Raw genomic sequence first — 93,985 nt, forward strand, 5'->3', positions numbered from 1 at the left:
GGGTTCTGCAAACTCTAGATTAATGGCTTCTGAGTGGGCGCGGAGTACGGGAACCCGTACACAAGTTGCAGTAATTCTCATTTCTTGTGTACCGAAAATTTTCCGGGTTTCGTTGACCATTTTCATTTCTTCCTCACAATACCCGGAATCGGTCATCGGGGAATTGTGGGGGAATAAATTAAAAGCCAACGGATAAGGTAAGACTTCGGTTACTGGTGAGTCTCCCTGTAAAATCGCGCTACTTTGGGTTTTGACTTCCTCCATAGCTTTCGCACCTGCACCGCTAGCAGATTGATAGGTGGCGGCTACAATTCTTTGTACTGGTTTGACTTGATGTAAAGGCCAAACTGCCAATGTCATTAAAATTGTGGTGCAGTTGGGATTGGCGATAATGCCTTTGTGGTTGGCGGCGGCTTGGGGATTTACCTCTGGTACTACTAGGGGAACTTCTGGGTTCATGCGAAACGCGCTGGAGTTGTCGATGACTACAGCACCTTTTTCTACGGCGACGGCAGCCCAAGCTTTGGATGTGGAACCGCCAGCACTAGCCAACACGATATCCACTTCCAACGCGCGATCGCTCACTGCTTCTACTGGTAGATTGTCTCCTTTAAAGGGCAGCGATCGCCCCACACTTTTGGCTGATGCCAATAATTTTAAATCTCCCACCGGAAAATTCCGGCTTTCTAGTAATTCCAGCAACTCCGTACCTACAGCACCAGTTGCTCCTAAAATCGCTACTTTATACAACTTCGACAAACTAACTTCCTCCTTTAAGAGGTTACGGGTCATTAATTTTTGGGAAAAATTTACAATATATCCATTAAATAGCAATAGCTAAATTTTCAATAAATTTTGTGGTTCTTTCTCAGCCTGCTTTTTGTAATTCGGCTGCTTTTCCACATAAAATGAATCAATGCTGAATTTTACAACAATTTTTAACTAAATATATCACAAAAATATAAAAATTAAATATATTATACAACAGTCTGTGAGTAAATTTGTCCTGGCTGAAGACGCTACCATTGATAGTTGGTGAACACTCCAGCCTCCAGCCTTCAGAGTTCTGCAACTTGATGGCAAAAAGTCTGCCTAGTAGCTGGGTTTCCCAACACAATGGATGTACTATGATCCGAGTGTAATCATACTAATCCAGCCCAGAACCAAGCCATAAATTCAGGCAACAGTTCCATCAAGGCTGATAGTACAAACCAACCAAGCAGCACAAAAAAATAGTCAGTCCTACTGCCGATAGACAACTAAGATATCACGGTCTTAGCCCTGAAAGCACAAAAGTTAACAATGCTAATTTAGCAGTGGTTTATGGGCGAAAACTAACTACTTAGGTGGTTTTTTCTCACCCAAACTTAGAAATACTGCAAATCTACGGGCAAATTGGAGGATGAATCAGTAAAGTTGTAGCAGTAATAGTGTCAAGTCATTTGCCATTAGCAGTAAACTGGATCTCTACCATAGGCAAGATATAGCCTTGTAGAGACATCCCATATTCCACCAAGCAACATCAACCCCAGAGAAGCGATAAATCGCGTCTTGTATGTACTTGGAGTCACAAACACCAGAAAATTAGAGACGAAGCATGAAAGTTACCCAGGAAAAACTTCCCGCCAGCCAAATTGGGCTGGAAATAGAAATTACACCAGAAGCTACTCAGAAAACTTACGAACAGGTTATTAAAAATTTAACAGGTACTGTCAATATTCCTGGGTTTCGTAAAGGCAAAGTACCTAGGCAGGTATTGTTACAGCGTTTAGGTACTACTCGCATCAAAGCCGCAGCACTAGAAGAACTGATTCAAAATGGCATTGAGCAAGCCATCAAGCAAGAATCCATCGAGGCAATTGGTCAACCACGCTTGCGCTCTGAGTTTGATGATTTAATTAATAATTACGAACCAGGAAAACCCCTAACTTTTGCAGTAGCGGTTGACATACCACCAGAAGTGAACTTAGTCAAGTACACAGAGTTACAAGTCAAAGCCGAAGAAATTAAATACGATCCCAGTCGGGTTGATCAAGTGCTGGAACAAGAACGTCAGCAAATGGCAACATTGATTCCAGTAGAAGGCAGAGCCGCCCAAATTGGTGATGTTGCCGTAGTTGATTTTACAGGTGTGATAGCCAAAGCCGAAGGGGATGATCCAACAACTGAACCAGAACCAATTCCCGGTGGCGAGGCTAGCGATTTTCAAGTGGAATTGCAGGAAGATAAATTTATTCCGGGATTTGTCTCTGGTATGGTGGGGATGAACCCAGGCGAAACCAGAGAAGTTTCCGCCCAGTTTCCAGATCCCTACGCTAATCAAGAGTTAGCAGGGAAACCGGCACTGTTCACGGTGACACTCAAAGAAATCAAAGAAAAAGAACTACCGGAATTAGATGATGATTTCGCCCAAGAAGTCAGCGACTTTGAAACCTTAGAAGCTCTACGTGCATCTTTAGAAGAACGCTATCAAAAAGAAGCTGAGGATAAAACCAAAGCTAACAAACAAGAGGCTTTGGTAGCAGAAATGCTCAAACACGTAGAAGTCGAGTTACCAGCCACCCTGATTGATCAAGAAATCGACGCGATGCTGACACAAACAGCAATTAAGCTGTCACAACAAGGGCTGGATGTGAAAAAGTTATTTACTCCAGAAATTATTCCCCAATTACGGGAGCGATCGCGCGATGAAGCCCTGGAACGCCTGAAGCGGACTTTGGCTTTACAAGAAGTGGCTAAACGCGAATCAATAGAAGTTACCCCCGCAGAAATTCAAGCCAGAGTCACAGAACTGTTAGCACAGTATCCAGACGAAGATATTGACGAAGACAGACTACAAGCAGTCGTCGAACAAGAACTATTGACCGAAAAAATCATCGATTGGCTCATAGAGCATTCTAGCGTCGAACTGGTTCCTGAAGGTTCATTACAGCCCCCAGCAGAAGCAGACACAACTGCACCTGAGACTGAGGCACAAACACCAGCAGTTGCCACAGAATCAACAGCAGGGGAATAAAATTCTCCAAAATCTGATCAGGTAGTCATCAGTGCTGAGTGATGAGGCTCAAAAATTTTGACTCAACACTCAGCCATCATGAATACTCATATATTTTGCGAGTCTTGGGTGCGTCAGCTAGCTGCCAGAGCTACATACCAAAAGATATGGTAAATATCCTGAGAAAGTTGCCAAAAATTTGCCACATTCATCATCTGCCTTGCCTGATTTGGTGTGACATGACAAGAATAGATATGAGGCATAATGGTTAACACATAGGTAAATTCAAAATTCCATCTATGAATTTAGTGCAGCCACAGCTGCCAAAATATCTGTACCAACTATCTTCTAACTGTTCCTATGCTTGTATCGCAGTCGGCAAACTACACCATTAGCAATTCCAGTTCCATCGGCATCTACTCCCATCTCAACGGCATTAGCAATATTGTGCCGATGGTGGTAGAACAATCCGGTATGGGTGAAAGGGCTTTTGACATCTACTCCCGCCTACTGCGAGAGCGGATTATATTTTTGGGGACTCCCATAGACGATGCTGTAGCCAATACGATTGTCGCCCAGTTGTTATTCCTGGATGCCGAAGACGCGGAAAAAGACATTCAATTGTATATTAACTCCCCCGGCGGCTCGGTCTACGCAGGTATGGCAATCTATGATACAATACAACAAATCCGTCCCGATGTTGTTACTATATGTTTTGGATTAGCTGCCAGCATGGGGGCGTTTTTATTAGCAGCCGGAGCAGCAGGTAAGCGTATGTCTCTACCCGATTCCCGGATTATGATTCACCAACCCCTAGGCGGCGCACAAGGTCAAGCAATTGACATAGAAATCCAAGCCAGGGAAATTCTGTACATTAAAGGTCAGTTGAATCAGTTATTGGCTAAACACACTGGTCAACCTCTAGAAAGGATTGAAACAGATACAGACCGCGACTTCTTTATGTCGGCAGAAGAAGCAAAAAGTTACGGGTTGATCGATCAAGTCATCTCTAGACAAAATCTTCCCACTGCTGGGGAAAATGTCACCGTTGTGAAATAAGAGGCTGGTATGTCTAAGTACGACTCCCATTTAAAATGTTCGTTTTGTGGCAAGTCTCAAGAGCAGGTGCGTAAGTTAATCGCAGGGCCGGGAGTCTACATCTGCGATGAATGCGTAGACTTGTGTAATGAAATACTAGATGAGGAGTTACTAGATACCAACGGTGCGGCGGCACAACCAGCACCCAAGTCAGAACCCCCACAAAAACGCCGCGCCCGTTCTTCCAGTCTCTCCCTCAGTCAGATACCCAAACCTAGAGAAATTAAAAAATACCTAGACGAACACGTTATCGGTCAAGATGAAGCCAAAAAAGTGCTGTCAGTGGCGGTTTATAACCACTACAAGCGGCTAGCACTTTTGCAGTCTAAAGGCAGTGGGAAAAATGGTGCTGATGATGCCGTAGAACTGCAAAAATCAAATATCTTGTTAATTGGCCCGACTGGTTGCGGTAAAACTCTCCTCGCCCAAACCCTAGCCAAAATTCTCGATGTTCCCTTTGCGGTTGCTGATGCCACAACATTAACAGAAGCCGGGTATGTAGGGGAAGATGTGGAAAACATCTTATTGCGATTGCTGCAAGTGGCTGATTTGGATGTAGAAGAAGCACAAAGAGGCATTATCTACATCGACGAAATTGACAAAATCGCCCGCAAGAGCGAAAACCCCTCAATTACCAGAGATGTTTCCGGGGAAGGTGTACAGCAAGCCTTGCTGAAAATGCTAGAAGGCACCGTTGCCAACGTTCCCCCCCAAGGCGGACGCAAGCACCCTTACCAAGATTGTATCCAAATTGATACGAGCAACATTCTGTTTATTTGTGGTGGAGCCTTCGTTGGTTTAGAGAAGGTGGTAGAGCAGAGAGGAGGTAAAAAGTCAATAGGTTTTGTGCAACCTGGGGACGGACAATCAAAAGAAAAACGGGCAGCAGATGTACTACGTCATCTAGAACCAGATGATTTAGTTAAATTTGGCATGATTCCCGAATTTATTGGGCGTGTGCCAATGGTAGCAGTGGTAGATCCTCTGGATGAAGAAGCTTTAATGGCGATTCTCACCCAGCCACGCAGCGCGTTAGTCAAGCAGTACCAAAAACTGCTGAAGATGGATAACGTCCAATTAGACTTTAAACCAGAAGCGTTGCGAGCGATCGCGCAAGAAGCCTACCGCCGCAAAACTGGCGCGAGAGCATTACGGGGAATTGTCGAAGAACTCATGTTAGATGTCATGTACGAGTTGCCATCCCGTAAAGATGTCACACTCTGCACCGTTACTAAGGAAATGGTTGAAAAGCGTTCCACCGCCGAACTGCTAGTACACCCATCTTCACTACGCAAACCCGAATCAGCTTAGTCAATCATCTGTAGAGACGCGATTGATCGCGTCTTTACCGAAAATTTGGGTTTGAGGTTCCCCGTCCTTCTAGGACGGCTTTTTGGTATAATTGAATTGTCTCAGGTAGAATATCCGCCGATACAGGACGACTCAATTGTTGAGTGAAACACGACAGGTCGGGAAATAATAAAGACAACTCGGTGGCGAAAACGAGTCTAATCAAAGCTAGCGAAATCAACAAAGTAGCACCAACCAGAAAACAAAATATTTTTGTCCGTAAACGTATCGTGGGGCGCACGATAACCCTAGGTTTAGTATCCTAGTAAGTCTGGAGGAGATACAGCCCTCTGGGGTCAACTAAGTTAGACTCGTTAATTAGTTCTGTTGAACGGTTAATTGGTTTAAGCATTGCCAGCAATGGATAGTTGATTTTAAGGTTTGTCGGTGAAAGAGAAAACCTAAAAAGTGATTTTTAGAATCACCGCACTTTTAGGGCGGTGAGAACGTCAAAAGATAACTAATTTTGAATTTTGAACTTTGAATTTTGTAGGCGTAAGCCTTCCCTACGGGACGCTACGCGATGCCGTAGGCTATTTTAAATTTTGAATTAGGAGCGCAGCAACGTTTGACTAATGCCTTATATTACTGTTCGTGGTGTTGAGCATTATTATGAGTGGGTGAAACAGCCATCTAGTGAAATTGTCAAGCCTGTGATGGTGTTCATTCACGGTTGGGCTGGTTCAGCTAGGTACTGGAAAAGTACAGCTAATGCTTTAGTAGATGAATTTGATTGTCTACTCTACGATTTGCGAGGGTTTGGGCGTTCTCAAGGTAAACCGACTATCGCCCAAGCTAGCGAGTCGGTAGTTGAGTCACACTCAACTCAAACAATTCAAAAGTTAACTTATGAATTAGAAGAATACGCTGAAGATTTAGCAGTTTTGCTCGATGAATTGCATCTTCAGCGTGTTTATATTAATGCCCACTCAATGGGTGCTTCTGTTGCGGCTTTGTTTTTTAACCGCTATCCCCAACGAGTTGAAAAGGGTATTTTGACTTGTAGCGGGATTTTTGAATACGATGAAAAAGCTTTTACATCCTTTTATAAATTTGGTAGTTATGTAGTGAAATTCCGTCCCAAGTGGTTAGGGAAAATACCATTGGTTGACAGAATGTTTATGGCGAGGTTTTTACATCGTCCTATCCCCAAATCTGAGCGTCAAGCTTTTTTACAAGATTTTTTGGAAGCTGATTATGATGCGGCGTTGGGTACTATTTTTACTTCGGTGAGTAAGGCTCAGGCGGAATTGATGCCCCAGGAGTTTGCTAAACTGCAAGTACCGACTTTGATAGTGGCTGGGGAATATGACCAGATTATTCCGGCGGATATGGGGCGACAAGCCGCAGCTTTAAATGATACGGTGGAGTTTGTGGTAATTCCTGATACGGCTCATTTTCCGATGTTGGAGGATGGGGCGACTTATTTGCAACGGGTACGGGAGTTTTTGCAGGTTCCTGTGCGCTGTTGAATGGTGGGTTTTTTTAAACGCGGAGGGGAGGCAGCGCGTTCGGTCGCCAGACTTGTAGCGACTGCCGTCGCGCGGAGTTAGCGCGGAGGGGCGCGGAGTTTTTTTGAGGGGGTTAAGTATTTGGTTGGAGGGGTTGGTTATAGGTTTCTTGGAAGCATACTTGGTTGATGGGAAAGCGTCCGCCATATTGTTTCAAGGGTTCGGCAGCGTAGCCAAGGGCTAATAGGCAGCAAATATCAACTTCTTCGGGAATTTGAAATGCTTGTTTGATTTGTTGGGTGTTAAATCCTTCCATTGGGCAGCTATCAACACCAAAGCTTTTAGCCACAATCATCATATAAGCTACAGCTATCATGGTGTGGCGATTTGTCCAAGTTTCCATTGTCTCAAAGCTGGGATGGTTGGTGAAGAATTCGGGGATGTTGGCACGCATATAGTTGGCGTAGCTGGGTGTCATAATTCCCTGTGCTTCCCCTAGTTGGATGACAGAGGTGATATTTTCTCTCTGTTTTACACGTCTGTCACCACAGCAAATTAGCATAACTGGTGCTTCCCCTACTTGGCGTTGATTAAAGGCGCAAGCTTGCAGTTTGTCTTTATTTTTTTGTTCTTTGACTACTATAAATCGCCACGGTTGCAGGTTAAAACCAGATGGTGCTTGTACTGCTAGCTCTAGGATTTCTTGTAAAATCGCTTCAGGAATGGTATTGCTTTTAAAGGCTCTCGCAGCACGACGTTGTTTAATTGCTTCTATTAAACCGATATAGGGGTGCATTTCGACAAACATAGGTTTTTCGTCGTGTATTTCTTTGATATTCTCCCCTTATTTTCTGTCTTGTACCCTCTATCTATGGGTTAAATAGTAGTAATCTTAATGCCGTAAATAAAGTTTGTCAGATATCCGTAAACTTTTGTTTTTCTAATTATTTCTTGAATTCTGTAGAAATTCATTAGCCAGACAATATAATGCCAATAAAAGTTCAATTTATATTGATTAACACCTGGTGGCAAATCTAATAGGTTTTTCAACATAATAAAGTCTAAATCTTTCATCATTTTCAGCACAATTTTATTCGCACTGATTGTCAATACGTTCTTTTTCCGGCTGACAGCATCTTGATATGATTCATAAAACAAAAGTTTACCAATACCTCTGCCTCGAAACTCCTCGAAGACAAATAATGCAGCTATTTTATGCCAATGTTGATCAAAGTCGTAATTTAAACAGGCTCCTAACATTTTACCATCTTCATCTTCAGCGACTATGATATGTTCTGCTGCCATCCATTCTCTGAAGGAATAACCCATAATGTTAGGTGTTAACTTGATTTCTTTGACGAGTAACTCTGCTTCTGATTTGGTAACTTTCCTTTTAATAATTTTGACCATAAGTTAAGAATATATAAATGCGATCGCCTACACCTCACCCTCAGCGATCGCTCCCACTAAATCATTCTCTACCTTAACCTAATCCCAATTCTCGCTTCAGCAAATTAATCGAATTTGTACCGATGTAATTCTCAACTTTAATCAGCTTGGGTGGACGAATGATATCCTCAGCAGCAGCTTGTAAGGCTGCTTGCACCATCGGGAAACTAGCTTGATCACTAATTATCACCTCAGAACGCTTGACTATCGCTTGCAATTTATATGTATTTGTGGGTTGAGTCGTCATCACCAGTAACTCATCACCTCGTAAACCGTGCAAGATGATTTCTGCTTGATGGTTAATTCCAGAACTGAGGCTAACTATACCAACACAGTTATCTTGTGGCAGGTTTTTCAGGAGGTTGATTTCTTTGGTGTAGTCGTAGATATCTAAAGGAATCACCCGCACAGATTTAGGTGCGGCGATCGCCTCCACATCATTGATAAAATAGCGACTGGTGACTACTGTTGCTGAGGTAGTTTTTTCTAGTACGGCGGCTAATTCTTCAATCGCTACCAATTGTACAGGGATTTGTAAGGTGTCTTCTAATTCATAAACCATTAAATCACCCACACCCATATCTTGAGAGGGTGCTGCCACCAATACCCGCGCACTACACCGCAACCGCCAGTCAATTTCTGCTAAAAATATCTCTCGCGCTTGATGCAGTGTACATCCTTGGCTGAGGAGTTGATCAAGGGCTTGCTGTAAAACCTCGGACGCTTCAGGATATTGTTTAGATATTGGTGATTGTAATCTACTACCACCTTCATGCCCTTGGGCGCGGACATAAATTCCTGAACCAGCCAAACTTTCAACAAAACCATCTTCTTCGAGTTGACGATAAACTTTACTGATAGTATTGCGGTGTAATCCGGTTTGCATGGCTAAAGCCCTAGTGCTGGGTAACTTGTATCCGGGTGGATATTGCCGAGATGCGATCGCAAACCGAAGTTGATTAAATAGCTGGGTTGATGCGGGAATCTCACTGTCTGGCTGAATACGGAATTGAATCATTCCCCAATCTCCTGAAAAATTTAAAATTGGGCATTGGGCATCGATGCACTGGGCATTCTTCCCTGCTTCCTTGTCTCCCTTGTCTTCCCATTCCCCACTCCCCATTCCCTGGATTTACTATGATTGGTAGTTGATATTTGCTTGGTAATGGACTAGAGATACTGGCATAGTTATATCAAATCACAGAGCTTGATCACATACCAAGGCTAAAGATGATGAATCAGCCAGTCTTAGAAACTAAAACCGTTAAAATCCCCAGCAATAACCTGCAAATAGCAGCTTATTTGGCACAGCCACAAGCACCAGGAACTTACCCTGGTGTGGTAGTATTGCAAGAAATTTTTGGCGTGAATGAGCATATCCGCGACGTAACAGAACGAATTGCTAAATTAGGATATGTGGCGCTCGCACCCGCACTGTTTCAACGTGTCGCCCCTGACTTTGAAACCGGCTATACTCCTGAAGATATTGAAATTGGCAGAAAATACGCTTGGGGACAAACTCAAGCATCTGAATTATTAAGTGATATTCAAGCAGCCATTGACTATCTCAAAACCCTACCCCAAGTTAAACAAGATGGTTTTGGCTGCATCGGCTTTTGTTTTGGTGGTCATGTAGCATATCTTGCCGCCACTCTCTCAGACATTACAGCTACAGCTTCCTTCTACGGGGCTGGAATTCCCACCCGCACCCCAGGAGGCGACACACCTACCATTAGCCATACCTCAGAAATTACCGGTACAATCTATGTATTTTTTGGTACTAATGATGCCAGCATTCCCCCAGACCATGTAGCCCAGATGACAACAGAGTTAGAAAAATACAACATTTCTCATCGTGTGTTCCGCTACGATGGAGCTGACCACGGATTTTTCTGTGACCGTCGTGCCAGCTATAATCCTCAAGCGGCGGCTGATGCTTGGCAGCAAGTTCAGCAACTATTTAGCAGTATGCTAACTGCATAGGGACTTTCTGGCAATACAACAGTTCCAGTGGTATCGAATCAAATAATCATAATTTCCTGTCAATTGTCATGAATTCCGAATCGAAAGTTTCTCAAAAAGCCAATTCGTCTTTTACAATGGACGATTTTGCTAAAGCATTAGAAAAACACGACTACCAGTTTCAAAAGGGACAAGTTGTTTCTGGCAAAGTGTTTCAACTTGACCCGGATGGGGCTTATGTTGATATTGGTGGCAAGTCGTCGGCTTTTATTCCCCGTGATGAGGCTTCTTTGAGAACTGTTACCGATTTGTCGGAGGTGTTACCCTTAAATGAGGTGTTAGAGTTTTTAATTGTCCGCGAACAGGATGCAGAGGGTCAAGTCACGCTTTCCCGTCGGCAATTAGAACTTCAGCAGATTTGGGATAAACTGGCGCAGATGCAAGAAAATTCCCAAACGGTGCAAGTGAGGGTAACAGGTGTAAATAAAGGTGGTGTGACTGTCGATTTGCAATCATTGCGGGGATTTATTCCGCGATCGCACTTGGCAGAACGTGATCACCTAGAAGCACTTAAAGGTCAAAGTCTCACGGTGGCTTTTTTAGAAGTAAACCGTCAAAATAAAAAACTGATTCTTTCCCAACGTTTAGCTGCTCGTTCTAGTAACTTTAACCTATTAGAAATTGGTCAGTTAGTAGCAGGTAAAGTTACAGCAATTAAACCTTTTGGTGTGTTTGTTGATATAGATGGTATCAGTGCTTTGCTGCACATCAAGCAAATCAGTCAAAAATTTATTGACTCTCTGGAAAAAGTTGTTCAAGTAGGTCAAGAAATTAAAGCTGTAATTATTGATTTGGATGAAGGTAAAGGTCGTGTTGCTATCTCTACCAGAGTGTTAGAAAATTTTCCTGGGGAAATCCTCGAAAATTTCGAGGAAGTCATGACTTCAGCAGAAGCACGCGCGCATCGAGCCGCCAATAAGATGAGCGAATAACATTGTAAAATTAACGGCGATCGCTAGCTCGCGATCGCCGCTAACATTCCGACTGCCATAACAAAGCCTGAGATTTGGAGAGTTTTGTATATTGTTGACAGCGATCGCGTCCGGTAATTTTGGCTTGATATAATGCCCGATCCGCCTGATCAATAATTGCTTGAAAATCAGAATTTAGCTGTGGGATTTCGGTAGCTACTCCCGCACTCAAGGTAACATAATTACTAATCTGAGAACTGCTATGAGGAATTAACAACGCCCTCACAGATTCACAAATTGTCATAGCAATATGAACAGCACCTTGGGCATCGGTTCTAGGGAGAATCACGGCGAACTCTTCACCACCATAACGCGCCACTAAATCCACAGAACGCTTGACACTATTTTTAATGGCTTGAGCAACTAATTGTAAACAGCGATCGCCTGCACGATGACCATAGGTATCATTGTATGCTTTGAAAAAATCCACATCACAAAGGACAAGAGACAAAGGTAGTTGCTCTCGCAGCATACACTGCCATTCTTGTAAACAATACTCTTCAAACCTGCGGCGGTTAGCTACTTGCGTTAACTCATCAATTGTCACCAATCGTTGCAATTCCCGGTTAGCTGCTTCTAACTTGTGTTGTAGATGAGATTGTTGAATCAAGCGTTTTACCCTTTGACGCAACACCGGCCAATGAATCGGTTTAGTGACATAATCAATAGCACCAACTTCAAATGCACGGTCAACAGATTCTTGATCCTCCAATCCTGTAATCATTAACACTGGTGTATGTTTGCTACTCTCTAGATTTTGCAAACTTGTACAGCACTCAAAACCATCCATATCTGGCATGATGGCATCTAGAAGAATTAAATCTGGAGTCACTTTCTTTAAAACAGTTAAAGCTTGATTGCCATCTTGAGCTTCAACTGTTCTATAGCCCTCACATTGTAGAGACAGCCGCAGTTGTGCGCGAATGAAAGGTTCATCATCAACAATGAGAATTAAAGATTGATCTTCTTGAAAATCATTGTTCATATCACTCCTGGCTCATTTCTCTTTGCAAAACCGCCTTAACTTGCTCATACTCTTGAGATAATTGTGAGTAGATTTCTGCCATTCCTGTCAAATTTTTGCTCCGTCCCTGATTTTCTAGCTGCTTGCAAAGTTGTGCCAATAATACAGCACCCACTGAGCCACTACTAGATTTGAATTTATGAGCCGTTTTCCAGAGGGTTTCGGCATCATTCGTATTTATCGCTACTTTAATATCTTGGATTAACCTGGGGGCTTCCGTCAGGTAACAATTAATTAATTCAGCAAATACTTTTGATTCACCTCCCAGCATTTTACGTAATTCTTTGAGTATACCAGTGTCTATTGTTTCCTGATTTACAAGATTTGTCTGGGAGAGCATCTGGTTTTGCTCACTGGTCTGTGCAGGGAGTTGCTGTTGAGAGAACAACTCATCGGTAGCAGAAGCGGTTGGCGCAGAGAGATTCTGAGGTGCTAAATTATAGTCACCGGGCTGATATTTGCGGAGAACTTTGGTTAATTCCTCGATTTGTAGGGGTTTTGTAATGTAGTCATTCATACCAGCAGCTAGACAAGCTTCGCGATCGCCGTGCATCGCATTGGCAGTCATGGCAATAATGTATGGACGATACCCCATTTCGCGGATGCGGCGACTGGTTTCTAGTCCATCCATTTCCGGCATATTCACATCCATCAACACCACATCGTAAGGTTGATGTTGCAAAGCTGCTAGCACTTCTAAGCCATTAGCTACCACATCTGCCCGATAACCCATTTTTTTCAGCATCAGTAAAGCCACTTTTTGATTAAGAACGATGTCCTCTGCTAACAAAATTCGCAATGATATTTGCTGATTAATTTGGGGAGGATGAGCAACAGGAACACTAGCCCGCATCGGCTGATTTTCTAAAGCACGGGTCAGGACATGATACAGTTGAGACTGTTTAATGGGTTTATGCAGATAGGCAACAACACCCAGTTGACTGCACTCGCTTTCAGGATTTAGCTCACCCCAAGATGTGAGCATGACTAAAGGTAAATATTCATCACCAGAACGCTGGCGGATTTCCCGCGCCAAAGCGAGTCCGTCCATTTCTGGCATTTGCAGATCCAAAATAGCAATATCAAACTGTATCCCCTGCTCAAGTAAAGCTAAAGCAGCTGCACCGGATTCGGCTGTATAGGTTTGCATTTGCCAAAGCTGAGTTTGTAATTGCAGAATTTTGCGGTTAGTCGCATGATTATCAACGACTAACAACCGCTTACCCCGCAGATGATTGGGGGCAGTTGCTGTCAATTCATTGGCATCTGCATCAGCCACCACTGGGGCAGTCATCGCAAAGTAAAAAATAGAACCAGGTTCAGCAAGGGTAGATAACACTGGCTGTTTAACTTGCCATTGGGGAGGGGGATTACCGCCAACACAGCCTTGACTTTCTACCCAAAGATAACCACCCATCATCTCGCCTAAACGTTTGCTAATTACTAGCCCTAGTCCTGTACCTCCATATTTGCGCGTCATGGAAGCATCCGCTTGTACAAAAGCTTGAAATAACCTCCCCATTTTATCTTTTGGGATGCCAATCCCTGTATCTTTAATAGTGAAGAGAATTTGACAGTAGTTTTTGGCTTTGTGAGTTGTCAGTGGCGCAGCACGTACAGACAGTACAACCTCGCCTTGTTCAGTAAACTTAATCGCATTGTTGAGTAAGTTCATGATGATTTGGCGCAGACGAGTTAAATCACCGACTATCTGGGTGGGAACTTGCGGATAAATTAGATAAGCCAGTTCAATATCTTTTTGGGCAGCTTTGGGAGCTAATAAATCAATTACTTGCTCTACACACTTTCTGAAGTCAAAAGCTTGGGCTTCTAGTTCTAACTTACCCGACTCAATTTTAGACAAATCTAAAATATCATTGATGATGGTGAGCAAAGCTTCGCTGCTAGTGAGGATAGTTTCGACAAAATCTTGTTGCTGGCTTGTCAATTCAGTATTTAGCAGTAGTTCCGTCATCCCAATTACCGCATTCATGGGGGTGCGAATTTCATGGCTCATCATTGCTAAAAATTCGCTTTTGGTGCGGTTAGCGGTTTCTGCTGCCCGTTTAGCCTGTTCTAAGGCAAAGTTTTTGACTGTGAGTTCTTCTCGTTGTCGGGTTTCTTGCTCTAGTAAATGAGCGTGGGCTAAGGCTATGCCCAACTGTGCGGCGACTGCTTCTAACAGTTCAATTTCTTCTGGAGTCCACTGTCGGAAATGCCTACACTGGTGTAAACCAATCGCACCATTGGGTTTTCCTTGATAAGAGGTGCGGATGGCTAACATGGACTTTAGCCCCAATTGACTACAAATTTGGTAGACTGACTCAAGTAAGGGATCTTGGTAGACATTGGGAGAAGCGATCGCCCGATCATGGGACATTATTTCGATAATATGAGGGTTTCCCACCATCGGCACTTCCAATTTTTTCATTAAGCCAGGATGAGGTACAATGCTATACTCTGCGACTAGGGGAATCTGGGGAACTGGCTCACTAATGTAAGCATGAATCAGACAGCGATCAACTGCAAAAGCTTGCCCAATTTGAGTGGCAGCAGTCTCAAATATTTCTTGAGTGTCAAGACTTTGGCGAATTTTCTGGGTGATTTTTTCCAGCAACAATGTCCGGTTTAACTGTCTTTGCAGTGCTTCTTCGGCTCGTTTACGTGCGGTAATATCAATCGCAATTCCCCCCACTAGACACTGTTCCCCTGGTGGATTGGCAATGGGAAATTTATACACTAAAAAATCTCGCACCTTACCGTTACAGGCTGGTACAGACTCCACAGCTTCAATCACTTTCTGGGTGCGCGCTACCCTGCGGATGGTATCAAGACAGGGTTGAGCAAATTGTGGTTGATAAAAGTCCACAATATTTTTACCGATGAGTTCTGATAGGGGTAATTTAAAAGCGCGCCGATACGTTTCGCTTAAATAAAGAATTGTGCCATTAGTATCTGTAATCCAAACAGGTGTAGGGCTATGATTCATGAATGCTTGGAAGCGTTCTTCACTCTGACGTAGTAATGTTTCTGCTTGTTTACGTTCAGTAATGTCACGATTTACACTAATAGTTGCAATAATCTGCCTCTGTTCATCTTGCAAGGCTACTATAGTAGTTTCACAAACTCCAGTGCTACCATCTTTGCGAATAAAGTTAATCTCACTTCTCCAGCGTCCATGTTGATTAATATCTTCCAGGATGGCAGCATTCAAAACTGTGTCTTTTTCAGATTGATGTAAAATGCTGATAGATTGTTCACAAATCTCGGCTTTGGTATAGCCAAAAATTCTCTCAGCCGCAGGATTCCAGTCTATAATTTTACCATCCAAATCAGTGATGATAACGGCATCATAGATATTGGCAAAGGTGAGGGCTTGCCGACGTAGTGCCATTTCTGCTGTTTGGCGATCGCTAATATCTGTTTGAATACCCAAAAAGTGGGTTAACTTACCTTGTTCGTCATAGATAGGAGAAATACTTAATTCGTTCCAAAATAAACTGCCATCTTTGCGGTAGTTTCGCAAAATCACTTTGCAATCCTTACCTAATTTTAGAGCTTGACGTAGTTCTGGTAGTGCTGATTGCCCTGTATCTGTACCTTGCAAAAAGCGACAATTCCGCCCAATCACATCCTGAGCGCAGTAGCCAGTGATTTTTTCAAAGGCAGAGTTAACATAAATGATGGGATTATTCGCGAGTCTGGCATCGACAATCACAATGCCGTTAATCGTAGCCGCCAATGCCCTCTCCCGTAGTCTCAAGGTTTCTTCTACAAGTTTCAAGTCAGTAATATCAAACATGAAACCCCTAAGTTTTACCGGGGTGTTGTCTGTTTGCACTATACTCACAATGTCTCGCAACCAGACAACTCTGCCGTCAGCTGCTAACATCCGATATTCCATTTCGTGGTTTTCGCCTCTGAGAACTGCTTGTTGGCAAATACTCAAAGCCTTTTCTCTGTCATGGGGATGTAAATGATTAATCCAAAAATTTTCCTCATACCATTTTGCCACGGGATATTCTAATACAGTTTCGGCTTGTGGCCCCACATAGGTAAAACGCCAAGTTTGCAAGTCTAATTCCCAAGGGATAACTTTGACTGTTTCTATCAACTGTCGCCACCCCGTTTCACTGGCACGTAAAGCAATTTCTATTTGTTTTTGTGTTTCTATTGTTTGAGTTAGTTCTTGATTGAGGGCTGCTAGTTTAGTATTGTTGATTTTGCTAGCTTGGGTAAAATAAGTTAACAATGTGATTGCTCCCGCCGCTAATATTCCTGTCAACAATACAAATGTCGGTAGAGGTGTTTGCAAATCTCTGAGTAACTCAACAGTAGGATAAACTTCTAATTTCCAGTTGACTCCATACCAGTTAATGTCTAGATTCTGCTGCCATAATGAATGCACTTTTGCTGGTAAATCTGAGCCGTAAATCAACTGTTGTTCGGCAAAGATTCTGATTTGATAACTTTGTGGTATCTGTAAAACCGAATTTAATCGCCTGGGCGGCAACACTCCTAAAATAAACCCATTGAATTGATCTCCTTGCCACACAGGTACACAAGCTACAAATCCCTGCCCACCTTGTACAAGGTTAATTGCAGTAGTTAAAGTAGTTTGCCGGCTGTTGCGTGCAGTTTCTACAGCAGTGTGCCGTCGCCATTCTTGCTTGAAGTCAAAATTTTGGCGAGCTTGGTTGTTGTTTGATGGTATAATCCAACGCACCTGACCAGAGGAATCAACCCTGGCGATCGCCTCATAGCCGGCGTAATCTTTCACATACGCTGCCGTCTCTAATTCCCATTCTGCTTGGGGAATATCACTATACTGCCTATGTTTCCCTATCCCCTCTAAAGCCAAAATGCGAGTTTGTAGTTGAGTAATTAATTCTGTTTTGGTAGCTAGTGCCTGTTGTTGAATCAGCGTTTGAATGTTCAGTTGCTCTGCAACTAATAGCCTCTGCCATATTATTACCACTATCACCAAGATACTCACACCCACCAGAAGCGGCAACAACCTCCGTATTCTCAGAGATTTTACATATTTATATATGTTATATTTGTGCTGCCTGTACACTGATTCATCCTCCAGCACCTTCAGCTTTTTTTACATCATTTTTTTAAAGTAATAAAAAAAATGATAGCAAGGGGACAATTACGTAAATTTTCTTTCTCCATCACCTTGGATATAACTTGTTTTAGTTAATCTAATAATTTTATATTTATTTTCTATTTTTTGGTTTTTTTCTTGATAACTATAATTCTTATCTTTCTGCATGAATTACCCTTTTTTAGTATGCTGACTGTACTAATTATAAGGGTATTAGCTTGATATTTTGCTTATTTGAATTAATACACTGTGGCAGTATATTTGTATGTTTATTATTTAGTTAGAGAATAAAAATTATTTATATATATTTAATTTTGTTTTTCCACAACTACCAAAAGTAGTATATTTAGAACGAAATAAACCGGACTGTGCAAATGTAGGGGTTTAGCAATGCTAAAACCCTGACATTGACTAACTTCTAGACTGAATTTTCTGGATTAACTCATAAAAAGGTTGCCAATTATCTGACTCAACAATTGGCTCCCAAACCGATTCAATCACAGGTCTTAATAACACAGTCTGAGGATTGTAGTCAGACAGCGTTTGGGCAATACTCTCCATCTGCTCAGGAGCAAAATCATTTAAGATTTTATGGTAGAGTATGCACCAATTATCAAAAACTGGTAATGCCCCAGATGCAGGTACACAGTCTGAAGTGTTGAGAATACAGCCTGGTTCATCTCTCCACTTCATAGAAAAGGTGCGAGCCATTTCCGAGAAAAACTGATGATAACCGACTTGACTCTGCTGTAAAACTTGAATTGTTAAACTTAAAAGCTCATGCGCTTCGGGATGGGTTAACTGTTCAAACCCCAACTTTTTCAACATTAAAGTTTGGTATTCAGCATGATAATAATCGCTAAACTGTGCAAGTCCTGCTTCTAAGTCAGCTTCAGGGATAATAGCCTTTAAGGGTTGTTGCAGCATTTCCAGATTTAATTGACAAATACCTGGTTGATGAGCGTAACAGTAACGTTTGTAATAGTCGAAATATGCAGCCGTAAAATATGGGTCGTAAGTAGGAATAAATGCGTAAGGGCCATAGTCAAAGCTTTCTCCTGTAATTGACATATTGTCAGTATTTAGGACTGCATGACAAAAACCCGCAGCCATCCACTGTGCAACCAGTTTGGCGACTCGTTGCACTAATTCAGCATAAAATAACGCATATTTATCTGCTTCATTCATTAAGTTTCGATAATAATGCTCAATTACATGATCTAATAGCTTTTGAATTAAATCTGGACGATGTAAATAATGTAAACGCTCAAAAGTGCCAAACCGAATATGAGAATTACTCATCCTCACCATCACAGATGAACGGGTAGGAGAAGGTTCATCACCACGCCACAGAGATAAACCAGTTTCAATCATGCTAAAACAGCGAGAGGTACGTACCCCCAACTGATGTAATGCTTCTGCTGCTAACACTTCTCGCACCCCACCCTTAAGTGTTAGCATCCCATCGCCACCACGAGAATAAGGAGTTCTACCAGAACCTTTAGTACCAAAGTCGTAAAGTTCGCCGTCAGTTCCACGTACTTGTCCGTACAAAAAGCCTCTACCATCACCTAATTGTGGATTATATTCACCGAATTGATAACCGTGATAACGTAATGCTAGACATGGTTGACTGCCCTGAAATTTGCCGAAGGTGTTGATAAAATCTTCGTCGGTAACGGCTTGAGGGTTGAGTCGCAATTGAGGTAATAGTGCATCATTACGCCAGCGCAGAATGTGCTGTGGAAACTCTGCGGCTTTTACTTCGTCATAATAATCATCACCCAAGGATGCTAATGCTGGTTCATAGTTCAGGGTGAGAAAAGGATTGAGGGAATTTTCGGTATTGGGAGTTTCAGCCAAAGTCATTATCAGCAAAGGGTAATTGAGCCTTCCCTTAATGGTACATCTGGCAGCAACTCCGGCGTGAGTGGAAAAATCACATTTTTGAGGCTGAGGATAACTGTTAGGACTTACGCAAGTGTCAGATTACAAGTGTCTTGTAGGCTGCGTCAGACTGTTTAAATACTGTCAATAAACGTATTTTTAATATCTGACGCACCCTACTAATATGCTAGAGAACAGTGGCTAGAGAAACAAACATCAGAAAAAAACAATAATTAAACCTATAGAGTTGAGTTGATAGTTAACATTAGTTTTCTCGTTTATATAATTGGCGACTAATATCTGCAATATATAAAGTTTATTGAAACAATAATTTGTCATGTGATTTCAATGGTCATCATTGATAATTCTTGATACATGGACAGCTACTAAGAGCTGAAAGAGTCAAAGATAAATTTTTTCTTATATCTCTAATCTAATATTTATTTAATAATTGCCTGTTCCGAGTCAACCAAATTGATATTTTTACCTGTAAACTGATTTCACTGACGAAATAAAGACGTTAGCAACCACCAAATAAAGCCATCAATTTACCAATAGTTAGTCATAAATAGCATTGCTGTAAAAAAGTCTTTGCTAGCAACTAACCGCATATATTGACCAGTTTTATAACTGTTGCAAGAAACATCAAAGTTTACTTGCATAAATTTTTGTGCCTAAAAAAATTAAAACAATTGTTGAGGAGATGTTATGTCAGACTTTTTTAACCAAATTTCTCGCCGGAAATTTATCATCACAGCAGGTGCATCGGCTGGTGCTGTGTTTCTCAAAGGTTGTTTAGGAAATCCGCCAGAAGCTAACACTGGCGGGAATAGCCAATCTGCACCAACAGCCCAACCAGCCGCTAATATTAGTCCCGAACAAGCCCCAGAAACTAACGCAGTTAAGTTAGGATATATCCCAATTGTAGAAGCTGCGCCATTAATTATTGCCAAAGAAAAAGGCTTTTTTGCTAAGTATGGGATGACTAATGTTGAACTTTCTAAACAAGCTTCTTGGGGTGCGGCTAGAGATAACGTAGAAATTGGTTCGGCTGGTGGTGGAATTGATGGTGGTCAATGGCAAATGCCTATGCCCCATTTAATTACTGAAGGTTTAATTACCAAAGGTAATCAAAAGATTCCCATGTATGTATTGTGTCAGTTAATTACACATGGAAATGGGATTGCGATCGCCAACAAACACCAAGGTAGCGGCATCGGCTTAAAACTAGCAGGTGCTAAGTCTGTATTCTCCAAACTCAAATCCTCACCCACCCCCTTCACCGCCGCCCAAACATTCCCCGCCGTTAACCAAGATTTCTGGATTCGCTATTGGTTAGCAGCCGGTGGTATTGACCCTGATGCAGACGTGAAATTGCTCACAGTCCCATCAGCGCAAACCGTCGCCAACATGAAAACAGGGACAATGGACGCTTTCAGCACCGGCGATCCCTGGCCTTTCCGCATCGTTAAAGACAAAGTAGGCTACATGGCGGCATTAACCGCAGAAATTTGGAAAAATCACCCCGAAGAATATCTAGCCATGAGGGCTGATTGGGTTGACCAAAATCCCAAAGCTACCAAAGCCTTATTAAAAGGCATCATGGAAGCTCAACAATGGTGCGATAACTTTGATAATCGCCAAGAAATGGCTAACATTTTGGCACAAAGAGCTTATTTTAACGTGCCAGTTGATGTTTTAATCGAGCCATTTATGGGTAAATACGACATGGGTGAAGGTCGCAAAATTGATGATAGATCAATGGCAGCTTTGTACTGGAAAGATGAAAAAGGTAGCGTTTCTTATCCTTACAAGAGTCATGATTTATGGTTCATCACCGAAAGTGTGCGTTGGGGATTCTTACCCAAAGATTACATAGCAAATAATGCAGCCAAAGCTAAACAACTAATTGATAAAGTCAACCGCGAAGATATTTGGAAAGAAGCAGCAAAAGAAGCGGGTATTGCGGCGGCTGATATTCCCACTAGCACATCTCGTGGTGTAGAAGAATTTTTTGATGGTGCTAAGTTCGACCCCGAAAACCCAGAAGCATACCTCAAGAGTTTGCAAATCAAGAAAGTGAGTGTTTAGTTATTAGTCATTAGTCATTAGTCATTGGTCATTAGTCATTAGTCATTAGTCATTGGTCATTAGTCATTAGTCATTAGTCATTGGTCATTAGTTATTAGGAATTGGGCATTGGATATTCAATAAATCAAAACTCAAAAATAAATCATGCAGAATCAAAGTGATGTAATTTTGAATTTTGATTTTATTTATCTACTCCCAATTCCTTTTTCAAAGTAGTCATCTGAGGAACAAATCATGACCCTAGCACAAAAAAGACCCGGTAGCCAAAAGCTTGATAATAGCTTTGTATCTCAACTACAAAAGCAATTACCTAACGTTGTACCACCCACCATTGCTATTGTTACATTTTTAGTTTTGTGGCAATTATTCTCTTGGACTCCCGGCGCAACATTACCAGGGCCAATTCAGGTTGTACAAGAAACTTGGGAGTTGATTATTTATCCCTTTTATGATAAAGGAGGGATTGATAAAGGATTATTCTGGCAGATTTTTGCTAGTCTCCAACGGGTAGCTATTGGTTACTCTTTTGCTGCCGTGATTGGTATTGCTTTAGGCATTGTCATCGGTGTTAATAAAACAATGTCTACAGCGTTAGATCCTCTGTTTCAGTTATTGCGAACTGTACCGCCTTTGGCTTGGGTGCCTATTTCCTTGGCAGCCTTACGCCAAAACGAACCCGCCGCCCTATTCGTGATTTTTATCACCGCAATTTGGCCGATTTTAATTAACACTGCGGTCGGTGTGAAAGAAATCCCCCAAGACTATAACAACGTTGCCAAAGTTCTACAACTTTCTAAAAAAGACTATTTCTTGAACATCCTCATTCCTGCTGCCTTGCCCTACATTTTTACAGGTTTGAGAATTGCAATTGGTTTAGCTTGGTTGGCAATTATCGCCGCAGAAATCGTTATGTCAGGTATCGTAGGTATCGGCTTTTTCATCTGGGATGCCTATCAAAACAACTACATCAGTGAAATTATCTTGGCACTCGTTTACATCGGTGCAGTTGGTTTGTTACTAGACAAACTCATGGCTTGGATTCAAACCCTGATTTTACCAACTGAAAAGAAATAATTTTTGGGGACTGGGTATTAAGAAAAAGTTCTCCCTCATCCCCCCTACACCCTACACCCTACACCCTACTTCCTGAAAACTATGTCTGTATTTGTTGCGGTTGACCAAATTGACAAAGTATTTAATCTGACTGGCGGCGGTCAATATATTGCCTTAAAAGGAATTGACCTGCAAATTAAAAAAGGTGAATTTGTTTCTTTAATTGGTCACTCTGGTTGTGGTAAATCCACATTATTAAATATGATTGCGGGTTTGGATTTACCAACAGAAGGTGTGGTGACACTGGAAGGACAAAGAATTACCAGACCAGGCCCAGACCGGATGGTAGTATTCCAAAATTATTCTTTGTTACCTTGGCGGACAGTTAGAGAAAATATTGCTCTGGCGGTTGATTCCGTGATGAAGGGAATGCCAGCAGGTGAACGTAAGGCGGTTGTAGAAAAACATATCGATATGGTGGGGTTGCGTCCCCATGCTGACAAACAACCGGGAATGTTATCTGGTGGACAAAAACAACGGGTAGCGATCGCCCGCGCCTTAGCAATTCGCCCTAAACTACTACTATTAGATGAACCCTTCGGCGCACTAGATGCCCTCACCAGAGGTAACTTACAAGAACAGTTAATGCAAATCTGCGAAGAAAATGAAGTTACCGCCGTCATGGTAACTCATGACGTAGATGAAGCCGTGCTGTTATCTGATAGAATCGTCATGCTCACCAATGGCCCAGAATCTAAAATTGGTGACATCTTAGAAGTTGATATCCCCCGACCCCGTAAACGCATGGAAGTAGTCGAACACCCCAGCTATTACAGCCTACGGAGTGAAATGATTTACTTCCTCAACCAACAAAAACGGGTGAAGAAAATTCGCGCCAGAAAAACGGCGGCTGTGTCTCGGCATGGCTTAGAAAAAGTTAACCTAGACATTGGCTTCCTACCCCTCACCGCTTGCGCCCCCCTCGCCGTCGCTAAAGAAAAAGGCTTCTTCACCAAACACGGTTTAGATGAAGTTAACCTAGTCCGGGAAACAAGCTGGCGCGGTATCGTTGATGGTATCTCTGGCGGTTATATCGATGCGGCACAAATGCCTTCCGGGATGCCTATGTGGTTAACATTGGGAGGACATAACAATCAACCCCTCCCCGTTGTCACCTCCCTCACCATGACCCGCAACGGTAACGCCATCACCTTGGCGAAACGCTTCTATGACCAAGGTGTGCGTACTTTATCTGACTTCAAAGATTATCTGTTGCGTACCCGTGACCAACGCCACATCATGGGGGTAGTGCATCCCGCATCAATGCACAACTTATTGCTGCGTTATTGGCTAGCAGCAGGGGGAATTGACCCCGATATAGATGTGGACATGAAAACTATCCCTCCCGCCCAGATGGTAGCTGACTTGCAAGCAGCCAGCATTGACGGTTACTGTGTCGGTGAACCTTGGAACTACCGCGCGACTGAGGAAGGTATAGGCTTTACTATCGCCACAGACTTAGAAGTTTGGTTAGGACATCCCGGTAAAGTTCTGGGTGTACGCGAAGATTGGGCGGAAGCTTATCCTAATACTTATATTGCTTTAACTAAAGCTTTGCTGGAAGCTTGCCAATATTGTGCAGACCCAAACAATGCTGAAGAAATTAGACGTATTGTTGCAGGTCGAGATTACGTCAGCACTGATTTAGAGTATATTCAACTGGAAGACCCTGATTCGGTTGCCTGTAGTTTAGACCATCCACTGCGGCAGTATGCTCACCATCAATTCTATTCTGAGTCGGCAATTAATCGCCCCAGCCGTACTGAACAAATTTGGATTATGAGTCAATTGGCGCGTTGGGGTGATACTCCCTTCCCTAGAAACTGGGTAGAAGTTGTAGAGAGAGTTTGCAGTGTGCGTGTTTTCAGCACTGCTGCTAGAGAGTTAGGTTTGGATGTTAGCTATACTCGTCAACCTATTCAGTTATTTGATGGTACTCCGTTTAATGCTGATGATCCTCTTGCTTATCTCAACAGTTTGAGGATTAAGCGTGATGTTTCAGTGGCGGAAGTGATTCTTGATTCTCCAACTAGACGAGTGGCGTAGTTGAGGGTGAGAGAGTGTCGCGAGGTTTGAGTTGATTTTTAAACGCAGAGGTACGCGGAGGTAAACGCGGAGGTACGCGGAGGTTGAGGATCGGCAATTTCGGTTGCTCTCTGTTCAATGTTTTTTTCGGAATTAAGTCAAGTTTTCAATCTATTACTCGGTTAATACTATGGCAAGCCGTAATTCAAATGTTACTGATTTTACTAGAGATAGACAGGGAAGACCTTTAGGTGTTGGTAATCAGGGTCATAGAAGTTTCTTAGAAATTCAAGATGTTACTAAGGTATATCCGACTAAGAAAGGCCCTTTTACTGTTCTTGATGGTGTTAACTTGAATGTAGAGCAGGGTGAGTTTATTTGTGTTATCGGTCACTCTGGTTGTGGTAAGTCTACTCTGCTAAATATGGTGTCGGGGTTCGCTACTCCTACTACTGGGCAAGTTTTATTGGAGGGTCAACCAATTACTCAGCCCGGCCCCGATAGAATGGTGGTGTTTCAAAATTATGCTTTGTTACCTTGGCGTACTGCTTTTGAAAATATCTATTTAGCTGTTAATGCTGTTTACCCCAACAAGATGGAAGCCGAAAAACGGGCTATTGTTCGGGAACATTTGGCAATGGTGGGTTTATCTGATGCGATGGAGAAGAAGCCTACCCAAATGTCCGGCGGTATGCGACAACGGGTTTCTATTGCTCGCGCTTTGGCTATTCGTCCCAAGGTGTTGATTTTAGATGAGCCTTTTGGCGCGTTAGACGCGATTACTAAGGAGGAGTTACAGGAAGAACTGCTGAAAATTTGGAATGAAAATCGCTGTACGGTGTTGATGATTACTCACGATATCGATGAGGCGTTGTTTTTGGCAGATAAGTTAGTGATGATGACTAATGGCCCACACGCTAAGATTGGTGAGGTGATGGAAATTCCTTTTTCTCGTCCACGCGATCGCGCCCGCATTATGGAAGATCCACAATATTACAAGCTGCGTAACTATGCGCTTGATTTCCTCTTTAACCGGTTTGCCCACGATGATGTCGGTTAACAGTGTTCCCAGATGACCACAATTGGGATCAGGGTAAAAGATAAAATGTAAAATTTGGTCATTTTGCTGTTTATCTTTTGCCCTTTTCTTTTTATAATCAATCAACTATAGATAAACGCCGATAAATCATCGGTGTTTAGTTGTTTTTTCAACAATTCTTAATTATGAGGTTTTATCTATGTAAATTATAATTTCATCACTATAAATAAATGTAAATATTTCTCAAGGTGGATTGACATATAAAAAGTATTCTGAATCTAAATTTTAGATAATCACAACAAGATTAATTAATTAAAACTATCTTTCCTTCTATGTTTTCTTTTTGATACCCAGGCATAGACACATATAAAGATAATCAAGTTAAGCTAGATTACGCCAGATGACTGTCATAAGTTTTTTTGTTACTTAAGCAACAAAAAATTTTTAGTATGTAAGTAAAAAGTGAGCAGTGTAGATGGTTGTGGATAATTCTTCATATTGCCTTCAAAGAGTACGCCCCATGAATAACCGCGCACTGCTGTTAATAAATCATCATGCTCGCCACGGTCAAAAACGTCTCTTAGAAGCAATTAATTGCTTAAAAAAACTCGGCTTTCAGTTAATTGAAGAATCAACAGAACACCCCTCACATTTAGCTCAAATTATACATCAATATAAAAATCAAGTTGACTTAGTAATAGTTGGCGGTGGTGATGGTACTCTCAATGCGGTAGTAGATGCTTTGGTAGAAACTCAATTACCCTTGGGAGTTTTACCTTTAGGAACTGCTAATGATTTAGCTAGAACTTTAGGAATTACTAACTCTCTACAGGAAGCCTGTGAAATAATTGCTCATGGTGAATTGCGGCGCATTGATTTAGGTTGGGTAAATGGTAAACATTTTTTTAATGTTGCTAGTTTGGGTTTGAGTGTCAAAATTACGCAAAAATTGACGAAAAAAATTAAACGACGCTGGGGTGTCTTTGCCTATGCTGCGACTGCATTACAAGTAATTTGGGAGTCTCGCCCCTTTAGTGCCGAAATTCGCATGAATGGTCAATCATATCGCGTCAAAACAGTACAAATCGCTGTCGGCAATGGTCGCTACTATGGTGGTGGTATGGCTGTAGTCCATGATGCCAAAATTGATGACCAAAGACTCGACCTTTATAGTTTAGAAATTAAAAAGTGGTGGCAAATTATACCCTTGCTACCTGCTATCCGCAAAGGTAGACATATTCATCGCCAAAATGTCCGCGCTTTACATGGACAAGAAATTGAAGTTTACACCCGTAAACCCCGCCCCATCAACACCGATGGCGAAATTACCACTTACACCCCTGCTCATTTCCGTGTCATCCCGAAAGCTGTGGCTGTTTTTGTTCCACCAGTGTAACAGAAGTGTAGGGGTGTAGGGGTGCGAGGAGAGAATGACCAATGACCAATGACTAATGACCAATGACCAATGACTAATGACTAATAACTAATGACTATCTCTGCAATGATACTCAAAAATTTGATATATTCAGGAATAGTGCCGGGTGCATTTGTATTTAACTTGAAGTGTCTTTTAGGTAAGTCAAGCGGGGTACTGTGAAAACTCAGATGGACTCACACCAAATACACCTGAGATTTTCTCAAGATATTAAGTTATTGCTACAACGTCTAGCCCAAGAACCTCTGTCTCTTGGTGAAATTCTGGCGGAAACATCTGAAAGGGGTTTTAGTTTAGTCATTACGTTATTAGTTCTGCCCTTTTTGTTGCCTATGCCACCAGGGTTAACAGGGCCTTTTGGTGCGGCTTGTTTATGCTTGTCTGTACAGATGATACTCGGTCGGCGATCGCCTTGGCTACCTAAACGCATCGCCCGCTATAAATTCCCTCGCCCCTTTGCTCACGTACTTCTACAAAACCTACGCCGTGTTACCAAAGTCTTAGAAAAAATTACCCGTCCCCGCTTGACAAAAATCGCTAATTATGATTTAACTTGGCGGATCAATGGCTTGTGTATCTCTTGGTTAACATTATTACTGATGTTACCAGTCCCCTTCACTAATCCCATCCCCACAGTCGGAATTTTACTTTTAGCAGTCGCCACCATTGAGTCAGATGGCTTATTAATTTGGATCAGCTATGGCATCACTATTTTAATTACCATGCTATTTGGATTTATCGGTTATGCCTTGTGGTTAGCACCTAGCTTATTACCATCTATTTTTAGATAAAAGCCCCTAGCTCAAAACTCAGGGGCTTGTTTTTCTTAAGGTGCATCTACTTAACTTATATATTCATTCAGATTTATGTAACATCAGGAAGAATTACTAGCCAGTGGTTGCTCATGAGATTAATGTCTTGACACTCTCCGCCCTATAAGGGCGGAGATTCTTCAATCATAGACCCAACTTGCTCATGCAAGATTTCTCCAACCTGAGTAGAGGTCGAATCTCCCAAAGCGTTCGGATCTAAGATCCAAGTTCCCGTATGCCCTACGGTACTCAAGGCTAATTTCAGAATGTTGATTGCAGCATTCCAATCTCTATCCATCTCAAAACCACATTCACAGACATGAGTTCTTGTAGATAAAGATTTTTTAACTACCGCACCACAATTAGAACATTCTTGGGAAGTATAGGCAGGATTAACAGCAACAGTTATTCTGCCAAACTTCACCCCAAAATACTCTAACCACTTTCTGAATTGATACCAACCAGCATCATTAATAGATTTGGCAAGACAATGATTTTTGACTAAATTTTTAATCCTCAAATTTAGCCTTCGGCAAGGCTTCGCCTACATAGGCTACCAAATCGTTAGATTGGATTACGCAACGCGCTACTCTCTTAGCGTGTTCTAGCCTTCGGCGGGCTACGCCTACACGTTGCCTACTTATTTTGAGGTGTACTCGACCTAATCTATTAACAGCTTTTTTACGGTTGATAGAAGCCCTTTTTTTGCGAGAAACACGACGTTGATAAAACTTTAATCGTTTTTCTCCTATGCGATAAAATCTAGGATTAGGTTCACTATGCCCATTACTATCTGTGTAGAACTCTTTTAGACCCACATCTAAACCAATGGTTTTACCAGTCGGCTGTGTTTCTATTTTGTTATCTACACTTATCAAGAATTGGGCATAATATCCATCGGCACGACGTACCAATCTAACCCGTTTTATCTGGTCTATTGGATAGAAGTTTAAGTCCCACGTTCCTTTTAGTTTAAGGTTGCCAATTCCCTTTTTATCTGTAAAAGTAATCTGCTTTCTCGTTTGTGATAACTTCCAGCCAGAGGTTTTGTATTCCACTGAACGGTTATTTTTCTTAAATTTTGGATAACTTTTCCTTCCGGCAATATTCTTTTTGCAGTTATCATAAAACCGAGCTATTGAGCTATACGCTCTTTCTACTCCTACCTGACAAGCATGAGAGTTTAAAGCTTTCACAAAGGGATATTCAGCCCTTAATGCAGTGTTGTAGCGATATAACTCTTTCTGCCCTACACCATGATTATCCATCCAGAAACGGATACACTTATTGCGGACAAATTGAGCCGTTCTTATCGCCTCATCTATAGCTGCGTATTGAGTTGTTTTCCCTTTGACTTTAAACTCTACAACTCTCATTGACGTGGAAAACATCTACGGCATTTATCCTAACACAAACAAAGCCGCCCTACAAGGGCGGGGCTTGTATCCCATTGTTTTTGGTCATGCTATACTAAACGTAGTCGTTATGAGTTTGTATAAGTTTATGACTAACCCAACTGTAGAAAACTTAGTAATTATCGGTTCTGGGCCTGCTGGTTACACGGCGGCAATTTATGCTGGACGAGCTAACTTAAAGCCTGTGGTATTTGAAGGTTTTCAAGCTGGGGGTTTGCCAGGTGGGCAACTGATGACGACGACGGAGGTAGAAAACTTTCCGGGGTTTCCCCAAGGAATTACCGGGCCGGAATTAATGGATAGAATGAAGGCGCAAGCGGAGCGTTGGGGGGCTGAGTTATATACTGAAGATGTGATTGCAGTAGATTTAAGTCAGCGTCCTTTTACGGTGCGATCGCCAGAAAGGGAAGTCAAGGCAAATACTATCATTATTGCCACTGGTGCGACAGCAAAACGTTTAGGTTTACCGAGTGAACATCAATTCTGGAGTCGGGGAATTTCTGCTTGTGCAATTTGTGATGGTGCTACGCCAATTTTCCACGGTGCAGAATTAGCGGTGGTTGGTGCTGGCGACTCGGCGGCGGAAGAATCGATTTATTTAACTAAGTATGGCTCAAAAGTTAACTTGTTAGTGCGTTCTGATCAGATGCGGGCTTCTAAAGCCATGCAAGACAGGGTTTTGAGTAACCCTAAAATCCAAGTCCATTGGAACACGGAAGCCGTAGATATATTTGGTAACGGTTTCATGGAAGGGGTAATAGTTCGCAATAACAAAACTGGCGAACAAAGCAAACTATCAGCTAAGGGCTTATTCTACGCTATTGGTCACAAGCCTAATACTTCTTTGTTTCAGGGACAGTTAGAACTAGATGAGGTGGGTTACATTGTGACTCGACATGGTTCTCCAGAAACCAGTGTAGAAGGTGTATTTGCTGCTGGTGATGTGCAAGACCATGAATATCGCCAAGCAATTACGGCGGCTGGTAGTGGCTGTGCGGCGGCGTTGTTGGCGGAACGTTGGCTGTCTGCTCATGGGTTAATTCAAGAATTCCACCAAAAACCAATTAACAATGAATTAGAACCTCAGCCAACCGCTAAGAAAACGGAAGCAGAACAAGCGGCGGAATTTGATTTGACGGCAACACGCCATGAAGGGAGTTATGCTTTAAGGAAATTATTCCACGAAAGCGATCGCCTGTTAGTTGTGAAATACGTCGCCCCCGGTTGTGGCCCTTGTCATACTCTCAAGCCTATATTAAATAAAGTCGTGGATGAGTTTGACGGTAAAATCCACTTTGTCGAAATTGATATTGACAAAGACCGCGAAATTGCCGAAAATGCTGGCGTGACTGGAACACCGACTATTCAATTCTTCAAGAATAAAGAATTATTGAAAGAAGTCAAAGGTGTGAAACAAAAGAGTGAGTATCGGCAGTTAATTGAGAGTAATTTGTAGAGATTCGGGATTAAAGATTGGGGTAGAGTTTTTTGACTGATACTTTCTCCCCAAACTTCATAATAATAGGTGGGCATTGCCAACAATATAAAACTCAGGCTCTTAGCAACTTGCAAGCAATGCCCACCCTACAACTTTCCCAGTCCCCAATCCCCAATCTAATATGTAAAATGGTCAGGGTATCTTGCTCAATGCAGACTCACATAATGACCGTCACTAAACGTCAACTACCGTTATTGTTACGTTTTGCTAAAAAAAGCAGCCTTTCCCAAAAATTAATGGTAATAGGGTTAGCTATTACCCTGTTTTTTATTTTCCTGGCTTTTTTTGCGCCTGTATTTCAGGCTTGGGGATGGCTACAAGATCCGAAAGAATTTCTCTCAAACCCGCTTCAAGAAGCACCTTCTGCTAAACATTGGTTTGGCACTAGCCGCTTAGGACATGATGTGTTTTCTCGCACGATATTCGGCGCACAGGCGGCGTTGCAAGTGGTGATTTTGGCAACAGCACTGAGTATGATTTTTGGCGTACCTTTGGGGATGCTGAGTGGCTACCTGGGCGGTAGGTTAGATAAGGTGTTGCTGTTTCTCATGGATAGTATCTATACCTTACCGGGGTTGTTGCTGTCTGTGACACTGGCGTTTGTGGTGGGGAGGGGAATATTAAATGCTGCGATCGCAATTAGTATTGCATACATTCCCCAATATTATCGAGTGGTTCGCAACCACACCGTCAGCGTTAAAACAGAGGTATTTATTGAAGCGGCGCAAGCAATGGGGGCTTCTACCTGGATTGTACTGTCTCGTTATCTATTTTTCAACGTCATTCAAAGCGTACCTGTACTGTTTACCCTCAACGCTGCCGATGCCATTTTAGTATTAGGTGGTTTAGGCTTTTTAGGGCTAGGCTTACCGGAAGAAGTGCCAGAATGGGGTCATGATTTAAAACTAGCACTAGAAGCTTTACCTACAGGTGTGTGGTGGACTACCCTATTCCCTGGTTTGGCGATGACTTTCATGGTGGTAGGGTTATCACTACTAGGTGAGGGGTTAAATGAATTTGTCAATCCTCGATTACGGGGAGAAAATGGAAACCGGAAATAAACAATTCAAAATTCAAAATTCAAAATTCAAAATTAAGAGTGCTGTTTTTGAATGCTGAATTGAAGCTAAACATTCATTGTATTCATAACTGAGAGATTAGAGTGAAAGATAACATTTCTTTAATTGCGGCGGCGGCTGGTGGGTTTATGCTTTCTGTGGCTTTGGCTGGGATTTTAAAAGGTGCGCCGATAACCGCTTGGGATAAACAATCAAGTTTTCGTCCTACTGTGAGTGATTTAAGAGTCACTCCGCGAAAGAGCGATAGTTTAGAATTTTTTGATGCGAAAACATCGAAAAGCTAATACAGCGATTTTCTGGTAAATGAACCACAAAAGAAAGTTTGAAAACCTTGTAGAGACTAAGCATGGTAAGTCTCTACACTTTAGTCTAATTAGCCTCTACACGGTGGTCTAATTAGCCGAAAACTGCTGTATGCTTTTCTGAATCACCCTAAGAGGATGTTTGAAAAGTATTATCATTAACACCAAAGTCTCTCAAACCTAACCCCCCCAGCCCCCCTTCCCTACAAGGGAATGGGGGTTTTAAAGCCTCTCTCCTTGTAGGGGAGAGGTTTGGAGAGGGGTTTTTAGTATCGTTGATGACTTGACAAACATCCTCTAAGATGGGTTATTTTCATCAGCTTAGTCACAGCTAGCTGATAGTTTGTGGTGTGAGGAATTAAAAGTGGGGAATTCTCAAGTTATTGGGATCGACGTGGGGGGAACGGCGATAAAATTGGGGCGGTTTACTCCAGATGGTCATTGTTTGCAATCTTTGACTGTTGCCACTCCGCAACCGGCGACACCGGAAGCGGTTTTGGCGGTCATGGTGGATGCGATCGCCCAAATTGATGTAGATAATCAAACTATGGCTATTGGTGTCGGTACTCCAGGCCCGGCTGATGCTACAGGACGTATTGCCCAAATTGCGATTAATTTACCAGGATGGCAGAATGTGCCTTTAGCTGATTGGTTGGAAGCCAAAACTGGCAAACCCACCGTTATTGATAATGACGCTAATTGTGCAGGTGTAGGAGAGGCTTGGTTAGGAGCAGGTCAGCAATTTCAGAATTTTATTCTCTTAACCTTGGGGACTGGGGTTGGTGGTGCAATTATTCTGGATGGTAAATTGTTCGTGGGACATCGAGGAGCAGCCGGAGAACTGGGATTAATTACCCTGCAACCGGATGGCCCTGTATGTAAGAGTGGTAATCAAGGCTCTTTAGAACAATACACATCAATTAAAGCCATTCGTCGCCGGACTGGGAAAGAACCTGCGGAGTTGGGAAGGCTGGCGAAAGCTGGAGATGTGAACGCTTTAGCATTTTGGGAAGAATATGGGCGTGATTTAGGCACGGGTTTAGCCAGTATGATTTACATTTTAACACCAGAAGCGATCGTGATTGGTGGTGGTGTGAGTGCAAGTTTTGAATTTTTCTTTCCAGCAGTTCAGGCAGAAATTGAGAAGCGGGTGATGCCAACCTCGCGGATGGGTTTACAGATTATCCCTGCACAATTGGGTAATTCTGCCGGGATGGTAGGCGCGGCTAAATTAGCTTGGCAAAAGTTTCGTATTTAACAGGTGGTACAGAAGGCGGTTTGCATATCTACTGATGTTACTAATGCCAGTCGTACTTTGCTAATGACCTTGAACACTCTGGACTGGGAAGGGTAAATTTTGGAAATTATGGGTATTCCTCGGCAAATGCTGCCATAAATTCACCCTTCATCAGCCATCTATAGCACAGCTACAGGTAGCTTCGTAGGAGTTGCCATTGCTGCTGACTTAGGCGACCAACAAGCTGCATTAATGGGACAAACTTGTTTTCATGTGGGTGAAGCCAAAAATACCTATGGTACTGGTTGCTTTATGCTGCTGAATACAGGTCAGCAAAAAGTGATTATCCAATCTACCCTACAGATATTTTAGGCGTTTAGATTGCAATTACCTTTTACCTCAATAACAACAGGTTCTTGATTACCGTAAACCTGCTTTCTTTGCCCATGAAACTGAACAGATAGTATATTATTTTTGAGTAGGGTAAGCTTTAATTCTAATATATGTTCAACTATGCGACTCATTTTTAAATGATAAACTGCTGTTAGACGAGCATGAGTTAGGAAAAGCTGCGGTTCATTTTTTAGGTTTGTCCATAAATTCAGAAAAACACACTGTTCTACTTTAATGGAATTGTCATAACTATTCTTAATATAATTAATTATGTAATCATCATTGCTATTCTGTCTGTTTGGTGGTATTTCATTTAGTAATAGAAAACGAGCGCGTAACTCAGCAATTTTATCTGCGCTATAGCCATTAAAGTTAACCTCTATCATGTTGTTTCCTTGTGCCTGTGGATATGGCTTTAAGGTAAGGACAAAGGTAGTTTTACCCTTTATGGATTCTGGTAAAACACTTTCTACCTGCATTATTGCTGCTTCATTTTGGTAAGCATAGTGAATTTGCTTTTTAGAATAATGTTGTTCTGGGTGCAAACTACGTAAGGCAGCTTCTTGTGCTGAATCAACTGATGAAATCATAACTCTCACGCTTTGATCTAACAAAGTCTTAACAGATTCAGTTAAGTATAATTTGCCATCTAACAAAATCCATGCACCTGACTTACTAACACTTTTTTGAGAGCGAGTTGTCGAAATTTTTCTAGCAGGTAATTGTTTTTTTACTGTGGGTGATGACTTTAGCTTAGTCTTTTTCTGTGTGGACAATGAATTTGATTTTCTTCGATTAGATACTGTAGTAGTCGAAGATTTTGAAGTCTCATTTACTGGAGATGACAATTTAGTATTTTTGGACGAAGTAACACTGGATTGTAGAATCTTGCTGTTACGTTTGCTTAACCATGACAATAGATTACTACGGAATTGATCGCGGAAGTTTGCAGGAGCAGAATATTCTCGTATCAATGCTTTTGTTTGAATTTTTTTCTTGAATGCTAATACCTTTCCTCGCTGTTCTAGAGCTTCTTCTGTATTAAGTTTTGCTGCTGATTGTCGAAAGTAAAACCATATTTCAGGCTGACTATTTTTCTGCCAGCATTTAACAGCCCTCTCAAATTCTTCAACTGTACCAGACTCAGCACGCGGTGTTGGAGTTCCTATACGATTCCACATAATACCAACAAACAACGCATACTCTTTCATGTTTCCAATTTGCTGGTTGAGAACAGCTTGACCATCTTGGCCATAACCTGGAAAGGCATTTTCTGAGCGGACTACATCTAGTTTTACTCCTTTACTATCAGCAATTGTACGATTAATTTCATCAATTACTTCATCTAAGTAGTTACGCTCTTTAGGTACATCGCTTGGCGAAGCTAGGAATATCTTTATTTTCTCTACTTGTGGCATTGCTGTCTGATCGAAATGATTTTGAATATTCTTGGAATTGATGATTCTAATATTAATAATGCTTCTGATATTTTATATTTCAAAAGCAAATTGAAGTAATAAAATCCTGAAGTTCATAAAAATCTATAGAATCTAAATCTTTTGTATAAATCATTAATGTCAGTTTTCTAGTAATAAATTCTCTTTTTGATGCCAAAATAAAAGAAGTTATAATCAACTTAGATAGCTGCATTCGAGACAGACCACTACGAGCCAGATCAGAACCTATAATTGGTATTACTACATCTGTACCGTGACATTTGAGACGAACTTCTTGCCAGAGTTTATCTAGCGAAGTAGAAATATAATCGGAATTTGACTTGACTGTTAAATCATTTCTCATGTATCCATAGGCAGTTAGGAAATATCGTTGTTCATAAGAACCAAGCGTGATTGTAGTGCCAATGGGATAACGCCAAGCTTTCCCACGTTTTTTATCAGGGTCTAACTTGCGATTACCAGTGTGTTCTTGAAGAGCAGTTTCAATATCTACATTTAGCTTATCCTCTTTACCTTTGTAAATTCGTTTGAGAAATTGCCCTTGAACGCTAGAGTCTCTGATTACTTCTCCCAGTTCTGTATCGAAAACATCATTAAACCCAATAACTAAATGTCCGTTTTCTTGAAATATATCGCCAACCTTAATTTCAATATTTGTATCTGGTGAAGATAAGTTACAGGATACAGATATCTTAGGAAAATTTTGGATAATTGCAAAAACAAGAGATATCACAACCAGGCCTAAATAACCACCTAAGCCAAATTTAAGTTTTTCTGGAAGAAAAAAGCTGGCAGGTTCAAGAAATAACCAAACTGCACCAAAATTACTAAAAAAAGAAATTAAAACCCGTTTTAATCCAACTTTTTTTAACAGAGTAAAGTAAATAGTTAAATTCGTAAATTTAAGTTGCATAAAGTTTCTCAATTACTAATGTTAATAGTTAATATAGCTATATTATGCTATCTGTTGGTCTGAAGATATTTTGCTAATTCATTATAGCTGGAGATTCTTATACCTTGTTTTGCTAGTAGAATCAGTGGACTTATATGGTTTGGAAGACTGACTCGTCCAAAATCTTGCTGAGATTTAGTGGCAATTGCGTCATACCTTGCAGCAGTTTCTTGTAATTGTGCATCACCTCCAAATAAGTCTGATATTCCAGAGCCATACCTTCCCTGTCGTGTAGCAGCATCCTGAATCACTTTAAACATAAATTTTTTGGTTTCCCAACGCCATGTAAATGAGCCAAAGTAAGGATACTCTTTGGATTGTTCAACTGATTTGAAAGAAAGCAGAAACTCAAAAAAATCGAACCAATCTATATATCTTGCTTCTTCCTCTTTAGCGTAAAGTTTGCTTTTCAGCAAGGGATCTAAATGGTCACTAACAGGGCTAAATCGGCGTTCAAAGCCAGGTTCTATCATTTGTGAAATACTACTATAAAAAACATATCTTGGATCTATTGCATCTACCAAAAAGCGATCACTACGATATTCACTTGAATAAACTTGACGAGATGTCACCTCTTTTAAGAAGTTGATTTTGCCCGCGCGCAAAGCTGAAATTCCCAGCGTGTATAGTAGAAGCAGTCCAGGATAAGTTTTAATGTAACTTGCCCATTCATAGCCTTCAATTTTTCTAGTGCTGAGTCGCTCAATCCAGTCTCCAACAATATCTAGCCATTCAGGTGAAGTTTCATCTGCATACCTTCCAATAGCAGCTAGGGCATACATAGATGGTGTTGTAGCTGTTTCCAAAATATGCGCGATCGCAGGAATTGTTTCTACTGTTGGCTGTCTAGAAAGTAGTTGAGCAAAATCAGGTGAGCTTAGTACAGACTGAATACTTGAAATTTCTTGCTCTTTGGCATCCTCCATATCTTGAACACCGAAGCGTGAATCTAGCAATGTTTTGATTGAAGTTTGTGCCTCGGAGAGTTTTTGAAATGATATCTCTGTGTTGAAAGTCATTGGTATTGTCTGAACAGGTAGACCAATTGCTTGCTCAGTGAGTTTTGCTTCCTGCTCTGCGGCGCGTCGTTCTTTGTCTTCTCTGGTAATATCTTGAACGGCAGATGTAATATGTCGAAAAACTCTCTCTCTAAACTGTTCAATAGTGTTGTAGCGGTTTGCTAGTCCTGTTGGTTGCAATTTCTCCCAATATTCTTGAACTTGCTCATACTGTTCTCTATCAATTTGAGAAGGTGAAACTACTTTGTCAGAGAAGTAGACTATGCAACGTTTACCTTCATTTTTAGCTCGTGCAATTTCAATTTCTGTGCCGGTTCCACCTAGTGCAGTAGGTGTACCCAAGCGAGTCCAAAAAACGCCAATTAAAAGGTCACAGGTATCAACTAACTGACGATTAATAATTACCTGTCCAGGTTCTCGCAAATCTGGTGTAGCATCCGTTTCCCAACCAATGGGCATCAGGATAATTTTCATATTCACGGCGTTCATTGCATTCCATCGGGCAACTTCTTCTCGGATGATCTCTCTTTCTTCAATAACATCTCCGGGACTAGCAATGAGAATTCGATAAACTTTAGCTTCGATTGGCATAGTATAGATAGGACAAGATTATTCCATATATAGCGCAAAAATATAGTTTTTTAGGGGTTATTACACTATTACCTCCCGTTAACGAAGTAATGATTTGGGTTATCACTTTTAACAGTCCTTCTGTGCGATCGCTAACCCTTTCCTTTCTCTGCTTTGCGCCGCTCATCGTTTGCTTTCCCAGTCAGGCTATTATGGTGAAATATCCCCAGGAGCAAGCAGCATGAAACGAATTCAACAATTTACTGCCATTATTGAGCGTGAAGGTGATGGTTATGTATCCTTATGTCCAGAATTAGACATTGCCAGTCAGGGGGATTCTGTAGAGGAGGCAAAAAATAATTTGCTGGAAGCGTTGCAACTATTCTTGGAAGTGGCAGATCCTTCAGAAATAGAGAATCGCTTACATACAGAAGTTTTTGTCACCCGATTGGAGGTAGCGATTGGGTAAGTTGCGAGTTTTATCAGGTCAAGAAGTCTGCAAAATTCTAGCAGATAATGGCTTTTTGGAAGTGCGGCAACGTGGTAGCCATATTATTATGCAGTTGAAAACTGAAGAAACAACCGTAACTGTGCCTGTACCTAACTATGCAGAGTTAAAGATTGGAACATTGCAATCTATTATTCGCCAATCAGGATTGCCCCGTTATCTTTTTGAGGTTGTCTAATGGCTTGAATTGATCACGCTGATTTGTGGGGTTTACGAAAATATAAATAGTGATTGCCCCTAACACTCCCTCGATGCGATCGCCACATCCCTTACACCTGTTTTTCAATCACATCAAAAGCCACACCAACCCCATTTTCTGCCTGAATAATACCTCCAACTCTGAAGTTATAAATCTTGTAGTTATTAAATGCTATAATTAATCAAATATAATTTATTATTTCTTATAAAAATATGGAAAGAATCGCAATTCAATTTGATGCTGAAGTAGCCAAAGCTTATCAAGAAGCAGAACCACAAAAACAGCAAAAAATTCAGACTATTATTAACGATTTACTTAAATTAATTATTCAAGACACATCCCTAGATGATATTATTCAAGATTGATAATGAAATGCACTCAACGGTGGCAGTTCTAAAAGTGGCTCACCCTTTCCTTTCTCTGCTTTGCGCCCCTCATCGTTTGCTTTCCCAGTCAGGCTATTATGCTGAAATATCCCCAGGAGCAAGCAGCATGAAACGAATTCAACAAGTGGTAATTGCAATACTTATCCGTAATTGCAATCAAAAAATGGGAAATACAAGATAGTAGTTCCCTAAAAATAGGTTTGAAAGCATGATTTTTAGCTGCAAAAATCTCGGTTATGTATGTGGATTATTTCTATTAGTCGGTGCTAGTAGTTGCAATTATTCAGCTGTAGCTAATCCAAACAACTCAACACAACCATTAGCACAAGAGCAGATTAAAACAACCAAACCCCAGCCTCACGCAGTTTTTAAATCAATCATCCCCAAATTAAACCAAAAAAGCCAAATTAAGATTTTATTACCAACATATATTCCTGAATCTGATGGCGCAAACCCTATTTACGCCATTTTGGAAACTGCTACACCCAAAAAGTACGATATTCTCCTGGGTTTTACTCCTGACTGCACTGGGGGGACGGCTTGTCGTTTGGGTGTGGTTTCGGCTGAAGCTGTTACCAAAAAAACACCACGTCCGACTGGTAAACCTGTTGCTTTAGCTAAGGGTATTACTGGCTATTTTGTGGATTTTCGTTGTGGTGCTAATTGCTCAGATGCTACCTTGAGTTGGCGACAACAGGGTGTACAATATTCTATCGGTTTGAAAGCAGGTAAGCGGGCTGAATTGGTAAAAATGGCTAATTCTGCTATTTGACCTAATACCAATTCTCTATGAAGTCACATCAAATCAATGATGTAGAGACGTTGCATGCAACGTCTCTACAGTGCAGAATCAAGTGCATCTATTAATTGAACGTAGAGACTGGGTAAATTACCAACCCCAAAAAATTACCCCTCCTCGTGGCTGAGGAGGGGTGAAACTTTAATATCCGCCTTCTTCTTCGTATTCTGGCTGTCTTTCTTTGATTTTCTTGGGAATATTCACTGGTTGCGGTGGTGTGTCTTCCCAAGCATCACCCTCTACATCATCATAATCGTCGTAATCGTTGCTGTAGGGCTTGTAGGGCTGGGCTGGTGGTTCTTGATATCTGTCTCTCCCTGTGGCTTCGCTCCAGTTATCTTCTTCGTCTTCTTCGTATTGAATGGACTCGTACTGTCTCGCCCTCATGACTTGACGCTGTGGCCTTTCTTCTTCAATATAGTCTTCCGTCCATTCTTCTTCTACTACTACGGGTTCAGGGGTGCGGACTCTGGGCTGGGGTGGTTGTAATGGTACACCACTGGGTAATTGATTGGAAGGTGCAACGGTGCGGGGTGCAGAGTAGCCAAATTCTTCTTCGGCTTCCCGTTCCCAGGGTGCTTTACCAATACCCAAGCGTTCGAGAACACCGACGGTTAACTGGTTGACTCGTTCTTCGGCTCCTTCAAATACAATTAGTCTGCTGGGGCCTGTACTAACTACTTCTTCTATAGAAATCTCGTAGGTACTCAAAAACTGGTCGGGAATTTGGGGTACGCCTAAAGATGCGATGACTATGGACTGTAGTTTACCTGATTCTCCCTCGAATTTGAAGCCCCGCACTCTCCCTAAAACTTCTCCTGTTTCGGTGATGACTTCCCAGTTCATCAGGTTGCTGAGGGCTTCGACTTCTATATCTTCAATCACATCTTCGTTATCAACCAGGATGACATCCCCAAATTGGTTGATACTGCTAAGATACATATATCGTGGTAGACCAGAGATAGAGATCAGGCTGTCTCGCAAACCAAGAGCCACAACCTCTCTTTGATCAATATCTACCCATACTTGACTGACGATACCTAATCGTTTGCCATTGTCACGGGTAATCACCTGGGTATTTAATATGTCGGAACGCCTAATTATTTGTTCAGAGGTCATTCTATACGGAGTCCTGATCTCGAATCCGGTTTATCTATACACTATTATTAACAAAAACTCAAGCAGATGTATTTGAGGATTGTAACTTAATTCCCAAAACTTGGGTATAAGCTCCTCTGGCCTGAGTAACGCCGATGGTACGTTCGGCTGATTCTATCATCGGGCGGCGCAAACTCACAACTATGAACTGCGCTTGTTGGGCTTGTTGCTTGATCATTTTAGATAATCTTTCGACGTTTGCACCATCTAGAAACATATCTACTTCGTCAAAGGCGTAAAATGGTGAGGGGCGGTAGCGTTGTAGGGCAAAGATAAAGCTGAGGGCGGTGAGGGATTTTTCTCCCCCAGACATTGACGCAAGTCTTTGGACTGGTTTACCTTTGGGGTGGGCAACTAAATTTAAGCCACTGTTAAAGGGATCTTCAGGATTATCTAGTTGCAGGTAGCCGTCACCGTCGGAAAGGGTGGCGAATATGGATTGAAAGTTTTCATTTACAGCATCGAAGGCTTCTTTAAATGCGATTTGTCGCAAGGTGGTAAAGTTTTCGATTCTTAAGAGTAGTTCGGTACGTTCTGCTTCTAATGTCTGCAATTTTTGGCTGAGTTCTTCGAGGCGGTTTTGGGTACGCTCATACTCTTCTAAGGCTAACATATTCACAGGTTCCATTGCCTGTAAACGTTTGGCGATCGCTCGCAATTCTTTCTGTAGTTCTTCTAAGTCTACCTTATCCGGCACTTCTGGCAAGGGATTCGGCAGTTCGGGAACTAATTCCTGTAATTGATTTTGTAACACTGCTAAATCTTCCCGTCGCTTTTGTTGGGTTTCTTGCAGTTTTTGAATTTCCCATTCTAACTGTTGCTGACGGTGAAGATGCGATCGCATTTCCTGTTCTAGTGCGTCCCGTTTTTGTTTCTCTTCTCCTAAGTTGTTTTCAAGTTCGCTTAAATTCAGACGAGTTTGGCTAATTTGCTCATTTAAATTGGTTATTTGTTCTAAAACACGATTTATCGCGTCTCTACAAGATGCTTGTTGAGTTTGATATTCACTGGTGCGTTGTTCTGCTTCTTGGATGCGTTGTTGTAAGAGTTGCTGTTGATTTTCTAGGTTTTTTAATCTTTGTTCAGCTTCTCTTAAGGTGGTTTCCCGTTGTTGTAATTGCTGTTCTTGAGTTTTAATTGTCGCCTGAATTTGTTGCCATTCGCTGGGGGTTTGGGAAGCTTCTAACTCGGCGAGGGTGTGGCGTAATTGCTGTAACTGAGTTTCTTGTGCTGGTAATTCTCTGTCTAAAATTTCCAGACGGGTTTGAGCGGTGGTAAACTTGTCGGTGTTGTGGGTGAGTTGCGATCGCGTTCCTGTTAACTGGGCGGTTAAACTCTTAATATCCTTCTGCAACTGCTCTAATTTTAACTGCTGTTCCCGTCTGGCTTGACGGGTTTCTGTGAGTTCTTGGGTGAGTTGTTTGGTTTTAGTAGATAAAGTGGCGATCGCCTCCCCACAACGGTCTAAAATTCTCTCTATATCCTGCAAACGCTGTTTTAAAGCTATAGCTTCTTCAGACTCCGCCGCTTCACCTGTACCAAAGCGTAACGCTGAACGCTGGTTAGTGCTACCCCCAGTCATTGCGCCACTGGTTTCTAACAATTCCCCGTCTAAGGTGACGATACGATATAAACCTAAATTCTTCCGTGCTTGTTCCAAATTGCTGAAGACGACAGTGTTACCGAAAACATAATTAAACACATCTCGATAACGGCGATCGCATTCTACTAAATTCACAGCATAGTTAACAAACCCATGCGCTAACCGCAGCGTAGCATCTTGGGTAAATTTAGGAGCGTGAATTTTATTTAACGGTAAAAAAGTCGCTCTCCCGGCGCGTTTTTGTTTGAGTAACTCAATTCCGGCGGCAGCAATACCATCATCTTCAACTACAATATGTCCCAAACGCGCCCCAGCCGCAATTTCCAACGCCAACTGAAACCGGGGTTCTACTCGTCCCAAATGTACCACCAAACCACAAACCCCAGGCATTCCCGACTGAATAATCACCTTACTGGCTTGAGTTCCTTGAACTTCTTGCTGTGCTTGCGCTTGCGCCTCAATTTTATCTAACTGGCGTTGTTTTTCCCGTTGTTCTTGTAATAGCCGCTTTTGTGTCTCCTGCTGAATTTGTAACTCTTGTTCTGTCGCGGCGAGATTTTGCGCTAAATCTTGGATAGGTTGACTAGAACTATTAAACTCAGTTTCTAAGTTGTTGCACTCCGCTTGTTTTACAGCTAACTCCGGTTCTAAACTCTCGATTAACTGGGTTTCTTCTGCAATTAACTGCTGTAATTGATTATTGCGTTCTTGCAATTGTGCTTGTTCAGTACGCTGGGGTTCAAGAACTTGCAACAAACTTTCAATTTGACGACTTAACGCTGCTTGCTGCTGTACCCATTCATCCGCCGCCGAAGCAATTTCTGTAGCCACAGCGCGGGAATTATCCAAAGCTTGTTGTGCTTCGTCCCGTTGTTGCTGACAATAAACGATAGATTGCTGTTCTACAGCCTGTGTTTGGACGATTTCCGCCAAACCCTGCTGATGTTGTTGAATTTCCGCCTGAGTTTGCGCCAACCGCCTCGCCGCTTCTTTTTCCTTCTCAGTTAACTCCGCTTGTTGACGTTGTAATTGCTTACGTTCAGCTTCTTGGGTAGCGAGGGTAGACTGTACCGCCAAAACTTCCTCTTCCCCCAAAGCCTTGACATGGGCGTTAAGTTGTGCTAACAAATCATTCTTTTCAGCAATTTCGGTAGTTAAACTGGACAATTGAGAAGTCAGTTCAGCGAAATTGCGATCGCCCGTTTGAATTGCCGTGGCTAAAGATTCCTGTTGGGCTTGTAGGGAACGCCAAGATAAAACCGCCTCCCAAGACTGCTTCTGCACATACTCAGACCGCAGTTTTTGATACTTTTCCGCCTTCGCCTTATCTTGAGACAGGCGATCGCGCTGTAAACTTAACTCATTCTCAATAATTCGACAACTATCTTCCTTTTCCTTCACCTCATCAAGAGTAGCCTTAGCCTGATGAATCTTGCGATCAAAAGCTGCCACACCAGCCAACTCATCAATAATTTCCCGACGTTCCTTAGCATTCATCGAGATAATACTGGTAACATCCCCTTGCAGCACCACATTATAACCTTCCGGGTAAATCCGCAGATTTTCCAAAGCCTCATGTAACTCCGTCAGAGTCGAAGACACCCCATTAATGTAATAAGTAGACGTATACGTTCCCTGATGAGTCACCCGTAACTTGCGCGTCACACTCCATTCCGTCGCAGACTGGGAATCCTCCTCTAACTCCTCTCTCTGCGCCTCCGCGCCTCTGCGTGAGAAATCCTCCCCCGACAAATCAAAAGTCACCGTCACAATAGCCTCAACCGCCGCCCGACTTTTAGCCGTTTGAGTATTATTAACCAAATCCGGGAGACGATCAGCCCGCATCCCCTTAGAACTAGCCAACCCCAAACAAAACAGCAAAGCATCCAGAATATTAGACTTACCCGAACCATTAGGCCCAGAAATGACAGTGAACCCCGGTAGCAGAGGGACAGAAGTAGTGCCACCGAAGGATTTAAAATTGGTAAGTTCTACGCGCTTAATATGCACCATAGCTGGGTGCTACTTAACTCAGATTATGAAGAACAAGTGTATCAATTAATCAAAATTTAGCAATAGGTTAGACAAAAAACTTCTGGATTTTCACATTTTAGAGGGTAAAGAGAAAAGTGTAGGGGTCGCCTACAACTAATTTTGGCATCAATAGTATAAAGTAACGTATTAATCTTGACATAGCCATGACTTTATGATTTCCGATTTTTAGAGAACTGCCAATAGCAAATTAGTTAATACCTTAGTAGGAAGGCACGGATGATTATGTTATGCTTTGGCTAAATTGTAATTTTATGTATCAAATCTTCAGAGATACCACTCATGACATCTCATTGATGAATTCGCTAAAAGAGTTGTAATCTCTACCATTCATAAACCACAATAATTAGGTGAAACTGTACAGCTTGAGACGAGATAAAAACCAAAATGAAGCCAAACGTCAATTGCTGAAGGCACTAAACCAGCGTGATTCAACTGCTATACAAAGATTAATTATTTATTGGACAAAAGTTTTAGGTGCAGCAAAACTCACTAATTTACTGGTTAACCAAGTTCTGCGCGAATGTGATGGTGATAGTCACAGATGGTTTTTACAAAATTTTTTCGGGCAATCATACTATGAACAAGTGCAGCAACAAGCCGAAAATCATCTGTGGCAAATATTAGTGAATGCGGGCTTAAAACCGGGTAAAGACTTCAGCTTTGGCATTGATGACGAAATTATCATCAGCGATCGCGCTCAGGAAATTATCCTTAATCAGTTACCCCCAGAACAACAAGTTTTATTGGCGGCACAATTACAAACCTCACCCGTTCCCGATATCACAAAGGCGATTGAAAAACAATTAGGATGTCCATTTTTTGCCAATTTAACCGCAATTGCCGCGCAAAACGTTCATTGGTTAAGTAATTCGCAAGCAGCCGCTTATTTGGGGGTGCTGATAGCTGGTTTAGTCAAGCGCAACCCTGCACTTCAAGATGTAGATTTCCCGACAAAATTTATTTTTGCTGCTTTAGCCGGATTACCACAGGAACGAGTCACAGCCATTATTAATGATGAGGAGTCAAATCCCCAGTTTGATGAATTAGTAATTATACATGATTTGTTGATTGCAATGGAAGAAATTGAAGACTACAACCTCACCCAAATAGAGCATGACATCAGTGTAGAACAACTGCGAAAACTAGATTTAGTCTGGTGTGGTGAGCGTCGCATTGCCGAACTTATCGCCAAAATGGAGGATGGGCATTTTAGGAATAGTTGAAGAAACAGAGGAGCAGGGGAGCAGGGGAGATTGGTTCAAAAATTCAATAATTCAAGAATTCTTTAATGCAAGAATTTTGAATGAGAGAATTTTGAATTGATAAGTCCCCAGCCCCCACTACGCTGGTACGACAAATTTTTGATTACCAGCTAGCCCGAAAGCGGCATGAATGACTTGCAGTGCTTCTACACCTTGTTCTTGTGCTACGACACAGCTAATTTTAATTTCTGAAGTAGCAATCATTTGGATATTGATTTGATGTTGGGCTAAAGCTTCAAACATTTTAGCTGCTACCCCTGGATGTCCTACCATTCCAGCACCAACTATACTAACTTTGGCGATCGCACTATCTAAGACTACATCACCCCAGCCACATTCGGCGGCGACTTCCGTCAGCAATTTTTGGGCGGTTTCTCCATCTAAGCGGGGAACTGTAAAGGCGATGTCTCGTTTCGGCACTCCATCAATTACCCGACAACGCTGGGATTGAATAATCATGTCTACGCTGATGTTATGCTGTGCTAAAGTCCCAAATAACTTAGCCGCCATTCCTGGGTGGTCTGGTACTTGGCGAATTGCTAGCCGCACTTGATTTAAGTCTAAGGCGACACCACGCACCGGAGGATGGGCGGAAACGGGGGCGGGGGAGGGTGTGGAGGTAGGTGAGGAAACGATTTCAAAGGCGTTACATAGTGCAGCAACGGCGCGATCGCAATCTGCCGCCTCAATCACACAACTCACCTTGACTTCACTGGTAGAAATCATCAGCAGATTTACCCCTGCTGCGGCTAAGGTGGCGAACATTTTCGCCGCTACCCCAGGTCGCCCAATCATCCCCGCCCCGGCTATACTGACTTTAGCAATGTCTTGCTCTACCATAACCTCTGCTTCGTCGGTGTGGGGGTTAGATGTACTCCGCAAAGCTGGGGCGATCGCTTCTGCTACGGCTTCGGCTCGTTTTAATATCGGTGTCGCTACGGTAAAAGCAATGTCATTACTATTACCTTCATGAATAGATTGAATAATTAAATCTACATCTACATTTTGGTGGGCAATTTCCCCAAATAGCCTAGCTGCAACCCCTGGTTTATCTGGGACACGCAACAAAGCCACCTTCGCCTGATTAGTATCAAATTCTACCGCATCTACAGGACGAGCAATTTCTAAATTAATCAGCGATCGCTCTTGAGGTTGGGGTGTCGTTACCCAAGTACCAGGATCATCAGTCCAACTCGACTTAACTACCAGAGGTACACCATAATTACGGGCAATTTCCACCGCACGGGGATGTAAAACCTTCGCCCCCAAACTTGCCAACTCCAGCATCTCATCACAGGTAATCTCATTCATCAACTGCGCTTGAGCAACTAAGCGCGGGTCTGTAGTGAAAATACCCGGTACATCTGTATAAATTTCACAAAAATTCGCCTGTAAAGCAGCAGCCAAAGCCACGGCGGAGGTATCCGAACCACCACGCCCTAAAGTAGTAATTTCCAGTTCGCCATTGCTAGAAATCCCCTGAAAACCAGCCACTACAACAACTTTACCAGCCTGAATATGACGCATCAGGCGTTCCGTTTCAATGTTTAAAATCCGGGCGCGGGTGTGTTCTGCTTCTGTCACAATGCCTACCTGCGCCCCAGTCATCGAAATGGCTGGTTGTCCGAGTTCCTGCAATGCCATACTCAATAAAGCAATGGTGACTTGCTCCCCGGTAGAAAGCAACATATCCATTTCCCGGCGGCAAGGATTCCGAGAAATTTCATTGGCTAACTTAACGAGTCCATCGGTGGTTTTCCCCATAGCGGAAACCACTACTACCAGAGAGTTTCCCGCTTGCACAGCTTTATATACACGCTGTGCCACAGCTTGAATACGTTCGACTGAACCGACAGATGTACCACCGTATTTCTGAACTATAAGTGCCATAAATTCTCTTCATTCCTATGCCTGCTGCTGTCAATGCTTCCTCACTCGGCGGAAACTTGGCAGACTTATCCGTTACTTAGTTTACCTAAAATTAACCAGAACAATAACTGACTTATTTGTAGGGTGTGTGAGGCGCGCCAGAGAAGATGATTGCACCTTCAAGAGTCAGCATCGCGCCTCACGCACCAATGTAGGATAAGCTCTCTAGCCCGTCTGGTGTGGGCTTCTAGCCTGCACCACAAGAGCTACAAGCTTGACATTTTGTTAATACAAATGTACTATATAGGTAGGAATATCAACAAAAGTCATTAATTTCGACGCTAAATCAGGAGAATAGCAGCATGGCAAATCAACAAAAAATCTCTCTGCTAGAACTCATCGAAATTTTGACAAAACACCGCAACCACATCATTATCAATATCAAACATCTGCGAGAAAATTATCACAGAACAGGTGTCAAACGGGTTCGTGGTGTCAGGGATGCCAAAGGAGAAATTATTCAGCCTTGGTTACGAACAGAATATATAGATAATGCCGAATATGTGCGCCTAGATAAGTTTGAGTTTAACCGCAATACTGCCACAGTCAATATGCTAGTTAAACGGCAAGTTAAGCTAATCAAATCAGAGGATAAAACCCCGATTTTAGAAGTGGCAGGTTTGCTAGTTAATGACTTACATACATTCAATAATTATACCATCGTTAGCAACGGTAAGCTGAATGTTGCTTGTTTAAAAATCAAAATTAGCAGCAAAAAAGTTTTTGAATTACTCCAAGATGTTTTAGACGCAGCAGAATTTGATTTTCATCGGGAATACAGTCTTAACCTGGAGAATATCCCCCTAGTCAACCATGCTATCAAATGTCCTCGACTTGATGGTTGGTTTGATGAATTAGCAAAAGTCAAGGTAATTTCTAGTATTATTGCGGCGCATCTCAAAGGAGAATCAGATACATTTATGCCACCCCAGTTAGATGAATTAAAAACTCATTATCTTTCTGGCAATGTTTATCTAAATTTCCCCACTACTAACGCCTATACAACTCGTGAACAAGCATTAGCTGATGGTACGATTGACGTACAGACTATTTACAAAATTGATATTGGCAGTAAAGACATTTTGAATCTGAGCAAGTTTTATTCTGCCAACAAATTTTTAGATAGAATGTATCAGGTATATGACAGAGACACTGGCGAAATTTTCACTAAACCTAATTTTAGTCTAGCTTTGACAGAAAATATCGCCTTTAGACATAAACTCTTATCATCCCGTGTCAAAATCACCAAAGTCGATGAGTTTATGAAAGTAATTTTTGATGACTTTTTAGGCATCGAAAATTACGGCATAGTCACAGCAATGTTATCTAAAGTTGGTGCTAGAAATTTAGTAGAGTTGTTGCATAAACAATTCTCTGGTAATAGTGTCAGTAAAGAGGCGATGGTGACAGCTTTAACTGATGCTAAAGTTAAGCTAGAAGAATATGCAGACAAAATTTATCAAGAAAGAATTTCTCCTTTAGTCTTTTACATTGGTGTGACTGGTAAGCTACCGCCAGAAATGTCTGTACCAGCCCTGACAGCAAGGGAAATTGCTCGGAAATATCCTGATTTACAGTTTTCTAAATATGAGCGAGAAGGTGAGTTTTTTGTAGTTGGTGATAGCATTATTAGCGTATATGCCCAACCTGCTTATTATTCTCAGCAGGTGAGTGTGGCTGTATGATATAACTTAAGTCACATCTTGCACTATTCTCATTGAGAATGGTGCAAGATATAACTTTTACTGCCCTAATTCTTGAATATTATTCATGACTTGTTGGTATAAATCATTATTGCTTTGGGCTTGAAATAGTTCTGCTGCTTTCCGCAAATCTGATAAGGCTGCTTGTTTATCCCCTTGGGCGGCGCGGGCGTTACCTCTGTTATTATACGCAGGGGCAAAGTTACGATTGAGGCGAATAGCTTGGTTATAATCACTGATAGCTCCTGGTAAGTCGCCTTGAGCCGCACGGGCGTTACCTCGGTTATTGTAGGCGATCGCATATTTGGGATTAAGGCGAATTGCTTCGTTAAAATCTTCGATAGAGCCGCTTTTGTCTCCCTGTACAGACAGCGCATTCCCACGATTATTGTAGGCTTCGGCGTAATTGGGTGACAGGCGGATTGCTTCATTGTAGTCTGTAATTGCGCCTTGTTGATCGCCTAGGGAGGCGCGAGCATTTCCCCGACTGTTGAAGGCTTCCGCATCATTGGGAGCTAGACGGATAGCTTCATTGTAATCTGCGATCGCTTTTTGCTTGTCACCCAAATCAAAGTAGGCTAATCCTCTACCTTTGTACGCTGCCGCATATTCAGAATCTAAACTCAATGCTTTATTATAGGAGTCTATCGCCGCTTGTAAGTTACCTTGGGAGTGTTGTTTCTGCCCTTCAAAGTAAGCTGTTCCCGCTTGAGAGTTTTTCGCAGGGCGACGAGTAGGAGTATTTACCCCTATTTCTGTCACCAAAACATCTTTGTTGTTACTACAAGAAACAATGGTAATCGCGCTCAGTGCGGTGAACACACCTATAGTCAAAATTTTAGATAACTTCACCCGCTTTTGCTCCAATAACCACTGTTTCATAACTTGCTCTCATTCGTCTTGACAACTGGATAACGCTACTACCAAATTCAGTGAATGAGCTTTATTAAACATGAATGCTCATTGTTTTGAGATGTACCCAGCCCATAGACACGCCTACCTGCTATCCTCTAGGTTTTATTAACAGTAGTCTGTTTGCTCAACCAGGAATTTTAACAAATAAATTTTATTGTGGTTATTTATTATACCGTCATTCAATTATTAACAATTACCGATTACTCTACTCCTCCTCTTTTTCATTCTCAGACTTTTTAGGAAGTAGTCGCAGAGATTTACTGGTTTCTATATCTACAGATAACTGTTCGAGATTTTCCCCTAAATCTTTTTGCAGTTTTTGTGTGAGCGTTACCGGAAAATCTAAACTAATTCCTTGGTTTTGTACCAAACTTGCCAGTTCTAAAAACTGCACTTTTACTACTTTCCGGTTAGAACTACTCAGTTTATAAAACGCAGATTCGGATAGGTTTTGAGCCTCCATAGCTCTTTTTAAACGCTCTTTGAGATGTTCATATTCTGAGTTTAACAGCTTCCACTGTTCTTCAATTTCTGTAAAATTTTCACTCAGAACTGCGACATCTTCTAATTGTGGGTCTGGGTTACTTATTAATTGTAATTCTAGCAAACGCTGATGGATTTGCGCCAGATAAATACAGTCTAAATAAGCATATTCTATTTGCGTCTCACTTAAAGGTCTGCGTCCCCAATCGCTCGTTTGTTCTTGTTTATCAATATGGTTAAAATTACATAATGTTGTAGCTAAAGTTTGGAGTTGATAGTTAGGTAACGGTAAAATATGGTAGGGAATTTTTTTGGCTAATTCTAAAGTGCAAGTGATATTTTTAGCTTGCTTATTGCCGAGGAATTTGATATCATAATTAGCATTGTGAAATACTTTTTCGATAGCTGGATTGAGCATAATTTGGTCAATAAACTCAGCTATGATTTGCGGTTGATGCAGGACATCGAAAAGGTAAACGCGATCGCCACTCATATCGTCAGGATCATCTAAAACCTGAATCAGCGACAATCTAGGATTACGGGTGTTAAATTCTGCTACTTCGGTATCTATCCAAAGAGTAGTAGCTTGAGTATATTCAGCAACTATGCTACGCATTGCACTTGCGTCACTCAAGTATGGCATAGGTTAAACTTTCCTGATATTTAGGTGACAGTTTCCCAAATTAGCATTTTGCTGACACCTAATTAACCACCGTGATTATGATTTTGTAGTTTAATCCTGCTGGTTTTTGACTGGTTAGCTTGCCATCTTCAGCCAAGCAAAGACTTGAGCTACAGTTAAGTCATTAGTTATGAGTCATTAGTCATTAGTCATTAGTTTCTCTCCTCCGCTTCCTTCGCTTCCTACTCCCCGTGTTGAGTGACAGCTAACTCCGAGTTTTCAAAGAAGCAGAGGAACTGGAAACAACAGATTTCTGTGTTCTAGCAGTTAATAAAGTAAAGAAGCGATAAGATTTACGAATAAAATTAAGTATAAAGTAAGGAATTCTCAGCCGGAGTGGTGCAAGGATGGGACGATATAGCCAATAATAAGCCCGTTTGAGGTTATCCCATTTAGAGCATTTATCCTGATGCAGAAAGTCAGAAATATCTACTACTAAACCTCTACCTTCATACATCATGACATTACGCCCGTGGACATCATGGGGAAACAGTCCACGCTGACGGGCATAATCTAAAGCTTGATCTATATCCTCTATCACTCGTTTGGGAATACGCAAACCCCTTTGGAAACAGTCGTATAAAGTCACCCCATATAATCGCTTGAGGATTAAACAACCGTCTTTTGCATATAAACACTGAGAAAATGCTGGGTGAGAACCAAGACGACGATACACTTCTACTTCTTCTGCAAATCCTGGCCTTTCAGGTGCATAAATCTTCACTACCACATCAAGGTATTCAGGGTGATTAACTACCGCCGCATAGTTACCTTTACCAACCAGTCGCCAAGGATGGGGGAGATAGTGAACTTCTACAGGATCGTAGGGATTGACACTCTCAACTTGCAACTCAGGTAATAATTCTTGATGAATACTCTCAATCAGTCGCTGTAGATGCTCATTCATACTGGTTTTGGCTGTTTTTTAAGAAATGAAGCCGTAAGATTTCACCAGTATATTCCATCCTTGTCTCCCCTAAACCTGTGGGGGTTTAGCAATGCTAAACCCCTACTTTCTACCTAACTACGGGGGGTAAAGTTACTTTTTTCGCTAAACCTAAAGTTTGTAAAAATTTAATACTCCACCAAGTCACATCAATTTCCCACCACTGAAAACCAGCTTTGGCGACATGGGGGTAAGTGTGATGGTTGTTGTGCCAACCTTCGCCGTAGGTGACGAGAGAAACCCACCAGAGATTACGGGCGTTATCATCTGCGTCAAAGGTGCGATATCCCCAGAGATGGGTTGCAGAGTTGACGAACCAAGTACAGTGCCAAAGTAAGACGGCTCTGAGAAACATACCATAGATCACAAAAGACCATCCACCCACAGCGTAAAGCAACAATCCTAAAGGAATTTGCAAGAGGAGAAAATAGCGGTCTAACCAGCGATAAAAAGGTTGTTTGGCTAAGTCAGGGGCGTATTTGTGATAGGTTTGTTCATCAAAAAATTCGGAACGAGGATATAAAATCCATAACATATGACTCCACCAAAAGCCCCGCTTGGCAGAGTAAGGATCTAAGTTGATATCTTCGGTGTGGGCGTGATGTTGGCGGTGTCCTCCCACCCAAAAAATTGGCCCTCCTTGCAATGCTAATGCACCGATGAGAGCGATCGCATATTCTAACCATTTGGGTACTTGAAAACTCTTATGGCTGAGTAATCGGTGATACCCCAGGCAAATACCAATACTGCCAAACAACCAATGTAGAAATAACAGCAAACCCAAGGCCGACCAGGAGAAAAACCAAGGTGCTAACAGTGCTAAGGCGTGAATTATCCCAAAAAATGCCACATTTGTCCACTTGAGGTGCAGTGAAGCTTCTCCCTCTGATGCGGCTAGACTTTTTGCGGTCATAAAAATTCCTGTTGATGGTTCATGTAAAGATTTGCTCTGGTATCTATTGCATTACTTAGCCCACAAGGGATTCATCTACTCGGCAACCGAATTCATTACAGTAGACTAGAGCAAGTATCACTTACACTTGCTATGCTAACAGTTCCCTGTTTTCCCTGCAAGTGTTACTTACATTTTTTTATGACTTCTCAACCTGTTTCCACCCGTCAACGTCTAATTCAAGCTGCACTGGAGTTGTTTACGGCTCAGGGAGTTAGTGCTACTACCACTCGCCAAATTGCTGAAAAAGCAGCAGTTAACGAAGTAACGTTATTTCGCAATTTTGGCAACAAACACGGTTTATTGTTAGCTGTACTGGAAGAATCGGCAGCTTTTACCAATTTAGGGGAATCTTTAGTCAGACGGGCTACTCCTCCAGGTGATGTTTACCAAGCGTTGAAAGATTATGCAAGTGACACTTTACAGGCATTGGAGAGAATACCGGAACTGGTTCGTTCTGTAGTCGGAGAAGCTGACCAATTTCCGGCGGAAAATCGGCGTGCTTTGGGCAGAGGATTCACTGAGGCTAACCGCTACGTAGCCCAGTATCTAGCTACTGTAATTCAACAGGGAGATTTGCACACCTATCTACCAGCAGAAAAATTAGCTAGTTTGCTCAATGGGATGATTTTGGGATATGCCGTGATTGAATTCACCAGTGAGTTTCATGAACTATGGGAAAGTCGAGACGATTTTCTAGAGAATTTGGTGGGGTTATTTCTGCACGGTGCGATGTCATCACAGGCGAATGGCTTAGAAACCAGTTTGAACAGCCAAGCAATAGCTGATTTACCGGCGGTGTTAGTTCACACAATTCTGCAACAAGCCAAAAAGTCAGGATTACAAGATTATGCGATCGCTTACTTATTATTTGCGGCTGGCTTATCTGCTCAAGAAATAGTTAATTTACATCGAAACCATCAAATTTACGATACCAATGGTCATTTCCTGCAAATTACCACCCCAGGATGCTGGCGACAAGTCCCTGTCAATCAATGGATTTTGGGTAAACGCTACGGTTCTTACACAGATAATCCTTTAACTAAATGGCTCAAAAGTCGTAAAGATAGCCAGACAGCGATGTTTTTGAATGCAGCTAGTCAACCCATTTCGGAATCTGAGGTGTTGACGCATTGGGAAAAATGGACAGCAAGTTTATTAACTCCCCAAGGGCAACCACCAGCAATTACTCAAGCCCAACATACTTGGCGTGTAGAAATGTTAACGCGGGGAATTAGTCTAGAAAATTTGAGTCTTCTTACAGGTTGCGATCGCACCCAATTAAAATCTTACGCCCACAGAGCCAAAGAAAAGGCAGCTTTAGAACAAGCCACAAGATTAGATCAAAAGCCCGTGTAGGGATTGGGGATGAGGGGGATGAGGAAGAAATTCTTTCTCAGTCAACAATCAACAATCAACCATCAACCATCAACCATTTTGAATTTTGTACGCCTTTGGCGTTCCCGCAGGGTATTTTGAATTGATTTTTCATATTTTAGTAATTTTTGTTACATTCTCCTGAGCGATCGCGGTTTAATGTCTGTCTTTGGGTAGTCCTGCCATCAGTGACTTAACGGAGAAACTAGCAGCAATTCACTGATAGCTACATTTTTTGCGTAGTTTTATTCAGACAATTCACATCAGTTTGTGGTATTGATCAATTTTAATAAAGTAAAACATATCTTTATTAAAATTCATCCGGTATCGACTCCCCGTATTTTGGAGTAAACAGCGTATACAACAACAACACAGAGAGAGTATTAATATGGGCAGAAAAGTTACTAAAGTGCTAAAACAATCTGGGGTCATTCCTTACAGAGTCAGAAATGGTAGAGTAGAAGTATTGCTAATTACGACACGCGATCGCCAGCGTTGGGTAATGCCTAAAGGCGGAATTGTCAACGGCATGACTCCCCCAGCTTCAGCAGCAAAAGAAGCCTGGGAAGAAGCTGGAGTCATTGGACAGGTGGAAGCTAATCAACTCGGTAGTTACAAATATCGCAAACGTGGCAAAATTTACCGTGTCAAAATGTATTTATTACCAGTTGACATAGTGAGTAGTCATTATCCCGAAGCGAGTACAAGATATCGACGTTGGCTAGATGCTAAACAAGCGATGAAGTTAATTAAAAAAGCTTCCCTCAAACGTATCTTAAAAGCAATCATCCAAACCAAATCACGAGCTTGTGCTTCCTAACAACAACCATCCTACCTTACCTATTCCCTATTCCCGTTTATCTAGACTTTGCCCACGCTAAAATAAACACCAAAGTTAAGATTTATGGGGGCGGACTTTGTGTCAATAGAAAGTACCCAATTATCCGAAGAAACAACTAACAAATCTTTGGAATGGCAACCTCCCATGCCACCCACAGATTTAATTTTTGATGACGGAGAACCCTTGGAAAGTAACCGCCACCGTATCACCATGAATGTATTAATTCGTTCACTAAAACATTATTGGGCAGAACGAACTAACTATTTCGTTGGCGGTAATATGTTTATTTATTACAGCAGTAAGCAAGCCAAAAATCAAGATTTTAAAGGGCCAGATTTCTTTGTAGTTTTAGATGTAGAAAATGACCCCACAAGGTTAGGTTGGGTAGTATGGGAAGAAAATGGACGTTATCCCGACATGATTGTTGAATTACTTTCAGATTCAACAGAAGCCAAAGATTTGGGCATGAAAAAACGTCTTTACGAACAAGTATTTAAAACTAAAGACTATTTTGTTTTTCATCCCTTTAAAGTGAATTCCCTGCAAGGATGGCATCTAGATAGTGACAAAGGCTACCAACCAATCACCCCTAATCCCCAAGGATGGTTGTGGAGTTCCAGTTTAGGGTTGTGGGTAGGAACTTGGAACGGCACAGTAGAAGATGACAATGCGGTTTGGCTGAGATTTTATGATCAAGCTGGTAACGTAGTTTTATTACCAGAGGAGGCAAATCAACAACGGGCTGACGCTGAACGACAAGCTAGGTTAAATGCTGTCTCTCGGTTACTAGATATGGGACTAAGTGTAGAACAAGTTGCCGACTCATTGAGTTTGACAATAGCAGAAGTGGCAGCGATGAGGCGAGAGTGAACAACAGAGGAAGTAAGCGAGGCTGGTTTGTAGTAAGGACTTTAGTCCTTATTTTCTCAGGAATAAAGTCCTGACTACGAACTTGTTGCCGCCTTAACTGAACGCTATTGGTTTTGAAACCGCTTAAGGAATAAGCAGTATCCTGATTTTGCTAAATACTGGGCTTATATTCCATAATTTTGCTGATTAATATAAGAATATCTTCGGGATCAGGATTATCTTCCACTGTGAAGGTTAAATTGTTCATATTTTCTTGAAATTATTCAACTTAAATAACGCTAAAATCACCGTAACTGCCAGCCTCAGCGTTATACTAATCACTCCTTAACCTTTAATCACTCTATAGGTTTGTTACCATTACTTTGGCTTTTCCGGTAATAGAATAAAAGCCAACCCTTTGTCAATCTGCCTACTATCTTGAGATAGATATGCTGTGACAGAAGATACTGACCCGGAAAAGTAAATACTTGTGTCCAAATTAAACCTGTAACGTTTGTAATATTTTTATGAATTCTCTGATTCGTTTTTTGATGTGTCCCCCTGACCACTACGATGTAGACTATGTGATTAATCCCTGGATGGAAGGGAATATTCACAAATCATCACGCGATCGCGCGGTTGAACAGTGGCAAGGACTACACCGCACCCTGAAAGAACACGCAATTGTTGATTTAGTAACACCGGAAAAAGGTTGGCCAGACATGGTTTTCACCGCCAACGCTGGTTTAGTCTTGGGGGATAACGTTGTTCTCAGTCGCTTTTTACACAAAGAGCGTCAGGGAGAAGAACCATATTTTAAGAAATGGTTTGAAGACAACGGTTACACAGTTTATGAATTACCCAAAGACTTACCCTTTGAAGGCGCAGGTGACGCACTCCTAGACAGAGAAGGGCGTTGGTTATGGGCTGGTTACGGTTTCCGTTCAGAATTAGATTCTCACCCATATCTCGCCAAATGGCTAGATATTGAAGTATTATCCCTGCGGTTAATCGATGAGCGTTTCTACCATTTAGATACTTGTTTTTGTCCCTTAGCAAACGGCTATTTGCTGTATTATCCAGGCGCGTTTGATTCCTATTCCAACCGCTTAATAGAAATGCGCGTAGCCGCCGAGAAGCGCATCGCCATAGCCGAAACTGATGCTGTTAACTTTGCTTGTAATGCGGTGAATGTAGACAGCATCGTGATTATGAACAAAGCCAGCGATAGTTTAAAAGCCCGCCTGGCTGCTGTTGGTTTCCGAGTTTTAGAAACGCCACTCACCGAATTTCTCAAAGCTGGTGGTGCGGCGAAATGTCTGACTTTGCGGGTAACAGAACCAGTCAGGACAGAACTTCATGCCAACATATCAGTAGAAAGCCGTATCATTCGGATAGAAGGGCATTTACTAGACTCTGGTTTAATTAACCGTGCCTTAGATTTGATTGTCGATACTGGCGGTAGTTTCCAAGTTCTCAATTTTAACTTGGGAGAACAACGCCAAAGCACCTCCGCCGCCGAGGTGAAGGTTTCTGCACCTTCCCATGAGGTGATGGAAGAAATCATCTCTCAATTGATTGATTTAGGTGCGGTAGACTTACCACAAGATGAGCGAGATGTCAAGCTTGAGCCTGTGCTTCAGGATGGTGTTGCCCCGGATGATTTCTATGTAAGTACGATTTACCCTACTGAAGTGCGGATTAATGGGCAGTGGGTGAAGGTACATAATCAACGGATGGATGGGGCGATCGCCATTACTCACACCCCCGATGGTTTATATGCCCGGTGTAAAATCCTACGCGACCTCAAAGTTGGTGAGCAAGTGGTCGTAGATGTGCAAGGTATCCGTACCATTCGTAAAACTGAATCGCGGGAACAACGCAACGCCCAAGAATTCAGCTTTATGTCGGCTGGTGTTTCCAGTGAACGCCGGGTAGAATTGGTGGTGGAACAAGTGGCGTGGGAATTACGGAAAATCCGCGACGCTGGCGGTAAAGTAGTTGTCACGGCTGGCCCTGTGGTGATTCATACAGGCGGTGGCGAACACTTGGCGCGACTAATTCGAGAAGGTTATGTACAAGCTTTGCTGGGTGGAAATGCGATCGCAGTCCACGACATCGAACAAAATATCATGGGTACATCCCTCGGCGTAGACATGAAGCGGGGTGTCGCCGTGCGTGGTGGACACCGCCATCACCTCAAGGTAATTAATAGCATTCGTCGTCATGGCAGTATTACCAAAGCTGTCGAGGCGGGGGTAATTAATAGTGGTGTGATGTATGAATGCGTCCGTAATCAAGTTCCGTTTGTGTTGGCGGGTTCGATACGGGATGATGGCCCCTTACCTGATACGCAAATGGATTTAATTAAGGCGCAGGAGGAATACGCCCAACTTCTGGGAGGTGCGGAGATGATTTTAATGTTGTCATCGATGCTGCACTCGATTGGGGTGGGGAATATGACCCCGGCTGGTGTGAAAATGGTGTGTGTGGATATTAACCCGGCTGTCGTGACTAAACTGAGCGATCGCGGTTCAATAGAATCAGTGGGTGTGGTGACAGATGTGGGGTTATTCCTCAGTCTGCTAGTTCAACAGTTAGATAAGTTGACAAGCCCCTATGTATCTAAGGTAGGTTAGTCAACGGACTACACAAGACGCACAGAAAGGAAATGGTAAGAGTAGCTTTAACAAGAGAGTTGCAGATTAACTGGGTTAGCTTCATTGCTGACTTTATGCTGGTGGGAATGGTATTCGGCCCACCTGTTGCTCCTTTTCTAGCTGCGTCTGGTGTCTGGTTACTTGGGGTTATTGCGGACATCATTTACTTTATGGGTAATCATGTATGTCCGCAACCAGACATGGGTTTAGATTTAGCACCCCCGTTTATTATGGCTGTGTGTATGCGCTGCTATGGTACTGTCACAGGTTTGTTAATTACTCGTTTGCTGTATGCTGCGACTGGTGGTAAAGGATTTTATTGGCTGAGTCAATATGGTTGGAATGGTGCGGCGTTAGCTAGCGTGTTGATGATGGCGTATCCTGTGGAATTAGCAGCGCAAATTTTTGGTCTGTGGGATTTTAATAATTATTTAGTTACGCCTTTTGGTTTGATTACAGGTTTGGCTTGGGGTTTATTTACAATGCCGATTTTGCATAAATCGGAAAAGAGAATGGCTTAGAAAATGCCGTTTAAAAACCTTTTTTTACAAATGTAGAGACGTTGTATGCAATGTCTCTACACATTCTCCCATTCCAGCGCAGTTAGTAGATATATTTATGTCTTTTGATTTATTTAACACGCAAATTTTTTGTTTTTGCAGCCTAGTTTAAAGATAAGTTAACATGAAAATTAGGGAATTTTTCTTAAACTAATTCAATCTGATCAGGTTAAGTAAATGCAAACGCTAATCAGACTCAAAATTGAAAGATTTATTGAAGATGAACAAGAGTATTTTGTAGCTACAAGTGATGATTTACAAGGGTTAGTTGCAGAAGGTAAAACCGTACAAGAAGCTATAGAAATTGCTGAAGATGTAGCTAAGGTATTATTGGAATTAGAGAAAGAAAAAAATCAGGATTTTCATCTGCAAGATTTGCCTTCTCAATTTGAATATCCTTTAATCATGGAAGTGTGATGGGAAGACTGGCGGGGTTTTCTTATCGAGAAGTGACTCGGAAGTTAGGAAAGTTGGGTTTTGAGTTTTACCGTGCAGCTAAAGGAGATCATGAAATTTGGTTTAATCCAGAAACCAATCAAAAAACAACTATTCCTCATCATCGGGAGATTAAAGAGGGAACACTGCGAAGTATTTTAAAACAAGCTCAAGTTGATGTTGATATTTTTCTTGATGTTTAGTAACGCACCTTATGAAAACAGTTTGATGCGTTACCCTAACTGAAAAAATCAGGACTAAAGTCCTGACTACAAACTTGTTCTACCTCACGCTTCTAAACCACTCTGTAATACCCTCTGCTAAGGCTTTAGCTAACTTTTTCTGTTCTTGGGGATTTGTTATCCACTCAAATTCATTAGGGTTACTCATAAAGCCTAATTCTAATAATACTGAGGGGGCAACAGCTGGACGTGTGAGTGCTAGATTATTCCAAAATACTCCGTAGGAAGGTCTACCGAGTTTTTTCACTAGATAATTTTGCATGAACACGGCTAAATTATGCGCCTGGGGATGATACCAAAACATACCCACACCCTTAGTGTTTTCTGCGTCGCCGTTGTCTGGTAAAGCATTGTAATGAATCGAAAGAGCGATCGCAGGTTCTTGTTGATTGATAATTGCTTGACGTTCTGCCAGAGACACATCTTTATCCGTCTCTCTTGTCATCACCACGTTGGCACCCCGCTTAACTAATTCATCCCGCAGCAACTTAGAAACAATCAAATTCACATCTTTTTCTAAATATCCAGTCGGGCCAGCCGCACCGGATTCTTTACCACCATGACCAGGATCGAGTAAAATCTTGATACCAGATAGGGGCTTCTGCCTATTTGCCTTGATCACAGGCGCATGACGCAAGCCTAAAACCAGGGTTGTACCGTCGTATCTCAGCTTATATCCCCACTGTTGATTTTTTTTGAGGTTAAAGGTGTATTGTATTTGTCCTGGGGCTACCTGTTGCCAATCTAGGCGAGAAATTAAGGGGTTATCATCCAGGCGAATAATATCAGTTTGGGCAGTGGTGTTATGAAGTGTCAGGGTAAAATTTTGATTACCTTGCTGCACACTCACAGGTACAGGGGTTGTAAGCGGGAAAAGCATCTCGGTTGCACCGGGAAGTTTTCGAGATCCCACACTGCGAATAATTGCGCGTGGGGGAATTGCTCCCGGAAGGGTGCGGGTTTCTTTGCTATTAATCCAAGCACCATAGTCTAAACGTAACCATTCGCCTTCCCTCCCCGTGACAGTGGCTCTTGTTCCCTTGGGTAGAGGAGTCAGTCGAGAATAATCTGTAGTAGGGCCAGTGCGAGCCACACCTGCATCTGCTGTGACTTCAGCCACTGGTAACTGGGCAGGTGATAGGATGGTTATCTTACCAGTCCCTAGTTGAGTTACCGTCTGACCATTGAGTGTGAGTTGGAATTCTGGCTGTCCTAAATCTACCGCTTTTTTAATTTCTGAGGCAACAACACCAGAAGTACAACCCTGATATTTTCCCACGTTAGACTGGGTAGTAGGTTGATTGCGCCCCGTCAACGCTGCCAAATTACTGGGTAGTTGTGCTTGTTGTGGTTGAGGGGAAAGTACCACAGTCTGAGAAGCTAGTTTTACAGAAACACTGGCGTTTGGGGGTGCAACTGCGCTAAAACAAATTAGTTCTTCTGGTAGTCTAGCAATGTCGGCGGCTGGAGTCAGAGAACCTGGCGCGAAAGCTAAACCCTGTGGAATCTCAGGCTGAGTGCTGATTCTCGTCACTTTAATCTGAAGCACTTGATTTTGGTGACGTATTTGAAAAATATTTTCTCCCAACTTTAACGGGAAACTGGGTGCAAAATGACCAGATCGACTGCGGGTAATTGGCGTACCATTAATGAAAACTTGTCCATTGGGTGGTGCTGTGCCAATAAAGAAGATTTTTTCCGCACTCGTCTGGTGGTTGGTTCGAGGATAAACAACTTTTAGTGATGGTGTTGCTTGTGCCAATGCTACAGAGGAGGTGATAAAGCAGCTGGAGATAACTGGAACTAAAAATTTTTTCACAGCAGGATCACAGAAAAATTAACTATGTGACTGTGGGACAATGACGAGATATTCCTTTGGGTAGAGATTTTTCGCAGTTGATAGCAATTCAAACTACTATGACTAAATTTATCTTTGTAACTGGAGGTGTGGTTTCCAGTATAGGCAAAGGCATTGTAGCAGCAAGTCTAGGCCGTTTACTAAAATCACGAGATTATTCGGTGTCGATTTTAAAGCTCGACCCTTATATTAATGTTGATCCAGGAACAATGAGTCCTTTTCAACATGGGGAAGTGTTTGTTACCCAAGATGGTGCAGAAACAGATTTGGATTTGGGACACTACGAACGCTTTACCGATACTTTGATGTCTCGGCTCAACAGTGTCACCACTGGCTCAATTTATCAAGCCGTGATTAACCAAGAACGCCGGGGTGACTACAATGGTGGGACTGTACAGGTAATTCCCCATATTACTAATGAAATCAAAAAACGGATTTTGTTAGTAGCTAAGGAAACAAACCCATCTGTGGTAATTACAGAAATTGGTGGGACGGTAGGCGATATTGAATCCCTGCCATTTTTGGAAGCTATTCGCCAGTTACGCAAAGAGGTAGGACGGCAAAATGTCCTGTATATGCACGTTACCTTACTACCTTATATTGCTTCGGCAGGGGAAATGAAAACTAAGCCGACGCAACACTCGGTGAAGGAATTGAGATCAATTGGCATTCAACCAGATATTTTAGTCTGCCGGAGCGATCGCCCCATCCCTGTGGGTTTAAAACAAAAACTCTCGGAATTCTGCGATGTTCCCGTGGAATGTGTGATTACTGCTCAAGATGCTAGCAGTATCTATGAAGTTCCACTGATTCTAGAACGGGAAGGACTGGCACAACAAACTTTAGATTTGTTGCAGATGGAACAACGCCAGCCTAATCTGGAAAAATGGCAAACAATGGTAGACAGATTGTACAGTCCTCAACATCCTGTAGAAATTGCCATTGTTGGTAAATATGTCCGGTTAAGTGATGCCTATTTATCCGTGGTTGAGGCTCTACGTCATGCTGCATTTGCCACTCATGGGGATTTACGTCTCCGGTGGGTGAACTCGGAAGACTTGGAAACCCAACCCGCAGAAAAATATCTCGCTGGTGTTGATGGTGTGCTTGTACCTGGCGGTTTTGGGACTCGTGGGGTAGATGGTAAAATTGCCGCGATTAAATACGCCCGCGATCGCCAAATTCCCTTTTTAGGTTTATGCTTGGGTATGCAATGTGCTGTAATTGAATGGGCGAGAAATGTCGGTGGTTTAACCGGTGCTAACAGCGCAGAATTTGACCCATCCACCAAATACCCAGTTATTAACTTACTGCCAGATCAACATGATGTGATCGATTTAGGTGGGACAATGCGCTTAGGTGTGTATCCTTGTAATATTCTCCCCAATAGCTTGGCATCTCAGCTTTATCAAGCAGAAGTAGTTGATGAACGTCATCGTCATCGCTATGAGTTTAATAACACATATCGTCAGTTGTTATTAGATTCTGGCTATGTAATCAGTGGAACTTCTCCTGACGGACGGTTAGTGGAGATTGTAGAATTACCTCAACATCCATTTTTTATCGCCTGTCAATTCCATCCTGAGTTTCAATCTCGTCCTAGCAACCCCCATCCTTTATTTAAAGGCTTTATGCAAGCGGCGATCGCTCAGAATCATCCTACAGCTAATGTCCAGACACCCGTAGAGGTATCTTAAACCATTTACCATCCCCTACAGGTATCCCAGGCAACAGCATCTACCAAATTCAAAATTAATTTTGGGAATTTTCGATCCACAAACAACAACACTAACTTATGAAATCAGTAGATTTCGGAATATTCAGGGTAAGCATTAATCATGAACTTGGGACTTGAGGAGAGGTTGTGGCGTATTGGGTAAAGATTCTGTATGAGAGGAATGAATATGTGATTAATTTTGACCGTGTGAATGCTTTTTGTTATGAAAAAAACGGGCGAGTTACCTTCTGGTTGCCTGATAGTGCCATTCCCATTGTCATTAACCCCCAAAATAATGTAGGAGATTATCAAAAGATTCTAGATTATCTAGAAAAAGTGACTGAATTTACCGCCGAAAATGCCTACTGGGTCAAAATTATCTATGATCGAAATGAATATGTAATTAATCTTAATTGTATTAGTTCCTTTTGTCATGAACCCAATGGTAGAATAACTTTTTGGTTGCCTGATGGTACAATCCCCATTGTGATTAACCCCCTCAGCAATCCAGATTCTTATGAAAAAGTGTTAAAGTACGTGCAGACAACTACCGGATATACTTTTTCTTAGTTATTAAATAGCACAGCGTAAATAATTAAAGGTTTGTAGTAAGGACTTTAGTCCTACAATAAGGACTGAAGTCCTTACTACGAACTAAATTGCCATAAGTTTACTTAGTAGAGACGTGATGATTGCGTCTCTACAAACATAATCAGCAACTAAAAATTTAAAATATCTATAGATTCTACGATTTCTAACTCAAAAATTCTATCTTTTGCGTCTTGCAAAGCTTCTAGTTTACCCGCTTGGCGATAGATATCTGCTGCTTTTTGAAAGTCAGCGATCGCACCTGGAGTATTTTTCAGATTCGCGTAAATATTACCTCTATTATAATAGGCATCGGCATAATTAACATTAATTTTTATTGCTTGGGTGTAATCCTCAATTGCTCCCTGCTCATCGCCTAAATCATAACGAGCATTTCCCCGGTTATAATAAGCATCAGCTAAATGAGGATTAATCTGGATTGCTTGCGTATAATCCTCAATTGCTCCTGCATAATCACCAATATCTGCACGCGCATTCCCACGGTTTTTAAAAGCATTCGCATCATGGGGATTAAGCGGAATTACTGGCGTAAACCCTGGCTGATTTCCTAAAATATCACGAGCAATACCACGATTTTTATATGTATCTAGATATTGCGGATTAATTTTGCTTGCTTGGGTGTAGTCTTCAATTGCTCCTTGATGATCACCTAAATAATAACGTGCTTCCGCACGATGTTTATAAACAATAGCAGCATGAGGATTAAGTCTAATAGCTTGGGAATAATCATCAATTGCGGCTGCATAAGCTCCTAATTGAGCTAAAGCCAAACCTCGTTTATGGTAAGCTTTCGCATCATAAATATTAGTTTTAATTACCTGAGAATAATCATTAATTGCCGCTTCATAATTTCCTATTTGATAATAAGCTAAACCTCGTTTATAATATAGTTCAGTATCACTTTGATTAAGTTTTACAGCTTGGTTGTAATGATTAATTGCTGCAACATATTCACCTTGAGCAAAACATTCATCACCCAGCTTAGAATAATCTAGATTTTGAGAAATCGCCAGATTATTGTTAAGTTGACTAGATAACTGATTTTGAGATAACTGAGGTGGTAATACTGGCTGAATTATCTGTTGAGAAGGGTAATCAACTATAGAAGATTGTAACTGTTCTAAATAGCATCGTAAACCACCACCATAAAGTAATTGTTCGATACCAAAAGAGATTTTGCCAGTTTTTAATTTAATCATGCGAGTCGGCAGAAAACCCGCAAACAATAAATGATATGCTGATTGTGCTTCGTTAACTTCTTCTTGAATAAAAATACAAGCGACAACAGCATTTTTAGCCACAGCTTCCGCACTAATAGACCATTTGACGCGATCAATTTTACCGTGACGGGATTTAACCTCAATCCCAATAGAAGGGTCAGCAATTAAAGTAAAATCTATTTGACCATCACCACCAAAACGCTGTTCATAATCGACTTCTGTAATTAAATCTGCTAAACGTTCCTTAATAACCTCCTCACCCAACTTACCTTTGAGATAGCTAAGAAAAACGTCACGCACTGGCGAAACCCGCTTATATTTTTCAGCCATGCGCCAGCAAAAATCCCGGAGAGTGTTTAACCTTTCGCCGGAGATGACAGTTAACTCACTATATTGACCTTCTGTTTCGCAATGCAGAAGACGACCAGATGATATCCTGTGAATAAAATCAGACTGTAGCGATCGCAGTAGCGTAATCCAGTCCATCTACAATTGTGCTGGTTTTTGGATGAGAATATTTTATTAAGATTTGGGTTGAGAGTAAAGCGATTGGGAAATAGGGGTGTAAGGGTGTAGGGGTGTAGGGGGGGATGAGGGGGATGAGGGAGATGAGGAAGCTAATGACTAATGACTAATGACTAATGACCAATGACTAATGACTAATGACTAATGTCTTACCATAATATAGGGTCTTTCTTAGTACAAATGTATGTCAGAATTTGGTCTACAAGCTCCCTTTAGTCCCACAGGTGATCAACCGCAAGCGATCGCGCAGTTAGCTGCTAGTATTAAAGCAAATAACCGTTATCAAACCTTACTAGGTGCAACGGGAACAGGTAAGACATTTTCCATCGCCGCAGTTATTGAGAAAGTGGGGAAACCGACTTTAGTTTTGGCGCATAACAAAACCCTCGCCGCACAGCTTTGTAATGAGTTGCGGGAGTTCTTCCCAAAAAACGCCGTTGAGTATTTCGTCAGCTACTACGACTACTATCAACCGGAAGCGTATATTCCCGTTACCGACACCTACATTGAGAAGACAGCAGCAATTAACGATGAAATTGATATGTTGCGCCACTCAGCCACGCGATCGCTCTTTGAACGGCGTGATGTGATTGTGGTAGCATCAATTAGCTGTATCTACGGCTTAGGAATTCCCGCAGAATACCTAAAAGCCGCAATTCCCTTACAAATTGGCATGGAAGTTAACCAGCGTCAAATTTTGCGAGCTTTGACTTCAGTCCAGTACAACCGCAACGACATGGAAATGGGAAGGGGACGTTTCCGTGTCCGGGGTGATGTCTTAGAAATCGGCCCCGCCTACGAAGATAGAATAATTCGAGTAGAATTCTTTGGCGATGAAATTGACGCAATTCGCTACATTGACCCAGTAACCGGTGAAATTCTCAAAAGTTTAGACTCTGTGAATATTTACCCAGCGCGTCACTTTGTCACCCCAGAGGAACGGTTAGAAATTGCTTGCGAAGATATCGCCGCCGAATTAAAGCAGCGCAAAGCGGAATTAGAAGCGACTGGGAAATTAGTAGAAGCGCAACGTATCGACCAACGTACCCGCTATGACCTAGAAATGTTGCGCGAGGTAGGTTATTGTAACGGCGTAGAAAATTATTCCCGTCACCTAGCAGGAAGACAAGCGGGAGAACCGCCAGAATGTTTAATTGATTATTTTCCCAAAGATTGGCTATTAGTAATAGATGAATCTCACGTTACCGTCCCGCAAATTCGCGGGATGTATAACGGCGACCAAGCCAGGAAAAAAGTCTTAATTGAACACGGGTTTAGACTTCCCAGTGCGGCGGATAATCGTCCTTTAAAAGCGGAAGAATTTTGGCAGAAAGTCAACCAATGTATTTTTGTTTCCGCCACCCCAGGAAATTGGGAATTAGAAATTTCAGAAGACAGAATAGTTGAGCAAGTCATTAGACCGACTGGGGTAATTGACCCTGAGATTTTTGTGCGTCCGACAGAAGGACAAATTGATGATTTGTTAGGAGAAATTAAAGATAGAGTAGAGCGTCAAGAAAGGGTATTGATTACCACTTTAACTAAACGCATGGCGGAGGATTTAACAGAATATTTGCAAGACCATAGTATTCGCGTGCGGTATTTACATTCAGAAATTAATTCCATTGAGCGCATAGAGATTTTACAAGATTTGCGCGATGGTAACTTTGATGTGTTAGTGGGTGTGAATTTATTAAGAGAAGGTTTAGACTTACCAGAAGTTTCTTTAGTCGCAATATTAGATGCAGATAAAGAAGGCTTTTTACGCGCCGAACGTTCCTTAATTCAAACCATAGGTAGAGCCGCGCGTCACGTCCGGGGACAGGCGATTTTGTATGCTGATAATTTAACAGACAGCATGATTAAAGCCATTGAAGAAACAGATAGACGGCGAGGTATTCAAATGGCGTATAACCGGATGCACGGAATAACACCGCAACCGATTGTGAAGAAATCGAGTAATGCGATTTTATCATTTTTAGATATTTCTAGAAGATTGAACGCAGCAGATTTAAAAACAGTCGAGGAGAATATTGGCGAATTACCTTTAGAACAGATTCCCGAATTGATTACGCAACTAGAAACCCAGATGAAAGAAGCTGCGAAAAAACTAGAATTTGAAGAGGCAGCAAAATTGCGCGATCGTATCAAACAATTACGCGATAAAATCCTAGGACGCTAAAGTTATATACTCAACTCAACTACCATACTTTTTAAAGTTCGTAGTAAGGACTTTAGTCCTGTTTTCAGTAAATATTAAGTAGGGTGTGTTACGTGACATCTTGCACCTATGACTTAATGACAATTTTGGTAGGGTGGGCATTGCTTGGTTGCTGCTAATACCCTTAATTTTATGTTGTTGGCAATGCCCACCTTACGCCTATTAAGAATGCTGCAAGATATAAATTACTACCATGTAAAGAGTTGAGCATTTTCGTTGTAAAAATTAGCCGTAACACACCCTACTAACTTTGCTGGTTTAACCAAACTTCTAAATCAGCAACATCCGAAAAATCCAACAACGCTTCTCCTACATCTTCTAACTGTTCAGCAGATAAATTCTGAACCCGTTCAAGTAATGCAGTATTAATATCACCAAAACGCCGTCTAAGCTGGCGGCTAATCAATTTCAATGCTTCCTTTTGAACGATGTCTTGATAAATTACAGACTCGTGCATAATATCCTCCCGTAGTAATTGGCGAATCAAATCCTTTTCAAACCGCAAACCCGCAAGAATTTCTGTACAACCAGCAATATTTTGTCTTTGTTCCCTATCAGAAATTGTAGCGACTTGTTCAGCTTTGCTCGCCATATATAGGTTTTGGTGGGCTTTGTCCACTCTACATTACTTTATCGAAATATTGATTATTGTACTTATTTTTATGAATAAAAGTTTAAAGAAAAACAGTGTTAATACGGATACAAAAGTAAAAATTATTTAGTTATGTTAAGTAAACACAGGAGAAATAACATGGATATTCTACAAATTCACACAATTCTGACAATCAAATTACCTGAACAAGCGGCACAAGGTTTCATAAATACCATAAACGAAACAACTCATCAAACTATTAACAGTTTCACAGACATAACTAATAAATCTATCAATGGTGTTACAGAATCAGTAGATCAAGCTAATCATGTTCTCAGCAAACTAACTGATGAAGCCAAACAATCTCTAACTGACAGTTTAGGTAAGACAGCTAATAACGTCAGCCAAATTACTAACACCACCGTAGGCGCACTTTCTGAAAAAGCAAAACAGGCAGGAGATTCTTTGTCAGCTACAGGACAGAATTTGGTAAATTCTGTAGAGGATAAGCTGCAAAAAGTAGAGCAGTTTGGTACTACTATTTCAACAGAAATCGAACGTAGTATTAATTCGTTAATTAATCATCAATTGGAAAATATCAGACATTGGATTGATGTTCATCCTGTGATATCTTGGATGATAAAATTCCTAACTTGGAGTATCAATCATCCTCTTATCGGTTTAATCGCTATTTTGTTAATACTATTTAGTATTTGGCAATTATTTAAAGCTTTCAGTCGTCTCTTAGAGAAAGGCTTACTAGCTACATTAACAGCCCCCTTTAAATTATTAACCAGATTATTTAAGTTTAGCTGGAAGCCCGGAACTTTTCTACTAGGTAATTATCAAGACGCAGAGACTGTTAACTCTGAAGATAAACAAGCCCGACTCAGCAAACTTTTAAGCCGACTAGAAGCTATTAAGATAGAACAGAATGATATTCTACAGGAAATTTCAACAATAGTCTCAGCTAATACCAATTCTATGTGAAGCTGCGCTAAATAAATTATATAGAGACGTTATATATAACGTCTCCATATCCAGGAATACAGCATATATTTATAAATGTTATAACCTGCATTTTCAGCAATTCTCTTCAGAAGTGCAGGTAACACACAAGCCACAATTAAACCACCAGTAAACTTAAATTATATTTAAATCAATAATTAACCTAAGAAATTAACCAATTTTCTAAATGTAAATCCTTAACTCTAGTTAAATCAGAATCGTGAGAAACTAAAATTAAATTATGAATGATAGCGGTAGCAGCTATCAAAATATCTGCATCCTGAATAATTTGACCTCTGTTTGTTAAATCAGCATGAATTTCTGAAGCTTTTTGAAAAATTCTAATATCATCTAAGAATAAAATGGGATAATCTTGGCAAAATTGTTGAAAGAAAGCTAGTTTTTTAGTGGCATTGCTCCTCAAGAGTCCTCTTTGAATTTCATAGTAAGTTATGCCACTAATCAAAATGTCCATATCTAAACTACTTACCTCTTGCAATTTCAAGTTTATTTGGACATTTTGTTTTAGTGCTGCTGAAACAATATTAGTATCTAATAAATAACCCATCTAACCCCGTTTTACAGATTCATCAAAAAGTCGCATTTGCTCTGGAGTCAAATCATTTAGCATTCCTGATACTAAATGTAAAGACAAAATTCTCTTAATCCGTTTAGTTAATTCTTCCTCAGAAATACTTTCCAAATCAGGAACAGCAGCAGGATCAAAAGTATGGTTAATTACTTCTATCATTTCCTGTTTATCTAAGTTTTCTTGATAAATCGGATTATTGTCAATTAAAGTTTTGACAATTTCGGTTAATTTTTGAGAATTAGATTGATAATTAATCAGCGTCATAGTTAAACTTCCTCAAAATAATATTGTTGTTAGGCAATCTAAATCCTATGTTAACAACTACAATTTCTCTGGAAATGTAGGAATTGACAAAAAAACAGCCGCCCCCTTGCGGAAGCGACTGTTTTTTAAACTAGGTCAAGACTTTAGTAATCGAAGTCTCCGCCACCCATACCACCACCAGCAGCAGGAGCAGCATCCTTGGGTTCAGGCTTGTCAACAACGATGCACTCGGTTGTCAACACCATACCAGCGATAGAAGCAGCGTTTTGCAGCGCAGAACGGGTTACTTTCGCGGGGTCAACAATACCAGCATCGAACATATCTACAAATTCGTTGCTAGAAGCGTTGAAGCCAACGTTGAATTCTTTCTCTTTCACACGTTCAGCAATTACAGCACCGTTCTGACCTGCGTTTTCAGCAATTCTCTTCAGAGGTGCGGGTAATGCACGAGCGACAATTAAAGCACCGGTCAATTCTTCACCAGACAGGTTGCTGTTAGCCCAAGTGTCCAATTCAGGAGCGAGGTGAGCTAAGGTTGTACCACCACCGGGAACGATACCTTCTTCTACAGCAGCTTTGGTAGCGTTGATAGCGTCTTCTAAGCGCAGTTTCTTGTCTTTCATTTCGGTTTCGGTAGCTGCACCAACTTTCACAACAGCTACACCACCAGACAATTTAGCTAAACGCTCTTGCAGTTTTTCCTTGTCGTAGGAAGATTCGGTTTCATCCATCTGACGACGGATTTGTTCGCAACGAGCTTTAACGCCGGCTTCGTTACCTTCAGCAACAATTGTGGTGTTGTCTTTGGTGATGGTGATGCGGCGCGCTCTACCCAAGCTATCAATCTTGGTGTTTTCTAGCTTCAGACCAGCATCTTCGGTGATGACTTGACCACCGGTGAGAACTGCGATATCTTCCAGCATAGCTTTGCGGCGATCGCCAAAACCAGGAGCTTTCACAGCAGCTACGTTCAGTACACCACGCAAGCGGTTAACAACCAAGGTTGCCAAAGCTTCTTTTTCAATATCTTCAGCTAAGATAACCAAGGGCTTACCTTGACGGGCAACTTGCTCTAGAACAGGTACTAAATCTTGTACTAAAGCGATTTTCTTATCGGTGAGCAGGATGTAAGGATCATCAAAAATTGCTTCCATGCGCTCTGCATCGGTAGCAAAGTAAGGGGAGATATAACCCTTATCAAAGCGCATACCTTCGGTAATTTCCAACTCGGTGGTCATGGATTTCCCTTCTTCTAGGGAAATTACACCTTCTTTACCCACTTTGTCCATAGCTTGGGCAATCATCTGACCGACTTCATCATCGTTACCAGCAGAAATTGCACCAACTTGAGCGATCGCCTTAGAATCTTCTACAGAGCGAGCGTGTTCTTTAATTCTTTCTACCAAGAAGTTGGTAGCTTTATCAATACCCCGCTTCAACAGAATTGCGTTAGCACCTGCGGCTACGTTACGCAAACCTTCTTTGACGATGGCATGAGCTAAAACGGTAGCGGTGGTTGTACCGTCACCTGCTGCATCGTTGGTTTTAGAAGCGGCTTGGCGAATCAAAGAAACGCCAGTGTTTTCAATATGATCTTCTAATTCGATTTCTTTAGCGATGGTAACACCGTCGTTAACGATTTGAGGCGCACCAAATTTCTTTTCTAATACTACGTTACGACCTTTGGGGCCAAGGGTAACAGCTACAGCCTCAGCTAGAATGTCAATACCACGCTCAAGGGCGCGACGTGCGTTTTCGTTGTAGATAATGCGCTTTGCCATAGTTGTCTCAATCTCAGGTAGTTAAGTCAGTTTTTTGTCGTTAAATTGGGTTATTTGTAACGGCTGTTGCCATCACTGATTAGCCAACGACTGCTAAAATATCTTTTTCGGACAGCAGTACGTATTCTTCAGTGCCGAGTTTGATGTCAGTGCCAGCGTACTTGGAGTACAGCACCTTATCGCCAACTTTAACTTCCAATTCTTGACGGCTACCGTCGTCGTTGCGTCTGCCAGGGCCAAGGGCGACTACTTCGCCTACTTGGGGTTTTTCCTTAGCGGTGTCGGGCAAATACAGACCACCTGCGGTCTTTTCTTCGGACGCGCTTACTTTTACAAAAACGCGATCGCCTAAAGGTTTAACTGTAGATACGCTTAAAGATACAGCTGCCATATTTCAATTTCTCCAGAGTTAGCACTCTCAACTCCTGAGTGCTAATTTACCGAAGATAAGCCAACAATGGCAACAATGCGGGGTGTACGGGTTTCCGAACTAGGAAGGGAAGGGGAGCAAATCAATTCAAAATTCAAAATTCAAAATTCAAAATTCAAAATTAAATAATTTTTCCCCAGAATTCTTGACTGCGTGACGCTGGCGCGAAGACTTTTGACTTTTGATTTGTCTATGCCCAATCGCCAATCCCCAGTCCCCAACCCCCAGTCCCCAACCCCCAATCCCCAATCCCCTGTCCCCAATTTTGAATTTTGAATTTTGAATTGATTTGTCCCCAATCCCCAATCCCCAATCGCCAATCCCCAGTCCCCAGTCCCCAGTCCCCAATTTTGAATTTTGAATTTTGAATTTTGAATTGATTTATCCCCAGTCCCCGTATATACACTTCCTGGCAACTGCGTAAGTACAAATGCTTAATTATTAGTATTTTTCGGGTTCTTTTCCAAAAGTTATGAATATTTTTATATGGTCAAATTGATTTGCAAAGTGGGGAAATTGTTATAGAACAGTAATTAGAGAGCCGCTCAATGAGTAACAATACAGTGATCTAGAGCAACAAATTAAAGTTTTTTGCTTGCGAGTTTGTGCTTCTAGATAGATAATAGATGTCTACCCGGATAGTGTCTGGTATCGCCAAGCAAACCCGGAGGTTATTGAGCGGATCGTCCAAGCACACTTGATAGGCATAATGGTGGTGAAAAAATATGCGTTTTTAGCCCAACATTTGCCCAGAACTTCCTGACTTGCTGAAAAACATCTGATAAAGGCTTAATATCCGTAGGGTATTGTAGAGTAGTCAGCCCATGAAACGGCGGGTTGTTTTACAGCTAGGGTCATCTGAAGCCAATACTTACTTGTGAACTAGAAAGATTATTATTTAATCAGTGTTTTTTTACCCGCCACTTTCAAAGGGATATATAATAGCGCATTATAAATACTACTGCTCTACGTATCCTTACTGGAATTATGCCAATGAGCTAACAGTCTGACAGAAGTGATCATCACTTTTGAGGCTTCTAGTTAAGCAAGGGTAAGTTAAGTGGGAAAAACGACAACATCTCAAGAATCCACCATATAAGGATCACTATTCAAGACCTTGATGGATCGAAGCGCGACAAGTGCCACAGCTATGAAAGAGCCCAGCATGAAAGATCACAAACGACTTCTACTGATTGATGACGACCCCAACCTCATCTTGCTGGTGAAGGACTATTTGGAGTTCCGAGGATATGAAGTCATCACCGCAGAAAATGGTCGAGAAGCTTTAGAAATTCTCGAACATGATGTACCAGATATGATTATCTGTGACGTGATGATGCCAGAAATGGACGGATATACCTTTGTAGAACAAGTCCGGCAAAATGAACGCACCAGTTGGATTCCTGTTCTGTTCCTGTCTGCGAAGGGACAAAGTGCAGACCGAGTTAAAGGTCTGAATAAGGGTGCTGATGTCTATATGGTCAAGCCCTTTGAACCAGAAGAACTCGTAGCACAGGTAGAATCTTCCCTGAAGCAAACTATCCGTTGGAAAGAACACCAAGCCAAAGGAGGAGAAAACGGTTCTCGTATCCAAGTTCCCTTCGATGTACAGTTAACCCCAACTGAACTGAAAGTAGTGCAGTTTGTAGCTAGGGGTTTAGCTAACCGTGAAATCGCTGAAGAATTAAATGTGAGTCAGCGCACTGTTGAAAGCCACGTTTCCAATATGTTGGGTAAAACCAATCTCCACAACCGCACTGAACTAGCGCGTTGGGCGATTGAAAACCAAATGGCTTAGTTAGCTATCAGCCATCAGCAGTCAGCTTGATAACAATTAACTGACAGCTGACAGCTGATAGCTTAATTATTGAACTCTACAATTTCACAAATATTTCCACGCACACCCCCCACGCCTTGGCTAAATTGGCGGTCTTGCTTGTGGATGAGCATTTGCATTCCATTTTTGGGAGCCATGACAATTAATGCGTCTCGGTCTAGCTGTTGCAGAGAAATATACTGTAGGCGGTACTGCATTAACAGCATGGCTAACACGATTTTAATTTCCATCAGTGCAAAGGGTGCGCCTATGCAGATGCGAGAACCAGCACTGAAGGGGTTGTACTCATACATGGTGGGTTCTTTATTTTCCCAACGCTTGGGGTTAAATTTCTCTGGGTTGGGGAAGATTTCGGGCAGATGATGAGTGTGGTAAATGCTGACGAAGACTTCTGTCCCTTGGGGTAATTCGTAGCCTCCTAAGCTAGTTGGTTGTGATGTTACCCGCGCATTCCAAGGTACAGGCGGTAAAATTCGCAAACTTTCTTTAATTACTCGCTCTAACAAAGGTAAATGCTGCAACTGTTCAATAGTTGGCGGTGCGCCTTGCAATACACTTTCTAGTTCATCCAGCAAATCGGCGGCTACTTGTGGGTGTTGGGATAGCAAAAACAGCGTCCAAGTTAAAGCATTTGCGCTAGTTTCATGACCAGCAGCAAAGATGACGCTGACATGGCCTAGTAACTCATCCTCAGTTAATCCTAGACCAGTTTCCGCATCCCTGGCTTGAATGAGCATTGAGAGTACATCCCCTGAGTCTGTACCGCTAGCTTGTTTACGCCGAATTAACAGCCGCATTTCGTCATCTAGTTGCGCCATTAAATTCAGCAGACGATGGAAAGGTAAGCCTGGGACATCAAAGGGTAAGATAGCGATCGCAGGTGAACCGAGTAAAATACCAATCTTTTGCAATAATCTCGCACTACTACCCCCCTCATCACCAATATCAGCACCAAATAAGGTTTTTGTCGCTGCACGCAAAGTCAGCAACCGCATGATTTCTGCAATATTTACAGGCTTACCCAATGGCAATTGCTCTAAAACTGATTGGGTAATGTTGACAATATCATCACGATACGACTCAATGCGCTGTTTGTGAAACGCTGGCATTAATAACTGGCGATGTTGGCGATGGGTTGTACCGTTGACTCCAAATAACCCCACGCCAAAATGTTTCAGTGTTTCTGTACGTGGAGAGTCATGACGCTTGCGGTACAAACCTCCGGTTAAAGGATATTTATAGTAAATATCATGCTGAGTTGTTACTTCTCGAACATTTTCCGCGCCATAAGTGAACACAGTACCCGGACAATAATCTTCTGATGAGTAAAGATTTGTTCCGCCTCCGGCTGCTAAAGACACCACTGAACCATATTTTTTAAATAGACGACTCGATAACCCAAGGGAATCTTTAACATATTCTACAAGCAGGGCAGTTCGTCCAAAAATTGGCAAAGGTTTCGGCCCAGGTACAGTTAATTTCGGTCTATCAGTGGTTATTGCCATCTTTATATCAAACACCAGGAATATAGAAATGTTAGTCTAATATTCCTTGGTAAAATAATAAAAATTTATTTGAAATTAATGGGTTAATATATTGATTATTTAATAGTTTTTGTTTTCTCAAATACAGATTTTTAAAAAATACGTGCCTCTGTGCTGTAATAACATTTCTCAAGCACAAAGACACCAAGAAATATATTGATAACTGTAGTCATATATGTGAGTAAATTTTGCCAGCTTGAATGCTGGCAATAGTAATAGTTTACCTCCTGCCTTCTGCCTGCTCCTATATAGGCTAAGAATAACCAACTTTTACTGTTAACTTAATTTCATCGGAATTTCTATCACAAATTCTGAGCCTTTACCTGGTTCAGAGGTTAAACTGATGTGTCCGTGATGTTCTTCAATGATTTGATAGCTAATTGATAAGCCTAAGCCTGTTCCTTTATTGACTGGTTTAGTTGTAAAAAAAGGGTCAAAGATTTTAGGTTGTATTTCTGGTTGAATACCAACCCCGTTATCATTGATGCTAATTTTCACTATTTGTGAAGTAGTGATTTCAGTTTTAATGATAATTTTTTTAGTTTTAGCATGATTATGTTGTTCTAGTACGGCATCAATGGCATTGTTCAAAATATTCATGAAGACCTGATTTAATTGTGCGGGATAACATTCAATTAATGGTAAATCACCATATTCTTTGATAATTTCAATGTCCTGCCTGATGCGGTGTTTTAACAGTAATAATGTACTTTCTAATCCTTCATGAATATTAACATTTTTTGTGCCAGCTTGGTCTAGCCGTGCAAAGTTACGCAATGATAGCACTATTTCACTAATACGTTCAGAGCCTATTTGCATGGATGCGAGAATTTTGGGTAAATCCTCAATGATAAATTCTAGATTATTCTCAGTGGTGTTTTCCTCTATTACAGAATTAGCCTGTGGGTATTCTTGCTGATAAATTTGGATGATATCTACTAAGGTTTTAATATAACTATTAAGATATGTTAAATTACCTTGGATAAAACTAATAGGATTATTGATTTCGTGAGCTAGTCCGGCAACCATCCGACCCAAACTAGACATTTTTTCTGTCTGCACAAGTTGAACTTGGGTTGTTTGTAATTGCTGTACAGTATGTTCTAATTGCTGTGCTTGTAATTGAGCATTAATAGTTGCTGTGGTGAGTGCTTTGAGATTATTGTATGCTTTGGAATGATAACGAATGCGAGCGATTAATTCAACTGCATCAGGTAACTTAATTAGATAGTCATTTGCGCCTTCTGCAAAGGCTTGTGCTTTCAGTTTTGGCTCTTCTTTGCTGGATAGCATGACTATAGGAATATCACGGGTGGCTGGATGGGAACGAAACCAACGTAACAGCATTAATCCATCCAGTTCTGGCATCACCATATCAAGTAAAATTACTGTTGGGGAAAGAGCGATCGCCTGTTGTAATGCCTGTGTAGAATCACTTATATAGTGAAATGCAATATCTGAATCACTAGAGAGAATCCGACAAACTGCTTCACCAATAATTAGCTGATCATCAATTAATATGACTGTAGCTTTATCTCTGTTGATCTTTCCCCCAGATACACCAGATTCAGCAGTATTTACCTGGAGATAATTCGGTGTTGCTTTTTTGGTATGTGGAGAGAGTTCTAATTCCATTGTCATATATGCTCAATTTATTAATAATTTTCAACTTAGTAGTTGGATTAATATTAACCTAATTTTAAACAAATCTAGGTTTTGTGTTGTTTTGTAAATTATCAGTAATTTGAGCAAATTTAACAAATATTTTTCATGTTAAATCAAGAAAATATTGGGGTATTTTCTAGTAGGAATAAACAATAAATTTATCCAGAGTAGTAGATTTACGGAAAATTTACTTGATAGGCTAAAAATGAGAATTACCGAGCAGATAAAGACCTGATACAAGCTGGTGCGATCGCCTCCACTGGTAAAATTTCCACAGCCGCATTTAATTCCACCGCCGCTTTAGGCATACCGTAAACAACACAACTGCTACGGTTTTGGGCGATAGTATGCCAACCAGCATCTCGCATCATTTTTAAACCTTGCGCGCCATCCCTACCCATACCTGTGAGTAATACTCCTATACCTTTGCCAGTCCAGTTTTTAGCTGCACTTTTAAAAAAGACATCAATCGACGGATGATAATAACAATCTACAGATTCTTGCTCATACTCAAGGGTAAGGTTGGGACGCATCACAAGATGATCATTAGTACCAGCCAGCAAAATCTTGCCGGGTTGGGGAGAAACACCAGGATTAGCTATTTGTACAGACAGAGGAGTTTGTGCGTTTAACCAAGCTGCAAAACTAGCAATAAACTGAGCATCTAAATGTTGGATAATGACGATAGCCCCAGGAAAATCTGGAGGTAGTTGAGAGAGAATTGTGACTAATGCTTGAGGGCCACCTGTAGAAGCACCAATAGCAATCAATGATGGTAAATTATTCTGTTTGTTTGCTATTTTCTGACGGGGAGATTTATCAATAAGTTTGGCAATAATAGAGATTTTTTTCAGCAGTCCTGTACTACCCTCAGTTGGTGTATTGATGGCATCTAAAGCACCGTAAGACATAGCTTCAAAAACTTGCCCAGCATAACGGTTGACGCTGGCTGTCACCATGATAATGGCACAAGGGGATTGTTTCATGATGCGCTTGGTGGCTTCGACTCCATCCATATTTGGCATCACCACATCCATCAAAATTAAATCAGGTGTATCGGCTGCACATTTGGTGACAGCTTCCACGCCATCATAAGCAACCCAGGCCACATCATAGTCTGGTATTTTGGCAAGGGTACGGCGTAGTATTTCTACAGCCATCACCATATCGTTAACAATGGCAATTCTCATTAGTTGGGGACTGGAAGGGACTAGGGATTGGAAGGGACTGGGGGAGCGGAGGAGAAAAGCCAATGACTAATGACTAATGACTAATGACTAATGACTAATGACTAATGACTAAGACTCACCAATTAGGTCAATGACTGCTGTTAACAAAGTATCATCATGAAAACTGCTTTTAGTTAAATAATAGTTTGCACCAGCTTCTAAGCCATGAATTCTGTCTTCTTCGCGGTCTTTGTATGAAACGATAATTACAGGTATGTGCTTTAACTTGTCATGGGTTTTGATTTGGCTGGTGAGTTCAAAACCATTCATTCTTGGCATATCAATGTCTGTGATTACCAAATTGTAGTCACTGCTGCGGATGGCGTTCCAACCATCCATGCCATTGACGGCTACTTCGACTTTATAACCTTTGTTTTCTAACAATTTACGCTCCATTTCGCGGACGGTAATGGAATCATCTACCACTAAGACACGTTTGTAAGTTTTGGTGACTGCTTGTTGGGTGGCGTGATTTACTTGGCTGAGTTGTCCACTAGCCAGTACCTTAGAAATGGAACGGACTAAATCTTCAATGTCGATGATTAGCACTGGTGAACCATCATCTAGTAAAGCGGCTGCGCTGATATTGGGAACTTTACCGAGACGGGAATCCAGGGGACGGACAACTAAATTGCACTCGCCGATAAATCGGTCAACTACTACACCATAACGACTGAGGCGATCGCTTATAATCACTACTGGTAGAAATTCGGGATTTACTACCGACGCTGGCAATTCTAAAACTTGATGGGCTGAGATTAAGGCTACTGCTTGGTCATTCACCATGATAAACGGCTGATTCTCCGACACCACAATTGCTGTTCTGGGAATCATCACCACCTGATCAATACGTGCTAAACCAAAGGCGTAAGCTTCGTGAGCAATTTCCACTACTAAAGTCCGCAATACCGACAGTGTAAGGGGTAGCTGTAAGTACAGCGTCATCCCTAACCCTGGTTGAGAAACTGCCCGTAAAGTACCCCCAACTTCCCGGACTGTGCTGTGTGCCACATCCAATCCCACGCCCCGACCGGAAATTTCTGTGACAGTTTTAGCTGTGGAAAACCCAGGTAAAAATAGAAACTCCATTAACTCGGCTTCCGTGAGTTTTGCTGCCATTTCTGGAGTAGTCAGGTTTTTGGTGACAATTTCCAGGCGCAAAAATTCTAAATCTATGCCTCGCCCATCATCAGAGACGGTAATCAACAACATTCCGGCACGATGGACAACTTCTAGTCTAATTGTTCCTGTTTCTGGTTTACCTAATGCTAAACGTTCTGCGGGTGTTTCAATACCGTGATCGATGGCGTTACGCAAAATATGAGTTAAAGGAGCTTCTAGACGTTCTAATATGTCTCTGTCTACCAGGGTGGATTTACCAAAAATTTCTAGTTTGATGCGTTTACCCAGTTGCCTAGCCATGTCGCGCACCATGCGCGGAAAACCTTGCCCTGCTTCGCCAAAAGGACTCATGTGTGTGGCGATAACTTGGCGATATAGGCGATCTGCGAGGTTAGACGAACGCTGACAAAATAATTCTAATTCATTATGGCGATCGCCTAATAGCTGGCGGCATTCGCTAGCTGTTTGACTTACCGCACTCATTTGTTCTTGTATCTGCCGTTCTATCAGATTCAGAGAATTATTACCTAACAGTTCTTGTAACTTTTCTAATAGGCTGAATAACTCTGTCTGTCTAGATTTTAGTTTCAGTAGGGAGTCAGCAAAGGTTTCTAACCATTTAGCTTCAACTAATGACTCTCCAGCTAATCCCATTAAACAGTTAAGATTGTCTGCACCTACCCGCACAACTCGGTTTTGTAGGGTTTCAGGCTTGTCAACTGCCGAAAATACCTGAGATGGAGGCACAACCCAAGCAGATGCTGTAGAGTTTGATTCGAGAATTGCTGTCTGTGGTTGTGCAAGTTCTACAGGTGCAGTTTGACTCACAGGCGGAGAATTGAGAATATTAGCGATCGCACTCACTAAAGTCTGAATATTCGCTTCCTCTGGTAATTGAGGCTGAGAGTTACCCTCACAAGCTATACCTATATTTAGCAACATATCCACAGCCGCCAGCAGCACATCAATGTCAGCCGCAGTTAGGCGAATTTCTCCCGCTTGCGCTGCTACAAAACAGTCTTCCATTGCATGCGCCAGGGTGACAACTGAATTGAGTTGTACAATTCTGGCAGCTCCTTTAATAGAATGGGCTGCACGCATTAAAGCTGCCAAGTCTTCCTGAGTTTGGGGTTGCGTTTCCAGTGCCAATAGGCGATCGTTTAACACAGCAACCTGGGTTTTCACTTCCATGCTGAATAAATCCAGCAAGGAAAATTGACTATAATCTGTTTCTTTTGTCATCTGCACACCTTTGTGTCTAAGGTGGTGAATAATAATTCTTCATCCAAATAGCCCAAACTATTCCCTTGCCAATAAAAAAATCCTTTGGTAAAGTTGTGAGTCGTCGCCATCATGTTATTTGGCGTATCTCTTAAGTCTTGTTGATCAAATCTCTGTACACCATAGAGTTCGTCTACCGGAAATACCCAAACACTACCCGCTTTTTCTACTACTACCATACGGGGATACACTACAGGACTTAAAGCGGTGACTGGAGTATCCGCCGTTTCTAAATTCAGCAAGTGGGTTAAGGAAATACACAATTGTAGTTCGCCACGAATGTTTACCAATCCTCGTAATATTTGATTACTCCGATGGGGTAAGGTATGAATCAATGTTGGAGATATGGTTTCTTGAAAAACCTGTGTAGTAAGTGCCAGCCATTCTCTTTGTAAACGAAAGATGACGACTGTGAGGGTTTTGGTGATGGTTAAGGTGTGAGACTCTGCCCGTTCCTGAGAGAATAAATTAGTCCACTCATGGCGGTAATTTTCGGGGATAATGCGCTCTAGTAACTGACGACCAATATTTGAGTAAACTGGACAGTTACGACAATGGATAAAATTAGGTAACTGTGGACAAGTGCGATCGCCAGCAATGCCGATAGTGTTATAGCAGGATGGTTGATTTGTAGACTCATTAATCATATTCATAGCAGCTATTGCATGGTTAATCTGTTTATACAAAAGCCTTATTAGCCGAAAAATCTTCTGTTTTCACCTTAAAGTGAGAAATTTCTTGACGTAAATTGTGAGCAACTTGATTAAGTTGAGAAATAGCATTATTAATTTCTCTCAAGGAAGCAGCCGTCTGAGTAGATGTGTTGCTTAACTGTGTCATTGCCTCACTAATTTGTTGCGCTCCTTGAGATTGAGTTTCCATTCCTTGACTGACAACTTCAAATCTTGGTGTCAAATCCTGCACTTGCTCAATAATTTGTCCTACCTGAGTGCTGATATTCGCAACATCTTCCACACTGCGTCCTACTTCTGTGGCAAACTTATCCATTTCCATCACACCTGTAGACACAGAAGATTGCATTTGTTTCACCATCTGCTCAATATCCAGCGTCGCGACTGCGGTTTGATCTGCTAAACGGCGAATTTCTCTAGCAACTACAGCAAAACCTAAACCATATTCGCCAGCTTTCTCCGCTTCAATCGCTGCATTTAAAGACAACAAATTTGTTTGGTCTGCCACTTTAGTAATCGTGACAACTATATTATTAATATTGTTAGCTTTCTCACTAATCACTCCCAGCCTAGCCGCAATCGAATTAGTCGCTTCTGCTAGTTGGCGCATCGTCGTTTCCATGCGTAACAAATCTTTTTGACTGTCACTAGCTGCCATTGTGGTACTTTGCGACATAGCCGCCACTTCTTCCATTGTTTTGGCGAGTTCTCTAGAAGTTGCAGAAATTTCTTTCGCCGCCGCCGCTACTTGATTTGTTGATGCTACCTGTTCTGTTAAAGTTGCTTCTAATTGTTTACCTGATGCGGCTATTTGTGTAGCTGAAGAAGTTGCTTGAATACCAGACTGTTGTACTTTGCGGATAAGATTATTTAGATTTTGTGCCATGTCTTTTAAAGTAGTCATCAGCTTACCAATGACATCTGTTGACGTTGCTGCCACCTCAACTGTCAAATCCCCAGCCGAAACTTTTTCAGCTAAAGTAAAAGCATTTTGTAAAGACTGGCTCAAAGCTCTACCAGGAATTAGAATAATCGCCAGGCAAACCACTATTACAGTGATGATAATACATATCAAACTTCCCCAAATAACTAACTCAGAAATCATTTGAATTTGATTAACCTGCTTTTGCTGTTCACTTAGATTTTCATTTTCAATTTGCATGGTTATATCAATTTCTTTTCTGATATCATCCATAATGTTTCTGCCTTTATTTTCTATAAAATAAGTCATTAACTCTTGTTCTTTACCATTTTTTTTAAGTTGAATAGTTTCTTCCGAAATTTTAATTTTTTCTTGTGCTAGTTCTTCAATTTTATTGAAATGAGTCATTTTTAAGGAATCATCTTTCAGTTCTCGCTCTATTTCGTTGAGCAGACTATTCAATTGTTCTTTAGCCTTAGTAAAAGGCTCTAAATATTCTTCATTTTTGGTAATAATAAATCCCCGTTGTCCCGTTTCAGAATCAACTAAAATTTTTTCTAGTTCTTTTAATTTTGCCTTTAAAGCATAAGTTTCAGTAACTAAATTCGCATTAGTTACCAATTCTTGATTTGTTTTTTTTGTCATGTAAGTTGTAATACTAGCTAATATAAGGATTAGCCCACATCCAGCTACTACAAATTGGTTAAGCTTAAAACCTTGTTGCATATAACTCTGTCCTCAAATGTTACAAAACGAGTTCATTAAGAAACTTCCAGATAAATAAATATCTAAAATGTAGGGTGCGTCAGTACGAGTAACCCTAGCTATACCAAGAAAATATTCATTCTGACGCACCCTACTAACAGTCAATTTGGATAATTTATTTTTTTGTGTTCCCTAATTTCTAAAACTTCAAACATAACAAACAAGTATCAAGCAGGTATCACGACATGGAAATACCTTGTAACTGCAATGTTTCCCATAGCAGCTATGAGACAAACAGCTTTTAAAGAAAGAATAAATAACTTAATATTTCATTACCTTTTTGGTAAGTGCTATTACGCCAAACTTCATCATTTATTGGCGTTTATTGATTCGGTGAATGCGTTCCCAAAGGAAACGAGCAGTTGCTATATCTCCCTGATGTTCTCGCAGTAATGCTAAATGAATTAAAGCTTCTTCGTGATTTGGTTGCAGATAAATTGCTTTTTGGAAAGATGTTGCAGCTTCTTCATTTTTACCCATTGCTTGTTGCACTTGCCCAAGCAGTAGATAAGCTTCGACGCTTACCAAATTTTTGTGGAGATAGTCTTGACAAATTTGACAAGCTTGCAGCAAAGAACCTTGATCAGCTAAACTTCTGGCAATATCTAGCAAGTTGGTTGGCTGAGTTTGTGGTTTCTGCGGTTGGGGATGCTGAGAAATAGGCGGTTTTGCTGGAAGTGGATGGTGCTTTTTGGGTTTACTTGCGCTACTATGTTTTGTTACAGGACGAGAAACATTTGCTTTTCGATAAGCAAAGGCTAAAGAGTGACGCACCGAAGTAAAGCGCGAATTGAGTAATAAACCTGTTTCTGCATGACCAACAAACAGCAAACCATCCTGAATCAATAACCGTTCCAAGGTGCGGATAGTGCGTTCTTTGGTACTGGAGTCAAAATAAATTAGTAAGTTGCGACAAAAGACAATATCATAAGGTGCTACATCAACCAAAAAATCAGAATCAGCTAAATTACCTTGGCGAAAATGTACTAAGTTTCTGACTTGTTCACACAGTTGATATCCTGCCTCAGTTGGTTGAAAATATTGTGCTTGAAAAGATAAAGTATTGTGACGAAAGGAATATTTTTCATAAATTGCTTTTTGAGCAGCTAACAAACACTTTGCGCTAATATCAACAGCATCAATGCGAAAGTTAGCTTGATTTAACCCAGCTTCCAAAAGTGCGATCGCAATTGAATAAGGTTCTTCACCAGTAGAACACGGCACACTCAAAACCCGCAATACTCTTTTAGGCTGAGTTACCAACCATTCAGATTGAATATATTTCTGCAAAAGTTTAAACGATTCTCTCTCCCGAAAAAACCAAGTTTCTGGAACAACCACATTGTCAACCAATGCTTCCCATTCCGAGCTAGATGCCTGCAATCTTTCTAAATAAACAGCTATATCTGTGATTTTACTATCCGCCATCCTTTGTTCAATAGCTCTAGCAATATTCGCCGAACCTATTGAACTTGCATCTAAACCAATTTTTCGTCTCAATAAAGCTTCGCCATCAGAATACGTCATGTTCAGCGATGGGTAATGATGACTTGTGGTAGATACACTATTTAATTTGCTGGTAAAAGATAAACCTGTTCAGCCTCTGATAACAAATTTTCAATCCGCAGACATTGAATCATGCCTTGTTCGCCTAAAATTATCTTACCCAAATAAGGGGCTGCATCTATCTCAACATTCGGATCAACAAACTCTAAGCTTGATTTATGCAATGTTTCTACTACTCGTTCTGCTATTAAACCAATAACAGAGGGTGCGGAAGTTGCAGTTTTAGATAATACAGATGAGTTTACATCTCTTCCCGAATAATTCACCAAAATAATTCTAGAGCTTAAGTGTTCACAGCAGGGTTTACCTCGCATCAACTGACATAAATCTAACACAGGAACAATTTGCCCTCGATAGTTAAATACACCTGCAAAATATTCGGGTGCGTGAGGAAGGGTTTTCAGGGTGACAAGTGGTAAAACTTCGACAACCTGCTGGCTAGGTAGTGCGTAACACTCATTATTTATGTAAAAAAGTAACATTAACATTAGTTAATCCCACCCATTATCAAAAAGTTTTCTCCTCTAAGATAGCTGTATCATCTCAGAAGTGAAAAGTTTATTTTTGGTAAACGCAGAGGGGCGCAGAGGTAAACGCAGAGGTACGCAGAGAATTTATGCTTCTGTTTCTCCTTCGCGCTTTTATTTGCTTTTACATTATTAATAGTGTAAGTTAAGTGATATATTTCACATGGTGTGCTGTTATTTAGTGATTAGAGATAGTTTGTATATCTGTAGACTGCGCTATTGACTGTCGGCTAGTGCAGCAAAATAAACAGCACAACCCAACTGATACTATCCCATGAGCTACTGTATCAATCCCCATTGTCCAAAACCTGCTGACCCAGCGAATGCAAACAACCGTATTTGTCGCAACTGTGGGTCTGAGATACTGCTACTAGGTCGCTATCGGGTAATCAAGCAATTAGGCGGTGGTGGCTTTGGTCAAACTTTTGAGGTTGATGATTCTGGTACAGCTAAAGTTTTAAAAGTGCTGACAGAGAATAACTCAAAAGCTATTGAATTATTTCAGCAAGAAGCCAAGGTTTTAAGTCAGTTGAACAGTGGGGGAATTCCCAAAGTTGATTCTGATGGTTACTTCACTGTTTCACCTAAAAATAGACAAAAAAGACATTATATATTACTATTGTATTAGTTTGTATTATACTTACTTTTACTATGCTCTCCAACCCATTTAGCATTCCCTCACGAGAAGAAACTCAATTTGAGAAAGATATTAATCAGTTAGTTCAGACTTTAAAAAATAAAGTTACGGATGTTTATAATAAACCTTATGAATGTCTTGGAGTTTCGTGGATATATGGCACTGAAAATCAAGGAATGTCGCTATTTATTAGCAAAGCTGATGAAATACTTGAAAAGTACAGTTGCAACCTAAAAGAAGATGAACCTAAAAATATAGATAACGCTTATCAATATCTTGCACAACAAGCGAATACTAAATATAGTGACAAGAAATATCTTGCTATTGAACTAGCTAAATGGATTCATGATTGTAATCGTGAATTAGGATCAGTTCCAATGACAGGAGATTTGGAACCGGCTTTGACGGAAATAGACAGTTTAAAAAGCAGACTTTCTGATTTTAAACATTTCCAACTTTTCAAAACAAAATTTTTTTAAATCAAATTAACCGAAAATTATCAAAGTAGGTTGGGTTGACGCAAGGAAACCCAACACCAATAAATTTAATATTTAAATTTATAGCCGAAAACTTCAAAGATGACTTAGAGGATGTTTGGAAAGTCGCAAAGTATACTAAAAACCCCTCTCCAAACCTCTCCCCGAAAAGGAGGAGGCTTTGAAACCCCCATTCCCTTGTAGGGAAGGGGGGCTGGGGGGTTAGGTCTGAGAGACTTTGAAGTTAATAACAATACTTTTCAAACATCCTCTTAGCCACATGGTTACTAGGTTCACCGATTAAATTAACAGAACTTAGCCCTACAGAATTATCAAACGAACCGATTCGCGCTGATTCGTTGATACTATTACAATCAGAGGATTTAGTTTTACGTACGGAATTTCAAACCGACGCAGATGAAGATATGCCCTTTCGGATGTTAGATTATCGGGTGAGGGTGTATCGTCGCTTTCCTCGCAAACAAATGCGTCAAGTAGTTATCTATTTGAGAAGAACAGCTTCACAATTAATCAATGAAAACAGTTTTAGATTAGAGAAAACTTACCATGAGTTTGAGGTCATACGTCTATGGGAACAACCGACAGACAGGTTTATGACTGTTCCCGGTTTGTTACCCTTTGCCGTCTTGAGTCAGACAAATGACCCTACAATGGTATTAACCCAAGTAGCGCAAGCAGTTGAAGCAATTACAGACCAACAGCTACAAAGAAATATAGCAGCCGCCAGTGCAATTTTAGCAGGGATTGTTTTAAGGAAAGATGTAATTAGCAGAATCTTAAGGAGCGAGATTATGCGCGAATCAGTTATTTATCAAGAAATTCTACAAGAAGGTGAAGCCAGAGGTGAAGCTAAGGGTAAAGCAGAAGGTAAAGCTGAAACAACAAGAAAGTTGGCTTTAAATTTACTGCGAATTGGTATGAGTTTAGAGCAAATTGCTCAAGTTACTGAATTATCACTTGAGCAAGTTCAGGCTTTACAAAGGGAGATTTAAGGTTTGTAGTAAGGACTTTAGTCCTCAAAGAAAAGGCTAAAGCCTTTACTACGAACTAAATCTCTAATTAGTTGGCACTTCTAAAACTCGGCGTTTTCTGGTGTACGGGGGAAGGGAATTACATCCCGAATGTTACCCATACCTGTCATAAATTGCACGAGTCTTTCAAAACCTAAGCCAAAACCAGCATGAGGTACTGTACCGTAACGGCGTAAGTCTAGATACCACCACAAATCTTCGGGTTTCATTCCTTGCGCTAAGACACGCCGTTCTAAAACGTCTAGGCGTTCTTCCCGTTGCGAACCGCCGATGATTTCCCCAATTTTTGGTGCAAGTATATCCATTGCACGGACGGTTTTCTCGTCATCATTCAAGCGCATATAGAAGGCTTTAATTTGCGCTGGATAATCTGTGACAATTACTGGTTTTTTGAACAGTTGTTCTGCTAAATAACGTTCATGTTCTGATTGTAAATCTAAACCCCAACTTACAGGATATTCAAACTTAACATCGGCTTTTTCTAATAGTTTGATGGCATCTGTGTAAGTTAGGCGTTCAAATTGATTGTTAATTATATTTTCGGCGGTGGCTAAGACGGTGTTATCAATGCGTTGATTAAAAAATTCCATGTCTTCTGGGCATTTTTCTAAGACATAGTTAAATATGTATTTGAGAAATGCCTCGGCTAAATCCATATCACCTTCTAAGTCACAAAAGGCCATTTCTGGTTCTACCATCCAGAATTCTGCTAAGTGGCGGGAGGTGTTGGAGTTTTCTGCACGGAAGGTAGGGCCGAATGTGTAAACGTTGCTAAACGCCATTGCCATGACTTCGGCTTCTAGTTGTCCACTGACTGTTAAGTAGGTGGGTTTAGCAAAAAAGTCTTGGCTGTAATCAACGGCTTGGTTTTCTGTGCGGGGTATATTCTTTAAATCTAAACTGGTGACGCTGAATAGTTCCCCTGCGCCTTCGCAGTCACTGGCGGTAATGATGGGGGTGTGTACCCACAAAAAGCCTCTTTCTTGAAAGAATTGATGAATAGCCGCAGAACAAGCATTTCTGACGCGGAAGACTGCACCAAAGGAATTTGTGCGCGATCGCAAATGTCCTATTGTGCGTAAAAATTCAAAAGAGTGGCGTTTCTTTTGCAGTGGGTAAGTTTCGGGATCAGCGTCCCCGTAAACTTTCACCGTTTCGGCTTTTAACTCAATACGCTGTCCTTTCCCTTGGGAAGCCACCAGCACGCCTTTTACCTCAACCGACGCACCTGTATTGATTTGTTTTAAAATCGCTTCATAGTCTGGCAAATCCTGATTGATCACAACTTGCAAATTAGCTAGTGATGAGCCGTCATTCACCTCAATAAACGCAAACCCCTTAAGTTCGCGCTTAGTTCTTACCCAGCCTTGTACTACAAGAGACTCATCAGGTTTACCACTTCGCAGAATTTCTGCAATCCTTTGATTTACCATAATTACCCAGCACAGGACTTTAATATCCAGCCTATAATAACGCCCAATCCACCAAAGCGGACTGCTTGCCAGAAAGGTTTCTTCAGGCTACGCCAAGAAAATAACTGGCTTTCTAAATTTAGTTCTAGCACTTCTATCTGCTGTTGAATGTGCTTTAACTCGGCTTTGATTTCTGGCGTTTGATGCTTATTTTGCTGTAGTTCGTCCCGGCGTTGTTGCCATTGTGCCTTTTCGGTGCGATCGCGCCTCACTTGATCATACCTTTGTTTTAATGCCCAGAGCGATCGCTCTACTTCCTCTAGTTCCTGTGCAAAATCAGGTTCTTGATTTTCCCCTGGCTGTTGAGATGATTTGTTTGGCGGCTTCATTGACAAGTAGTAGAGTAATAAGTAAATGTAACTGTTGCCAATAGTTATTTATGTCTCAACCTAGCCAGTTGTCTAAAACCAGTCAATTGAATGAATTTAGCGATTTAGAACTAGCCCAAGCCCTCATGGAAAGGCTGAGTATTTCGCCTAACGATTGGCATCGCCTCAAGTCTAACCGCAATTCTCGCGCTAGTGAACAAATAGCAGCCGCTATGGTGTTTCTGCTCAAAAATCAACCCCAAGAAGCTCTGGCTCGACTAGAACAGGCTGTAGGCTGGTTAAATCGCTCAATTTCCGCCCCCCCCTGTCCGACTCATGGGCATAAGGGACTAGGGAGTGGGGAGTAGGGGAGATGAGGGAGACAAATAAATTCAAAATTCAAAATTCAAAATTCAAAATTGTTGACTGTTGACTGTTGACTGTTAAAGAATTTCTACCTTGTCTACCTTGTCTACCTCATCTTCCCCAGTCCCCAGTCCCCAGTCCCCAGTCCCCAATACCCAGTCCCCAATTTACCGCCTCAAAGACAGCAAGGGGCGGTTTTCCAATTGCTTACACAGTCTTAATTCTGTGCCTTTGCGATTCCATTCTACTTGGTCAAAAATCTGATGGAGAAGACACATACCTCTACCGTTTTCTGCTTCATCAGGCGGTAAAAAATCTGTGGGTTCTTCTTCCCCATTAGCTACCGGAGTAAAGCCTTCACCTTGGTCTGATATCACCCACCAATACTGATTATCTATGAGGGAAAAGCGGACTACAACTTTTTTACTAGGGTCAAGATTATTGCCATGTTTAGCTGCATTCACTAAGGCTTCTTGAAGCCCTAGCCGCAGCTCGGCCTGTAATTTCGCTGGAATTTTTGCCAGCAGTAAATCTAAAATAGGACAGAGATAAAGCGTTGAGGCAAAACTAATAGTGCCCCAATAACGTCCAACTGGACGGAGGGAAATGGTAATCACGAGAGAAACCCCATAGCTTTCAGTTAGCTAGACATCAGTTTGCTTTCACAGGCACCCTGATAAATTTTGAGGTGGTCATGCTGCCTTCAAACTTGCGTCTTAATTACTAAATATTGAAAATGCCGGGGAGCATTGACTCTATTTATGATGTTTGATTGTTGATACATAAAACGGCTTTGAAACACTATGCTAGTCCAGTTAGAAATTGCAAAAAATATATGAATTACAAGAATTTTTAGGTTTTCTTTACATTGCCGAATTATACTTTAAACAATCTTATTCATTAGGTTATTAGAGCCTATGCAACTTGAGTTTTTTCACAAAATCATTTTTATTTTTACGTTAATTAGATTTTAGCATTTTTAGTATGGAATTAACTACAAATTTGAAATTTTAGTTTTTTATCAAGGACTAAGTATTCTTATCCAACTGTGATAGCACAAGAAAGGCGGCAGCTTCCACATGAGATGTTTGGGGAAAGAAATCAGCAGGTTGGATACGTTGGATTGTATACAAGCCATTTTGACACAGTAATTTCAAGTCACGAGCCAGGGTAGCTACTTTACAGCTGACGTAAACGATGCGGGCTGGTTTCGATAATAATAAAGATTCGATGACAGAGCGATCGCATCCCTTACGCGGTGGGTCAAGTAGTAACACATCTGGTATAATTCCCATTTTTGGTAGCAAATCTTCCACAGCCCCCAGATGAAATTCCACATTTTGAATCTCATTGTGTTGAGCATTGAGAATTGCTTGTTGCACAGCTTCTGCTTGCAACTCTAATCCTATAGCTTTGTGTACCTGTTTAGCTAGAGGCAAAGTTAAAGTACCAATGCCACAATAGGCATCAACTAAAGTCTCATCACCTTGTAAATTCAGTTCTGATTGAATTACTTCTAAGAGTGCTTCAGCCGTTTCTGTGAACACTTGGAAAAATGTATCGGGGCGGACTTGAAATTCTAACTCCGCAAAGATTTCTCGCAGATAGGGAACGCCAGCAATACATCGGGTTTCCCTGCCAAAAATCGCATTGGTGCGTTGGGGATTGCGATTTAAGCACACGCCTACCAACTGGGGATAACGTTTTAACCATGCTTCGGCTTGCTCTGCAATTCCCGGTAAATTTCCCTCCTTAACTACCAAAGTTAACAAAATTTCACCTGTCCGCCGTCCAATGCGTAAACCTAAATGGCGGATTTCTCCTTGATGGCGGGTTTCATCGTAGATATCCCAGCCAAGCTGTTGGATGTCTTGCTTAATTTCTGCCAGTAAAGGATTTAAACGGGGATCTTGAACTGGACACTGATTTAAGTTAACTAATTGATGACTACCTTTTTGATAGTAGCCAGCTTGTACTTTACCTGTACTTGAAACATCGAGAGGATAGGTAGCTTTATTACGATAGCCCAGAGGTGAAGCAGTTACTAAAACCGGATCTACTGATGGATTACTAAAACCGCCGATACGTTGTAAAGCTTGAATAACTTGATTGCGTTTTGCTGTGAGTTGATATTGATAATCAATATGTTGCCACTGACAACCGCCACATTTATCAGCCACAATGCAGCTAGGGCGGATGCGATGCGGTGATGGTTCCAGTATTTGTTTAAGCTGTCCGTGGGCAAATTTAGGCTTAACGTGGAGTAGACGCACCTGAATGCGATCGCCTGGAACAGTATCAGGGACAAAAACAACACGTTCTTCAAAACGTCCCACCCCGTCACCCGTATCACTCAAGTCAGTAATCGTAATCTCAATTAATGCACCTTGTTGCCAAACAGAATTAATCATTAGTTATTAGTCATTAGTCATTAGTCATTAGTCATTAGTCATGGGGCTTATGGCATTGGCTATATAACCCTCTTGTCTCCCCTGTCTCCCTTGTCTCTCTCATCCCCTCATCCCCCTCATCCCCTCATCCCCTCATCCCCTCATCCCCTCATCCCCCTCATCTTCCTCATCTCCCTTCACTTGTGTACCTCAGACTCGTTAAACTAGCAAATAATATTTCGCGTGATTTAAATAATCATGACTGTAATTAGCCAAGTTATTCTCAAAGCCGACGACGAACTGCGTTATCCCAGCAGTGGCGAACTCAAGAGCATCAAAGAGTTTTTGCAAACTGGTATCCAAAGAACGCGGATTGCTGCTACCTTAGCAGAAAACGAAAAGAAGATAGTTCAGGAAGCCACCAAACAATTGTGGCAGAAGCGTCCTGATTTTATCGCACCTGGTGGCAACGCTTACGGTGAAAAACAACGTGCGTTGTGTATTCGGGACTTTGGCTGGTACTTACGCCTGATTACCTATGGCGTACTAGCTGGAGATGTAGAACCAATTGAAAAAATTGGCATCATTGGAGTCCGGGAAATGTACAATTCCCTTGGCGTTCCCGTTCCAGGAATGGTAGAAGCGATTAATTCGCTCAAAAAAGCGGCTCTTGGGCTACTCAGTACAGAAGATGCAGCAGCAGCAGCACCTTACTTTGATTACATCATTCAAGCGATGTCTTAGGTCAATTATGTACCAGTTCAAGGGGTGCTTTTGGTTTGCCAAATTGAGTGTTAACTATTAACCTCAACTATCCATAAGATACTCTTTTGATCATAACCTCCCCACATTTGGTATTGGCTCTGGCAAGCTCTCTGTCAAGTTATCAACCAGTTGTGGGGAAATTTTATTTAGTCATTAGTCATTAGTCATTAGTCATTAGTCATTAGTCATTAGTCATTAGTCATTAGTCATTAGT

The 93,985-nt window shown here is 41.5% G+C and carries 79 protein-coding genes and 1 pseudogene (1 of these 80 only partly in view); 40 read left to right on the forward strand and 40 right to left on the reverse strand.

Annotated elements, in window-relative coordinates; all coding sequences use genetic code 11:
- A protein-coding gene (locus tag A3775_RS18740) for an aspartate-semialdehyde dehydrogenase (RefSeq protein ID WP_066426295.1) crosses the window boundary here: on the reverse strand, positions 1 to 759 show its 5' portion. The gene continues 279 nt to the left of window position 1, outside the view; 759 of the gene's 1,038 nt are visible here — the first part of the coding sequence; it begins with the start codon at positions 757 to 759; the stop codon falls past the left edge of the window.
- An 838-nt stretch (positions 760 to 1,597) separates the two neighbouring features.
- On the opposite strand from A3775_RS18740, the gene tig reads away from it, so the two are divergent.
- Entirely contained in the window at positions 1,598 to 3,016 is a 1,419-nt protein-coding gene (gene tig / locus A3775_RS18745; RefSeq protein WP_066426229.1) for a trigger factor, read from the forward strand.
- A 113-nt stretch (positions 3,017 to 3,129) separates the two neighbouring features.
- Here tig and A3775_RS25290 read toward each other — a convergent pair whose 3' ends face one another.
- Entirely contained in the window at positions 3,130 to 3,258 is a 129-nt protein-coding gene (locus tag A3775_RS25290) for a hypothetical protein (RefSeq protein WP_255363871.1), read from the reverse strand.
- A 97-nt stretch (positions 3,259 to 3,355) separates the two neighbouring features.
- Here A3775_RS25290 and clpP point away from each other — a divergent pair, with 97 nt between their 5' ends.
- Together clpP and clpX are read left to right on the forward strand one after the other, a co-directional pair.
- Entirely contained in the window at positions 3,356 to 4,054 is a 699-nt protein-coding gene (gene clpP, locus A3775_RS18750; RefSeq protein ID WP_066375754.1) for an ATP-dependent Clp endopeptidase proteolytic subunit ClpP, read from the forward strand.
- Positions 4,055 to 4,063: 9 nt separating this feature from the next.
- Positions 4,064 to 5,404 carry an ATP-dependent protease ATP-binding subunit ClpX gene (gene clpX / locus A3775_RS18755; RefSeq protein ID WP_066375755.1) on the forward strand — a complete coding sequence of 447 codons (1,341 nt, stop codon included), beginning with the start codon at positions 4,064 to 4,066 and terminating at the stop codon, positions 5,402 to 5,404.
- 34 nt (positions 5,405 to 5,438) lie between these two features.
- On the opposite strand, the gene A3775_RS24410 is transcribed toward clpX, so the two are convergent.
- Positions 5,439 to 5,684, reverse strand: coding sequence for a hypothetical protein (locus A3775_RS24410; protein WP_156481677.1), 246 nt, complete (start codon positions 5,682 to 5,684; stop codon positions 5,439 to 5,441).
- A 334-nt stretch (positions 5,685 to 6,018) separates the two neighbouring features.
- Here A3775_RS24410 and A3775_RS18760 point away from each other — a divergent pair, with 334 nt between their 5' ends.
- Positions 6,019 to 6,915 carry an alpha/beta fold hydrolase gene (locus A3775_RS18760; protein WP_066375757.1) on the forward strand — a complete coding sequence of 299 codons (897 nt, stop codon included), beginning with the start codon at positions 6,019 to 6,021 and terminating at the stop codon, positions 6,913 to 6,915.
- A 112-nt stretch (positions 6,916 to 7,027) separates the two neighbouring features.
- On the opposite strand, the gene A3775_RS18765 is transcribed toward A3775_RS18760, so the two are convergent.
- The 3 genes from A3775_RS18765 to A3775_RS18775 form a co-directional block, all read right to left on the reverse strand.
- On the reverse strand, positions 7,028 to 7,702 hold the full coding sequence (locus A3775_RS18765) for a nitroreductase family protein (protein WP_066375760.1): 675 nt from the start codon (positions 7,700 to 7,702) through the stop codon (positions 7,028 to 7,030).
- Between the two features lie 68 nt (positions 7,703 to 7,770).
- Positions 7,771 to 8,304, reverse strand: a complete 534-nt coding sequence (locus tag A3775_RS18770) for a GNAT family N-acetyltransferase (protein WP_066375762.1) — start codon at positions 8,302 to 8,304, stop codon at positions 7,771 to 7,773.
- Between the two features lie 73 nt (positions 8,305 to 8,377).
- Entirely contained in the window at positions 8,378 to 9,361 is a 984-nt protein-coding gene (locus tag A3775_RS18775; RefSeq protein WP_066426296.1) for a GntR family transcriptional regulator, read from the reverse strand.
- Between the two features lie 215 nt (positions 9,362 to 9,576).
- Here A3775_RS18775 and A3775_RS18780 point away from each other — a divergent pair, with 215 nt between their 5' ends.
- Entirely contained in the window at positions 9,577 to 10,326 is a 750-nt protein-coding gene (locus A3775_RS18780; RefSeq protein ID WP_066426231.1) for a dienelactone hydrolase family protein, read from the forward strand.
- A 68-nt stretch (positions 10,327 to 10,394) separates the two neighbouring features.
- Positions 10,395 to 11,297 carry a S1 RNA-binding domain-containing protein gene (locus A3775_RS18785; RefSeq protein WP_066426234.1) on the forward strand — a complete coding sequence of 301 codons (903 nt, stop codon included), beginning with the start codon at positions 10,395 to 10,397 and terminating at the stop codon, positions 11,295 to 11,297.
- A 40-nt stretch (positions 11,298 to 11,337) separates the two neighbouring features.
- Here A3775_RS18785 and A3775_RS18790 read toward each other — a convergent pair whose 3' ends face one another.
- The 4 genes from A3775_RS18790 to A3775_RS18800 all read right to left on the reverse strand — a co-directional run bounded on the left by A3775_RS18790 (position 11,338) and on the right by A3775_RS18800 (position 19,339).
- The gene (locus A3775_RS18790; protein ID WP_066426235.1) at positions 11,338 to 12,321 is read right to left on the reverse strand and encodes a PleD family two-component system response regulator; all 984 of its coding nucleotides are present in this window, start codon (positions 12,319 to 12,321) and stop codon (positions 11,338 to 11,340) included.
- Position 12,322: 1 nt separating this feature from the next.
- Positions 12,323 to 17,437 carry a PAS domain S-box protein gene (locus A3775_RS18795; protein WP_066426297.1) on the reverse strand — a complete coding sequence of 1,705 codons (5,115 nt, stop codon included), beginning with the start codon at positions 17,435 to 17,437 and terminating at the stop codon, positions 12,323 to 12,325.
- Between the two features lie 78 nt (positions 17,438 to 17,515).
- Positions 17,516 to 17,638, reverse strand: coding sequence for a hypothetical protein (locus A3775_RS25295; RefSeq protein ID WP_255363872.1), 123 nt, complete (start codon positions 17,636 to 17,638; stop codon positions 17,516 to 17,518).
- A gap of 243 nt (positions 17,639 to 17,881) precedes the next feature.
- Entirely contained in the window at positions 17,882 to 19,339 is a 1,458-nt protein-coding gene (locus A3775_RS18800) for a YdiU family protein (RefSeq protein ID WP_066375775.1), read from the reverse strand.
- Between the two features lie 726 nt (positions 19,340 to 20,065).
- On the opposite strand from A3775_RS18800, the gene A3775_RS18805 reads away from it, so the two are divergent.
- From A3775_RS18805 to A3775_RS18830, 6 genes are all read left to right on the forward strand, one after another.
- Positions 20,066 to 21,448 (forward strand): CmpA/NrtA family ABC transporter substrate-binding protein, encoded by a 1,383-nt coding sequence (locus tag A3775_RS18805; RefSeq protein ID WP_066375777.1) that lies wholly within the window; start codon positions 20,066 to 20,068, stop codon positions 21,446 to 21,448.
- Between the two features lie 234 nt (positions 21,449 to 21,682).
- Complete coding sequence (gene ntrB / locus A3775_RS18810; RefSeq protein ID WP_066426236.1) at positions 21,683 to 22,522, forward strand: nitrate ABC transporter permease; 840 nt, start codon at positions 21,683 to 21,685, stop codon at positions 22,520 to 22,522.
- 81 nt (positions 22,523 to 22,603) lie between these two features.
- Positions 22,604 to 24,607 carry a nitrate ABC transporter ATP-binding protein gene (locus A3775_RS18815; protein ID WP_066426238.1) on the forward strand — a complete coding sequence of 668 codons (2,004 nt, stop codon included), beginning with the start codon at positions 22,604 to 22,606 and terminating at the stop codon, positions 24,605 to 24,607.
- Positions 24,608 to 24,776: 169 nt separating this feature from the next.
- Positions 24,777 to 25,646 carry a nitrate ABC transporter ATP-binding protein gene (locus A3775_RS18820; protein WP_066426240.1) on the forward strand — a complete coding sequence of 290 codons (870 nt, stop codon included), beginning with the start codon at positions 24,777 to 24,779 and terminating at the stop codon, positions 25,644 to 25,646.
- A 499-nt stretch (positions 25,647 to 26,145) separates the two neighbouring features.
- Positions 26,146 to 27,021 carry a lipid kinase gene (locus tag A3775_RS18825; protein ID WP_066426241.1) on the forward strand — a complete coding sequence of 292 codons (876 nt, stop codon included), beginning with the start codon at positions 26,146 to 26,148 and terminating at the stop codon, positions 27,019 to 27,021.
- Between the two features lie 209 nt (positions 27,022 to 27,230).
- Positions 27,231 to 27,851, forward strand: a complete 621-nt coding sequence (locus A3775_RS18830) for an exopolysaccharide biosynthesis protein (RefSeq protein WP_082803788.1) — start codon at positions 27,231 to 27,233, stop codon at positions 27,849 to 27,851.
- A 142-nt stretch (positions 27,852 to 27,993) separates the two neighbouring features.
- Here the strand turns inward: A3775_RS18830 and A3775_RS18835 are convergent.
- Positions 27,994 to 29,248: pseudogene (locus A3775_RS18835) on the reverse strand (RNA-guided endonuclease InsQ/TnpB family protein).
- 127 nt (positions 29,249 to 29,375) lie between these two features.
- Between A3775_RS18835 and trxB the strand changes: the two are divergent.
- The 4 genes from trxB to A3775_RS18855 all read left to right on the forward strand — a co-directional run bounded on the left by trxB (position 29,376) and on the right by A3775_RS18855 (position 33,424).
- Positions 29,376 to 30,743: a thioredoxin-disulfide reductase gene (gene trxB / locus A3775_RS18840; protein WP_066426244.1), complete on the forward strand. Its 1,368-nt coding sequence runs from the start codon at positions 29,376 to 29,378 to the stop codon at positions 30,741 to 30,743.
- Positions 30,744 to 30,949: 206 nt separating this feature from the next.
- Positions 30,950 to 31,846, forward strand: a complete 897-nt coding sequence (locus tag A3775_RS18845) for an ABC transporter permease (RefSeq protein WP_066375799.1) — start codon at positions 30,950 to 30,952, stop codon at positions 31,844 to 31,846.
- Between the two features lie 101 nt (positions 31,847 to 31,947).
- Positions 31,948 to 32,148 (forward strand): hypothetical protein, encoded by a 201-nt coding sequence (locus A3775_RS18850; protein ID WP_066375801.1) that lies wholly within the window; start codon positions 31,948 to 31,950, stop codon positions 32,146 to 32,148.
- A gap of 382 nt (positions 32,149 to 32,530) precedes the next feature.
- The gene (locus A3775_RS18855) at positions 32,531 to 33,424 is read left to right on the forward strand and encodes an ROK family protein (protein WP_066426245.1); all 894 of its coding nucleotides are present in this window, start codon (positions 32,531 to 32,533) and stop codon (positions 33,422 to 33,424) included.
- A 347-nt stretch (positions 33,425 to 33,771) separates the two neighbouring features.
- Here A3775_RS18855 and A3775_RS18860 read toward each other — a convergent pair whose 3' ends face one another.
- The 3 genes from A3775_RS18860 to A3775_RS18870 form a co-directional block, all read right to left on the reverse strand.
- A complete protein-coding gene (locus A3775_RS18860; RefSeq protein ID WP_066426247.1) occupies positions 33,772 to 35,214 on the reverse strand; it encodes a hypothetical protein in 1,443 nt (480 codons plus the stop codon).
- 79 nt (positions 35,215 to 35,293) lie between these two features.
- A complete protein-coding gene (locus tag A3775_RS18865) occupies positions 35,294 to 36,166 on the reverse strand; it encodes a macro domain-containing protein (RefSeq protein WP_066426249.1) in 873 nt (290 codons plus the stop codon).
- 47 nt (positions 36,167 to 36,213) lie between these two features.
- Entirely contained in the window at positions 36,214 to 37,815 is a 1,602-nt protein-coding gene (locus A3775_RS18870) for a hypothetical protein (protein WP_066426251.1), read from the reverse strand.
- An 89-nt stretch (positions 37,816 to 37,904) separates the two neighbouring features.
- On the opposite strand from A3775_RS18870, the gene A3775_RS25300 reads away from it, so the two are divergent.
- From A3775_RS25300 to A3775_RS18885, 5 genes are all read left to right on the forward strand, one after another.
- The gene (locus A3775_RS25300; protein ID WP_255363873.1) at positions 37,905 to 38,039 is read left to right on the forward strand and encodes a hypothetical protein; all 135 of its coding nucleotides are present in this window, start codon (positions 37,905 to 37,907) and stop codon (positions 38,037 to 38,039) included.
- Positions 38,036 to 38,263 (forward strand): type II toxin-antitoxin system HicB family antitoxin, encoded by a 228-nt coding sequence (locus A3775_RS18875; RefSeq protein ID WP_066426253.1) that lies wholly within the window; start codon positions 38,036 to 38,038, stop codon positions 38,261 to 38,263. Before A3775_RS25300 ends, A3775_RS18875 begins: the two co-directional genes overlap by 4 nt.
- A 1-nt stretch (position 38,264) precedes the next feature.
- Positions 38,265 to 38,480, forward strand: a complete 216-nt coding sequence (locus tag A3775_RS18880; protein WP_231867035.1) for a type II toxin-antitoxin system HicA family toxin — start codon at positions 38,265 to 38,267, stop codon at positions 38,478 to 38,480.
- A 233-nt stretch (positions 38,481 to 38,713) separates the two neighbouring features.
- Positions 38,714 to 38,866: a hypothetical protein gene (locus A3775_RS24415; RefSeq protein WP_156481678.1), complete on the forward strand. Its 153-nt coding sequence runs from the start codon at positions 38,714 to 38,716 to the stop codon at positions 38,864 to 38,866.
- Between the two features lie 229 nt (positions 38,867 to 39,095).
- On the forward strand, positions 39,096 to 39,659 hold the full coding sequence (locus A3775_RS18885; protein ID WP_066426257.1) for a hypothetical protein: 564 nt from the start codon (positions 39,096 to 39,098) through the stop codon (positions 39,657 to 39,659).
- 168 nt (positions 39,660 to 39,827) lie between these two features.
- Here the strand turns inward: A3775_RS18885 and A3775_RS18890 are convergent, their stop codons facing one another.
- Together A3775_RS18890 and smc are read right to left on the reverse strand one after the other, a co-directional pair.
- On the reverse strand, positions 39,828 to 40,805 hold the full coding sequence (locus A3775_RS18890; protein WP_066375804.1) for a PRC-barrel domain-containing protein: 978 nt from the start codon (positions 40,803 to 40,805) through the stop codon (positions 39,828 to 39,830).
- A gap of 58 nt (positions 40,806 to 40,863) precedes the next feature.
- Positions 40,864 to 44,460, reverse strand: a complete 3,597-nt coding sequence (gene smc / locus A3775_RS18895; RefSeq protein WP_066426259.1) for a chromosome segregation protein SMC — start codon at positions 44,458 to 44,460, stop codon at positions 40,864 to 40,866.
- 389 nt (positions 44,461 to 44,849) lie between these two features.
- On the opposite strand from smc, the gene A3775_RS18900 reads away from it, so the two are divergent.
- On the forward strand, positions 44,850 to 45,725 hold the full coding sequence (locus A3775_RS18900; RefSeq protein ID WP_066375810.1) for a hypothetical protein: 876 nt from the start codon (positions 44,850 to 44,852) through the stop codon (positions 45,723 to 45,725).
- A 117-nt stretch (positions 45,726 to 45,842) separates the two neighbouring features.
- Here A3775_RS18900 and A3775_RS18905 read toward each other — a convergent pair whose 3' ends face one another.
- Positions 45,843 to 47,654: an aspartate kinase gene (locus A3775_RS18905; protein WP_066426261.1), complete on the reverse strand. Its 1,812-nt coding sequence runs from the start codon at positions 47,652 to 47,654 to the stop codon at positions 45,843 to 45,845.
- A gap of 341 nt (positions 47,655 to 47,995) precedes the next feature.
- Between A3775_RS18905 and A3775_RS18910 the strand changes: the two genes are divergently transcribed.
- Entirely contained in the window at positions 47,996 to 49,378 is a 1,383-nt protein-coding gene (locus A3775_RS18910) for a hypothetical protein (RefSeq protein ID WP_066426263.1), read from the forward strand.
- 57 nt (positions 49,379 to 49,435) lie between these two features.
- Here the strand turns inward: A3775_RS18910 and A3775_RS18915 are convergent, their stop codons facing one another.
- From A3775_RS18915 to A3775_RS18930, 4 genes are all read right to left on the reverse strand, one after another.
- Positions 49,436 to 50,278 (reverse strand): tetratricopeptide repeat protein, encoded by an 843-nt coding sequence (locus tag A3775_RS18915; protein WP_066375821.1) that lies wholly within the window; start codon positions 50,276 to 50,278, stop codon positions 49,436 to 49,438.
- A gap of 238 nt (positions 50,279 to 50,516) precedes the next feature.
- Positions 50,517 to 51,437: a 3'-5' exonuclease gene (locus tag A3775_RS18920; protein WP_066375823.1), complete on the reverse strand. Its 921-nt coding sequence runs from the start codon at positions 51,435 to 51,437 to the stop codon at positions 50,517 to 50,519.
- 244 nt (positions 51,438 to 51,681) lie between these two features.
- On the reverse strand, positions 51,682 to 52,383 hold the full coding sequence (locus tag A3775_RS18925) for a serine/threonine protein kinase (protein ID WP_066375824.1): 702 nt from the start codon (positions 52,381 to 52,383) through the stop codon (positions 51,682 to 51,684).
- A gap of 109 nt (positions 52,384 to 52,492) precedes the next feature.
- Positions 52,493 to 53,335, reverse strand: coding sequence for a fatty acid desaturase (locus tag A3775_RS18930; RefSeq protein WP_066426264.1), 843 nt, complete (start codon positions 53,333 to 53,335; stop codon positions 52,493 to 52,495).
- Positions 53,336 to 53,515: 180 nt separating this feature from the next.
- Between A3775_RS18930 and A3775_RS18935 the strand changes: the two genes are divergently transcribed.
- From A3775_RS18935 to A3775_RS18965, 7 genes are all read left to right on the forward strand, one after another.
- The gene (locus A3775_RS18935) at positions 53,516 to 54,733 is read left to right on the forward strand and encodes a TetR/AcrR family transcriptional regulator (RefSeq protein ID WP_066426265.1); all 1,218 of its coding nucleotides are present in this window, start codon (positions 53,516 to 53,518) and stop codon (positions 54,731 to 54,733) included.
- Between the two features lie 406 nt (positions 54,734 to 55,139).
- A complete protein-coding gene (locus A3775_RS18940) occupies positions 55,140 to 55,571 on the forward strand; it encodes an NUDIX hydrolase (protein WP_066375833.1) in 432 nt (143 codons plus the stop codon).
- Positions 55,572 to 55,736: 165 nt separating this feature from the next.
- Positions 55,737 to 56,462 (forward strand): Uma2 family endonuclease, encoded by a 726-nt coding sequence (locus A3775_RS18945; protein ID WP_231867037.1) that lies wholly within the window; start codon positions 55,737 to 55,739, stop codon positions 56,460 to 56,462.
- Positions 56,463 to 56,968: 506 nt separating this feature from the next.
- Positions 56,969 to 59,080 (forward strand): TIGR00300 family protein, encoded by a 2,112-nt coding sequence (locus A3775_RS18950; protein WP_066375836.1) that lies wholly within the window; start codon positions 56,969 to 56,971, stop codon positions 59,078 to 59,080.
- Between the two features lie 32 nt (positions 59,081 to 59,112).
- The gene (locus A3775_RS18955; protein WP_066375839.1) at positions 59,113 to 59,622 is read left to right on the forward strand and encodes a DUF2085 domain-containing protein; all 510 of its coding nucleotides are present in this window, start codon (positions 59,113 to 59,115) and stop codon (positions 59,620 to 59,622) included.
- Positions 59,623 to 59,838: 216 nt separating this feature from the next.
- Positions 59,839 to 60,078 carry a type II toxin-antitoxin system HicB family antitoxin gene (locus A3775_RS18960; protein ID WP_066375842.1) on the forward strand — a complete coding sequence of 80 codons (240 nt, stop codon included), beginning with the start codon at positions 59,839 to 59,841 and terminating at the stop codon, positions 60,076 to 60,078.
- The gene (locus A3775_RS18965; RefSeq protein ID WP_066426267.1) at positions 60,078 to 60,299 is read left to right on the forward strand and encodes a type II toxin-antitoxin system HicA family toxin; all 222 of its coding nucleotides are present in this window, start codon (positions 60,078 to 60,080) and stop codon (positions 60,297 to 60,299) included. The genes A3775_RS18960 and A3775_RS18965 overlap by 1 nt, the downstream gene beginning before the upstream one ends.
- 79 nt (positions 60,300 to 60,378) lie before the next feature.
- Here A3775_RS18965 and A3775_RS18970 read toward each other — a convergent pair whose 3' ends face one another.
- Complete coding sequence (locus A3775_RS18970; protein ID WP_066375849.1) at positions 60,379 to 62,157, reverse strand: N-acetylmuramoyl-L-alanine amidase; 1,779 nt, start codon at positions 62,155 to 62,157, stop codon at positions 60,379 to 60,381.
- A gap of 98 nt (positions 62,158 to 62,255) precedes the next feature.
- Here A3775_RS18970 and A3775_RS18975 point away from each other — a divergent pair, with 98 nt between their 5' ends.
- Positions 62,256 to 63,893, forward strand: coding sequence for a CTP synthase (locus A3775_RS18975; protein WP_066375851.1), 1,638 nt, complete (start codon positions 62,256 to 62,258; stop codon positions 63,891 to 63,893).
- Between the two features lie 167 nt (positions 63,894 to 64,060).
- Positions 64,061 to 64,483, forward strand: coding sequence for a hypothetical protein (locus tag A3775_RS18980; RefSeq protein ID WP_066375853.1), 423 nt, complete (start codon positions 64,061 to 64,063; stop codon positions 64,481 to 64,483).
- A 149-nt stretch (positions 64,484 to 64,632) separates the two neighbouring features.
- Here the strand turns inward: A3775_RS18980 and A3775_RS18985 are convergent, their stop codons facing one another.
- A complete protein-coding gene (locus A3775_RS18985) occupies positions 64,633 to 66,228 on the reverse strand; it encodes a tetratricopeptide repeat protein (RefSeq protein ID WP_066375855.1) in 1,596 nt (531 codons plus the stop codon).
- 223 nt (positions 66,229 to 66,451) lie between these two features.
- On the opposite strand from A3775_RS18985, the gene uvrB reads away from it, so the two are divergent.
- On the forward strand, positions 66,452 to 68,449 hold the full coding sequence (gene uvrB, locus A3775_RS18990) for an excinuclease ABC subunit UvrB (protein ID WP_066375858.1): 1,998 nt from the start codon (positions 66,452 to 66,454) through the stop codon (positions 68,447 to 68,449).
- A 283-nt stretch (positions 68,450 to 68,732) separates the two neighbouring features.
- Here uvrB and A3775_RS18995 read toward each other — a convergent pair whose 3' ends face one another.
- The gene (locus A3775_RS18995) at positions 68,733 to 69,080 is read right to left on the reverse strand and encodes a DUF4351 domain-containing protein (RefSeq protein ID WP_082803789.1); all 348 of its coding nucleotides are present in this window, start codon (positions 69,078 to 69,080) and stop codon (positions 68,733 to 68,735) included.
- A gap of 159 nt (positions 69,081 to 69,239) precedes the next feature.
- Here A3775_RS18995 and A3775_RS19000 point away from each other — a divergent pair, with 159 nt between their 5' ends.
- On the forward strand, positions 69,240 to 70,070 hold the full coding sequence (locus A3775_RS19000) for a hypothetical protein (RefSeq protein ID WP_066375859.1): 831 nt from the start codon (positions 69,240 to 69,242) through the stop codon (positions 70,068 to 70,070).
- A 181-nt stretch (positions 70,071 to 70,251) separates the two neighbouring features.
- Here the strand turns inward: A3775_RS19000 and A3775_RS19005 are convergent, their stop codons facing one another.
- The 4 genes from A3775_RS19005 to groES form a co-directional block, all read right to left on the reverse strand.
- Positions 70,252 to 70,656 (reverse strand): PIN domain-containing protein, encoded by a 405-nt coding sequence (locus A3775_RS19005; RefSeq protein ID WP_066375860.1) that lies wholly within the window; start codon positions 70,654 to 70,656, stop codon positions 70,252 to 70,254.
- Positions 70,657 to 70,944 (reverse strand): hypothetical protein, encoded by a 288-nt coding sequence (locus A3775_RS19010; protein WP_066375862.1) that lies wholly within the window; start codon positions 70,942 to 70,944, stop codon positions 70,657 to 70,659. It abuts the gene before it with no gap.
- Between the two features lie 143 nt (positions 70,945 to 71,087).
- A complete protein-coding gene (gene groL / locus A3775_RS19015) occupies positions 71,088 to 72,725 on the reverse strand; it encodes a chaperonin GroEL (protein ID WP_066426268.1) in 1,638 nt (545 codons plus the stop codon).
- A 79-nt stretch (positions 72,726 to 72,804) separates the two neighbouring features.
- Positions 72,805 to 73,116: a co-chaperone GroES gene (gene groES / locus A3775_RS19020; RefSeq protein WP_066375868.1), complete on the reverse strand. Its 312-nt coding sequence runs from the start codon at positions 73,114 to 73,116 to the stop codon at positions 72,805 to 72,807.
- A 1,159-nt stretch (positions 73,117 to 74,275) separates the two neighbouring features.
- Here groES and A3775_RS19030 point away from each other — a divergent pair.
- Positions 74,276 to 74,953 carry a response regulator transcription factor gene (locus A3775_RS19030; protein ID WP_010997804.1) on the forward strand — a complete coding sequence of 226 codons (678 nt, stop codon included), beginning with the start codon at positions 74,276 to 74,278 and terminating at the stop codon, positions 74,951 to 74,953.
- A 62-nt stretch (positions 74,954 to 75,015) separates the two neighbouring features.
- On the opposite strand, the gene A3775_RS19035 is transcribed toward A3775_RS19030, so the two are convergent.
- The 8 genes from A3775_RS19035 to A3775_RS19070 all read right to left on the reverse strand — a co-directional run bounded on the left by A3775_RS19035 (position 75,016) and on the right by A3775_RS19070 (position 86,266).
- Positions 75,016 to 76,497, reverse strand: coding sequence for a cytochrome P450 (locus tag A3775_RS19035; RefSeq protein WP_066374885.1), 1,482 nt, complete (start codon positions 76,495 to 76,497; stop codon positions 75,016 to 75,018).
- A gap of 315 nt (positions 76,498 to 76,812) precedes the next feature.
- Entirely contained in the window at positions 76,813 to 78,171 is a 1,359-nt protein-coding gene (locus A3775_RS19040; RefSeq protein ID WP_304439306.1) for an ATP-binding protein, read from the reverse strand.
- Positions 78,172 to 78,413: 242 nt separating this feature from the next.
- Complete coding sequence (locus A3775_RS19045; protein WP_066374890.1) at positions 78,414 to 79,391, reverse strand: chemotaxis response regulator protein-glutamate methylesterase; 978 nt, start codon at positions 79,389 to 79,391, stop codon at positions 78,414 to 78,416.
- A 108-nt stretch (positions 79,392 to 79,499) separates the two neighbouring features.
- Entirely contained in the window at positions 79,500 to 81,794 is a 2,295-nt protein-coding gene (locus tag A3775_RS19050; RefSeq protein WP_066426274.1) for a hybrid sensor histidine kinase/response regulator, read from the reverse strand.
- Positions 81,791 to 82,486, reverse strand: a complete 696-nt coding sequence (locus tag A3775_RS19055; RefSeq protein ID WP_066426301.1) for a chemotaxis protein CheW — start codon at positions 82,484 to 82,486, stop codon at positions 81,791 to 81,793. Before A3775_RS19055 ends, A3775_RS19050 begins: the two co-directional genes overlap by 4 nt.
- Before the next feature lie 25 nt (positions 82,487 to 82,511).
- Entirely contained in the window at positions 82,512 to 84,173 is a 1,662-nt protein-coding gene (locus tag A3775_RS19060) for a methyl-accepting chemotaxis protein (RefSeq protein WP_066426275.1), read from the reverse strand.
- Positions 84,174 to 84,524: 351 nt separating this feature from the next.
- A complete protein-coding gene (locus A3775_RS19065; protein WP_066426276.1) occupies positions 84,525 to 85,739 on the reverse strand; it encodes a protein-glutamate O-methyltransferase CheR in 1,215 nt (404 codons plus the stop codon).
- A 41-nt stretch (positions 85,740 to 85,780) separates the two neighbouring features.
- Positions 85,781 to 86,266 (reverse strand): chemotaxis protein CheW, encoded by a 486-nt coding sequence (locus tag A3775_RS19070; protein ID WP_066426278.1) that lies wholly within the window; start codon positions 86,264 to 86,266, stop codon positions 85,781 to 85,783.
- A gap of 313 nt (positions 86,267 to 86,579) precedes the next feature.
- On the opposite strand from A3775_RS19070, the gene A3775_RS19075 reads away from it, so the two are divergent.
- The 3 genes from A3775_RS19075 (at position 86,580) to A3775_RS19085 (ending at position 88,431) form a co-directional block, all read left to right on the forward strand.
- Positions 86,580 to 86,933, forward strand: coding sequence for a 4-Cys prefix domain-containing protein (locus tag A3775_RS19075; protein WP_066426280.1), 354 nt, complete (start codon positions 86,580 to 86,582; stop codon positions 86,931 to 86,933).
- 23 nt (positions 86,934 to 86,956) lie between these two features.
- Positions 86,957 to 87,421 (forward strand): hypothetical protein, encoded by a 465-nt coding sequence (locus A3775_RS19080; RefSeq protein WP_066426282.1) that lies wholly within the window; start codon positions 86,957 to 86,959, stop codon positions 87,419 to 87,421.
- Between the two features lie 263 nt (positions 87,422 to 87,684).
- The gene (locus A3775_RS19085) at positions 87,685 to 88,431 is read left to right on the forward strand and encodes an Rpn family recombination-promoting nuclease/putative transposase (protein ID WP_066426284.1); all 747 of its coding nucleotides are present in this window, start codon (positions 87,685 to 87,687) and stop codon (positions 88,429 to 88,431) included.
- 80 nt (positions 88,432 to 88,511) lie between these two features.
- Here A3775_RS19085 and asnS read toward each other — a convergent pair whose 3' ends face one another.
- Together asnS and A3775_RS19095 are read right to left on the reverse strand one after the other, a co-directional pair.
- Entirely contained in the window at positions 88,512 to 89,903 is a 1,392-nt protein-coding gene (gene asnS / locus A3775_RS19090) for an asparagine--tRNA ligase (protein ID WP_066374915.1), read from the reverse strand.
- 2 nt (positions 89,904 to 89,905) lie between these two features.
- A complete protein-coding gene (locus tag A3775_RS19095) occupies positions 89,906 to 90,271 on the reverse strand; it encodes a hypothetical protein (protein WP_066426285.1) in 366 nt (121 codons plus the stop codon).
- Positions 90,272 to 90,321: 50 nt separating this feature from the next.
- Between A3775_RS19095 and A3775_RS19100 the strand changes: the two genes are divergently transcribed.
- Positions 90,322 to 90,618: a DUF6439 family protein gene (locus tag A3775_RS19100; RefSeq protein WP_066426286.1), complete on the forward strand. Its 297-nt coding sequence runs from the start codon at positions 90,322 to 90,324 to the stop codon at positions 90,616 to 90,618.
- Positions 90,619 to 90,783: 165 nt separating this feature from the next.
- Here A3775_RS19100 and A3775_RS19105 read toward each other — a convergent pair whose 3' ends face one another.
- Both A3775_RS19105 and rlmD read right to left on the reverse strand, forming a co-directional pair.
- Positions 90,784 to 91,233, reverse strand: a complete 450-nt coding sequence (locus tag A3775_RS19105; RefSeq protein WP_066374921.1) for an anti-sigma regulatory factor — start codon at positions 91,231 to 91,233, stop codon at positions 90,784 to 90,786.
- Positions 91,234 to 91,644: 411 nt separating this feature from the next.
- Positions 91,645 to 93,027: a 23S rRNA (uracil(1939)-C(5))-methyltransferase RlmD gene (gene rlmD / locus A3775_RS19110; protein WP_066426287.1), complete on the reverse strand. Its 1,383-nt coding sequence runs from the start codon at positions 93,025 to 93,027 to the stop codon at positions 91,645 to 91,647.
- Between the two features lie 237 nt (positions 93,028 to 93,264).
- Here rlmD and A3775_RS19115 point away from each other — a divergent pair, with 237 nt between their 5' ends.
- Entirely contained in the window at positions 93,265 to 93,750 is a 486-nt protein-coding gene (locus tag A3775_RS19115; RefSeq protein ID WP_066374925.1) for an allophycocyanin subunit alpha-B, read from the forward strand.
- Positions 93,751 to 93,985 lie beyond the last annotated feature (235 nt).

Origin of the sequence: Anabaena sp. 4-3 (assembly GCF_001597745.1) — a bacterium.
Lineage (GTDB): Bacteria > Cyanobacteriota > Cyanobacteriia > Cyanobacteriales > Nostocaceae > Trichormus.

Coding starts and splice junctions, on each gene's coding strand:
- A3775_RS19075 (WP_066426280.1), top strand. CDS start 86,580: ATGAGCTACTGTATCAATCCCCATTGTCCAAAACCTGCTGACCCAGCG.
- A3775_RS18805 (WP_066375777.1), top strand. CDS start 20,066: ATGTCAGACTTTTTTAACCAAATTTCTCGCCGGAAATTTATCATCACA.
- A3775_RS18915 (WP_066375821.1), bottom strand. CDS start 50,278: ATGAAACAGTGGTTATTGGAGCAAAAGCGGGTGAAGTTATCTAAAATT.
- A3775_RS18940 (WP_066375833.1), top strand. CDS start 55,140: ATGGGCAGAAAAGTTACTAAAGTGCTAAAACAATCTGGGGTCATTCCT.
- A3775_RS18935 (WP_066426265.1), top strand. CDS start 53,516: ATGACTTCTCAACCTGTTTCCACCCGTCAACGTCTAATTCAAGCTGCA.
- A3775_RS18955 (WP_066375839.1), top strand. CDS start 59,113: ATGGTAAGAGTAGCTTTAACAAGAGAGTTGCAGATTAACTGGGTTAGC.
- A3775_RS18930 (WP_066426264.1), bottom strand. CDS start 53,335: ATGACCGCAAAAAGTCTAGCCGCATCAGAGGGAGAAGCTTCACTGCAC.
- A3775_RS19060 (WP_066426275.1), bottom strand. CDS start 84,173: ATGCAACAAGGTTTTAAGCTTAACCAATTTGTAGTAGCTGGATGTGGG.
- A3775_RS19000 (WP_066375859.1), top strand. CDS start 69,240: ATGGATATTCTACAAATTCACACAATTCTGACAATCAAATTACCTGAA.
- rlmD (WP_066426287.1), bottom strand. CDS start 93,027: ATGATTAATTCTGTTTGGCAACAAGGTGCATTAATTGAGATTACGATT.
- A3775_RS18815 (WP_066426238.1), top strand. CDS start 22,604: ATGTCTGTATTTGTTGCGGTTGACCAAATTGACAAAGTATTTAATCTG.
- A3775_RS19065 (WP_066426276.1), bottom strand. CDS start 85,739: ATGACGTATTCTGATGGCGAAGCTTTATTGAGACGAAAAATTGGTTTA.
- A3775_RS18790 (WP_066426235.1), bottom strand. CDS start 12,321: ATGAACAATGATTTTCAAGAAGATCAATCTTTAATTCTCATTGTTGAT.
- tig (WP_066426229.1), top strand. CDS start 1,598: ATGAAAGTTACCCAGGAAAAACTTCCCGCCAGCCAAATTGGGCTGGAA.
- A3775_RS19010 (WP_066375862.1), bottom strand. CDS start 70,944: ATGACGCTGATTAATTATCAATCTAATTCTCAAAAATTAACCGAAATT.
- A3775_RS25295 (WP_255363872.1), bottom strand. CDS start 17,638: ATGCAGAAAGATAAGAATTATAGTTATCAAGAAAAAAACCAAAAAATA.
- A3775_RS18875 (WP_066426253.1), top strand. CDS start 38,036: ATGAAACGAATTCAACAATTTACTGCCATTATTGAGCGTGAAGGTGAT.
- A3775_RS18845 (WP_066375799.1), top strand. CDS start 30,950: ATGACCGTCACTAAACGTCAACTACCGTTATTGTTACGTTTTGCTAAA.
- A3775_RS19045 (WP_066374890.1), bottom strand. CDS start 79,391: ATGAGAATTGCCATTGTTAACGATATGGTGATGGCTGTAGAAATACTA.
- A3775_RS18785 (WP_066426234.1), top strand. CDS start 10,395: ATGAATTCCGAATCGAAAGTTTCTCAAAAAGCCAATTCGTCTTTTACA.
- A3775_RS25300 (WP_255363873.1), top strand. CDS start 37,905: ATGATTTGGGTTATCACTTTTAACAGTCCTTCTGTGCGATCGCTAACC.
- A3775_RS24415 (WP_156481678.1), top strand. CDS start 38,714: ATGGAAAGAATCGCAATTCAATTTGATGCTGAAGTAGCCAAAGCTTAT.
- A3775_RS19070 (WP_066426278.1), bottom strand. CDS start 86,266: ATGTTAATGTTACTTTTTTACATAAATAATGAGTGTTACGCACTACCT.
- A3775_RS18975 (WP_066375851.1), top strand. CDS start 62,256: ATGACTAAATTTATCTTTGTAACTGGAGGTGTGGTTTCCAGTATAGGC.
- A3775_RS18950 (WP_066375836.1), top strand. CDS start 56,969: ATGAATTCTCTGATTCGTTTTTTGATGTGTCCCCCTGACCACTACGAT.
- A3775_RS18765 (WP_066375760.1), bottom strand. CDS start 7,702: ATGTTTGTCGAAATGCACCCCTATATCGGTTTAATAGAAGCAATTAAA.
- A3775_RS18945 (WP_231867037.1), top strand. CDS start 55,737: ATGCCACCCACAGATTTAATTTTTGATGACGGAGAACCCTTGGAAAGT.
- A3775_RS19040 (WP_304439306.1), bottom strand. CDS start 78,171: ATGGAATTAGAACTCTCTCCACATACCAAAAAAGCAACACCGAATTAT.
- A3775_RS19050 (WP_066426274.1), bottom strand. CDS start 81,794: ATGACAAAAGAAACAGATTATAGTCAATTTTCCTTGCTGGATTTATTC.
- A3775_RS25290 (WP_255363871.1), bottom strand. CDS start 3,258: ATGCCTCATATCTATTCTTGTCATGTCACACCAAATCAGGCAAGGCAG.
- A3775_RS18830 (WP_082803788.1), top strand. CDS start 27,231: ATGGACTCACACCAAATACACCTGAGATTTTCTCAAGATATTAAGTTA.
- A3775_RS19055 (WP_066426301.1), bottom strand. CDS start 82,486: ATGAATATGATTAATGAGTCTACAAATCAACCATCCTGCTATAACACT.
- A3775_RS18910 (WP_066426263.1), top strand. CDS start 47,996: ATGGCAAATCAACAAAAAATCTCTCTGCTAGAACTCATCGAAATTTTG.
- A3775_RS19005 (WP_066375860.1), bottom strand. CDS start 70,656: ATGGGTTATTTATTAGATACTAATATTGTTTCAGCAGCACTAAAACAA.
- A3775_RS19095 (WP_066426285.1), bottom strand. CDS start 90,271: ATGAAGCCGCCAAACAAATCATCTCAACAGCCAGGGGAAAATCAAGAA.
- clpP (WP_066375754.1), top strand. CDS start 3,356: ATGCTTGTATCGCAGTCGGCAAACTACACCATTAGCAATTCCAGTTCC.
- A3775_RS18800 (WP_066375775.1), bottom strand. CDS start 19,339: ATGACTTTGGCTGAAACTCCCAATACCGAAAATTCCCTCAATCCTTTT.
- A3775_RS18770 (WP_066375762.1), bottom strand. CDS start 8,304: ATGGTCAAAATTATTAAAAGGAAAGTTACCAAATCAGAAGCAGAGTTA.
- A3775_RS19035 (WP_066374885.1), bottom strand. CDS start 76,497: ATGGCAATAACCACTGATAGACCGAAATTAACTGTACCTGGGCCGAAA.
- uvrB (WP_066375858.1), top strand. CDS start 66,452: ATGTCAGAATTTGGTCTACAAGCTCCCTTTAGTCCCACAGGTGATCAA.
- A3775_RS18780 (WP_066426231.1), top strand. CDS start 9,577: ATGAATCAGCCAGTCTTAGAAACTAAAACCGTTAAAATCCCCAGCAAT.
- A3775_RS18920 (WP_066375823.1), bottom strand. CDS start 51,437: ATGCCATACTTGAGTGACGCAAGTGCAATGCGTAGCATAGTTGCTGAA.
- A3775_RS18825 (WP_066426241.1), top strand. CDS start 26,146: ATGAATAACCGCGCACTGCTGTTAATAAATCATCATGCTCGCCACGGT.
- groL (WP_066426268.1), bottom strand. CDS start 72,725: ATGGCAAAGCGCATTATCTACAACGAAAACGCACGTCGCGCCCTTGAG.
- A3775_RS18995 (WP_082803789.1), bottom strand. CDS start 69,080: ATGGCGAGCAAAGCTGAACAAGTCGCTACAATTTCTGATAGGGAACAA.
- groES (WP_066375868.1), bottom strand. CDS start 73,116: ATGGCAGCTGTATCTTTAAGCGTATCTACAGTTAAACCTTTAGGCGAT.
- asnS (WP_066374915.1), bottom strand. CDS start 89,903: ATGGTAAATCAAAGGATTGCAGAAATTCTGCGAAGTGGTAAACCTGAT.
- A3775_RS18760 (WP_066375757.1), top strand. CDS start 6,019: ATGCCTTATATTACTGTTCGTGGTGTTGAGCATTATTATGAGTGGGTG.
- trxB (WP_066426244.1), top strand. CDS start 29,376: ATGACTAACCCAACTGTAGAAAACTTAGTAATTATCGGTTCTGGGCCT.
- clpX (WP_066375755.1), top strand. CDS start 4,064: ATGTCTAAGTACGACTCCCATTTAAAATGTTCGTTTTGTGGCAAGTCT.
- A3775_RS18960 (WP_066375842.1), top strand. CDS start 59,839: ATGCAAACGCTAATCAGACTCAAAATTGAAAGATTTATTGAAGATGAA.
- A3775_RS18885 (WP_066426257.1), top strand. CDS start 39,096: ATGATTTTTAGCTGCAAAAATCTCGGTTATGTATGTGGATTATTTCTA.
- A3775_RS19115 (WP_066374925.1), top strand. CDS start 93,265: ATGACTGTAATTAGCCAAGTTATTCTCAAAGCCGACGACGAACTGCGT.
- A3775_RS18985 (WP_066375855.1), bottom strand. CDS start 66,228: ATGGACTGGATTACGCTACTGCGATCGCTACAGTCTGATTTTATTCAC.
- smc (WP_066426259.1), bottom strand. CDS start 44,460: ATGGTGCATATTAAGCGCGTAGAACTTACCAATTTTAAATCCTTCGGT.
- A3775_RS18775 (WP_066426296.1), bottom strand. CDS start 9,361: ATGATTCAATTCCGTATTCAGCCAGACAGTGAGATTCCCGCATCAACC.
- A3775_RS19100 (WP_066426286.1), top strand. CDS start 90,322: ATGTCTCAACCTAGCCAGTTGTCTAAAACCAGTCAATTGAATGAATTT.
- A3775_RS18905 (WP_066426261.1), bottom strand. CDS start 47,654: ATGGCACTTATAGTTCAGAAATACGGTGGTACATCTGTCGGTTCAGTC.
- A3775_RS18890 (WP_066375804.1), bottom strand. CDS start 40,805: ATGACCTCTGAACAAATAATTAGGCGTTCCGACATATTAAATACCCAG.
- A3775_RS19080 (WP_066426282.1), top strand. CDS start 86,957: ATGCTCTCCAACCCATTTAGCATTCCCTCACGAGAAGAAACTCAATTT.
- ntrB (WP_066426236.1), top strand. CDS start 21,683: ATGACCCTAGCACAAAAAAGACCCGGTAGCCAAAAGCTTGATAATAGC.
- A3775_RS18860 (WP_066426247.1), bottom strand. CDS start 35,214: ATGCCACAAGTAGAGAAAATAAAGATATTCCTAGCTTCGCCAAGCGAT.
- A3775_RS19030 (WP_010997804.1), top strand. CDS start 74,276: ATGGATCGAAGCGCGACAAGTGCCACAGCTATGAAAGAGCCCAGCATG.
- A3775_RS18925 (WP_066375824.1), bottom strand. CDS start 52,383: ATGAATGAGCATCTACAGCGACTGATTGAGAGTATTCATCAAGAATTA.
- A3775_RS18965 (WP_066426267.1), top strand. CDS start 60,078: ATGGGAAGACTGGCGGGGTTTTCTTATCGAGAAGTGACTCGGAAGTTA.
- A3775_RS18870 (WP_066426251.1), bottom strand. CDS start 37,815: ATGCCAATCGAAGCTAAAGTTTATCGAATTCTCATTGCTAGTCCCGGA.
- A3775_RS18865 (WP_066426249.1), bottom strand. CDS start 36,166: ATGCAACTTAAATTTACGAATTTAACTATTTACTTTACTCTGTTAAAA.
- A3775_RS18820 (WP_066426240.1), top strand. CDS start 24,777: ATGGCAAGCCGTAATTCAAATGTTACTGATTTTACTAGAGATAGACAG.